The 115,343-nt window shown below is 43.0% G+C and carries 110 protein-coding genes, 2 tRNA genes, 2 riboswitches and 1 other annotated feature (1 of these 115 running past the window's edge); of the genes, 76 read left to right on the top strand and 36 right to left on the bottom strand.

Annotated features, from left to right (window positions below; genetic code table 11):
- Together AC6H04_RS02880 and AC6H04_RS02875 are read right to left on the bottom strand one after the other, a co-directional pair.
- Positions 1-834: the 5' portion of an RNA-guided endonuclease InsQ/TnpB family protein gene (locus tag AC6H04_RS02880; protein WP_497570272.1), read on the bottom strand. 345 nt of this gene lie to the left of the window's left edge; only the first 834 of its 1,179 coding nucleotides appear in the window; it begins with the start codon at positions 832-834; the stop codon falls past the left edge of the window.
- Between the two features lie 267 nt (positions 835-1,101).
- Positions 1,102-2,013 (bottom strand): AEC family transporter, encoded by a 912-nt coding sequence (locus AC6H04_RS02875; protein ID WP_497570271.1) that lies wholly within the window; start codon positions 2,011-2,013, stop codon positions 1,102-1,104.
- Positions 2,014-2,675: 662 nt separating this feature from the next.
- Between AC6H04_RS02875 and AC6H04_RS02870 the strand changes: the two genes are divergently transcribed.
- The 13 genes from AC6H04_RS02870 (at position 2,676) to AC6H04_RS02810 (ending at position 11,695) form a co-directional block, all read left to right on the top strand.
- Positions 2,676-2,759: transfer RNA gene (locus AC6H04_RS02870), tRNA-Leu, on the top strand.
- Positions 2,760-3,139: 380 nt separating this feature from the next.
- Positions 3,140-4,354 (top strand): glycosyltransferase, encoded by a 1,215-nt coding sequence (locus AC6H04_RS02865; RefSeq protein WP_497570270.1) that lies wholly within the window; start codon positions 3,140-3,142, stop codon positions 4,352-4,354.
- A gap of 1 nt (position 4,355) precedes the next feature.
- Positions 4,356-4,661 (top strand): hypothetical protein, encoded by a 306-nt coding sequence (locus AC6H04_RS02860; protein WP_497570269.1) that lies wholly within the window; start codon positions 4,356-4,358, stop codon positions 4,659-4,661.
- Positions 4,642-5,529, top strand: a complete 888-nt coding sequence (locus AC6H04_RS02855) for a polysaccharide deacetylase family protein (RefSeq protein ID WP_497570268.1) — start codon at positions 4,642-4,644, stop codon at positions 5,527-5,529. The genes AC6H04_RS02860 and AC6H04_RS02855 overlap by 20 nt, the downstream gene beginning before the upstream one ends.
- Before the next feature lie 97 nt (positions 5,530-5,626).
- Positions 5,627-5,726, top strand: a riboswitch (TPP riboswitch).
- Positions 5,727-5,796: 70 nt separating this feature from the next.
- Positions 5,797-7,092: an acetylornithine deacetylase gene (locus AC6H04_RS02850; protein ID WP_497570267.1), complete on the top strand. Its 1,296-nt coding sequence runs from the start codon at positions 5,797-5,799 to the stop codon at positions 7,090-7,092.
- 13 nt (positions 7,093-7,105) lie between these two features.
- A complete protein-coding gene (locus AC6H04_RS02845; RefSeq protein WP_497570266.1) occupies positions 7,106-7,663 on the top strand; it encodes an ECF transporter S component in 558 nt (185 codons plus the stop codon).
- Between the two features lie 85 nt (positions 7,664-7,748).
- The gene (locus AC6H04_RS02840; RefSeq protein WP_497570265.1) at positions 7,749-8,099 is read left to right on the top strand and encodes a hypothetical protein; all 351 of its coding nucleotides are present in this window, start codon (positions 7,749-7,751) and stop codon (positions 8,097-8,099) included.
- Between the two features lie 165 nt (positions 8,100-8,264).
- Positions 8,265-9,242, top strand: a complete 978-nt coding sequence (locus AC6H04_RS02835; RefSeq protein ID WP_497570264.1) for a polyprenyl synthetase family protein — start codon at positions 8,265-8,267, stop codon at positions 9,240-9,242.
- Positions 9,243-9,469: 227 nt separating this feature from the next.
- Complete coding sequence (locus AC6H04_RS02830; protein WP_497570263.1) at positions 9,470-9,802, top strand: metal-sulfur cluster assembly factor; 333 nt, start codon at positions 9,470-9,472, stop codon at positions 9,800-9,802.
- A 24-nt stretch (positions 9,803-9,826) separates the two neighbouring features.
- Positions 9,827-10,735, top strand: coding sequence for a helix-turn-helix domain-containing protein (locus tag AC6H04_RS02825; RefSeq protein WP_497570262.1), 909 nt, complete (start codon positions 9,827-9,829; stop codon positions 10,733-10,735).
- Between the two features lie 112 nt (positions 10,736-10,847).
- Positions 10,848-11,063 (top strand): hypothetical protein, encoded by a 216-nt coding sequence (locus tag AC6H04_RS02820; protein ID WP_497570261.1) that lies wholly within the window; start codon positions 10,848-10,850, stop codon positions 11,061-11,063.
- Positions 11,044-11,439, top strand: a complete 396-nt coding sequence (locus tag AC6H04_RS02815) for a hypothetical protein (protein WP_497570260.1) — start codon at positions 11,044-11,046, stop codon at positions 11,437-11,439. Before AC6H04_RS02820 ends, AC6H04_RS02815 begins: the two co-directional genes overlap by 20 nt.
- Entirely contained in the window at positions 11,432-11,695 is a 264-nt protein-coding gene (locus tag AC6H04_RS02810; RefSeq protein ID WP_497570259.1) for a hypothetical protein, read from the top strand. The genes AC6H04_RS02815 and AC6H04_RS02810 overlap by 8 nt, the downstream gene beginning before the upstream one ends.
- Before the next feature lie 246 nt (positions 11,696-11,941).
- Here the strand turns inward: AC6H04_RS02810 and AC6H04_RS02805 are convergent, their stop codons facing one another.
- Entirely contained in the window at positions 11,942-12,178 is a 237-nt protein-coding gene (locus tag AC6H04_RS02805; RefSeq protein ID WP_098826164.1) for a hypothetical protein, read from the bottom strand.
- 239 nt (positions 12,179-12,417) lie between these two features.
- On the opposite strand from AC6H04_RS02805, the gene asnB reads away from it, so the two are divergent.
- The 5 genes from asnB to AC6H04_RS02780 all read left to right on the top strand — a co-directional run bounded on the left by asnB (position 12,418) and on the right by AC6H04_RS02780 (position 18,285).
- Positions 12,418-14,322, top strand: coding sequence for an asparagine synthase (glutamine-hydrolyzing) (gene asnB / locus AC6H04_RS02800; RefSeq protein ID WP_497570258.1), 1,905 nt, complete (start codon positions 12,418-12,420; stop codon positions 14,320-14,322).
- Positions 14,323-14,423: 101 nt separating this feature from the next.
- Positions 14,424-15,962 carry a UDP-N-acetylmuramoyl-L-alanyl-D-glutamate--2,6-diaminopimelate ligase gene (locus tag AC6H04_RS02795; RefSeq protein ID WP_497570257.1) on the top strand — a complete coding sequence of 513 codons (1,539 nt, stop codon included), beginning with the start codon at positions 14,424-14,426 and terminating at the stop codon, positions 15,960-15,962.
- The gene (locus AC6H04_RS02790) at positions 15,962-17,215 is read left to right on the top strand and encodes a carboxylate--amine ligase (RefSeq protein ID WP_497570256.1); all 1,254 of its coding nucleotides are present in this window, start codon (positions 15,962-15,964) and stop codon (positions 17,213-17,215) included. The genes AC6H04_RS02795 and AC6H04_RS02790 overlap by 1 nt, the downstream gene beginning before the upstream one ends.
- A gap of 4 nt (positions 17,216-17,219) precedes the next feature.
- Positions 17,220-17,930, top strand: coding sequence for an aspartate/glutamate racemase family protein (locus tag AC6H04_RS02785; RefSeq protein ID WP_497570255.1), 711 nt, complete (start codon positions 17,220-17,222; stop codon positions 17,928-17,930).
- A gap of 124 nt (positions 17,931-18,054) precedes the next feature.
- Positions 18,055-18,285 (top strand): DUF6290 family protein, encoded by a 231-nt coding sequence (locus AC6H04_RS02780; protein ID WP_497570254.1) that lies wholly within the window; start codon positions 18,055-18,057, stop codon positions 18,283-18,285.
- A gap of 409 nt (positions 18,286-18,694) precedes the next feature.
- Here the strand turns inward: AC6H04_RS02780 and AC6H04_RS02775 are convergent, their stop codons facing one another.
- Positions 18,695-19,042, bottom strand: a complete 348-nt coding sequence (locus tag AC6H04_RS02775) for a DUF1516 family protein (protein ID WP_497570253.1) — start codon at positions 19,040-19,042, stop codon at positions 18,695-18,697.
- Positions 19,043-19,269: 227 nt separating this feature from the next.
- On the opposite strand from AC6H04_RS02775, the gene AC6H04_RS02770 reads away from it, so the two are divergent.
- Positions 19,270-19,485: a DUF2187 domain-containing protein gene (locus tag AC6H04_RS02770; RefSeq protein WP_098826153.1), complete on the top strand. Its 216-nt coding sequence runs from the start codon at positions 19,270-19,272 to the stop codon at positions 19,483-19,485.
- A gap of 93 nt (positions 19,486-19,578) precedes the next feature.
- Positions 19,579-19,649: transfer RNA gene (locus AC6H04_RS02765), tRNA-Gly, on the top strand.
- 485 nt (positions 19,650-20,134) lie between these two features.
- Here the strand turns inward: AC6H04_RS02765 and AC6H04_RS02760 are convergent.
- The 3 genes from AC6H04_RS02760 to AC6H04_RS02750 are packed head-to-tail and all read right to left on the bottom strand — an operon-like array spanning position 20,135 to position 21,476.
- Entirely contained in the window at positions 20,135-20,833 is a 699-nt protein-coding gene (locus AC6H04_RS02760; protein ID WP_497570252.1) for a hypothetical protein, read from the bottom strand.
- A 1-nt stretch (position 20,834) separates the two neighbouring features.
- Positions 20,835-21,104, bottom strand: coding sequence for a hypothetical protein (locus tag AC6H04_RS02755; protein ID WP_497570251.1), 270 nt, complete (start codon positions 21,102-21,104; stop codon positions 20,835-20,837).
- Between the two features lie 15 nt (positions 21,105-21,119).
- On the bottom strand, positions 21,120-21,476 hold the full coding sequence (locus AC6H04_RS02750; protein ID WP_497570250.1) for a hypothetical protein: 357 nt from the start codon (positions 21,474-21,476) through the stop codon (positions 21,120-21,122).
- Positions 21,477-21,873: 397 nt separating this feature from the next.
- Here AC6H04_RS02750 and AC6H04_RS02745 point away from each other — a divergent pair, with 397 nt between their 5' ends.
- Entirely contained in the window at positions 21,874-22,260 is a 387-nt protein-coding gene (locus AC6H04_RS02745) for an ASCH domain-containing protein (RefSeq protein WP_497570249.1), read from the top strand.
- A gap of 165 nt (positions 22,261-22,425) precedes the next feature.
- Here the strand turns inward: AC6H04_RS02745 and AC6H04_RS02740 are convergent, their stop codons facing one another.
- Positions 22,426-22,623 carry a hypothetical protein gene (locus AC6H04_RS02740; protein WP_098826109.1) on the bottom strand — a complete coding sequence of 66 codons (198 nt, stop codon included), beginning with the start codon at positions 22,621-22,623 and terminating at the stop codon, positions 22,426-22,428.
- Between the two features lie 56 nt (positions 22,624-22,679).
- Entirely contained in the window at positions 22,680-23,678 is a 999-nt protein-coding gene (locus AC6H04_RS02735) for a LacI family DNA-binding transcriptional regulator (protein WP_497570248.1), read from the bottom strand.
- A gap of 183 nt (positions 23,679-23,861) precedes the next feature.
- Here AC6H04_RS02735 and AC6H04_RS02730 point away from each other — a divergent pair, with 183 nt between their 5' ends.
- The 10 genes from AC6H04_RS02730 to AC6H04_RS02685 all read left to right on the top strand — a co-directional run bounded on the left by AC6H04_RS02730 (position 23,862) and on the right by AC6H04_RS02685 (position 34,565).
- The gene (locus tag AC6H04_RS02730) at positions 23,862-24,953 is read left to right on the top strand and encodes a Gfo/Idh/MocA family protein (protein WP_497570247.1); all 1,092 of its coding nucleotides are present in this window, start codon (positions 23,862-23,864) and stop codon (positions 24,951-24,953) included.
- A 6-nt stretch (positions 24,954-24,959) separates the two neighbouring features.
- Complete coding sequence (locus tag AC6H04_RS02725; RefSeq protein ID WP_497570246.1) at positions 24,960-25,943, top strand: ABC transporter substrate-binding protein; 984 nt, start codon at positions 24,960-24,962, stop codon at positions 25,941-25,943.
- 15 nt (positions 25,944-25,958) lie between these two features.
- Entirely contained in the window at positions 25,959-27,437 is a 1,479-nt protein-coding gene (locus tag AC6H04_RS02720) for a sugar ABC transporter ATP-binding protein (RefSeq protein WP_497570245.1), read from the top strand.
- A 12-nt stretch (positions 27,438-27,449) separates the two neighbouring features.
- Complete coding sequence (locus tag AC6H04_RS02715; RefSeq protein ID WP_497570244.1) at positions 27,450-28,445, top strand: ABC transporter permease; 996 nt, start codon at positions 27,450-27,452, stop codon at positions 28,443-28,445.
- 11 nt (positions 28,446-28,456) lie between these two features.
- A complete protein-coding gene (locus AC6H04_RS02710) occupies positions 28,457-29,368 on the top strand; it encodes a sugar phosphate isomerase/epimerase family protein (RefSeq protein ID WP_497570243.1) in 912 nt (303 codons plus the stop codon).
- Positions 29,369-29,568: 200 nt separating this feature from the next.
- Complete coding sequence (locus AC6H04_RS02705; protein WP_497570242.1) at positions 29,569-30,537, top strand: alcohol dehydrogenase catalytic domain-containing protein; 969 nt, start codon at positions 29,569-29,571, stop codon at positions 30,535-30,537.
- A gap of 374 nt (positions 30,538-30,911) precedes the next feature.
- Positions 30,912-32,042 (top strand): toxic anion resistance protein, encoded by a 1,131-nt coding sequence (locus AC6H04_RS02700; protein WP_497570241.1) that lies wholly within the window; start codon positions 30,912-30,914, stop codon positions 32,040-32,042.
- A gap of 2 nt (positions 32,043-32,044) precedes the next feature.
- Entirely contained in the window at positions 32,045-33,202 is a 1,158-nt protein-coding gene (locus tag AC6H04_RS02695) for a hypothetical protein (RefSeq protein ID WP_497570240.1), read from the top strand.
- On the top strand, positions 33,199-33,741 hold the full coding sequence (locus AC6H04_RS02690; RefSeq protein ID WP_497570239.1) for a hypothetical protein: 543 nt from the start codon (positions 33,199-33,201) through the stop codon (positions 33,739-33,741). Before AC6H04_RS02695 ends, AC6H04_RS02690 begins: the two co-directional genes overlap by 4 nt.
- Positions 33,742-33,752: 11 nt before the next feature.
- Positions 33,753-34,565: a 5-bromo-4-chloroindolyl phosphate hydrolysis family protein gene (locus AC6H04_RS02685; protein ID WP_497570238.1), complete on the top strand. Its 813-nt coding sequence runs from the start codon at positions 33,753-33,755 to the stop codon at positions 34,563-34,565.
- Between the two features lie 161 nt (positions 34,566-34,726).
- Here the strand turns inward: AC6H04_RS02685 and AC6H04_RS02680 are convergent, their stop codons facing one another.
- Together AC6H04_RS02680 and AC6H04_RS02675 are read right to left on the bottom strand one after the other, a co-directional pair.
- Positions 34,727-35,329: a YkoF family thiamine/hydroxymethylpyrimidine-binding protein gene (locus AC6H04_RS02680; RefSeq protein WP_497570237.1), complete on the bottom strand. Its 603-nt coding sequence runs from the start codon at positions 35,327-35,329 to the stop codon at positions 34,727-34,729.
- Positions 35,330-35,361: 32 nt separating this feature from the next.
- Complete coding sequence (locus AC6H04_RS02675; RefSeq protein WP_497570236.1) at positions 35,362-35,943, bottom strand: ECF transporter S component; 582 nt, start codon at positions 35,941-35,943, stop codon at positions 35,362-35,364.
- Positions 35,944-36,050: 107 nt separating this feature from the next.
- Positions 36,051-36,140: riboswitch (TPP riboswitch) on the bottom strand.
- Between the two features lie 277 nt (positions 36,141-36,417).
- On the opposite strand from AC6H04_RS02675, the gene AC6H04_RS02670 reads away from it, so the two are divergent.
- The 11 genes from AC6H04_RS02670 to AC6H04_RS02620 all read left to right on the top strand — a co-directional run bounded on the left by AC6H04_RS02670 (position 36,418) and on the right by AC6H04_RS02620 (position 50,739).
- Positions 36,418-40,182 carry a mucin-binding protein gene (locus tag AC6H04_RS02670; RefSeq protein ID WP_497570235.1) on the top strand — a complete coding sequence of 1,255 codons (3,765 nt, stop codon included), beginning with the start codon at positions 36,418-36,420 and terminating at the stop codon, positions 40,180-40,182.
- A 317-nt stretch (positions 40,183-40,499) separates the two neighbouring features.
- Positions 40,500-40,756: a binding site (T-box leader), on the top strand.
- A gap of 72 nt (positions 40,757-40,828) precedes the next feature.
- Positions 40,829-41,284, top strand: coding sequence for a GAF domain-containing protein (locus AC6H04_RS02665; protein ID WP_497570234.1), 456 nt, complete (start codon positions 40,829-40,831; stop codon positions 41,282-41,284).
- A 32-nt stretch (positions 41,285-41,316) separates the two neighbouring features.
- Complete coding sequence (locus tag AC6H04_RS02660) at positions 41,317-42,480, top strand: aminotransferase class I/II-fold pyridoxal phosphate-dependent enzyme (protein WP_497570233.1); 1,164 nt, start codon at positions 41,317-41,319, stop codon at positions 42,478-42,480.
- 15 nt (positions 42,481-42,495) lie between these two features.
- Positions 42,496-43,545, top strand: a complete 1,050-nt coding sequence (locus AC6H04_RS02655; RefSeq protein WP_497570232.1) for a methionine ABC transporter ATP-binding protein — start codon at positions 42,496-42,498, stop codon at positions 43,543-43,545.
- A complete protein-coding gene (locus AC6H04_RS02650) occupies positions 43,538-44,209 on the top strand; it encodes a methionine ABC transporter permease (protein WP_497570231.1) in 672 nt (223 codons plus the stop codon). The genes AC6H04_RS02655 and AC6H04_RS02650 overlap by 8 nt, the downstream gene beginning before the upstream one ends.
- A gap of 26 nt (positions 44,210-44,235) precedes the next feature.
- Entirely contained in the window at positions 44,236-45,096 is an 861-nt protein-coding gene (locus AC6H04_RS02645; RefSeq protein ID WP_497570230.1) for a MetQ/NlpA family ABC transporter substrate-binding protein, read from the top strand.
- Positions 45,097-45,120: 24 nt separating this feature from the next.
- Complete coding sequence (locus AC6H04_RS02640) at positions 45,121-46,212, top strand: iron-containing alcohol dehydrogenase family protein (RefSeq protein WP_497570229.1); 1,092 nt, start codon at positions 45,121-45,123, stop codon at positions 46,210-46,212.
- 203 nt (positions 46,213-46,415) lie between these two features.
- Positions 46,416-47,246 carry an NAD(+) diphosphatase gene (gene nudC, locus AC6H04_RS02635; RefSeq protein WP_497570228.1) on the top strand — a complete coding sequence of 277 codons (831 nt, stop codon included), beginning with the start codon at positions 46,416-46,418 and terminating at the stop codon, positions 47,244-47,246.
- 305 nt (positions 47,247-47,551) lie between these two features.
- Entirely contained in the window at positions 47,552-49,204 is a 1,653-nt protein-coding gene (locus tag AC6H04_RS02630; RefSeq protein ID WP_497570227.1) for a peptide ABC transporter substrate-binding protein, read from the top strand.
- Between the two features lie 19 nt (positions 49,205-49,223).
- A complete protein-coding gene (locus AC6H04_RS02625) occupies positions 49,224-50,399 on the top strand; it encodes a mandelate racemase/muconate lactonizing enzyme family protein (RefSeq protein WP_497570226.1) in 1,176 nt (391 codons plus the stop codon).
- A gap of 208 nt (positions 50,400-50,607) precedes the next feature.
- Positions 50,608-50,739 (top strand): hypothetical protein, encoded by a 132-nt coding sequence (locus AC6H04_RS02620; protein ID WP_497570225.1) that lies wholly within the window; start codon positions 50,608-50,610, stop codon positions 50,737-50,739.
- 103 nt (positions 50,740-50,842) lie between these two features.
- On the opposite strand, the gene AC6H04_RS02615 is transcribed toward AC6H04_RS02620, so the two are convergent.
- The gene (locus tag AC6H04_RS02615) at positions 50,843-52,186 is read right to left on the bottom strand and encodes an MFS transporter (protein WP_497570224.1); all 1,344 of its coding nucleotides are present in this window, start codon (positions 52,184-52,186) and stop codon (positions 50,843-50,845) included.
- A 198-nt stretch (positions 52,187-52,384) separates the two neighbouring features.
- Here AC6H04_RS02615 and AC6H04_RS02610 point away from each other — a divergent pair, with 198 nt between their 5' ends.
- From AC6H04_RS02610 to AC6H04_RS02575, 8 genes are all read left to right on the top strand, one after another.
- On the top strand, positions 52,385-53,779 hold the full coding sequence (locus AC6H04_RS02610; protein ID WP_497570223.1) for an AcpB/EbpR/MafR family transcriptional regulator: 1,395 nt from the start codon (positions 52,385-52,387) through the stop codon (positions 53,777-53,779).
- A gap of 192 nt (positions 53,780-53,971) precedes the next feature.
- Complete coding sequence (locus AC6H04_RS02605) at positions 53,972-54,727, top strand: isocitrate lyase/phosphoenolpyruvate mutase family protein (RefSeq protein ID WP_497570222.1); 756 nt, start codon at positions 53,972-53,974, stop codon at positions 54,725-54,727.
- A gap of 3 nt (positions 54,728-54,730) precedes the next feature.
- Positions 54,731-55,624 (top strand): isocitrate lyase/PEP mutase family protein, encoded by an 894-nt coding sequence (locus tag AC6H04_RS02600; protein ID WP_098826078.1) that lies wholly within the window; start codon positions 54,731-54,733, stop codon positions 55,622-55,624.
- Positions 55,625-55,792: 168 nt separating this feature from the next.
- On the top strand, positions 55,793-56,446 hold the full coding sequence (locus AC6H04_RS02595; protein WP_497570221.1) for an ArsR/SmtB family transcription factor: 654 nt from the start codon (positions 55,793-55,795) through the stop codon (positions 56,444-56,446).
- A gap of 453 nt (positions 56,447-56,899) precedes the next feature.
- Positions 56,900-58,237, top strand: coding sequence for a dihydrolipoyl dehydrogenase family protein (locus AC6H04_RS02590; protein ID WP_497570220.1), 1,338 nt, complete (start codon positions 56,900-56,902; stop codon positions 58,235-58,237).
- Positions 58,238-58,464: 227 nt separating this feature from the next.
- Positions 58,465-61,143: a BspA family leucine-rich repeat surface protein gene (locus tag AC6H04_RS02585; protein WP_497570219.1), complete on the top strand. Its 2,679-nt coding sequence runs from the start codon at positions 58,465-58,467 to the stop codon at positions 61,141-61,143.
- Between the two features lie 209 nt (positions 61,144-61,352).
- A complete protein-coding gene (locus AC6H04_RS02580) occupies positions 61,353-63,572 on the top strand; it encodes a glycoside hydrolase family 3 C-terminal domain-containing protein (protein ID WP_497570218.1) in 2,220 nt (739 codons plus the stop codon).
- A gap of 173 nt (positions 63,573-63,745) precedes the next feature.
- Positions 63,746-65,119 carry an APC family permease gene (locus AC6H04_RS02575; protein WP_497570217.1) on the top strand — a complete coding sequence of 458 codons (1,374 nt, stop codon included), beginning with the start codon at positions 63,746-63,748 and terminating at the stop codon, positions 65,117-65,119.
- Between the two features lie 99 nt (positions 65,120-65,218).
- Here the strand turns inward: AC6H04_RS02575 and AC6H04_RS02570 are convergent, their stop codons facing one another.
- From AC6H04_RS02570 to AC6H04_RS02545, 6 genes are all read right to left on the bottom strand, one after another.
- The gene (locus AC6H04_RS02570; protein ID WP_497570216.1) at positions 65,219-66,631 is read right to left on the bottom strand and encodes a nicotinate phosphoribosyltransferase; all 1,413 of its coding nucleotides are present in this window, start codon (positions 66,629-66,631) and stop codon (positions 65,219-65,221) included.
- Positions 66,632-66,750: 119 nt separating this feature from the next.
- On the bottom strand, positions 66,751-67,632 hold the full coding sequence (locus tag AC6H04_RS02565) for a LysR family transcriptional regulator (protein ID WP_497570215.1): 882 nt from the start codon (positions 67,630-67,632) through the stop codon (positions 66,751-66,753).
- Between the two features lie 144 nt (positions 67,633-67,776).
- On the bottom strand, positions 67,777-68,097 hold the full coding sequence (locus AC6H04_RS02560; protein ID WP_497570214.1) for a carboxymuconolactone decarboxylase family protein: 321 nt from the start codon (positions 68,095-68,097) through the stop codon (positions 67,777-67,779).
- A 2-nt stretch (positions 68,098-68,099) separates the two neighbouring features.
- The gene (locus AC6H04_RS02555) at positions 68,100-68,513 is read right to left on the bottom strand and encodes a cupin domain-containing protein (RefSeq protein ID WP_497570213.1); all 414 of its coding nucleotides are present in this window, start codon (positions 68,511-68,513) and stop codon (positions 68,100-68,102) included.
- A gap of 350 nt (positions 68,514-68,863) precedes the next feature.
- Positions 68,864-69,295, bottom strand: a complete 432-nt coding sequence (locus AC6H04_RS02550; RefSeq protein WP_497570212.1) for a MerR family transcriptional regulator — start codon at positions 69,293-69,295, stop codon at positions 68,864-68,866.
- A gap of 337 nt (positions 69,296-69,632) precedes the next feature.
- Positions 69,633-70,820: an NADH-dependent flavin oxidoreductase gene (locus tag AC6H04_RS02545; RefSeq protein WP_497570211.1), complete on the bottom strand. Its 1,188-nt coding sequence runs from the start codon at positions 70,818-70,820 to the stop codon at positions 69,633-69,635.
- Positions 70,821-71,008: 188 nt separating this feature from the next.
- Between AC6H04_RS02545 and AC6H04_RS02540 the strand changes: the two genes are divergently transcribed.
- From AC6H04_RS02540 to AC6H04_RS02530, 3 genes are read left to right on the top strand one after another with little or no spacing between them, the layout of a single operon-like run.
- Positions 71,009-71,521 carry a TetR/AcrR family transcriptional regulator gene (locus AC6H04_RS02540; RefSeq protein ID WP_497570210.1) on the top strand — a complete coding sequence of 171 codons (513 nt, stop codon included), beginning with the start codon at positions 71,009-71,011 and terminating at the stop codon, positions 71,519-71,521.
- 19 nt (positions 71,522-71,540) lie between these two features.
- Positions 71,541-72,596, top strand: a complete 1,056-nt coding sequence (locus tag AC6H04_RS02535) for an ABC transporter permease (RefSeq protein WP_497570209.1) — start codon at positions 71,541-71,543, stop codon at positions 72,594-72,596.
- A 4-nt stretch (positions 72,597-72,600) separates the two neighbouring features.
- On the top strand, positions 72,601-73,290 hold the full coding sequence (locus AC6H04_RS02530; RefSeq protein WP_497570208.1) for an ABC transporter ATP-binding protein: 690 nt from the start codon (positions 72,601-72,603) through the stop codon (positions 73,288-73,290).
- 80 nt (positions 73,291-73,370) lie between these two features.
- On the opposite strand, the gene AC6H04_RS02525 is transcribed toward AC6H04_RS02530, so the two are convergent.
- The 4 genes from AC6H04_RS02525 to AC6H04_RS02510 all read right to left on the bottom strand — a co-directional run bounded on the left by AC6H04_RS02525 (position 73,371) and on the right by AC6H04_RS02510 (position 77,331).
- Positions 73,371-74,648 (bottom strand): FAD-binding oxidoreductase, encoded by a 1,278-nt coding sequence (locus tag AC6H04_RS02525; protein WP_497570207.1) that lies wholly within the window; start codon positions 74,646-74,648, stop codon positions 73,371-73,373.
- Between the two features lie 262 nt (positions 74,649-74,910).
- A complete protein-coding gene (locus AC6H04_RS02520) occupies positions 74,911-76,005 on the bottom strand; it encodes an acyltransferase family protein (protein ID WP_497570206.1) in 1,095 nt (364 codons plus the stop codon).
- 196 nt (positions 76,006-76,201) lie between these two features.
- Complete coding sequence (locus tag AC6H04_RS02515; RefSeq protein ID WP_497570205.1) at positions 76,202-76,462, bottom strand: helix-turn-helix transcriptional regulator; 261 nt, start codon at positions 76,460-76,462, stop codon at positions 76,202-76,204.
- A 428-nt stretch (positions 76,463-76,890) separates the two neighbouring features.
- On the bottom strand, positions 76,891-77,331 hold the full coding sequence (locus AC6H04_RS02510; protein WP_497570204.1) for a MarR family winged helix-turn-helix transcriptional regulator: 441 nt from the start codon (positions 77,329-77,331) through the stop codon (positions 76,891-76,893).
- A gap of 272 nt (positions 77,332-77,603) precedes the next feature.
- Between AC6H04_RS02510 and AC6H04_RS02505 the strand changes: the two genes are divergently transcribed.
- The 3 genes from AC6H04_RS02505 (at position 77,604) to AC6H04_RS02495 (ending at position 79,358) form a co-directional block, all read left to right on the top strand.
- Complete coding sequence (locus AC6H04_RS02505; protein WP_497570203.1) at positions 77,604-77,825, top strand: hypothetical protein; 222 nt, start codon at positions 77,604-77,606, stop codon at positions 77,823-77,825.
- A gap of 98 nt (positions 77,826-77,923) precedes the next feature.
- Positions 77,924-78,652, top strand: coding sequence for a hypothetical protein (locus AC6H04_RS02500; RefSeq protein ID WP_497570202.1), 729 nt, complete (start codon positions 77,924-77,926; stop codon positions 78,650-78,652).
- Between the two features lie 151 nt (positions 78,653-78,803).
- The gene (locus AC6H04_RS02495) at positions 78,804-79,358 is read left to right on the top strand and encodes a hypothetical protein (protein WP_497570201.1); all 555 of its coding nucleotides are present in this window, start codon (positions 78,804-78,806) and stop codon (positions 79,356-79,358) included.
- Positions 79,359-79,452: 94 nt separating this feature from the next.
- Here AC6H04_RS02495 and AC6H04_RS02490 read toward each other — a convergent pair whose 3' ends face one another.
- Entirely contained in the window at positions 79,453-80,766 is a 1,314-nt protein-coding gene (locus tag AC6H04_RS02490) for a YhgE/Pip domain-containing protein (protein WP_497570200.1), read from the bottom strand.
- Between the two features lie 145 nt (positions 80,767-80,911).
- Complete coding sequence (locus tag AC6H04_RS02485; protein ID WP_497570199.1) at positions 80,912-81,490, bottom strand: TetR/AcrR family transcriptional regulator; 579 nt, start codon at positions 81,488-81,490, stop codon at positions 80,912-80,914.
- A gap of 158 nt (positions 81,491-81,648) precedes the next feature.
- Between AC6H04_RS02485 and AC6H04_RS02480 the strand changes: the two genes are divergently transcribed.
- Together AC6H04_RS02480 and AC6H04_RS02475 are read left to right on the top strand one after the other, a co-directional pair.
- Positions 81,649-82,227 (top strand): TetR/AcrR family transcriptional regulator, encoded by a 579-nt coding sequence (locus tag AC6H04_RS02480; protein ID WP_497570198.1) that lies wholly within the window; start codon positions 81,649-81,651, stop codon positions 82,225-82,227.
- Complete coding sequence (locus tag AC6H04_RS02475) at positions 82,224-83,225, top strand: NADP-dependent oxidoreductase (RefSeq protein ID WP_497570197.1); 1,002 nt, start codon at positions 82,224-82,226, stop codon at positions 83,223-83,225. The genes AC6H04_RS02480 and AC6H04_RS02475 overlap by 4 nt, the downstream gene beginning before the upstream one ends.
- Here the strand turns inward: AC6H04_RS02475 and AC6H04_RS02470 are convergent.
- A complete protein-coding gene (locus tag AC6H04_RS02470; protein WP_497570196.1) occupies positions 83,222-83,890 on the bottom strand; it encodes a B3/B4 domain-containing protein in 669 nt (222 codons plus the stop codon). The genes AC6H04_RS02475 and AC6H04_RS02470 overlap by 4 nt on opposite strands.
- Positions 83,891-84,226: 336 nt before the next feature.
- Positions 84,227-84,907 (bottom strand): transcriptional regulator YeiL, encoded by a 681-nt coding sequence (gene yeiL, locus AC6H04_RS02465; RefSeq protein WP_497570195.1) that lies wholly within the window; start codon positions 84,905-84,907, stop codon positions 84,227-84,229.
- 106 nt (positions 84,908-85,013) lie between these two features.
- On the opposite strand from yeiL, the gene rihB reads away from it, so the two are divergent.
- Together rihB and AC6H04_RS02455 are read left to right on the top strand one after the other, a co-directional pair.
- A complete protein-coding gene (rihB, locus tag AC6H04_RS02460) occupies positions 85,014-85,946 on the top strand; it encodes a ribosylpyrimidine nucleosidase (protein ID WP_497570194.1) in 933 nt (310 codons plus the stop codon).
- Between the two features lie 22 nt (positions 85,947-85,968).
- Positions 85,969-87,198 carry a NupC/NupG family nucleoside CNT transporter gene (locus AC6H04_RS02455; protein WP_497570193.1) on the top strand — a complete coding sequence of 410 codons (1,230 nt, stop codon included), beginning with the start codon at positions 85,969-85,971 and terminating at the stop codon, positions 87,196-87,198.
- Between the two features lie 106 nt (positions 87,199-87,304).
- On the opposite strand, the gene AC6H04_RS02450 is transcribed toward AC6H04_RS02455, so the two are convergent.
- Positions 87,305-87,793 carry a GNAT family N-acetyltransferase gene (locus AC6H04_RS02450; protein ID WP_497570192.1) on the bottom strand — a complete coding sequence of 163 codons (489 nt, stop codon included), beginning with the start codon at positions 87,791-87,793 and terminating at the stop codon, positions 87,305-87,307.
- Between the two features lie 137 nt (positions 87,794-87,930).
- Here AC6H04_RS02450 and AC6H04_RS02445 point away from each other — a divergent pair, with 137 nt between their 5' ends.
- Complete coding sequence (locus AC6H04_RS02445; protein WP_497570191.1) at positions 87,931-88,797, top strand: LysR family transcriptional regulator; 867 nt, start codon at positions 87,931-87,933, stop codon at positions 88,795-88,797.
- Between the two features lie 234 nt (positions 88,798-89,031).
- Here the strand turns inward: AC6H04_RS02445 and AC6H04_RS02440 are convergent, their stop codons facing one another.
- Positions 89,032-89,430, bottom strand: coding sequence for a MarR family winged helix-turn-helix transcriptional regulator (locus AC6H04_RS02440; protein WP_497570190.1), 399 nt, complete (start codon positions 89,428-89,430; stop codon positions 89,032-89,034).
- Between the two features lie 80 nt (positions 89,431-89,510).
- Here AC6H04_RS02440 and AC6H04_RS02435 point away from each other — a divergent pair, with 80 nt between their 5' ends.
- From AC6H04_RS02435 to AC6H04_RS02420, 4 genes are all read left to right on the top strand, one after another.
- Positions 89,511-90,257 carry an SDR family NAD(P)-dependent oxidoreductase gene (locus AC6H04_RS02435; protein WP_497570189.1) on the top strand — a complete coding sequence of 249 codons (747 nt, stop codon included), beginning with the start codon at positions 89,511-89,513 and terminating at the stop codon, positions 90,255-90,257.
- Positions 90,258-90,611: 354 nt separating this feature from the next.
- Positions 90,612-91,583, top strand: a complete 972-nt coding sequence (locus tag AC6H04_RS02430) for an amidohydrolase family protein (RefSeq protein ID WP_497570188.1) — start codon at positions 90,612-90,614, stop codon at positions 91,581-91,583.
- An 80-nt stretch (positions 91,584-91,663) separates the two neighbouring features.
- On the top strand, positions 91,664-92,299 hold the full coding sequence (locus AC6H04_RS02425) for an NAD(P)-dependent oxidoreductase (RefSeq protein ID WP_497570187.1): 636 nt from the start codon (positions 91,664-91,666) through the stop codon (positions 92,297-92,299).
- Between the two features lie 11 nt (positions 92,300-92,310).
- Complete coding sequence (locus tag AC6H04_RS02420; protein WP_497570186.1) at positions 92,311-92,751, top strand: MarR family winged helix-turn-helix transcriptional regulator; 441 nt, start codon at positions 92,311-92,313, stop codon at positions 92,749-92,751.
- A 208-nt stretch (positions 92,752-92,959) separates the two neighbouring features.
- On the opposite strand, the gene AC6H04_RS02415 is transcribed toward AC6H04_RS02420, so the two are convergent.
- A complete protein-coding gene (locus tag AC6H04_RS02415) occupies positions 92,960-97,195 on the bottom strand; it encodes a mucin-binding protein (protein ID WP_497570185.1) in 4,236 nt (1,411 codons plus the stop codon).
- Positions 97,196-97,649: 454 nt separating this feature from the next.
- Here AC6H04_RS02415 and AC6H04_RS02410 point away from each other — a divergent pair, with 454 nt between their 5' ends.
- Entirely contained in the window at positions 97,650-97,937 is a 288-nt protein-coding gene (locus AC6H04_RS02410; protein WP_497570184.1) for a putative quinol monooxygenase, read from the top strand.
- Between the two features lie 63 nt (positions 97,938-98,000).
- Here the strand turns inward: AC6H04_RS02410 and lpdD are convergent, their stop codons facing one another.
- The 4 genes from lpdD to AC6H04_RS02390 all read right to left on the bottom strand — a co-directional run bounded on the left by lpdD (position 98,001) and on the right by AC6H04_RS02390 (position 101,484).
- Positions 98,001-98,396 (bottom strand): prenylated flavin chaperone LpdD, encoded by a 396-nt coding sequence (gene lpdD, locus AC6H04_RS02405; RefSeq protein WP_497570183.1) that lies wholly within the window; start codon positions 98,394-98,396, stop codon positions 98,001-98,003.
- Positions 98,389-98,997 (bottom strand): UbiX family flavin prenyltransferase, encoded by a 609-nt coding sequence (locus AC6H04_RS02400; RefSeq protein WP_497570182.1) that lies wholly within the window; start codon positions 98,995-98,997, stop codon positions 98,389-98,391. The genes lpdD and AC6H04_RS02400 overlap by 8 nt, the downstream gene beginning before the upstream one ends.
- A gap of 32 nt (positions 98,998-99,029) precedes the next feature.
- Complete coding sequence (locus tag AC6H04_RS02395; protein ID WP_497570181.1) at positions 99,030-100,502, bottom strand: UbiD family decarboxylase; 1,473 nt, start codon at positions 100,500-100,502, stop codon at positions 99,030-99,032.
- A gap of 121 nt (positions 100,503-100,623) precedes the next feature.
- Positions 100,624-101,484: a LysR family transcriptional regulator gene (locus tag AC6H04_RS02390; RefSeq protein ID WP_497570180.1), complete on the bottom strand. Its 861-nt coding sequence runs from the start codon at positions 101,482-101,484 to the stop codon at positions 100,624-100,626.
- A 167-nt stretch (positions 101,485-101,651) separates the two neighbouring features.
- Here AC6H04_RS02390 and AC6H04_RS02385 point away from each other — a divergent pair, with 167 nt between their 5' ends.
- Entirely contained in the window at positions 101,652-101,933 is a 282-nt protein-coding gene (locus AC6H04_RS02385; RefSeq protein WP_497570179.1) for an autorepressor SdpR family transcription factor, read from the top strand.
- A complete protein-coding gene (locus AC6H04_RS02380; protein WP_497570178.1) occupies positions 101,923-102,543 on the top strand; it encodes a DUF1648 domain-containing protein in 621 nt (206 codons plus the stop codon). Before AC6H04_RS02385 ends, AC6H04_RS02380 begins: the two co-directional genes overlap by 11 nt.
- Before the next feature lie 90 nt (positions 102,544-102,633).
- Here the strand turns inward: AC6H04_RS02380 and AC6H04_RS02375 are convergent, their stop codons facing one another.
- Positions 102,634-103,953, bottom strand: a complete 1,320-nt coding sequence (locus AC6H04_RS02375; RefSeq protein ID WP_497570177.1) for an MFS transporter — start codon at positions 103,951-103,953, stop codon at positions 102,634-102,636.
- A 729-nt stretch (positions 103,954-104,682) separates the two neighbouring features.
- On the opposite strand from AC6H04_RS02375, the gene AC6H04_RS02370 reads away from it, so the two are divergent.
- A complete protein-coding gene (locus AC6H04_RS02370; RefSeq protein WP_497570176.1) occupies positions 104,683-105,282 on the top strand; it encodes a matrixin family metalloprotease in 600 nt (199 codons plus the stop codon).
- Between the two features lie 21 nt (positions 105,283-105,303).
- Here AC6H04_RS02370 and AC6H04_RS02365 read toward each other — a convergent pair whose 3' ends face one another.
- On the bottom strand, positions 105,304-106,215 hold the full coding sequence (locus AC6H04_RS02365; RefSeq protein ID WP_497570175.1) for a LysR family transcriptional regulator: 912 nt from the start codon (positions 106,213-106,215) through the stop codon (positions 105,304-105,306).
- 171 nt (positions 106,216-106,386) lie between these two features.
- On the opposite strand from AC6H04_RS02365, the gene AC6H04_RS02360 reads away from it, so the two are divergent.
- From AC6H04_RS02360 to AC6H04_RS02330, 7 genes are all read left to right on the top strand, one after another.
- Positions 106,387-108,735 carry an NAD(P)H-dependent oxidoreductase gene (locus tag AC6H04_RS02360; RefSeq protein WP_497570174.1) on the top strand — a complete coding sequence of 783 codons (2,349 nt, stop codon included), beginning with the start codon at positions 106,387-106,389 and terminating at the stop codon, positions 108,733-108,735.
- Positions 108,736-108,851: 116 nt separating this feature from the next.
- Positions 108,852-109,097 carry a YdeI/OmpD-associated family protein gene (locus tag AC6H04_RS02355; RefSeq protein ID WP_497570173.1) on the top strand — a complete coding sequence of 82 codons (246 nt, stop codon included), beginning with the start codon at positions 108,852-108,854 and terminating at the stop codon, positions 109,095-109,097.
- A gap of 150 nt (positions 109,098-109,247) precedes the next feature.
- Positions 109,248-109,982: a hypothetical protein gene (locus tag AC6H04_RS02350; RefSeq protein ID WP_497570172.1), complete on the top strand. Its 735-nt coding sequence runs from the start codon at positions 109,248-109,250 to the stop codon at positions 109,980-109,982.
- Between the two features lie 103 nt (positions 109,983-110,085).
- On the top strand, positions 110,086-110,832 hold the full coding sequence (locus AC6H04_RS02345; protein ID WP_497570171.1) for a CAP domain-containing protein: 747 nt from the start codon (positions 110,086-110,088) through the stop codon (positions 110,830-110,832).
- Positions 110,833-111,197: 365 nt separating this feature from the next.
- Positions 111,198-111,923 carry an ABC transporter ATP-binding protein gene (locus AC6H04_RS02340; protein WP_497570170.1) on the top strand — a complete coding sequence of 242 codons (726 nt, stop codon included), beginning with the start codon at positions 111,198-111,200 and terminating at the stop codon, positions 111,921-111,923.
- The gene (locus AC6H04_RS02335) at positions 111,920-113,065 is read left to right on the top strand and encodes an ABC transporter permease (RefSeq protein WP_497570169.1); all 1,146 of its coding nucleotides are present in this window, start codon (positions 111,920-111,922) and stop codon (positions 113,063-113,065) included. The genes AC6H04_RS02340 and AC6H04_RS02335 overlap by 4 nt, the downstream gene beginning before the upstream one ends.
- Before the next feature lie 12 nt (positions 113,066-113,077).
- On the top strand, positions 113,078-113,722 hold the full coding sequence (locus tag AC6H04_RS02330; RefSeq protein WP_497570168.1) for a TetR/AcrR family transcriptional regulator: 645 nt from the start codon (positions 113,078-113,080) through the stop codon (positions 113,720-113,722).
- A 61-nt stretch (positions 113,723-113,783) separates the two neighbouring features.
- On the opposite strand, the gene AC6H04_RS02325 is transcribed toward AC6H04_RS02330, so the two are convergent.
- Complete coding sequence (locus AC6H04_RS02325; RefSeq protein WP_497570307.1) at positions 113,784-115,340, bottom strand: MFS transporter; 1,557 nt, start codon at positions 115,338-115,340, stop codon at positions 113,784-113,786.
- Positions 115,341-115,343 lie beyond the last annotated feature (3 nt).

The raw sequence follows: 115,343 nt of genomic DNA, 5'->3' as shown, positions 1-115,343 counted from the left end.
AATCTTATTTTGATAATCCGACTGAATGTTAGTCAATCGTTGATACAAGCGTTGCACCTTCCGCTGAGTTTTAGCTAGATTTAAATCAGTAGCAGATTTCCCTTCTTTCTGTCTTCTAGCTTTCAGTGCAAGATACTGACGGGACAACTTCCTTTGCAGGCGTCTAACGCGTTTTCTGATTCGCCTTATCCGACTACTTTTATTCTGATTGTGATACAAAGTGCCATCGTTTAAAATGGCAAACTCTTTTAAACCAAGGTCAATGCCGATAGGCTCGCCGGTCAGTTCTAGCTTTGGTAATTCAGCCTGTCCCACTAAACAAGTCAGGTAATAACGACCAGCTTTGAATTTGATTCGGCCTTGTTTGATAACGAAGTGCTCTGAGTCTGTCGGAATGTAGCCAAACTCTTTTAAACGAACCCAGCCAAGCTTCGGTAGCTTGATTCGGTGACGCTGACAGGCAATGATTTGCGTTTTACTGTTTTTAACAAAGTAGTAACTGCCTTGACCCCGTTTAAACGAGCGCCAATGTGGGAAACCGCTCAGCTTCTTAAAAAAACGTTTCATAGCCATATCAGCATCAATAAAGGCCTGTTTAATGGATTTGGCATATAAATCCTTGATCCATAGATCATCAGGGTTAGCTTCTAGATATTCGTGGTTAAACCACTTACTAAAGGCGTAAGCGTTTAAGTAGCAATAACCCATTTCGTAGCGTTGTTGATTGATATCCAAAAACAAATTATAGGCCCAACGACTGCCACCAATATGGCAATCAATCTGCCAGGCTTGCTTTTCAGTCGGCTTAATTTCGACTTTATAAGTGAGTAACATCAATTGTTCCGCCCTATGGAATTTAATCACCAAGGTAAGGTGTCCCTCATATTATACGGGATGGATTTAGCTCAAAAAGCCTTTTAATGAAATTCATATAAATCACTACATATAAGCTATCAGCTAATACGGAAGGTTTAACTTCTAGCTTTAACCCTGTAATATCTCCACCAGATTTGTAAGAATACGGAATAGTATAGAAGCACCCCTTTGCAAAGATTGATATCCTTTTACAGTAAAACAGTTACTGTTCATTTCTCCTTTTGACTAACTAAGTGCGACTAAGAATACCGCCAGGGTAACGAATGAACAAACGATACTCCAGAATTGGGTTGAGGCCAGTTCGGCTTCGTTAACTTTAAATTGAATAGCGAGACTGGTAGGCATGGTAGCCGTTGGAATGGCCAGCGTCAAGACCACGATCCGTTGCAATTCCGAAGGTGCGTTGAGTAATAGCATCAAGCCCCAGATGACGATGGGAAAAAGAATGTTCTTCGAAAAGACGGTGGCAATGATGGTATGGTTAACCAAGATTTTACGGGTGAACAGAATGATCCCAGTTGCGAAGATGGCTAAACCACCGGCACCTTTGCCCAGCAGTTCAAACGAGCCGGCCAGTTCTTCGGGCATCTGCCAGCCTAACAGTGCTAGGATAAAACCAAGGAGAGCTGCGGCAACCAGTGGCTTACGTAACGTGCTGATGACCCGAGATCCTAGAGATTCTCCTTGACTGAGAGCGCCAAAGACTACTGGTAGCAGGATAATATTAATAATCAGGGTACATACGCCAATGGTGATGGCGCTCAACGAGTTACCGAAAATTAAGGGTAAGATGGCCGATCCGATGAACGGAACAGAAGGATCTGCCACTGACATTGCTCTAAGTGATGCAATATGTAGGTCAGTGTGCAGTAAGTATCGGTTGATGACCAAAAAAATCAGGTAACAGCAAACGATACTGACTAACAGCCAGGAAGCTAACGGAATATCTTTAATGATAATTTTTCGTGGTGTACTCCAAATGCCAGAAAAAACGCTAAGTGGCAACATAAAGTTCATGACCAGGCGAACCAGCATACTGCTGTCTTTGTCATTAAAATAATGACGTGCAGCTGCGAAGTAACCTAAAGCCATGGTGACGATGATAGGGAGTAAAGCAAATAGAAGTGTCTGTAGCACGTGATCATCTCCTCGAGTTATTAAAATTAAATTATAAAACTTTCTAATTTAATTACAAGATGATGATTAAATATACAATATCCTAATGAAATTTTAATCAAACGAATAAGATGCCATTTTCGCTGATACAACAGGGTTGATTGAGAATTAAAAAATTTTTGACTCACCAGAAAAAATTTTTAATTCTTTTTCCGAATTGATCGAAGTCCGGCAAACGTTTACAATGCAACGTTTGTTGGACTTCGACATTTGAGTGGCAAGTCAATTTTTAAGGTTGGGTACGCATGAATATACGTTCACAAAGTTCGGGGAAAGTTTATCGTGAATTTTCAAGATTAGAATGAGGGGTGTGCGATGTTTAAATTTAAGATTTTAGATTGAATTTATTTACATCAAATCAGGTTCGTCTTAGTAGAACTAGAGACCATAAAGTTTAGCTTTCGAGATGTTGCGGTACAAAGTGTTTGGCAGTGAAATGAACTGTTTAGGCTTTATTGCCCAAAAAGCATGCATGGAAAAGTAATAATCTGCACAAGGGCGCTTCTTGGCCTTGTTTTTTTACAAAACGTCAATTTGAACGGCCTGCAAGAAAATGTGAAAAGTATGCATAAAATGACTTTACAAAACGACCCACAATAGTGTATGATTATTCCTGTTGTGATGCCCCGGTGGCGGAACTGGCAGACGCGCAGCGTTCAGGTCGCTGTTTGGGCAACCAAGTACAGGTTCGAATCCTGCTCGGGGCATTTTGGTACAATCGAGTTACAGTCAAAAGATACAAATTTCGTTAAGTTTATATTTAACGAAATTTGTATCTTTTTTTGCCGTAAATTTCATATTTTGATGCTTTCATCATTAATGTCAAGAGACGTCCTTAAAAGAAGTTAACCGTTAAGTTAAGTAAATCTTAACTTATTGAAGATAGATGGATGTTTGCGCTTACATAACCAGTGTGATTAAGTTCTAAATTTTCCTCTAAAATGTTCTAATGATACCTACCTTGACGGAGCTGTTTTGCGTAAGTACAATGTGAAAGTTGTTGTTTGAGCTAACATCAGGGACATGTTATGCGGATATGACGAAATAATCAGCGATTTGCGAGAATATCGTCGAGGGAGTTTTTTAAATGAATATACTTAGTGGATTTGTAGTTTTGTATCCGATGATCGTATCACTTGTTTGGATCATGGGTGCAATCTTTTTTAGTGTTCAACAGCGTCAAATTCCTTTGAAAAAGCGTGGAAAAGGGGAACCGGAACAACTGGTATCGGTGTTAATTCCAGCACATAACGAGGAAGAAACGTTACACGAAGTTGTTGAATCAGTGGCACGATTAACTTATCAAAAAATTGAACTGATTTTGATCGATGATGGCAGTGTCGATCAAACGTTAAACGTGATGTATGAGTTACAGAAACAGTATCAGTCTCAGTTTCCAATTAAAGTGGTACCCATTATTAAAAACGGTGGTAAAGCCAATGCGTTGAATGTTGGCTTAGATAGCGCTGATGGGGAATACTTACTTTGCTTGGATTCTGATTCTTACATTGACCAAGATGCTTTGAAGCACATGATGTTTGAATTTTATAATGATCCTAATGTGGGTGCCGTTGCCGGTCGTCCAGTGGTTCGTAATCGAACAACTTTATTAGGTCGCCTGCAGTTGCTGGAATATATCGGCATCATTGACATTATTAAGCGGGGACAATCCTTTATTACCGGCCATATCACCACGGTTTCAGGTGTGATTGTGGTTTATCGTAAGAAAGCTATCAAACAGGTTCATCGCTGGACCGTTGAAGCATTAACCGAAGATATCGATATGACCTGGAAACTTTATTCGCATCATTGGCGAGTGGCTTATTGTCCGCAAGCCGTCTCATGGATCCTGGTTCCGGAGCATATGAATGCTTTGATCCGTCAACGACGGCGCTGGGCTCGTGGTGGCTTAGAAGTTTTAATTCGCAACCGGCAATTAATTTTTACGGGCAAACTTGCCGAACAATGGTTGTTGATCGATATGGTGATCAGTAATTTATGGGCGTTAAGCTGTTTCTTCATGATCGTTCTGTATTTCCTGACCATGATCTTTTCTCACGCCTTGATTTTAGACGGTGGGGTCTTATTTGTTCTGACACTGATTAGTATCGTGCAGTTCATCATTGGCTTTACCAGTTCTCAGCGTCAGGGCTACATTGACTGGCAAGATTTATTGTTGCTGCCAATGTACTTTGTCTTCTACTGGGTGGTTAACTTGATCAGCTGTATTACCGCCCTTGGTTCCTTCTTCCTTGATCCAAAACGAAAAGGGACCTGGGCCAGTCCAGATCGGGGGGTCTAAAATGGATAAAGATAAATTAGTGATTCGTAAAAAAACGTCCCTCTGGTCACGATTTCGGCGAATGATCCTGCTTATTTTATTGTGGGTTGTCGCTATTTACGTCTTAGTCATTAATCTCTGCTTTATTTTTGGGATTTATTCGGATGGCTTAGTCGTGAATTATTCACTGTTCAACCTGTCATTTCATTTGTATAAACTGTTAGGCAACCTGATTTTGGTGATTGGCGGTCTGAGCATCCTGTACAGTATCATTCACATTCGGAATCTCAAACGAAAGGTGGCAGCAAATGACAAAGACAATGCGTAAATGGATATTAGGATTGATCATCGTCGTTTTCATTGGCTTGATTGCCGTCAACGTTCGTAAGAGTACTAAATTTGAACTGGGAACTCGGGAAAACTACGCCTTAGCTAGCAGTGATACCAAAATTAAAAATGGCATTATGGTGTTTTGCTATCATCGAATCCTGAATGATAATGACACCATGGTTAAAAGCGTGGAATCATTAACGCCGAATAATCAACTCCACGTTTATAACGTGAATGTATCCGAATTTAAAAAGCAGATGCAGTTTTTGCATCAGCACCATATTAAAGTGATTTCCACTGCCCAAATGATCAGTATGTTGAAGAATAATCAGCCAGTTCATGGGAAGTATGTCGTTTTGACTTTCGATGACATTGATCGGACCATGGCCGAAAATGCTGCGCCCATCATGAAACATTATGATTATCCGTTTACGGCTTCGATTATTACCGGCTCAACCGGAGAATATATCGGTGGCGAACAGTTAGCCACTTGGTCTCAGATTATGAAATTATACCGGTCTGAAAGCACCAAAATGGAGCTGGGTGTTCATACCAATAATATGCATTACCTAGTTAAGGGGACGCCAGCGTTTAACTTGAAGCGCAATTATCCGAAATTTGTTCGCGATTATGCAATCAGTCAAAAAGTCATGAAGCAAAAGACGGGGCAAACGACACCGATTTTCACTTATCCATATGGTAGCGGGACGCCGTTGGTTCAAAATTACCTCGTTCATCAACCGAAATTGCAGGTGATTTACACGTTAAATAATGGGATTGTGACGAATGAAAACGATCTTAAATTAGCACCGCGGATGATCATCACCAAGAATAGTTGGCCAAGTATTGCTCGTTGGCTGGCATGATAGCATAGTTGAAATCAAGGAACTGCTTTTGAGCGGTTTCTTTTTATTTATATCAAGAAAAATGCTTGCATTAATCAACCAGTTATGACATGATAAGCTTACAAGCTAGGGGTGCTCTAATAGAGCTGAGATGGCAAACGCCAGACCCTTTGAACCTGAGAGTTAACACTCACGTAGGAAAGCTGATTGAACGTGTGCAAAACTCCCGAAGTCTAGCTTCGGGAGTTTTTTAGTTGGTTTCATCCAGGTTCGTGGCTGAGTTGAACCATGAAGGGATTTGAAGCAATGACGGCATTACAGCAACAGTTACAACAGGCAATCGATGACCAGCAGTCAAGTCTACTCACTATTTTGCGTGAGTTAGTCGCTTTCCAAACGGTGTCACCACCGGCTAGGAATACAGTGGCAATTCAAAATTACGTGAAACAGCAACTCACACAAGCTGGATTTACCGTTAAGCAACAGTCATTCTATGAGCAAGATGCGTTAGTTTCGGGGCAACTAAGTGGAAGTGCGGGCAGTAATCATCATAGTCTTCTATTAAATGGGCACGTGGATGTGGCCGCACTGACGGATCTGGATCACTGGCAGACGGCCCCGTTCCAACTCGTACAGCGGGGCGATGAATTATATGGTCGCGGTGTTAGTGATATGAAAGGGGCAATGGCTTGTTTCTTGTACCTCTTTCGATTATTAAAACAACTAGATATTCATCTTCCGGGTGATTTGCGATTTCAGTCAGTGGTTGGTGAAGAAGCCGGTGAAGCAGGGACCAAAACTTTGCTGGAACAGGGTGAAACAGCCGACTTCGCAGTGGTTGGCGATACCAGCAATATGGCTTTTCAAGGACAGGGCGGTGTGGTAACTGGCTGGATCACTCTTAAAAGTCCGCACACGTATCATGACGGCAACCGGGTGAATATGCTGCGAGCTGGCGGTGGTTTGAAGGCTGCCAGCATGGTTGAAAAGATGCCGGTAGTCATTGAGGCACTTCAGAAGTTGGAACATTACTGGGCAGTGACCAAGTCGTATCCGGGTTTCCCGGCAGGAACCAATACGATTAATCCGGCCTATATTGAAGGCGGCATTCATCCAGCCTTTGTTGCCAACGAATGTCGATTATGGATCACCGTTCATTTTTACCCTGATGAAACTATTGACCAAGTTACCCACGAGATCGAAGCTGCCGTAACTACCGCAGCTAAAGCGGACCCCTGGTTAAAGGATACTTTACCGACATTCAGTTGGGGCGGTGATTCGATGCTAGTGGATAAGGGAGAAATTTTTCCACCGTTAGCGATTGACGCCTCACAACCAGCCGTTCAGCTGCTGAAGCAAAGTCATGAGCAGCAACTAGGAGTGGTCCCTGATATCAATATGTCAACGTCAGTCTCGGATGGTGGCTGGTTTGACTTTTACCACATTCCTGCGGTGACGTATGGGCCAGGACAAATGATGCAGGCACATAGCGATAATGAGATGGTGCAACTATCACAACTGATTGATTACACCAAAGTAATGGCTGATTTCATCGTCACGTGGTGTTCACGACCAAAAGCTTGAAAGGATGACAACAATGAAAAAACAATTTCATCTGCAAGATATTATTTTAATCACCATGATTGCTCTGATTTTCGGTGCTATCTTTGTGGGGACGGATTACTTGTACAACGTGCTCTCCATGGCTGTGGGTCCGTTTGCTAACGAAATCTTATTTGGCCTTTGGATCATGGCGGGACCGCTAGCTATTTACTTAACCCGGATTCCCGGAGCAGCGATTGTTGGTGAAGTGTTGGGCGCTGCGGCTGAGGTTATTTTTGGCGGGACTTTTGGTATTGCAGCGTTGCTTTCCGGCATCGTACAGGGTGTGGGGTCTGAGATTGGTTTTGCCGCTTGGCGCTATAAAAACTGGAGCTGGGCAAGTCTGTTGACCTCTTCTGTGACCACCACCATCGTTGCGTTCACCTACGAAGTCTTTAAACTAGGCTACACTAACTATTCAATCGGCATGATTGTCGCCTTGTTTACCGTTCGGCTGCTCTCGGTGATTTTCTTTGGAACGGTGTTAGTTCACAGTGTGTTTACGTTACTGGATCGTGCTCATGCATTGCGTCATCTAGGACCGGAAAAATAACAGGTGCAATGACTTGCTTCAAACCTCCAAATTGCGTATTTTATGGGCGTAGTCGTGTCGAAGTCACAAACTTTGGAGGCTTAAAATGATTAAAATCGAGGATTCAATTGCTCGTCTGGCTTGGAATACGGAACATCATTTTCTACACATTCAGGCTCAGCATGAGTTTATGCGCGCTTGGGCAATTCAGTTTGAGTTGGGTTATACGGATTTGCGTGTGATTCAGATGGCATTGCAGCTGTCAGAACCAGCGCAACCAGAATTATTGTCACAACTAACGGCAGCCTATCAGCAAGTGTATCAATACGAGTACGCCTTTGTTGCGGGTGGCCTCGATGGGTTTAACCAGCAATTCGGCAATCAAATTGCGGATTACGAACGAGCAGAAAAACAGTTGCTCAATATTTTAGACCAGATCAAGTTGTTTTCAGATTAAGTGTCTACCAAAAAGCCCGTTTAGTTTTTGACTGAACGGGCTTTTTGGTGTCCTAATGATGCATGAGTTCACAATCATGTGGTAACATGGTTAAAACACCATGATGACACATCAAGGGGGCCCATCAGGTGGATGGGTAATTTTAAGTAGGGGGAGTGGCAGTACATGGTTCACAAACTTTGGCATCAGTTTCCGAGGGTCGAAGAACGGCTAGAGGCGCTTCAACCGTACTTAGTGGAAGCAGTAAAGCTGCCAAATCAACCGATTCAACACCAAATATTAGCTTTGCTGCAGTCTGGTGGGAAACTATTAAGGCCCGGTTTCTTTTACCTTTTTAGTGAGTTTGGTCAGCAAAACGATGAGGATGTGTTGCGGGCGGGCGCGGCTGCGTTAGAACTACTGCACGTGGCGACGCTGATCCATGATGATGTCATCGACCAATCACCGTTGCGCCGTGGTGTCACAACAATACATACGCTTTACGGTTCTCGAAACGCCATTTACGCTGGGGACTACCTCTTTACGGTTTACTTTAAAGAAGTTTTGAAGACGACCCATGACATGGCTGAACTGCAGCTAAACATTACAAGCATGCGCAATATTCTGATTGGTGAACTTGAACAAATGAAGCTTAATTATAAGCGTAACGTCACGGAAGCAGATTATTTTCGTGAAATCACCGGTAAAACGGCTCAGCTATTTTGGTTAAGCTGTCGGCAGGGTGCGGTACTGAGTCGTAGTGATGATCAGGTCGTTAACTTAGCGGGTGAAATCGGTATGACGATCGGCAAGGCCTACCAAATCTTAGATGATATTTTGGATTATGATGGTCAATCACAGAAGACTAAAAAACCGGTATTAGAGGATTTGAAAGCCGGGGTTTATTCACTGCCGTTAATTTTAGCTATGGCGGATGCAAAAAGCGCCTTTAAGCCTTACCTGATTAAAAAACAGCGGATGACGGTGGCTGATTTGCGGACCGTTCAGCAGTTAGTCACTGAAAATAAGGGTGTGGAAAAAGCACGGCAGGAAGCTGCTGAACTGACACAAAAGGCACTAAAACTCATTGACCAGCTACCTGAACACCAAGTCAAGGCGGATTTAAAAACGCTTACGGCCATGTTATTAAGGCGAGATGAATAGATTCACTGGTGACTGTTTGGATGATGAGGGTGTTAAGTGCTGTTTTTAGTTGGTCCATTCGAGCAGGTGAACACTGCGGGATATCACTATTTTTCGCGCGAAATGCGTCTTATTGGGGCATAATTATGGTATGATTTAAGGCAGAAGAGTGAATGATCAAGGTGCCGATAGGCTTGGTACTGCAAGAAAAACAGGGCACTTTGTCTGATCATGAGGAGGTAACACGTATGTCTGAAGAAGTTGAAAAACAATTTACGCCAGTCGAAAACAAAGTGATGACAGCGTTGGAAGATGTCATTGACCCCGAATTAGGGATTGATATGGTTAATTTGGGCCTGATCTATGATATTAAAGTTGATGATAAGGGTAGCTGTGTGATTACGATGACCTTGACTACGATGGGGTGTCCACTGGGTAATTTATTAGCAGATTCAATTACTGAAGCGGTTACCTCAGTTGATGGTGTTGAAACCTGTGATATTAATCTGGTTTGGGAACCGGCATGGAGCATTGATCGGATGAGCCGGTTTGCAAAAGTGGCGTTAGGAATTCACGGTTAGTCAATAAGAATAGGGTTGATTTCAATGGATATCGCAAAATTTGTTCAGCGACGCAAATCGCTGCATATTTCTCAGGTCAGGATGTGCGAGGGCATCTGTACGCAATCAACACTGAGTAAGTTTGAATGTGGCGGCCATGTACCTTCACTGAAAATCTTATCGAAACTTTGCGCCAGGATCGGCCTCACCATCGATGACTTGAACGAATCAAATAAAGTTAGTGTTAATCAGCTCAAAGAAAGCTTAGACTCACTTGAGCGGGAACTGGTGATGGAAAATTACCAGAAGGTTTTAAAGGGTCTTTCAGTTATTGAAGAAAAGCAATTAGACTCAATGTTGTTAAAGATGCAGTTCTATTATTTGCGGGGGCTGATGGGTGCGTTGATCAATCAGCCACCTGAAGAAGTTTTGTATGATTTTTCGCAAATTTTAAACGATTTAGATGAGTCACACGAAACCATCTTTACGCAGTTGGTCTATGTGGGATCCGGTGTGATGTATAGTCGGTTGCAACAAGCAGATCGCGCGAACTTCTACTTTAAAAAGGTCCATTCGTTTATTCGCAACGTGTTAAAAGACGAACAGCTGTACTTTAATCGGGTGGGTGATAACTACTTGCGGTTGCTGACCATGGTTTTCTTCACGGCTAGCTATTACAATTCCGTGGGCCAGTTGAAAGCGAGTCAAAAGTTGGTTGATAAGGGTGTGGAGATGTGTTCGGAGCACCACGTCACTTATTTCCTACCTAGACTTAAGTTTTTGGCTGCGAAGAATGCCATTGAAGAAAAGCAGGATCAAGCAGTCATTGACCGTTTGATTAACGAAGTGTTGGCTTTTGCGCGGATCAACGATAACCAAGTGATTGAGGTTAAAGTCGCTGCTTTGAACACCCGGTATGAAAAGGGTGAATCTTTGGCGGATTTAACTCCATAAATAAAACGCATGTTACAGCAACTATGCTGCAGCATGCGTTTTAGTATAATCACTTGCGAATCCACAAGAACAAGACTATTCTCAATTTAAATCGAATTTGGAGGAAAAGAAAATGGAATTAACGCCTACTGATTATAATATTTTAGATGCAATTGCCTCAGGGAAAGTGGAACCTGGCACCAGTCCGAGACACTTTGTGGACTACTGCGATAATGTGATCGGTGGCAATCCGCAACCACTGATTGATGCGGGGTATATTGACGCGGATCCCTATATCAATGGCCTAACTGAGAAGGGAAAGCAGGCACTTGCCAATCGACAAAAATAGCATTGATTTTGGCAGTTATGAAAACGCTAAGCGGGCCATTTTAATCCAGCTTCAGCAATGGTATTGGCGAATTAGCGGTGTTGAAGAAGCGGTGCGCAAACAGCATGATTTTGACGCGGTGATTCAAGTCAATCATCAGCTGCGACAGGCTATTCGAGATAGCTATCAGGCCAATCAAAAGCTTTCCAGACGTGAGCCAATGGCCGCTCAACGGTTGCATCGACGGTATTTGCAGGTGCTGTTAGATCTATCGAGTCAAATTGTGTCTATCCCATCAAAATCCATGGCGTATTATGATTTGATTGGGTTTAAGGATCATCTATTACAAGCGATTAACTATATTGACGGTAAATCACCGAAAAAGGGGAATGATTGAGATGCAGTTGCTGATCGGCGATGTTGCAGAATTACGGATCCGAGCACGAAAGGCAGAAATTAAACTGTTTTTTGACAGTATTGGGTATCAGCTTTCGGCTAGCGGAGAGGAGCTGCTTTCGCTTAAGAGCGAGTATGCACAACTTAGCGTTAAGCCACCAGTGACTTTCGTGCGCTATGATCAGGATCATTTTCTGAGTGTTCGGTCAGATGGGAAAGATATGTCGTTGCCGTATGCGAAGAAACTGGGGAAGTAGTTGGGCCAAAGCCATTATCAGGCTCCAGCAGGCAGAGAGCTGCATGCAACTATAAAATGGCAAGATTCCAAAGTTCGGGAGCTTCCAACGCTTCACAATTTTTTCGGCACCTATGCCTTATCGGGCTCCAGTGAGCAGAGAGCTGCATGTAACAACAAAATGGCAGAACCCCCAAGACCAGGGACTTCCGCCATTTTGTTGTTACACTTCGCTCTCTAAGCGCTCACTTCCGCACCTAGATTGCACCTAGAATTTTTTCGACACCTTATACGGTTTTGAATTCCCCAACTCATTATCATGGGAAATTTCGTTATCTGACAGGAAAATGTCAAACTGCTTTTCGCTTTCCATACCCTTGACAACCAGGACGTGACCAGCCTGAACGTGATTCTGGCGATAGATCTGGGCACTTCTTACTGCTTCATCGTAGTCGTGGAAGTTGGCAATTGAATCACCGGGGTTAAAAAATATGAGATTATCCATTAAAATCACTCCATTCCTGATTCACTTCTATTATACCGCAAACGCTTTCAGGAGACGAGTTTAAAGAAAACGTTATAAGACGCGATGTTTCCTAGTATTACAGCGGTTTTTTTGATAAAATGAACATTGTTTTTGAATTACGTCTTGCTACATCTTTTAGTGATCGTTCAAGTCGTGAGATCGGCGTCTCTATTGCGTCGCATGAAACGGTAAATAAATGCTAAAAAGGGGATTACAACATGTGTGGATTTGTTGGTTATGTTAACCAAACAGATGTGCCTAGCGATACGATCGTGAAGATGGCCAACCGTATTCGTCATCGTGGACCTGATGATGAAGCTTACTTTAATGATGATAAGGTCTCGATGGGCTTCCGTCGTTTATCAATTATTGACCTTGCGCATGGTAAGCAACCCATGTATAACCAGGATCAAACTAAAGTTTTGACTTTTAACGGCGAAATTTATAACTACCAAGATATTCGTCAAGATTTGCAGAAGTTAGGTTACGAATTCCGGACAGACGTTGACTCAGAAGTTCTGATTCACGGCTACGATGCCTGGGGTCCAGATTTGCTTCAGCATTTGCGCGGGATGTTTGCGTTTGTCATTTACGATTCTAAAACCGGTGAAGTCTTTGGCGCCCGTGATCACTTTGGCATCAAACCATTGTACTATTACGACGACGGCAAGACTTTCCTCTGGGCTTCAGAAATCAAAGCATTCTTGGAGCACCCAAACTTTAAAAAAGAACTTAATGAAGACTTACTAGCCATTCATTTGAGTTTCGAATTTATTCCTTCTAAGGATACGATGTTTAAAAACGTCTTTAAGTTAATGCCTGGCCATTACTTTATTCATAAAGCTGATGGTCACACTGAAACTCACGAATACTATAAGTTTAATTACGATAATATCGATGAGAACCAAACAATCGAAGAGGATGCTAAGAAGATCCGTAAGATCGTTGATAATTCCGTTGATGCTCACATGATTGCTGACGTTGAAGTCGGTAGTTTCTTATCAAGTGGGATCGATTCTAGCTACGTGCTCAACGAAGCTGCTAAGCTTAAGCCAATTCAATCCTTCTCCCTGGGATTCAATAACTCTAAGTACAGTGAACTAAGTTGGTCAACTGAATTTGCTAAAGAAATCCACCAGGATAACACACCATTGACCATGACTGGCGACGACTACTTCGACATCTTACCAACCATTATGTACTACATGGATGAACCGTTATCTAACCCTTCAGCGATGCAGTTATATTACCTGTCAAAGGGAACTCGCGAACACGTGAAGGTTGCTTTGTCTGGTGAAGGTGCCGATGAATTCTTCGGCGGTTACAACACTTACCTGGAAGCAAAGCCGTTTGAACGTTACCAAAAGGCTGTACCACGCTTTGTTCGTAAAGGCTTGGCTAAAGCGGTGGTTAACTTACCAAGATTCCACGGTCGTCGGTTCTTAGTTCGTGGTGCCCAACCACTAAGTGAACGTTACTATCGTGTGAACTACGTCTTCGATTACCATGATCGGGAACGAATCTTGAAAAACCCTAATTTAAACCGTGATGCCGGTGAATACACTAAGCACATCTTTGATGATGTTAAAGACAAAGATGAAATGACTCAAATGCAGTATTTTGACATCAACACTTGGTTACCATACGATATTTTGCATAAGGCTGATCGGATGAGTATGTGCAACTCTCTGGAAGTTCGGACACCTTTAGTTGACAAGGAAGTTGCTAAGTTTGCGGCTACCATGCCAATCAAGACGCGGATTCGCGGTACTGAAACCAAGGTTTCTCTGCGGACAGCTGCGTTGGCTGAATTACCAGAACGAGTAGCCAAGAAGGAAAAGATGGGCTTCCCATCTCCAATCGCTACCTGGATCAAGCAAGATAAGTATCGTAAGCGGATCGAAGAAGCCTTTACTTCAGACGTTGCTAAGAAGTTCTTTAACACGGATGCTTTACTTGAGATTCTTCAAGAACATATCAACGGGAAGTCATCCATGCAAAAGATCTTTACTATCTACACTTTTATTCTTTGGTATGAAGTTTACTTCCCAGAGGATACGTCAGCAGATACCATTAGCAAGGTTCGTCGTACGGATATCGATAAGATTCCGGTCGCTAACTAAACTGCATTTTTCCATATGAAACCGGCTGAAATGTCGGTTTCTTTTTGGATAGAATGGTGAAATAATAGAATTTAAGCCTCACTTAATTGGAGATGAAGACCGTGTCACTTGATATCACCCAAGTGGTGACTTTATTAGATGAACATGATTTATTAAAAACGGTCACAATGACTGATTCGCAGCAGCAGTTTCAGCACGTGAACTATAATTCACAAACGGTTAAGCCCGATACGTTGTTCTTTTGTAAGGGGAATTTTAAACCTGCTTATTTACAAGGGGCTAAAGAAGCTGGCGCCACGGCTTACGTTTCGGAGACCCCTTACGATGAGGGCCAAGGATTGACTAGCATTATCGTGACTGATATTCAAAAGGCCATGTCATTACTAGGTGCTGCGTTTTATGGCTATCCTCAAAATGACCTCTTTATCATTGCTTTTACAGGGACTAAGGGAAAAACCACCTCGGCTTACTTTACTTATGGTATTGAACAGGCACATACTCATGATCGAGTAGCGCTGTTTTCAACCATTGATCGGATCGTGGGTAATGCTCCCGAGGACCGGTTTAAGTCGGATTTGACAACTCCTGAATCGCTGGATCTGTTCCATGATATGCGACATGCCGTGGATAATGGCATGACACACTTAGTCATGGAAGTGTCCTCGCAAGCGTACAAGAAGAACCGGGTGTACGGATTAAAGTACAACGTTGGGATTTTTCTCAACATTTCACCGGATCACATTGGTGAAAATGAACATCCAACTTTCGCGGACTACTTGCACTGCAAGGAACAGCTGCTGGTTAATGCTGAAACCTGCATTATCAATGCGGAAACGATGCATTTAGCGGACGTGTACTACGCTGCTAAAGCCACAACACAACCGGAAAACATTTACTTGTACGCACGAGAAGGTGCCAAACTGGAAATGCCGCTGGACCTTGACGTGACTTTCAAGAATACCAGTGAAACGCTACATCAAAGCAATTTTCAAGTGACTGCGGTATCCGAAAAAGCAAAGCAACTGGCCGTTGATGGCAGTTATGAATTACACGTTCCTGGCGACTTTAACGAGAGCAATGCTGCTAGTTCAATCATCGCCAGTGCGCTGTCCGGTGCCAGTTACGATAACGCTAAGACGGCATTAACGGATGTTCACGTTCCTGGACGGATGGAAATGGTGACCAGCAAAAATCACGGTACGATTTATATTGACTATGCCCATAACTACGGGAGCTTGAAGGCACTGCTGAGCTTTTTGAAGGTTCAAACTGGCGCTGGCCGAGTTATCGTTGTCATTGGGAGTACCGGAAATAAGGGTGTTTCCCGTCGCGAAGGCTTTGGTAAAGCACTGAGTGAAGAGGCTGACGTGGCGATTTTGACCACGGATGATCCCGCTTATGAAGACCCAAAGAAAATTGCTGAAGAAATCGACGCTCATATCGATCATCAGCGGGTTAAAGTGCAGTACGTTATGGACCGCAAAACCGCCATTGAAACGGCGATTAACATGAGCACGCAAGATGATATTGTGGTGCTTGCTGGTAAGGGTGAAGATGCCTTCCAGAAGGTGAATGGTGTGAACACCCCATACCCAACCGATGTCACAATTGCTAAAAACGCTGTGGAGGAACTTCAATAATGCAAGAAACACCAAAATTTACCCCAGTTTTATTGGGAAGCGACTTTAATGTATACGGCATGGCACGTTCGTTTTATGAACTCTACCATCAACCAGTGAAGGCTATCGCGTCTATTCAACTAGCCCCAACCCGATTTACTAAAATTGTTGATCTAGAACTAATTCCCGGCTTCTCTGAGGATCCGGTCTGGATCGACTCAATGCGTAAAATTAAAGAACGTTATCGTGACCATCAAGAGCCAGTCATCTTAATTGGCTGTGGAGATGGTTACGCAGAGTTGATTGCCAAACATAAAGATGAGTTATCCGACGTGTTTGTTTGCCCATACATCGACTATGATTTATTGAAGCAATTAAACAATAAGGAACGTTTCTACAAGATTTGTGACAAATACAATTTGCCATATCCTAAGACGCGGACGATTTCCAAGGAAGAGCATGACAGTCAGACAGTTGTTGAACAGCCCTTTGACTATCCAGTTGCCTTGAAGCCAACTAATAGTGTGGAATGGCTGGACGTGCATTTTGAAGGCCGGAAAAAAGCTTTCCGCATTCAATCTCGCGCAGAGTTCGATAAGGTATTGGATGCGGCTTATGCCAACGGTTATAAGTCAGACTTTATTCTTCAAGACTTCATTCCTGGTGACGACAGCAACATGCGGGTACTGAATGCATACGTGGATCAGCACCACCACGTTAAGATGATGTGCCTAGGCCACCCGTTGTTGGAAGATCCAGCACCATCGGCCATTGGTAACTATGTGGCCATTTTACCGGAATATAACGAAGCCATTTATAAAACCATCAAGGATTTCTTGGAGAAAATTGAGTTTACCGGTTACGCCAACTTTGATATGAAGTATGATGTACGTGATGATACATTCAAATTATTCGAAATCAATCTCCGACAGGGACGTAGTAGTTTCTTCGTGACGCTCAACGGTTATAATTTGGCCGATTGGGTGGTTAAAGATTACGTTAAACAGGATCTGGTTGATCAACCAACTGTTTACGGTAATCAGGACGAAAGTAAGCATGCGCTTTGGCTGGGAGTCCCAGCCAAAGTCTTCAAAAAATATGCCCGTGAGAATGCCGATAAGGATCGCGCACTGGAACTGATCAGAGCCGGCCGTTATGGGACTACTTACCAGTATTCACACGATATGAACTTGAAGCGTTGGGCATTGATTCAGTGGATGGATCATAATTACTCGAAGAATTTTGACCGCTATTTTGCTGAAAACAAAGGGTGATTTTATGGAACACTTTTTTACGATCATCGGTGGTATGGGAACGGAAGCCACTGAAACTTACATTCATCAGTTAAACGAACGGACGCCGGCTAATCAAGATCAGGATTATCTCAACTATATTCTGGTCAATCATGCCACGGTGCCTGACCGTACCAGCTACATTAAGGACCATAGTAAGCCAAACCCGGCGATTCCACTGGTGAACGACATTAAGTTGCAAAGTCAGTTAAAGCCCGATTTCTTTGCCTTACCATGCAACACGGCGCATTACTTTTACGATGAGATGCAGGCAGCTACCGATATTCCAATTCTGCATATGCCTCGCGAAGCAGTTAAGGAGATCGGTAAGAAGTATCCTGACGCGCGTCGAATCGGTTTAATTGCCACCGAGGGGACGATTTATGACCATATCTATGATCATGAGATTATGGATGCGGGCTACGAATTTTTAGCTCCTAGTCAATCTGTTCAAGACCAGACCAACAAGCTGATCTACGACTGTATTAAAGATAATAACGTTGTGGACCGTCAGCTGTATCATGGGTTAGTCCAACAAATGTTTGATGAAACCCACTGTGACGCGTTGGTTCTGGGCTGCACCGAGCTTTCTTTGGCGCAGGACCGTGAACCAGTGACGGATAAGCCAATGATTGATAGCCAGTCAATCTTGGTTGATCGGTCGTTGGAGTTGGCGTTGAAAGCACAAAAGGGATAGTAAATAAAAAGATTAGCTAGAACTTCTAATACTGAAGACTAGCTAATCTTTTTTATCTTCTATGCTGCAAAAAAATAGTCTGAAAGTTGTTATAATATTCTTAAGCAAGAAAGGACTGACCGCAATGGCCGATACAATAGTTACCTCATTACGCTTTAAAAAAGACCAATACGATAAAGTTAAAGCACAGGCTGATTTTAATGGTGTTTCAGTAACGACCTACATGCGTCAAGCTGTCTTAGAACATGCTGAAGATGAAACCGATTATCAGGACGCGGCTGTTAATCTAAAAGCTAGCCATGGTAAAACTGTCGGTCGTGCCGAGGTTATGGCCTGTCTGGAAATGAAGCCATGACCGCATATCACTGGAGTTTTGACCAATATGCTGAAAAACAATTTTCCAAATTAGATTCTCAAATCCAGCGCCGCTTAGTCTGTTGGTTAAGACAGTCACATCGAGGGTTATGATAACCCTCAGGCGTGGGGCAAAGCCTTAGAAGGAAATTTAGAAACTTTTTGGTGTTACCGAGTTGGGAGTTATCGAATCATTGCTGACATTGATGATGATGGGCATTGTATTGGTCGTAAAGACTGCTAAACGCAATGATATCTATAAATAATCAAAAAGCGGTCATCCAATTAAGGATGGCCACTTTTTTAACTTATTAAATTTCTATTGATGGCTTTTAACCGCCACCGCACCGCTGACACGATGAAAATGATCAGGGCTCCCAACAATTTCGGCCGTACATGGTCGTAATCGATTAAATAGAATGTAGTGTCGTGACAATGCCTACCGCTGCCGTTATTAAAATTGCAATGGTGACGACAATACTCCAAGCAATGGAAAGGTCATGTTCCTGTTTGCGGCCAAAAGCAACTTCAATTAGTACAATGACGCTGACAGCTAACAAGCCTTTTGTTGAAACCAACAGTGGGGCGTGGTTGAAGGTTCTAATCATTAACACGACAGTTGCACACGCCATAATGAGATAAACCAGGCGGTCAATAATGAGCCACTGGGCAATCTTTTTCTCAGATGTTCGGTTTAAACCGATAATGGTTACTGGGATAAGTAATATTAAACTGATGAAGTAAATGGTCAGCCACATACAAGTCACATCCTAGAATAAAATATATTGCATATTGGTAGTAGTTATCGTTAATTATTGTTATCTTAAGTCTACCACGAAGGCGTTATGAAACTCATTTTCAATTTGAAAATCTTAAGGAAGATTAAGTTTACGGAAAGTTTCAGTATTATGAAAATAAGCCTTGTATTCACTGGCTAAATTTGTTATCATCTTTTTCATCATGCGAAGTGGAGGGAGACAACCCAATGGCAGAACATCAAGTTGGCGACTATGTAAAGGGTAAAAAATTTGGCTCTTTTGAACATGACTTTGAAGGGGAAATCGAGAAAATTTATGAAAACTCGGTATTAATTCACATTTTAAGTTATAACAAGAGTGATCGTATTTTGGTTGGTGAACTTAACAACCGCGCTATTGTGCGTAAAGAAGACGCTGAACCGGCAAAAGCAAAAGCCGAATAATGAAAATAACGGTAAACTATTTCAGAAAAGCTGATTTTTATGCAATTTCATGCTGACAGATTAAGCTGAATATGATAATATAGTTACTGTTATGCGGGTGTAGTTTAGTGGTAAAATCCAAGCTTCCCAAGCTTGAGTCGCGGGTCCGATTCCCGTCACCCGCTTAAGAGAACAACGCGGTGCAGAGCTGATCCGAAAGGGTTGGCTCTTTTTTATCAGTTGGGTTATTTGAGCGAATTAGAATGGATTTAAAACGGTACGGACAACATTACGGGCAGCATCAACCAAGATAAACAAGGTTAGTGAGTAAATACTACGAAAAAATTTTATAAATTAGTAAATTAGAGTTATGTGCTGTTCACATGATAAATCGTTTTAAAAAGTCGAATTCCAAGTATTTAACGGATTTTAATCAACAAGTTACAAAAATACCACGGCTCATGTTATAACTGAGTCGTGGTAACAGTAGAACGATACCTATAGACTATCGTTAAACAACTAAAGAACCGTCGTTAACTGTCCAAGGCTATTCTGGGCGGTTTTTTAGTATCGTTAGAAATTTCCAAATAGTGCAGCACTAAATTTTGTATGGGAAAATAAACAATAATCATTGAATCTGATACGTTCTGAATTAATATATCACTTTCGTCTACATGAAAATGATAGGCATTACGAATATGAAGGTTACGATTGTAACGAAGCCTTCTAGGCCCTGCTGAAATTTTGTTGTAGCTGGATGCAACGCAGATTTTCGGATGGCCTGATATTGCCGTTGATACTGATCATCTTGATTAATCGGTAGAAAATTATGAATAATTCTCACTATACGTCGGTGATTTATCCATTTAAGAACAAGGATCAAGATTATACCGGTGAGTATAAGTGGACCTGTGAGTGCAAAATCATTGCGGATGCCTTGGCTTAGATGAATTATCCATCCTTGAGTTACGGCTACGGCAGTAGTGGTGTAAAGATACAGCAAGTATTCTACGATTCTTAAATGCTGATACTTTGAGTAAGGTTTAATCAAAGCACGAGTTAAATTGAATAAGCTGGAAAATTGAGTTGTTACTGGGAAATCGATTTTATTCATCCTCATCATCCTCAGAGTCCATTTCAACATCTTGCCCCAGTCAACTTCGGGAGTGTCAACCGACCCGTACTTTTTTGCTTGATTATCAATGGTATTCCACCAATCTGATGAATTATCATACTGATCCTCAGCATTGACTTCAGCAATCATTTCGTCTAAATCGACTGCTTTGTCATTCTTTCGTGAGTCTGACAAGCGAGCAATTTCCTTCATATTCTTTTTATATTGCTTTTTCCGCTGTCGTTTATTTGCCATTTCAGTCATCGCTTTCTAGGTCAGCCATCAATTCATCAATCGAATCATATGTTTTTAATGTTGAATGTGACGATTTCGCATCATGAATCGCTTCGTTTACAGCTTGTTGTGTACGCCAATTGAGAATACCTTCATTTTCAACCTGCTCATCAAGCCATCGGTCAGCTTCTTCCTGTGTTTTAAGATCTTTAGGGCGTCGGTCCCAAATCTGACGAACTATTTTGTTAGCCCACTTGTTATAATTCTTTTTCCGTTGCCGTTTATTTGGCATCTTATACACCTCATATCACAATTTATCCCAATCAAGATCATCAATATTTTCAAAATCAGCATCGGTAGAATTTTGTTCAAGCTCTTCAATTTTAGCCAGTTCCGTTGGCGTCAAAAGGTGTTCAAGAAAATTAGAATCTAGTTTTCTTAACAACTGTGCTGACACACCGATTAAAGACTGAACGTGTTTTAACTGATCCATGGTCAAATAGGTTTCACGTTTCAACACCTTATTCATTTCCTCGTGATTCATGTGCAGCATATCTGCCAACCAATCAGCACTTAGATGCCGATAAGCTAGCGTTTCTTTAATGGTGTCGGTGGCAGAAGTCACGGAATAATTTCGGATTTTGTTTTGCCGGTTTAATGCCATGGTATCAGTTCCTTTCGGGGAATTTAATAGCATTGGCAATCTTAACTAGAATATGTGAATGCTGATGTTGCCAACACATCTTTCAAGAATATTATAGCAAGATTGAGGAAAAACTTGTCGGAATAGCCTTGCTTTTGCTAATTTATTTACTGCTTTACCTCGCAGTAAAACTAGTGCATTTCTATCAGACTTCGAACCGAAGCTAAACGATTATTGGCATGGTTGCTTAAACTGTCCAATTTATAAGCGCTTTTGGTTAAATTAAAAAGTGATAGAAAATATACTAACATTAGGGACGTAAGTTTTTTCAAACAAAAAATCACGTGAAAACATTGATATACCGCAAACTTTATGTCATGATGACGATATAAATTTTGTGATGAAATGAGGCGAAACTATGAAAGCGCTATCACTTAGGCCAGACTATGCTTTGGACGTGCTTGTAGGTGATAAAACCATCGAGTATCGCAGTTGGCCGACGAAGTATCGCGGTGACTTGTTAATCTGTGCCACGGCCTATAAGATACCTGGAACCATCCCAGGCCACGCCATTGTGGTGGTACGACTTAAGGACGTTAATAAGTTGGATGATCATCAGTATGCATGGCAGCTTGACCGGCTGCGTACCATTGAACCGTTTCCAGTAAAGGGACAGCAGCGACTATTCAACGTCGATGATTCATTAATCAAATATCATCCCGAAGTTGATGATGAAAACAATCCCAGTGATGAGGTAGTTGACGCGTTCGTTGACAAGTATCTTGTGCCATTGATGTATGATTAAACGGATTGGTAAATTGAACACTATAATCACGACCAAGTAAAATAGCACTCCATCACAAGGGGTGCTATTTTACTCTTGGTTGATCCATAAAAAACGTCTATCCATTACGAATAGGCGCTTTTTGTATAACCTTTCAAGATTGCGGTTGAGCCGGCCAACTACATCTTATTCATCTTCCATATCCTCTAACCACGGATTCTCCCGGTCTGGCTTCCAGTAATAGCTGGTGACTTCGGCATCGTATTCAGCGGCCACTTGATTAGCAATCTTACGGCTCTTAATAATGCGGGCCTGTTCAATATCTTCGGTGAATTGGCCGTCACGATTCAGGTATTGGTCATTTTTGAAAATTAAATTAATCATGCGATCGAACTCCTTTATTAGCGAAAAGCTTTAGTCCATTTTACCACCCAAACGCCCTACGTACTTTCCCTCACCAACAACGACGCCTCCAACACCTCATGCCGTTCCGGTGCGTTCTTACGGGCAATCTTTTCCTGCAGAATCTCGCAGGCCTCGTGACCAATTTCGTAGGCGGGTTGCTTAATGGTGGTGAGCTTGGGGGAGACCACCGTTGCTAAGAAGGTATTATCAAACCCCACGACTGAAAGGTCATCGGGGACCTTGCGACCTAAATGGCGAGCCGTCTCCAAGGCGGCGATGGCAAAAATATCTGAGGTTGCGAAAATGGCATCGATTTCGGCTCGAGTTCGGAGCAAGTCGGTGACTTTAGAGAGTGCCAGGTTATAGCGGATACTGTTGATGTGCAGGATCAAGTCCGCATCAAAGGGTAATTGCGCGCGACGTAATGCTTGTTTATAGCCGGCTTCTCGTTGGCGAGCGTACTTGTGATTCGTGGTGGCGTTGATCAGCGCAATGTGGCGGCGCCCAATTCTTGTGAGGTAATCGGTGGCCTTTTGTGCCGCAATGTCGTCATCAATGCCAACGTAGGACATCTCGGTCCCTTCCAGATATTCAGAGCACATCACTAGTGGAATCTCGTGGTTGAGTTGGTAGGCGGTTTGATTATCAGGGAGAGCGGCTAGGGCGATGACGCCACAGTAGTTCGCGTCCTTCAGCATATTCAGGTAGTAATCAATATCAGTGTCAATTTCCTTGACTACCAGCAGAGCAACGTTGAGGTCATGAGCGGTAGCAGCGTTTCGGATCCCCTCTAATACCGATGAGTTGAAGGGATTAGATAGATTCGGAATCAAAACGGCGACGGTGGTGCTCTTTGCTGGCTGACGGGTGTTAGTGGTGTGATAGCCCAATTCCGCTACCAACGCATCGATTGTTCGCTGTGCCACTGGGCTGACGTTGCCACGATGGTTGATTGCCCGCGAGACCGTGGCGATTGAATAACCGGAGGCTGTAGCGATGTCTGATAATGAGGCTAGCTTTCGTTTACGACTCATCGAGATCCCTTCTTTCTCATTTGTCACTCATTATAGCACGGATTTTCTTAAAAACGAGTGATATATAACGTCATACTGTAAATATTACAGTATATTTTGCAAAAATTACGTTGACTATCACGTGTAATAATCGTATTCTTTGCTTGTAAGCGATTACACATTGTTTTAGAAGGAGGTCACGGCATGGATGTTGCGGTCATTGGGACTGGCTTCATTGGTAAGCAACACATCGAGGCGATTCGGCGGGTTCCGGGGGCGCGCTTGGTTGCGGTGTGTGAGCCTAATGAAGCAGTTGCCAAACAGCTCAGTCAAGCAATGGAGATCCCCCGGTACTACACAACAGTTGAGGACATGTTGGCACAGGAGCCAAACTTGCAAGTCGTTCACAACTGCACACCGAGTAGTTTCCACTTTGCTATCAATCAGCAACTGATTTCGGCTGGTGTGAACGTCTACTGTGAAAAGCCGTTTACCAGCAACGCTGAACAGTCGGCGATTTTAGTACAACAACTGGCAGAAAGCGGACTCAAAGGAGGCGTTAACTTCAATTACCGGCATAATCTGATGGTGGAAGAGATGCGCGAACTGGTTGCTGATGGTTCGATTGGGCGACCTTGGTTCGTCAATACCGAATACCTGCAGGACTGGTTATTGAAACAAACTGACTACGATTGGCGGGTGGACGCCGAGATTGGCGGGCCAACCCGTGCAATTGCCGACATTGGTTCTCACTGTTTTGATACGTTGCAGTACATTCTGGGCCAGCACATCGTCAGTGTAGAGGTTAAACGACTCCAGGAATATGCGACTCGCTTTCGGGATGGCCAGGAAGTGCCGGTGTCAAATGAAGATGCCGCTATCATCTTCGTGACCTTTGAAGACGGCCTATCCGGCTTGATTCGGGTGTCACAGGTGACCGCCGGCAAAAAGAATGACCTTCACGTTCTGGTTGAAGGTCAAAAACAGGCGCTGGAATGGTATCAGGAACGACCAGATCGCTTGTGGATCGGTCACCGAGATCAGGGCAACGAAGAACTATACGCTGCCAGTCAGTATTTACATGGTCAAGCCGCAGTAGATGCGGAACTCCCAAACGGCCACGCGGTGGGGTGGAAGGACGCCTTTACTGCTGGTATCCAGGCCTTTTATGATGACGTGAACGGCAAGCCTAGTGCCGGTTACGTTGATTTTTCAGAAGCAGATTACTTAATGCGGCTGGTTGACGCTTGTGTCGTCAGCGATGCCCAACAAAAACCAATTCAACTTCAGGGGTGAATAGAAATGAAAAAAGGATTACTCGTTAAGATACTTGGTGTTACCGCACTTGCAGCCACGATGATCGGTCTGGCCGGGTGTAGCAGTTCGTCATCAGAGAAAAAATCCAGTGACTCATCAACCACTACTAGTAGCAAGACCCTCGCCGTCGTAATTCCTAGTTCCGACCACGGGTGGGAAGCTGGCGTGAACTACTACGCACAACAGGAAGTTAAGAAATTAGGACTGAAAAAGTATAAAATTGTTACTTCATCTTCCGTTAACGAACAGGCTTCACAAATCGACGATATGATCTCCCAAAAAGTGGGTGCTATCGTCCTCCAGCCACAAACTGACGAAGTGTCCGTTGCGGCGAAGAAGATTGTCAATGCCAAGATTCCACTGGTTGTCTTTGACCGGAAAGTGGATGCCAAGTACACCGGCTACGTGGCGGGTTCCAACCCTCAAATTGGGCAATTATCAGCTAAAAAAATTGGTGACGAATTGAACGGAAAGGGGACCGTTGCAGTCTTAAACGTGCCTAGTTCTGGTTCTGTGAGTGCTGAACGGACTGCCGGTTTTAAGAAAGTCATGAAAGCCAGCTACCCAGACATTAAGTTGGTTAATATGACGGCTGACGACTTTACGCAGGAAAAGGGCTTGAAGGCGGCAACTGATATGCTGCAATCTAACAAGCAAGTTGATGGTATCTTCTCAATCGATGATGAATCGTCAATTGGGATCTTACAAGCCGTGAAGGATGCTAAACGTACTGACATCAAGATCATCTCTGGTGCCGGTGGGGACCAAGCCTACTTCAAACAAATTAAAGCGGGTGGTGACATTACTAAGTTTACGGCAACTTACTCACCAGCCATGATTGGCGATGCCATCAAGTTGGCAAACCAAGCGATGAACGGCAAGGACATCAAGAAGGATACCATCATTGCCCCAACCATCGTTACGAAGGATAACGTTTCTAAGTTCTTGGACGCTAAATCGCCATACTAAAGGTCGGTGATACGGATGACTGATGTCGTGAAGATGCGTCAAATTGAAAAAGCCTTTGGGGCCAACGCCGTGCTGAAACGGGTTGATTTTACCTTGGCAACAGGGTCGATTCACGCCTTATTAGGTGAGAACGGGACGGGAAAAACGACCCTGATGAACATTCTCACCGGCGTGTATACCAAGGATCACGGCGACATTGAGATCGATGGCGCACCCGCGACACCGGCCAGCCAGCAACAAATTGCCTTTATCCATCAAGAACTCTCGTTGGTCAATGATTTGAGTGTGTATGAAAACTTGTATTTAGGCCACGAACTCAAGCATTATGGGTTATTACGTCGGCGGGAAATGATTGAGACGGCTCAATCGTTTGTAGATCAGATTGGCATCAAGCTAGACGTGACCACTATGGTAGGTGACCTGAATCCGTCATATAAGCAGATTACCGAAATCGTGCGAGCACTGATGCGTGACGCCAAGGTGATCATTATGGACGAGCCCACCACCTCATTAACGGATGTCGAGATCAATGATGTGTTTAAAATGATGCGCACGTTGCGAGATCAAGGAGTTAGCTTGATTTTTATCTCGCATAAGCTCAATGAAGTTCTGGAAATTTGTGACACCTATACGATTATGAGAGATGGGGTCGTTGTGAGCTCGGGTCCAGTGACGTCAGAACTCACAGAGGTCCAGTTAAGTAATCAGATGGTGGGCAAAGAACTGGCTAATAGTGAAATTTACCAGCCCCGACCGCTGGGAAAGCCAGTTTTGACGTTGAAAGGATTAACGAAGGCGCGTGAATTTCAAAACGTTGATCTTGTGGTTCATGCCGGTGAGATTATTGGCGTGACCGGTTTGCTGGGTGATGGTCGAAGTGAGCTTTTCAGTGCTGTTGTGGGTGCAACCGCCTTTGATGCGGGACAGGTATTGGTCAATGAGCGACCAGTTCGCATCAGGACCACCGCGGATATCAAACGGTACGGTATCGCTTATTTGCCGAAGAACCGCAAAGAAAACGGCATCGTGCCGGATCTTAATATTGAAGAAAACATGGCGTTACCGATACTGGGGCGGCTATCTCGCGGTGGGCTGATCCAGCGTGGCCAGCTCACGGCTACCGTGCAGCGTTACGTGAAGCAGATCAACATTAAAGTGGCGGACGTTAAGGATGTGATTGGCTCGTTATCTGGTGGCAATCAGCAAAAGGTTCTGTTAGCAAAGGCCCTCTGCACGAACCCCAAAGTGGTGATTTTAGATAATCCCACCCAAGGAGTTGACGTGGGCGCCAAAGCCGAGATTTACCATCAAATTATGGATCTTGCTAAAACGGGAATCAGTTTCGTGATCCTCACCAGTGAGATCGGTGAGATTCAACAACTTTGTGACCGCGTCTACGTCATGACTCATGGCGAGATTCGGGCGGAACTTCCCCACAACGCCATTAACGAACGCGACATTATGCTGGTAGCAACTGGCGGACAATTAGATTAGGAAGGTGAGTTTATGACAAATACGCAGGAAACTTCAGCATCTAAACACAAGCATCGCAGTCTGAAGGGATTGATCGCGGACTATAGCGCCATTTTCGCCTTTCTGATCCTGTTCATCGTGGCTGTGCTCCTGAAGGGGTCGATCTTCTTAAGTGTCAGCAACATCATGAACATCTTAATGAATAACTCGATCATCGGAATCATCGCTTTGGGTATGACCTTGGTCATCATTACGGCAGGTATCGACTTGGCCGTTGGTTCTCAGATGGCCGCCACTGGCCTAATTGCCATGACGATTTTAAATGCCACTCAGAGCATCTTTTTAGCCATCGTCGCTGCAGTGTTTGCGGGACTAGTGTTCGGTGCCATCACTGGCGGTCTGATTTCAAAGTTTGGGGTGCCAGCCTTCATTGTGACGTTGGGTACCATGCAGATCTACCGGTCAGTTTCTGAATACTACTTTGATGGTGGTGGGATATTGGCAACCGGTCGATCGGCTAGTGCCTTTACTGCGATTGCCAACACCAAGTTATTTGGTATCATTCCAATGCCGATGATTTACTGGTTTGCGCTTTGCATTCTCATTAGTGTGATTGCGCGACGGACAGCGTTTGGACGTCACGTTTACGCCATTGGTAGTAACGAGCGTGCTAGCTTTCTGTCCACAATTAACGTGAACCGAGTCTTGTTAGCGGTGTACGCGTTATCAGGTGTGCTGGTGGCGCTGGCGTCGATTATTGAGGCATCGCGGTTAGGCAGTATGAACTCGGCGTCTTCCGGAAGTGGCTACGAAATGGATGCCATTGCTGCCGTTGTGATTGGCGGTACCTCCATGGCGGGCGGCCGCGGAACGATTTTGGGAACGGTATTCGGCACCCTGACCCTTGGTATCATTAATAATTTAATGAACCTACTGGGAGTGCCATCGTTTCTGGTGGGCGCCATTAAGGGTATCATCATCATTGGTGCACTGCTGATCCAGCGGTCCGTATCTAAGGAAGAAAGTTAGGTGGGGTCATGATGAAATTAGGGTTGTTAAGTGCCATTTTGGCGGACATGTCGTACGAAGAAGTGATCGACTACGTGGCTGCACGCGGGTTAGGCTGTGTGGAATTGGCAGCTTGGCCCAAGGGTGACGGTGCCCGTCGCTATGCGGGTGTTTCTCACGTTGACGCGGAACGGTTAACACCGGCGCGGGCGGAGGAGATGCGGGCGTATGCGGCTGACCGGCACGTTGAGATTTCAGCGTTGGGATATTACCCCAATCCGCTATCAGCAGACAGTAATATTGCCGAAACTGCGATTACCCATCTTTACCGGGTGATCGACGCTGCTCAGATGATGGGCGTACCGCTAGTCACCACTTTTCTGGGGCGTGACCAGTACCGGACTGTGGCGGAGAATCTCGAATTAGTAGCTGAGGTTTGGCCGCCAATCATCGAGTATGCCAGAGATCGTGGTATTCGAATCGGCATTGAAAATTGTCCGATGCTGTTTACCGATGATGAATGGCCTGGTGGTCAAAACATCATGACTTCACCGGCAGTTTGGCGGCAGGTGTTTGACATCTTGGATTACGATAACTTTGGCGTGAATTATGACCCGTCACACTTCGTCTGGCAGATGTTAGATTATCTCAAACCCATCTATGAGTTTCGGGATAAGTTGTTCTTGGTGCATTTTAAGGACATTAAGTTACTACCCGAACGATTGGCTGAGGTTGGCACCATGGCAACACCACTGTCGTATATGGTTCCCAAGTTACCCGGTTACGGTGACATTGACTGGGGCCGGTTTGTGTCAGCCTTGAGTGATGTTGGCTACGTGGGTAACACCAGCATTGAAATCGAAGACAAAGCGTTTGAGGCGGATGCCACCCAGGTGGATACGGCGATTCGGCATTCGGTGACGTATATGCGGAATTTTGTGTGATGCTTTAGTTTGGGGTAGTGTGTTTCTACAGAGCTGACCTGAGAGGGTCGGCTTTTTTGCTACAACTATGTAAGTAAGGCCTCCCAATATAGTCCTGTATACGTGAAAAAATTGGTCTTACGTTTACGCATTCTAGCCAGTACAATAGAATAAGCTGAAAAAAGCGAAAATTAGTAAGAATTCAAGCGAGGCGAAGGGTTATGAATGAGGGTCAAATGATGAAAGCAGCCTATTTTACACATCCGGGTGGTGTGAATCAAATTCAAGTGGGTCAGCTACCTGTGCCGACAATCGGTCCAATTGATGTTCTGGTGAAGATTCAGGAAGCAGCGGTGGATCGGGTTGATGCTTACGTCCGTTCCGGCACTTTTCAGACACCACTCAAGCCACAGCAAGTGATTGGACGGGACGCAAGGGGAACCGTTGTGAAAGTGGGTAAGGAAGTTCACGCTTTTCACGTTGGTGATCGTGTATGGACGAACAGTATGGGTTATGGTGGCCGGCAAGGAATTACGGCTCAGTTTGCCGCTATTCCAGAAACCCGGCTATTTCCAATGCCGGCAGGTGACCCAAGTAGTTGGTTGGCACTGGTTCATCCTGGTGCGACCGCAGCCATAATTGTGACCCAGCTTCTGAAACTTAAACCTGATCAGACGTTGTTGATTGAAGGCGGCGCTGGTCATGTTGGGCGCCTGCTAATTCAATGCGCAAAAATAGCCGGTCTTCACGTAATCACAACGGCTAATCCACGTGATTTTTCAACACTGACTGCTTTAGGTGTCAAAGTGATCGATTATGCTGCTGGTTGGGAGCAGCATCTGTCCCAACCGGTTGATGCCATCATTGATACCTCAGGACGGGTACCGCTTCAACTTAATCTTGACCAGCTGGCTGTGGGAGGTCAGATTATTCTAATTGCTGCCTCTAAAAATCCAGCAGCCACTTTCAATTTGCCTAAATTTTATATGGCAGAGCAGCAGTTGCGTGGATTTGTCATTAGTCATGCTAGTCTGGCAAGTTTAACGCAGGCGGGCGAATGGTTGATCGCACATGCGGATGTACTGAAGGCACCGGAATTCGAACGATTGCCATTGAGTAAAGCGGCATCTGCGCACGAAATGGTGATGGATCCGCAGGTAAAAGCGCGATTGCTGATTACTTTGCAATGAGAAATTTAGACGTGATATTTTTCCAATGGAAACCTATTGCGTGGGGAAAATTGACTTGAACCCTCAAAGTTGCTTTTAGCTTTGGAAGTGCAGGTCAGTTTTTTGATGTCTTTAGATGTATAAATTTATTAGTATCAACTGACCCATATTTTTTAGCTTGATTATCAATGATATGCCATAGATCTGACGGATAAATATTTTAAGGCGACGTTGCAATTATTGGTTTGCTTGCAATTTACTTCACAAAACACCCACATCTTTCTATTTTCCAGGGATTTTTGCACCCAATTACAAATTACGTTATACTATCAAAAACACAAGTTAAGTTATTTTGGGGTATTAACTTTTGCTAACACACTTTGGAGGAATCAAAAATGAAGGATGTCACAAATATTGATAAAAACGTTGTGCCTACTAGTCAGATTGATGAGGCGACACCAGTTGCACTAGCGACTGCGATTAAGGAAAAGCTGAGTCCTGAGGAGCTGACGGAAGCCAGTAATATGGCGGCTACGATCAGTGAAGACAAACAATCGTCCATCTTGGATTATGGTAAAACCCAGCAAGAAGGGTTGTCGAGCTTTTCGAATACAGTGCTGGTCAAAGTTCAAAATAATGAGTTAGGCGAAATTGGGGATAGTTTACGGAAGTTAGTGACGAGTTTGAACGAAACGAATCCTGATAAATTGAGTCAATCGGATACCTCACTGTTTGCAAAATTATTCTCAAAGGTGAAAGCATCCATTTTTGAAATGACCGCTAAGTATCAAGAAGTTAGCGTTCAGATTGACCGGTCAGCCCAGCAATTAAGTAAGCAAGAGGCCAAACTGCTGCAGGATAATGATTTACTGGACGACATGTACCAGCAGAATCTTAAATTTTATCAATCACTCAACCTACTTATCGTGGGTGCATCGATGAAACACGATGAAATTGCTAAGCAAATTCAGCAACTTCAAAGCACCGCTACTGACCAAATGGCAGCCCAGCAAGTTCAAGATTTAGCTGCCACTCAGGATCGGCTGGAAAAACGGATGATGGATTTGATGTTGACTCGGGCAATTACGATTCAGCAAGCACCACAAATTCGGTTAATTCAAAACAGCAATACGGTACTGGCTGAAAAGATTCAGTCATCGATTACCACCGCCATTCCACTGTGGAAAAATCAGGTGGTGATTGCATTAGCGTTGCTCAATCAAAAAGACGCCTTGGCTGCTCAAAACGCGGTGGCTGAAACCACCAATGATTTACTGAAAAAGAACAGCAAACTATTATCGCAATCCGCAGTTGAGGTGGCCAAAGCCAGCCAACGTGGGGTTGTGGACATTGATACGCTAAAACAGACTCAAGATGATTTGATCAATACAATCACCGAAACCCTGAAGATTCAACAAGAGGGCAGCGTTAAGCGAAAGGCAGTTGAAAGCCAACTCCAAACCATGGAGGCGGATTTAAAAACCAAGTTAGTTGAAACCGTCAAGCAGCAGCCAAAGGCGGAATAGCTATGCAGACCACATTAAAATTCAAACCGCAGTCGATTACCAATGCGTTGATGGAGGCGTGCTGGATCGTTATTGGCATCATGATTTTTGGTACGATTGTGATCAAGTTTGCAGCTCGAAATAGTTACAGTGCCGCCCAGCCGCTATTCATGGTGGGTGCTTTTTGGTTTGCTACGTGCATTCTTTTCGCTGTATTAGCAGTCAGCTACTATCGTTTACGGGACCGAGATTACCAACTGATCGAGATCAATCAAAACCAAACCGGCATTTGGGTGACCCGTTACTATTTTCGGACGGAGCAAGTGTACGTGCCATTTGATTGGCTTAAAATCGTTAAGAATGGTAGCAGCGTACGATTAGACTGGCAACGAGCCCTCCAATTCGACCGGAAAAAGCGGCCACACTTACAAGCACGCAGCGGAATTTCACTGAATCGTGAGTGGTTTGATTCAACCGAACTGAATAACTTTTTAACGACAGTTGATTATTTTAAGAATGGTGCTGTGGGTGCTCAACCGCAGTTGAAAATCGGCAAGCATCCCAGAAAAAAAGCCCGCAAACAGAGATTGCGATTGCAACTATTAGTCATGGGTGCCGTGCTGGTTGTGGGCAATGCTGTCGCCTATGAGTCCACGGGTGTGAAGACGCGTCATGTGTCGGGCAATGATTCGCATCAAAAAGTGGCGTTAAAGAATGATACCACTTATCGCAGCCGGGACCTGGAGTTTAAGGTCCATCATAGTTATGCCGCGGAGACTGACGAGGGTGATCCAGTACTCATTGTGAATCTGAGTGTACAGCCAAGGCATAAGGATGCTAGTTTGTCCGCTGATGCCTTTCAGATTTACCACAAGTGGAGCGATAAAACCGAAGCTGATAGTGATGATTACTCAGAAGCGCGTGATTTTATTGGCACGAAGATTAAAGTTGGCGGGGTGAACAAACCGGTGATGAATATCCTCGATACCAATGGCTGGTACGGTGATGAGTATTCAGAAGGGGTTCGCAAACCATTCAATATTGTGGTTAAGCGACCCAAGTCTGCCAGCTTTGATTTTCTCTATCAAGGTTTCTATTATCAATACAATGTTCCGGCTAAAGACGACGATACGTCGATTGTTTTCCACGTCAAAACTAAGGACTTGGAGGTATTGAAATGAAACGATTAATGATCTTCTTTAGTTTAATCGGCACCTTCATGCTCACTACAGTGACGGCTCAAGCTCAGCGTTCATACCAATTCACTGGTCAGCCACTGACATTAAAGTCTTCAGGGACTCACGTCACCATTACCGGTTATAAATTGTTGAAAAGTCCACATCCAGCCTATGATTCGGCTGACACGAACGAACTAGAACAATATCTCATCGTTCACGCCACTGTTTCATTGACATCTTCCATCGAAGACGAGCATTCTATTGACTCCGATGAATACGAGTTGTTCAGCGGCCCTAATAGTGAGGATATCTTGAGCAAAAGTGATCATATTAGTAAATTGTTAAAGGCGGATCACCATCTGCTCACCATGGATAGTAATGGTATTGACGTTAAAAATGGTCATTCCAGAAAAGTGGATATTGGTTTTACCGTCTATCCAGATAACGAATATATCTTAGATGTTGATATTGGCTTTAGTGGCCATGACAAATACGTACAATTAAATCAAATCAAGTCAAGCAACGGTGTGACAGCCGAGTAGGAGGGGCGAAGATGGAGTTATTACTACAGTATCGAACGCGTTGGATTGGCGCCATGATTACGCTAGCGACCTTTGCCATCCTCTTGATCTTTCATCAGAGTGCCAATAGTGTGATCGGGCTGTATTTGTTGCTGGCCGTGCCACTGCAATTTTGTTTCAGTACCCGCTGGCTATGGGGCGTTGTATTACCAGCAATGATTTTAGCCTTGATGATCATGGTTGTTACGTTTCATACGGTAACGGGCTTTACCGATTTATACACCCTCGCTTATGGGGTAATGCCACTATTGATAGTCATTACGGTGCTGGTGAACGTTGGAATTAACATCTGGCATCGCGTTAAGCTTCGTCAATATGCCAAACAAGTTAATGAGAGTGGCATGACCGAAGCCTTATTCATTAGCGATCAAGAATTAACTAAAAGCGGTTTGGATAATTCTGAGCGGACTTTTTTTAAACGGGAAGTCCGTAATGCCTACCACCAGTTGGAGTATCTGCGCCAGATTCGTCGTGAAGTCATCAAATATATTCCTAGTTATGATAGTGATTTAAGACTTATCGAACGGACATTTCAGGAATTACTCAGTGCACCACGTCAGTTACTGAATATCTCAGAGTTTATGTACAATGATTTACCAGACTACGTAGGATTGGCACAAGGGCTGGTTCGCATCAATAACAATATTGTCACAGGCGAAAATACCCAAGAAGTTATCGAGAAGGCACAAGGTAAACTGAGCAAGCTGTCTGAGAAATTGCAGCAAGATTACGTCATCGTCACTACCCATGAAGTTGACGAATTGAATAGCCGCGCAGAGGAATAGAGTTAGTAACATTAGTGTAGTCAAAAAAACGGCTGAAGACGAAACGAAACCTGGCGATATCTACATTTATCGCATAAGAAAAACGACTTATCGAGAATTTCAATTGGCTTTCTTCGATAAGTCGCTTTTTTATGTCATTCATATGGTGCGCAGTCTCAGTTTTACTTCAACGAAGGGCTGTTCACTGAAATAGTCGCTTCAAGGACGTAGTGGCGAATGTGGTCATGTGCGTAGGCTAAGGCATCGTTAAAGTAGTTGAAGAGTTGATCAACTGTTCCAGTGAGTTCAGTTGCATAATGCATGCTGGTGGGGTTGAGACCTTGTTCTTTAGCCATATCAACGATGGTGCCAATCTCGTCCATGTAGTCGTTATCACCGAAAGCATAGAACGAGTATTTACAATGAACGTCAAAATTTTGAACTTGCTTAGGGTCAACTACGTCAACGATCTCAGCGTTCAAATAACGGTCAGCATCAACGTCACCGGGACAACCCTTGGAAAAAGTAAGTTCAAATACTTCATGGACGTTATCACGGTAAGAAAGTTGCGTTGCTGCCTTGACCACATTGATCACATTTTGTTGGTTACCGCGGTAAGTGGTACTAAATAGGTCGGTCATGGACCAGACTGGTAGTGTTTGTTGATTAAGCTGATTGATTGCAGTTGTAATGATGTCAACAAACTGGTCACTCATTGGATAGATACTGAGTTTGCAGCCAGTAATGTCGATGGAACCGTCTAAGTTACAAAGTGGTGCTGTCATCTGAAATTCCCCCTAAATGTTTGTGTTAATCGTTAAGCTTGATTGACTTTTAGGACGTGGGCACGTTTTAAAAGTCGGTGAATCAACGTCACCAGCCCAACTGAAAAGACGAGGTTTGACACTAGGCGAGTGAGGAATAAAGCGGCTAACATTGGCAATGAGAATTTAATGTAGCCATGGATAAAGAGTGCTGAAGCAAAGGTAATGATGGTTGAAAAGATGGCGGCAACTGTCAGTGACCGTACGTCGAAACGCCGGTACTTGAAACTAGCGAAACCTAGTTCACTACCGACACCTTGGAAAAATCCGGCAACGAGTGCAATAATGCCGAATTGGCCACCCGCAAAACTCTCAACCAGCGCACCAATCATTTCACTTAGAAGTGATGCGCCGGGTAAGCGGACAATCATGTAGGCGATTGGACCGCCCATGCACCAAAGTCCGAAGAGAATCTCACCGACAAATTGGCCTAAGCCAAGCGGTGTTAAAATGGCATAGACTAAGGTGTAGACCCAGTCGGAAACAACAAACATTAGTCCAACAAACAGTGAAACAATGGCGACGGTAATGACATCTCGTAGATGCCAATGTAGTTGACGTTGAATCAGAATCATCTCCCTAAAATTAATAAAACAGCCTACGATTAAAAAATCGGGGGCTGTTAGGGCAATTGAAACTGGTTTAATAACAAGTCTGTCTACAATATCTTGATAGTCAAACGATTAGTTTCAAGAGAACTCCCTTCGCTGGTATTAACCAGATCAGGTTCAGCGGGTGTAATCTCAGCACAGCGGCACCCCGATTCTTAATTGAACTAAGCGTACGAAAAATTTAGTTAGATGTCAAACGAAAATGTTGATGAAGGTGATTGATATTTGGTTGTTCAAAATAAAATGATGTATTTCTAAATGTTTTAAAATATTTTATAGGCATATAAATTAAAATATGATACTATACCCCTATAAGAAAAATGGTTAACGCCATGTTTCAATGGTGAACCGTTTGGCAATGTTTGTAGGCAGACGATAATTGTTTTTTAGGACGATCATGACGGAAAGTGACGCAACTAATTTTTGGGGGAATAAAATATGAATGAACGAACCCGGCAACAAGCTGTGAAGATGGGGAGCAAAGTGCATTATCTTACGTATAAAGTTGGCAAGCGGTGGATAACGGCTAGTATTTCTAGCTTAGCCTTAGCTGGGGTTTTACTAGGGGCAGGGGCAACGCAGGCTGAAGCTAGTACTGGCGATACAGATGTGGCGAACAATCGAACGAGTCAACCGGCGCCTGCAGGGGATATACTAAACCAGCAGGAAGTACCATTGGCTAGCTCTACTGCTGATAGTACAGCTGTTGAGAGTTCTGGAGATAAAATGAAAGCGGATACAGTTCGAGCGACGGAAGCAGTTGAGACATCAACTCCTGAACCGACGACCGATGATGAAGCGCCAGTGGCAGCAACGGGTGAACAAGCTACTTCAACTGATGATAGCGATGTGGGCGACACCAGTGCGGTTGATAACGTGCAGACTTATAACTTGGGGACCGCAAGTGATGATGTGGCGGATGCTACTAAAGCACAGGCGGAACAGAACTACGCGACTACTGGACAGGCACAGATGATTACGCGGATGGCGGCAGACGAGATTTCGGACAAAGGATTAGTAACCATTAATATGGAAACTCCTGATGGTCATATGATCATTAGCATAAAAGACCAAGTCCCTGTAGACCAGACGTTTAGTACCCCAGTAGATAATGTATTAGTTGTGTTCAAGGACGAAATTGCTCTGGTGAAAGAGCAAATGGATGAAAACATTGCGACGGGTAGCGAGGATACTAATGAATGGTTGCCAAAAATTAGCGATGACGCTGCTGGTCGGTATGAGTTTGTGAGTGCCACTGATGACACGACCGGAGTTAAGCTTGACGGTCGAGAACTGCATGCTTATATCAATAGCGCGGGTGTTAGAGACTACGTGTTTACAGTTGTCTATAAAAAAATGCCGGTTACAGTTGATCATGTTTATACTGACGGTAGCGATGCCACTGGAAATACCGGAAAGCCAGCACAAATTATTTTGTCGGTTGATGACCCAGTTGACTCAACGACTATTAATAAAGAGTCTCTCACGGTAACGTTTGATGATGATGATCAAGCCACTGTTACCACGTCAAAAAATGCTGATACCGACGCTGGTCAACATCTTTTGTCAGCGCTGTTAGGAAACGACGGTCTGCAAACGATTAGTAATGCATCCATTCAAGAAAATCTTCGAAGCGTGGGTATTCGGATGGATGGTACTGTTGATGAAGCAAACGAGAATTTAGCGCCAGACATTTCTAAAGTGACATTTGTTTACGATAAAGACGCAACTGCAACAACGACGCCAGTAACTGACCCGAACCAAAAATTAAAGGATCTGTACGATCAAGCCCTGAAACAAGCCCTGAAACAAGTCCTGAAAGATCTCGTTAATGATGCTGCGAAAACGGATGTTAAAACCACTGGTGAGGTAGGGTCTGAAACACCACCGAAAACTCCTCAGGTGAACGTCGGCGTTGCACTCTATGTTCAAAACACTGAAACAGGTGAACTAACGCCGTTCATGTTTACTGACTGGCGTACTGATGAGGATATTCCCATTGCTTATGGGTTGTTTGATGAGGACTCCGCGGTGCCACTAGATATGTCATTTAGTTACGAAGGGGTCAACTACCGCTATGTTGGTTATGAAATTGCGCCTGCTGAGGGAAAGGTTGATGGAACGCAATTGAATCCTAATAACTCAGTTCCGATTAGCACACTGGGTACAGGGGTTGACGACAATGGTAAGACGACTGAAGACGCACCAACGGTCTTGTTGAATGTCGTTTATAAAGTTGTACCGGCGGAAACCACGGCTAATTACGTTTACGACGATGCGGATCAAACTAAAGTCGAACCAACGCAGACGGTGACGACTGATCAGGATAGCGATGTTACGTTACCAACGACGAACCTTGAGAAGATCATACTGACGTCCACTAGCGGTAAAAACGGTGTCCCAACTACGCTGACTTTGAAGTTCAATAGTGACTTTACTGTGACCCATCTGATTTTAAACGACGGCACTAAGGATGAGGTTGTGCTGCCAGCAGCTTACGAAACGTTAGGGTCATTCTTGGCCAATAATGCTGATAGTGACCTCGCACAGGCAACTTTAGATGGGTTAGCTAGTGATGGTATTGATGAAACTGCCACAAGCCCAGATGCCTATCAGGGGTTCAAAGCGAACTTGGCTAAGGCTGGGATTCACATCAACGGCAACGTTGCGATTGTAGATCCTGACATCATTAATCAGCTGAGTGACGTGACCTATGTCTACGCAGCACCCGAAAAGCAAATCGTGACGATTCAGGCAGTTGATGATGTGACTGGTGATGTATTGGAAACTGGTGAGTTAACGGGCTATCCATCATTTACAGCAACTTATAATAGCCAAGTATGGATTGATAAATATACGCCACAGAACTATGTGGTGGCTGCAAACGGAATTCCTGAAGTCATCACGTTTGATGATGACTCAGCGGCAAGCCAGGTTTACCAGTTGCATTTAACTCACCGCATCACTCAGTCAACAGCGCAAACCACTCAGACAGTGACGTTTACGGATGAAGCTGGCAATACGATGGCACCGAGTGTTGAGAAAACGATTCCTTGGAATATCTTCACGGATGATGTGAATGGTAACAAATTGGCAATTGCATTGACCGGTTATGATGCTGTGACAGTGCCGGAGATTAAAAGTTACGAGGCAACGCCAAGCGAGGTTGCGGCCAATTACCCAGGAGCGACTACGGGAGAGTTAACGGACACGACAGTTCATGTAATTTACAAGAAGGTCGTAGTCCACTCAACAGCGCAAACCACTCAGACAGTGACTTTTACGGATGAAGCAGGCAACGCGTTAGCACCGAGTGTTGCCGAAACGATTACTTGGAACGTCTCTAAGGATGAAGCGACTGGTGACCAAGTGGCCACGGCACAGACTAGTTATGGCGCTGTCAAAGTACCGGTGATTAAAGGCTACGAGGCAACGCCAAGTGTAGTTGAAGCCCACTACCAAGCACCTACAACAGGAGAGTTGACGGATACGACTATTAACGTAATTTACAAGAAGGTCGTGACCCACTCAACAGCGCAAACCACCCAGACAGTGACTTTTACGGATGAAGCAGGCAACGCGTTAGCACCGAGTGTTGCTGAAACGATTATCTGGAACATCTCCAAAGATGAAGCGACTGGTGACCAAGTGGCCACGGCACAGACCGGTTATCAAGCTGTTAAAGTACCAGTGATCGATGGCTATGAGGCAACGCTAAAGGTAGTTGCGGCTAACTATCCAGCGGTGACTACGGGAGAGTTGACGGACACAACGATTAAAGTGGTTTACAAGAAAAAGGCTGCTGATGTTGGTGAAACTGGTGGTCCGGCTACACCAGTTAATCCTGATGTGACTCAGCCCACGACGGATACTGAACAGCCGACAGTCGCTGAGCCTGGTGGCGAGACTGAACCTGAAACTGAAGAACCGGAGGCGACTGAACAACCTGCTGATGGCGTAAAAACTGATGGTGATGGTACTGAAACGCCAGAGATCAAGGCTGTCACTTCCAACGGCACGGCTACGGGTACTGGACAAGCCATGGATAAGCAATCTAATGGCAGTCAAACGGTCAAAACGGATGCACAACAATTACCTCAAACGGATGAGCGTGATGGTCAGACCGGTTCTATGATGGGGTTAATGTTGGCCGGTATGTTGAGTTTGCTAGGGCTAGGTGGTCTGCGGAAGAAGCAGGATTAGGCTATTTTAGAATAGATGGAAATAAGGAGTGCTACCTTTGATCTGAGGTGGTGCTCTTTTTTAAGGCATTCAACGTTCTGTGATTGCATTAAATATCTCAGAAAAACGGTATTTTATTGCCACGTCCAAACGCTCATTTATTTTTAATGCTATCTATTTTTCTTAATTATGATCATGAATCAATCAAAATAGACAGTGATATTACTGGCATGAAGCATGTTTAATAAATTAACAATTAATTAGTCGATACTCACTAAATTCTCATCTAACCGTTGACAACCGCTTGGATTTGTATAATAATCAATATCAATTTAACAAATCAAGTAGACGTAAGATGAGTAGAGCTGAACGCTATTTCTAGAGAGCTACCGTTTGATGGAAGGTGGTAGTAGTCTAAGTTCGAATATGGTCTTAATAACAGTCTTCATTGTCGAGCGTACGTTAGATAATGCCGGGTACTCCCGTTACAGAGTTAGGGTATAAGAAGACTTTCTTTTTGTATCTGAAGCGTATGTAATTCAAGAGAATTATGTAAATTGAGGTGGTACCGCGGAAAAGCACTTTCGCCCTTTATCAGAGATTAAATCTGGTGAAGGGCGAAGGTGCTTTTTTGCTTTTCTGTTTACTTGTAAGGAGGAATTGAGATATGGGAAAGAAGCAAGAAAACTATGAGTTGTTGGTGAAACAGGCGAAGAGTCTGCTGGAAGGTGAAACGGATGTTGTCGCCAACATGAGTAATTTAGTCTCTTTGCTTTTTCATGAGATACCAAGCTTAAATGGCACGACCTATTATCGGTTTAAAAATAACGAACTGATTCTTGGACCGTTTCAAGGCAAGCCAGCTTGTATGCACATTGCGGTTGGTAAAGGTGTTTGCGGCACAGTTGCCAAAAATAAGCGGACAGAAATCGTTGATAATGTTCACGAGTTTCCTGGTCACATTGCTTGTGATAGTGCTTCAAAATCAGAGATCGTTGTCCCGGTTTTCAAGGATGATCAATTTTGGGGTGTCCTGGATTTAGATAGTCCAGAATACAGTACTTTCGATGAAACGGATAACGAATATTTAAGCCAAATCGCACCACTGATCTTTAACGAATAATTTCAAGTAATTGAATGGAGAGATGAGAAGAAATGGAATTTACACCTTCACAAAAGGTTAGACAAATACCCAAAAGCTTTTTCGCCGACCTTGATAAAAAAATCGATGCCATCGAAGATCAGGCAACTTTAATCGATCTGGCGAAGGGTAATCCTGACCAGCCAACCCCAGAATTTATTATTGACGAACTAAAAACGGCATCGGAGAAATTGGAAAATCACCGGTACACGCCTTTTGAAGGAAAAACTAATTTTTTAAAGGCCATTTCCAACTACTACCAAAAAAATTATGGGGTTGCTACAGACCCCTTCAAAGCGATTTTGACGTTCAACGGTTCAGCCATTGGTATTTCAGCGATTCCCCAAGTTTTTCTGGATCCTGGTGACTATGTGGTGACGACCGATCCGTGTTATCCAGAATATGATGCTTCTGTTGCGTTAGCTGGCGGCAAGTTGTACCAGCTACCAATCACTGAGGCCAACGACTATTTACCGAATTTGGAGTTGATTCCAGATGAGGTATTACAAAAAACGAAGATATTGTTGCTGAATTATCCTAATAACCCAACCGGGGCTGAAGCTACCAGTCAATTTTTTGAAAAGGTGATTCAATTCTGTAAATTACATCACATCCTAGCTGTTAATGACTTTGCATATGCGGCTCTCAGCTATGACGAAAAACCCGTGAGCATTCTGGAAGCACCTGAAGCTTTGGATTACGCCATCGAGTTGAATACCTTTTCGAAAACCTACAACATGGCTGGTTGGCGTGCTGGTTACGTGCTTGGTAATGAATCAGCGATTGCGGCCATTAAGAAATATCACGACCACGTTTACAGTACGATCTTCGGGGCAGTTCAAGATGCGGCAACCGTTGGTCTTGAATCTGATCAGTCTTCCGTTGAACAACTCAGAACGTTGTATCGACAACGACGCGATACTTTAGTGGGTGGGTTGAAGCAACTCGGTTGGAACGTGGTTGAACCCAAAGGAACCTTTTTCGTTTGGGTGAAAGCTCCAGAAGGATTAGACGGTGAACAGTTTACCGTTCAAATTTTAGAGCAGGCCAACATCGTGGTCGCTCCAGGAATTGGGTTTGGCAGCAACGGTCGTGATTACATTCGGCTGAGTTTGACCCACGATAAGGCGGTATTACAAGAAGTCGTTGAACGGTTAAGCAAAATTAAATATGAATGAATCAAGGTGGAATGAATGACTGAGGAAAACATCATTACGTTCGATCACGTTAGTAAAGAGTTTACGCGAGCGGACAGTAAGGAAAAACTTCAAGTATTAAAGAACATTAATCTGGAAATTCACAAGGGCAGTATTTTCGGCATCATCGGCTATAGCGGTGCTGGGAAATCGACTTTAATTCGGTGTATCAACGGCATTGAATTGCCGGATGCCGGGAAGGTCAACTTTGAAGATATTGAGATCAACCATATGCCCAAGAAGCAGCTGCGAGAAACTCGCAAAGAAATGGGCATGATCTTTCAGCAATTTAATCTGATGCCTTCGCGGACGGTTTTTGAAAATGTTGCCTTGCCAATCAAGTATAGTAAGCAAAGTCAACAGCAGATCAAAGACAAAGTATTGGAACTATTGAAGATCGTTGGCCTGCCTGATAAAGCGGATGCCTTCCCGTCGACACTTTCCGGTGGGCAAAAACAAAGGGTGGCCATTGCGCGGGCCTTAGTCAATGATCCGAAGGTGTTGCTTTGTGACGAAGCCACCAGTGCGCTTGATCCCCAGACCACTGAAGATATCATCCAGCTGCTGAAACGGCTTAATCGCCAGCTGGATATTACCATCGTGGTGGTGACCCATGAGATGCAGGTGATTGAAGAACTGTGTGACGATGTGGCGGTACTGGATAAGGGCAAAATCGTGGAACAAGGCGACGTCTATTCCGTCTTCGTTGACCCCAAGACGCCATTGACCAAAAAGTTTATTGCCACGACTTCCAAACTGAACTTGCCCGATGAGGTCCTCAACAGTAATTTGTTAAAGTTGCATGATAATGATTTGCTGGTAAAAGTAACATACATCAGCAGTAAAGCCATTGAACCGTTGATTTCAGCAATTTCTCGTAAGTTTAACGTTGATGCCAATATTATTGTTGGTGACATCAAGATTTTACGGGGAAAGCCGCTGGGAGGTTTAGTCATCATTTTGAGTGGTAAGCAGTCTGACGTCAGCGGGGCGCTGTCGTACATTAAAGAAAAACAGGTTAGAACCGAGGTGCTGGCGAGTGCTTAGTAAATTATTTCCAAATGTGGCTTTGAATTATAACATTTTTCAAAATTCGATTGTTCAAACGGTTGAAATGCTGATTATTACCGGTATCATTTCCTTTTTAATCAGTTTAATCATTGGCGTATTGCTGGTTGTGACCAAGAAGGATGGCATTGCTAGCAATCCGGTTGTCTGGAACATTTTAGATAAAATCATTAATCTGTTCCGATCAATTCCGTTTATTATTCTGATTGCAGCCTTGATCCCATTGACCCGGATGCTTTCGGGAACGGCTATTGGCGTAAAAGGGACCATTTTTCCGTTGATTGTTGGCATCGTACCATTTTTCTCCAGACAGATTGAGTCAGCGTTGAATGATTTAGATCAAGGACTGATTGAATCAGGACAGGTCATGGGGTTGTCAACGTTTCAAATCATCAAATCCATCTATCTAAAGGAAAGCATCTCCAACATCTCGCGGGTGACCACGATTACGTTTATTTCTTTGATAGGGTTGACTGCCATCGTGGGTGTTGTTGGCGGTGGTGGTATTGGCGATTTCGCAATTCAGTATGGTTTCCAACAAAATGAACAGGATGCAACGTTTGCTTGCATCATCGTTTTACTGATTATCGTGACCATTGTCCAAATTATCGGCACGTTAGTCAGTCGCAAGACGACACATTAAATTGACTTTTAAAAGGGGAAAATGACATGAAGAGATTGATTAGTAAGAAGCTTATTTTAATTTTTAGTTTGTTGTTGGCGTTTGTTTCAGTTGCTGGGGTATTAAGTGGCTGTGGCAAGAGCAGTAATGCGGCTGCTACCAAGACGGTTAAGATTGGTGTGGTTGGCACCACTGACAATTCGATTTGGGCTCAAGTCAACAAAAATCTAAAATCAGAACATATTCGCGTTAAGCTAGTACCATTTACGGATGGCATTCTAGCCAACCAAGCCATGAACAACAAGGAACTCGATCTGGTTGCCTTTCAAAACCGAGCCTTCCTCGAGAACGAAGAGAAAACTAAGCATTACAAGTTTTCTGTGATTGCACAGACGTATTTGACACCAATGAACATTTTCTCTGATAAGATCAAGTCCATTAAAGATTTGAAACAGGGTGACAAGATTTCAATTCCTAATAACGTGACCAATGCCGGCCGGGCACTCAAGGTTTTGGAACAGGCTGGCTTGATCAAGCTTGACCCTAAGGCTGGTGATACGCCATCAACCAGTGATATTACTGAAAATAAGTTGAAGCTGAAAATTGTTCAACAAGATCCTGCTAAAATCATGAATCTATTACCTGACGTTGCAGCCGGAATCACTAATAGTAACTTCGTTAAAGTTGCTAAAAAAGATCCAATCAACGATGCCATTTACAAGGAATCATTTAGTTATTCCAATCCTGCAAACAAGCCATGGATCAACGTCATTGCCGTTCGTTCAAGTGATAAGAATAATGCCACTTATAAGAAGATCGTAAAGGCTTATCAGACTAAATCAGTGACTCAAATTTACAAGGCTAAGTTTAATCACATGTATACACCTGCATTCAAGACGAACAACTAATGCAGACGAGAGGAAGGATAGATTATGTTTTCACAAAGCGGTCCGCAAAGGTACATTTCAGATGTTGATGCGTATGACCAGCTACCATCATTTATTTCTGATTTAAAGGTTACTAAAGTATTGTTTTTACACGGTACCAAGTCACTAAGAGCAGCCAAGCCCTATTTGCCTAACTTTGGTGATCACGTTGAGGTAACGGATGTTTTCTTTAATGGCGAGTGTTCCTACGAAGAAATTCATCGTGTAGCAGCCATTGCGAGAGAGCATCAGGTTCAAATGGTGATTGGACTTGGTGGGGGTAAGGTTTTAGATACGGCCAAGGCGGTGACCACTGGCACACATTTGTATCTGGTATTGATCCCAACGCTAGCCAGTAACTGTGCACCCTGGTCTTCAGTAAGTGTCCACTACAAAGCAAATGGGGAACACCTCGACCATAAAATTTATAAGGAAACCGCTCATTTGTTACTGATTAATCCAAAAGTTATTTTGAATTCACCAGTTAATTATTATGTGGCGGGAATCGCGGATACACTGGCCAAGTTTTATGAATCGGAGCTCATGTTTGAAGCATTAGACGACGATGAATACACGACTGCGCTGAGTATTTCACGACAAATGGCCATTAATTGCAAGGACATCTTACTCAATAACTCTGTTCAGGCGGTTAAGGACATGCAGGCGGGTCGATTAACTCACACGTGGCGAAAAGTGATGGAAACCATTATTGTTACGGCTGGTACTGTCGGTGGCTGGGGCGGTGATTATGCACGCTCCACGGGTGCTCACTCTGTTCATGATGCCTTAACGCTGTTTCCTGAGACGGTTCGCTTATTGCATGGTATTAAAGTGGGTTATGGGATTTTGGTCCAATTGGCCATTGAACACCATTACGATGATATTCGGGATTTGCTACCGTTTTATCATGAACTCAACATCCCGACTAACCTCGAAGATTTAGGCCTGGGTGATATTGACGATGCAGGGATTACCAAGATTGCGGCTGTTTCCGCCGATCCTGAAACAACAATGCATCTGATTCCGTTGGATATTGATACTGATGCCGTTAAGAGCGCAATTTATAAGTTGGAGGAAATCACGGCGCCGGTTAAGTAAGTGGCAATTTGGTTTAAATGAGTCCGTGACATCAGTCTTTTAATTCAAAAACAGATAGCAGAAGATTCTTGCTATCTGTTTTTTTGCCTAATTTTTTCATTAGTTCAGTGATATAATTAGGACAACATATTATGCGTTAAAAATGATGATTAATCTCTTAAAATTGCTAACGTTTAAATTTATTTGAAGGGACTGTGTTCATAATGTTACAAGACATCGCGCCAAAGGTTATGGATAACCAGTATCATCCTGAACGAATGCCTAAAAGGGATGACTTTGTTGTCATCTATTCTGCCAAGAAAGTGCTTTTATCAAAGTCGAAGCAATTACCAACGGTTGAGTTTGCTGATAAAGAGTGGCACTTTGATCGCGATGATTACACTTATCTCCTATCCGTGGACGATGTCTCGTTCTTTCTCATTAGGCGGTCTTCGAGGCCTGTGAATGAAAGCAACGACTATCATTTTGAATCAGTGCAGACGTTAAGAGGATTGCAGCCGCAATGGCTGAGCTTTGCAATCGTAACCGCAGCACACCTCGGTTGGTGGTATAAAGCACACAAATTTTGCGGTGTTTGTGGGCAACCACTAGTTCAAGACAAAGTGGAACGGGCATTAGTGTGCGAATCCTGTGGACAAAAAATCTACCCTGAAATTTTGCCAGGTATTATCTTAGCAATCACTAACGGCAATAAAATTTTGCTGACTAAATTTCGAACGGGTCAGGAGAGATACGTGTTACTTTCCGGCTATGTCGAAATAGGAGAAACACTTGAGGACACCATTAGGCGGGAAGTTTCAGAAGAAGTCGGCCTTTCTGTCCATAATATCAGGTACTATGCTAGTCAGCCTTGGGGATTTTCTCATTCGTTGTTAATGGGCTTCACGGCGGAGCTGGATCAGGATGTACCGATTGAACTCGAAACGGATGAACTTTCTAAAGCCCAGTGGTTTGATCGTGATAAGCTTCCCCATGATGATGAACTTAGCTTAACGTGGCAAATGATTGAGGATTTCAGGCATCATCAATTTTAAAAATGGAATCGAATATCGGGTAGTTGAAACAACTGCTCATCGTAAGCGAACAATTACGGTGAGTGGTTTTTTTTGCTGATAATTTGAATGATTAATAATGGGAATATTTTTTTAAATAACTGCTTATTATATGAAAATATTATATATATTATTTGTTAATTATTATGATTTCACAAGTGAAATAACCAGTTCAAACAATTGAAACGCTTACAAAAAAGTGGTAATAATTGATATTGGTTAGGCATATTTTTAGGCTTGTGAAAAATAAGGGTATGCCATTATTAGATTATTTGGGAGGTTTTTTGATGTCAACTAAGTCATTTCGTTTGAAAGCTACCATTGGTTTATTTGGAATTACCTCGTTGAGTGTGCTACTAGCAGCGTGTGGTTCAAATTCGGCCACGCCGAAGCCGAAACTAGACCGAACGGCTGATTTGTCAGCTAACTATGTTATCACGACGCTGGATATTTCCAAGACACAAGGGTTTGATCAGGCTGGGAACATGTATGATAGCCTTTTCTACATGAATAAGGATCACAAAATTGTGCCAGATTTAGCAACTAAGTCGACCGTGTCGAAAGATGGTAAGACGTATACTTTTAAGTTACGTAAGGACGCTAAATTTAGTAATGGTGATCCGATTACGGCGCAGAGTTTCGTGTATTCGTGGCAACGATCCTTAGCACCAGCAACCAAGTCCATGCATGTGTATCTATTTAACGGAATTGTGAACGCTTCAGCGGTAAACGCTGGCAAGTTACCGGTAAGCAAACTGGGGGTGACGGCGACTGACAAGCACACGTTAACGGTCAAATTGACCCACCCAATTGCCTACTTCAATAAATTAATGACTTATCAGGCTTTTGCGCCACAGGATGAAAAAATTGTGAAGAAGTACGGTTCATCTTATGGCATGTCACCAGAAAAAATGGTTTATTCTGGCCCATATAAGATGACAAATTGGAAGCCACAGAGTAATACGTGGACATTTGTTAAAAATACTAATTATTGGGATAAGAAAGTCGTTAAGATGCATAAAATTAATATGCATTATGAGGAAGACCCCCAAACTAGTCTGAATCTTTATCAATCCAAGAAACTTGATTTTACCATTCTTACGGGTGATCAGGTATCAAACTTTAAGAATAGTAAGCAGTTATTTAAGGGCCCATACTCCTATATGAATTATTTATTCTTTAATCAAGAACCGACTAATCAGACGTTGCGTAAAGCTTTCAGAAACGTAAACATCCGCAAAGCAATTTCGTTGACGTTAGATCGAAAGCAAATTGTTAATGTTTTGATGAACGGTGCGGCCGTTAAACCAACCGGTGTGGTTACAAAGTACCTCGCCTATAACGAAAAGGGGACCGATTTTGCGACATTACAAGATGGTGGTCAAAGTGCCGCTTACAACCCGACACTAGCTAAGCAGTACTGGCAAAAAGGGTTAAAGCAGATTGGTCAGAAGTCGTTGAAGTTTACCTTAACGGCATCAACAGGTGATAGTTCGAAACAATTGGCTGAATATATTCAAGCTAACGCCCAAAAGTATCTACCTGGACTGACAATTAGTATTCAAAGTGTGCCACAGCAGATTGTTTATCAACGGAGCTTGAAAGGACAATTTGACGCATACTTGGGTGGTCGTGGGGCCGACATTTCTGACCCAATTGAGTTCTTAGCACCACTACTGAGTAATAACCCACAAAATTACGCTAAGTGGCATAATGCAACCTACGATAAGTTAGTTAATGATTCAACGACCGGTAATCTTTCAACAGCGGCTCGTTGGAATAAGCAGTTACAGGCCGAGAAGCTCCTTGCAGATCAGCAAGCCTTAACACCACTCTACCAAGACTATAACTACTATCTCAAGCGGTCAACGCTTCACGGAATCACCCATAATTCTACTGGTGCTCAGTGGAACTATAAGTATATGTATAAGACGAAGTAACAGGAAAGTGTGAAGAAACGTGAAAATAACATCAATTGATATTTTTCGTGTGAAGTGGAATCGACAATATGGGGTCTGGCACCCAATCGTGGTACGCATTAATACGGATGCAGGCATTAGCGGTTTTGGCGAAGCTGGGATTTTCTATGGTAGCGGATTTGAGGCGACCATTGGGAGTTTGAAGGACCTCGGTAAACGATTGATTGGTCAAGACCCAACGCGAATTGAAGCCATTTGGCAACAATTTTACCAAGGCACCTTTTGGGGAAAGAGTGGCGGTGCAACTTTTTACGCAGCCGTTAGTGCGTTAGATATCGCACTTTGGGATATTAAGGGCAAGTCACTAAACGTTCCGGTTTATGAACTGCTTGGTGGTGCAACTCGAACACGAATTCGGTCTTATGCCAGTCAACTACAGTTTGGCTGGGAAGGTGAGACCCGGTATCTCATTCAACCAGAGGAGTATGCGGAAACAGCTAAAAGGGCGATTGATCAGGGCTACACGGCTGTGAAAGTTGATCCGTTCATGGTGGATCGTCAGGGACACCTTGGTCGACGGTTGCTAGGTATGATGAGTCAGGCTGATCTACAGCTCAATTATGATCGCATCAAAGCAATTCGGGATGCCGTTGGTCCAGACGTTGATATTATTTTAGAGTGTCACGCAGGCTTGGACGTTAACACCGCGATTCAATTTGTCCAGAAAGTGGCACCGCTCAACATCTATTATATGGAAGAAGCCTTTTCACCGATGAATCCGGGATTAGCAACGAAAATTAAAGAGAAGACTGCAATTCCACAAGCAAGCGGTGAGCGAATCGTCACCCGCTTTGGCTTTCAGCCTTACTTGGATGCTCGCAGTTTGGATGTGATTCAACCAGACGTTGCCATTTGTGGGGGTATTTCGGAGGCTAAGAAAATCTGTGACATGGCAGCAACATATGAAATTGCCTGTCAATTACACGTTTGCGGCACACCGATAGCAACGGCCGCTGCGTTACAAGTGGAAGCTGTTTTACCCAATGCATTAATTCATGAACACCACGAAATTTCATTAAAAGCCGGAAACCAATGGATCGGCAAGTACCCAGATGAAGTCGATAACGGTGATTTTGTGATTCCTGACCGTCCTGGTATTGGTCAGGAGCTGAGCCAAGCAGCAATCGAGGAATCGGTTTGTGAGACGATTGAATAGTTTTAATGTTTAGTGGTACAGAAAGTTTAAATGAGAGGGCAAGTAAAAACTTGTCCTCTTTTTTAATTATCTGAATAGTTAAATCATAGACAATTGTTGGCGTATAATTCCTAAGAGGTATAATGATAAATATTCTTCTTACAAACTGTTCAAAAGAAAAACTGATATGTAAATCCAACTAAAAATACGTTTCTGAGAGGGGAAAACCATGCTCAAATTAAGTGAAGATGCTGAAAGTTGTGCAGGCTGTTTAAGTGGTTGTATTACTGGGACGGTTATGTTTATCATTGCGATTGCAGTCATTTTTATTTGCGTTGCAACGATCATCGGACAGTTCTAGGATGGCACAAAAATACCCCCAAAGCGGGAAATAACTTTGGAGGTACGTGTTTATAGATTATATCATTAATCTGGGTTTTAAAGTTCAATTTTCAAATGAGTAACTAGTTAATTCGCTTACCCGTTGTTTCTGGACCGAATACTGCAGCAATCACAGCCGCAACAGCCGCAACCCCGGCGATGAGATAGATAACGGCGCTGGCATCAGCAACCTGCAGTAAAGTAACGACGACGTAGGGCATACCGAAGTTGGCAAGTTTAGCTAAACCGTTTGCGGTACCAGCACCTCTGAAACGATATTTGGTAGAAAACAATTCAGTAATGTATACACCGATAATGGTAGCATTCAAAATGTAGAAGCAGATGGTTAACAAGAAACCAGTGACGATCACGGCTGTTCCATTTGTTAAGTGTCCGTAAATAATACCCAAAACGACGACCATGCTGAAGGCGAGGATAATGTTGAGCCTGCGCCCGATTCGTTCAACAAGTACTGAGCCAATAAAAGCGCCAATTGGAGCGCCAACCATCATGATGGTTGTGTAAACGAGAGAGTTGGTTGCTGTTACACCTTGACTAACTAACAGGGTAGGTACCCAGGAAGTGAAGGTATACTGACAAACCATCGCAGCCATTGCCAGACTAATAGCAACGAAAGTATTGCGGGCCAAGTGTTGATCTGTGCCGTTATTGTTCTTTTTGGCACTGTGATATTCAAGCGGCTGTTTTTTTTCGGCCTTCATTTCTGAGAAAAGCATATTGATGGTTTCGGCTGCTTCATCGTATTTTTGATGCTGAATGTCCCAGCGAGGAGATTCAGGCAAATCGTGTCTGAAGTAACTGAAGACCATTGCCAAGGCGCCGCTGATGAAAAACATGCCACGCCAAGAAAAGTGTGGAATAATGAATAGACATAGCAACATTGCGACTGGCGCGCCAATATTTGCAAGGCAAGATGCTAACGTACACCATTTACCCCGCGATGCAATTGGTGCAAACTCGTTGATGATTGAAAAGCTGGTGACCATTTCGGCACCGAGACCAATTTCAGCAATAAAACGAGTAATGATCAAAAAGATCATATTAGGGGAGAACGCACCAATAAAAGTGGCAAGTCCAAAAAGAAGTAAGTTCCATTGAAAAGCTTTCATTCTACCTTTTGAATCACCAATAACACCAGCAAATATAGAGCCTAAAAATAGGCCAAGGAATCCGGCAGATAAGAAGATTGAATTTTGCACAGAAGTTGAAAAACCACTGGATGTAAAATTACCTAAGGTACCACTGGCTAGATAAATGTCCATGGCATCTAAAAACAGACCAATAGCTGAAAGCCTGAAGATTCGTCGAAAAGTTTTTGTCGCTTGAACCGTATTCATACTATGTATCAGTGTTGCAGCTGTATCATCTTGCGGTACAGCGATTGCAGAAGCTATGTTATCAGACATGATAATTCCTCCAAAATAGAAATAGTTTGCGTGACTGGTTGAATTATTATGTCATAAATATGAATGATGTTAATTTCGTATTGAAATTGAGACCAATAATGAAGCATAAGTTTTGTAATTGACAAGATACAGTATATAAGCTTATTTTAATAATTACAAGGATAATTTAATCGTTTTATCATATAAGGAGACTTAAAAATGCAACCATTCATGGTTCGGGATACAATCAATGTTAAATTGATTCGGTATCTGGATAATCATCCTGGCAGTAATCGAATTCTTAGTATCGCGCATGATTTAGGCGTTGATCGTCACACCGTAACAACTCATCTAGACGAGTTAGAGGAATTGATTAAAAATAATTTTAAGTCAACTGATTTATCGTTGCTTGTCAATGTTGATGGGATTGAACTACAGCGCAGTGCTGCAGTGAACCTAGATCGTATCCTGTCTTTTTTAACGAAGGAATCATTAATGACTAAACTGATCCGCTCAACCTTTGATCGTACTGCTGATTCACTTGGAGATTTTTCGGAAAAATATTTTAGTAGCCTCTCAACCGCCAAACGGCACGTGAGAAAAATGCAAGAACACCTTGCTATGTATGGCCTGCGGTATTCGCCCGCAACGAATATCTTGGTCGGCCCAGAAGCCATGATTCGGTTGTGCTACTATCGAGTTTACTGGGAAACTTATTCCCGATTTGAATGGCCGTTTGAACATGTGGATCAACAGACGGTTGTTCAACAAATTAATCAGTGGGCGGATAAAATTGGAATAAATCTGGACAATATTACGCAACAGCAACTGAGTTATTGGTTTGTGATTTGTCAGCAACGGCAACAAGTAAATGCTTTTGTAAAACTGCCAGCAGTCGTAACGCAGGCTACTTTCAATCATAAGGAAATAGCTGATTTACCGGGTATTTTTGATAATCAGTATCCAGATGAAAATACTTTTTTTGATTATTGTCTGCTCTTTTTTACCCATTGCCTGAAACCAGAAGCATTGGTGACGACTGGCGCCATTAATGACGGGAGTGTTTTAGCTCTTGATGAACTCCAGAAGCAATTTGGCTCTCTTAATAATGAGACTGAAAAATTGAAATTAACCAGTTCGTTGAATGTTTTACATACTTATACGATGATTTTTACGGTGGGCGGTTTGCTCTTAGACCGCGCCAGTATCGCAGATGAACTGGTTACTGAACGGCCATGGGTCATTAAAGCAGTGACCCATTTATTATTGAATTTAAAAGCAACAGGGAATCCAGTGTTTAACAACTTAACGTATCTGTCAGCTCAATATGTCACGGTGGTTTTGACGTACTTTGATACGACGGTCTTGAACCCAACTTTAAGGGTTCGATTGGCGATTGATGCTACACCCAGCTATCGTGAATGGTTGTTTAAACAGGTGCACGACCATCTTAATGGGAAATCCAACGTTGTTTTGGTTGGTGACGATGAACCGTATGATCTCATAATCACTAATTTTGCGATTAAAACGACTCAAACTGCAAAGCCCGTTATCGTTATTAATACTCCAATCACGAAGCAGGATTGGCTTCATCTACAACAATTCTCACTCTAGGTCATTTTTTTACCCGTTAAAGGTAAAAGAGTGACCTTTCTTGTTTATTAAATTGCGATTATCATTTTAATCAATTATTCATCAAGCGTGATTGGTTGAATGATTGTAATTGACATTGACGTTTCTGGCATCAGAATTACACGGTTAAAGCCGTGCAATACATATAAATTAATTTGGGAGGCACATTATTAAATGACATTAAAAGAGGTATTTAATCAAAAATCAGTAACCACCGTAATTGGGACGATGGATGCCCAATCAACCAATACAGTAGAGAAAAATGGTTTTAATGCGGCATACTTCAATGGTTACGACGTGGTACGGGCTCAACTTGGCGCAACGAACGAAGGATTAATTTCACCTTCAGAGTTATCGGCTGAGTTAAGACATGTGAAAGAACATGGCAATTTTCCAGTCATTGTTGACGCGCAATCTGGTTTTGGTAATCAGTTAACCACCTACTATGTGGTTCAAGATTTGGAACGTTCAGGTGCAGCGGGCATTGTTTTAAATGACCAAATTTTTCCAGCTCATACAGCCCAAAATGAAGTCACGATGATCGAATTTAGTGATTTTGTTGCCAAGTTAAAAGCTGCCAAAGCTGCTTTTGATAACGAGAAAACAATGTTGTTTGCTGAGTTAGATGGCGTACAAGATTACCAAACTGATGGTTTACGCAAACGAATTCAATACATACAGGAGAATCATTTAGCTGATTTTGTACTCGTGGGTCATGTTACTCAAGATCAGTATTCAGCAGTGGCTGATTTGACAGATACCGCATCGTTCGGTTTAGTCGTTAATACTGTTAGAGACCATTTTGCTTCAAATGAAGATTTAGCTAATCGCGGGTTTAGTGCACTGTTTTACACCGGCGTACTGTCGACTGCTAGACAATCGGCCGAGGAACAAGCAACACAGCAATTTTTGGCAAAGGCGGAGGTATAAATTATGAATAAGGCAGCGAGAATGCGTAAAGCTTTCAAAGATATGTGTTTTAGTGGTGATTTAGTTAACATGGTTGTTGCTCCCAATGCGTTGAGTGCGAAGATTGCTGAGAAAACAGGTTTTAAGGCCATTTTTCAGGCAGGCTACGCAACTTCAGCTGATCGCTTAGCACAGCCAGATCGTGGGATTGCAGATTTTGGTTTGATGAGCGATAGCGCACGGGAGATTATTAATGCCGTAAATATTCCCGTTTTCATTGATGCTGATACGGGTTACGGTGATGAGCAAAATATCGAACGTCTCGTTCACGTTTACGAAAATATGGGTGCTGCTGGGCTCTTTATTGAAGATCAGACTTGGCCAAAACGTTGCGGCCACATGGATGGCAAGACGATTATTTCTGAAGAAGCCATGGTCAGCAAGATTCAAGCGGCTGTTAATGCACGACAACATGATGATTTTCTCATTATGTCACGAACGGATGCTTATGCAGTGACGGGGTTACAGAGTGCAATTGACCGCTCACGTCATTATCATGAAGCTGGTGCGGATTTGGTCTTTGTTGAAGCACCAAAGACCAAGGATGATTTGCAAAAAGTAGCCGATAGTTTCCCTGACGTACCAGTGATGGCTAACATGATTGAAAATGGTAAAACGCCACTGCTTTCAAATGAAGAAATTCATGAAATGGGCTTCACCATTGCTATTCATCCTAATGTGCTGGTATATACAACAACGTATTCAACCGAAAAACTACTACGTGACATGGTTGAACTTGGTACAACGGAACGTCAAATTGATAAGATGGTTACTTTCCCACAATTTAATCACTTCATTGGGCTAGACGATGTCAATGCATTGGAAGAGAAATTTGCGACGGCTCCGATAGAACTGTAATAGATGCATTAGCGACTGGTTTTCTGTATTGGAAAATTAGCCGCTTTTTTGGTTAATAGAACCTAGAAATAAACGTTAACGGATGCGATATTTAGCCCTTATCGAATTAAGTATGCTATTCTATTCTAGTAGTTCACAAGATTACTGCTAAAATGGGAGGCCCGTTCGTTGGAAAATCCATCAGTTAACTATAAAGACGAATTATACAATTCATTAGCGCAACTAAGTCGAGGCATCGCCAGTAATCGGCGTTTAGAAATTCTGGATTTGCTGACGCAGGCTTCGAAGTCGGTTGAAGAGATCTCTAAAGAAACCGGGATGAGTATTGCTAATACATCGCGCCACCTTCAAGTTTTAAAAGACAGTCATTTAGTTAAAACAACCAGACTGGGTAATCGCATTATCTATCGGTTAGCTTCTTCACAAATAAGTGACTTGATTCGATTACTGATTAATATTGGTGAAAATTCAATGTCTGAGATGCAACACATCGAGCAACAGGCCGATCATATTCCAGATGTTAAAACGGTATCCTTAACAGAAGCTCAAAGAATGCAAAAGGAGACTTTTCTGCTGGATGTTCGCCCTCAGGATGAATTCTCTGAAAACCATGTTGAGGGTGCGGTTAATATTCCCCTAGATCAATTACCTGATTCCTTGAGTTGTCTGCCAAAGGATCAACGAATCATCGTCTACTGTCGGGGGCGTTTGTGTGTGAATGCTAATTCAGCAGCTCAAATTTTGAATCGTGCGGGTTTTGATGCTTATAGCCTGAATAGAAGTGTTTTAGATTGGCAACATATGAATCAAATTGAAGATTAGCGGGTTCTGGGAGAAGCTGTGACAAAACTCGGTAGATTCCAGAATTTAATGTGAATAATGCCTATTCCGCGATTTTTGCGGAGTAGGCATTATTTACGTTAAATGACCGGAATCTGAGTTTTGTCACGTAATTAGGCTATGTTGACGTATAGAGCCGAAGTACAGTGATCACTATTTATGACTCAAAATTGATTGGAATACTTGCCAATATAGACTTATGACACAGTCACAACCGGACCTTTTTTGTTCGAAATTTGCACTTACTAAAAGTATGTGATAGTATTCAACTATTCAATTAAGTTATTGAATAGATATCAACTTGACGCTTCCAGTTAAATATTAGTCCTATTCTGGGGTTGAAAATGAATGCGCGAATAAGTAATGTCCGCTGATAAACAGCGAGGAATACGTCACTAACAAACTCAAAAATACTTTTAGCAGGAGAACATTAATATGAATGATTATAATTATGTGGTTATCGGTAGTGGGCCATCAGTCTTTCGCTTTTTACCAGGCATGCAAGGCAGTAAACAACGAATTCTAGTCGTGGAAGCAAACGATTTTGGTGGCATTTGCCCTAACGCTGGTTGCGAACCAAAAATCTTTTTTGAAGGCGCTAGTAAAATTTCATTGCTTTCACAAAAATTAACTGGAAGAGGGATGGCTAACCCTGCAAAGATAAACTGGACGCAGTTAGTTCAGGAAAAGAAAAACGTGTTTGCGCCTGTTCCTGACAACATACGACAGTTGTTTGAACAACAAGGCAACGATACGATTCAAGGGGCAGCAAGCTTCGTTGACAACCACACGATTAAGGTCAATGATAAGCTCATTACTAGTGATCATTTTGTGATTGCTACCGGTCTTAAACCACGTTCACTAGAGATTCCTGGCAACGAGTATTTACTGACAAGCAACGATGTTTTTAACATGGAAGAGTTGCCGGAATCTGTTGCCATCATCGGTGGCGGATATATTGCGATGGAAATTGCCTCACTGCTATCGGTTGCTGGCGCCCACGTCACCATTCTTTTACGTTCTGATCGAGCATTGCGGGCCTTTGATAAGCATCACGTTGACATGGTTATGGATGAAATGAAGGACTCATTAGGTGTTGATTTTCAATATCAAACTGAAGTTCAAGAGATTCGTCACGAGGATGCTCAATTTCAAGTTACGACAAATGATGGCCGTCATTTAGAATTCGACAAGGTGATTAATGCCAGTGGGCGTGTTCCAAATGTTGATACACTGCATTTAGAGAATACGGATGTAAAAGTTGATAAGACGGGTATCGTTGTCAACACGCATCTGCAAACTTCTGCTTCTAATATCTATGCAATGGGTGATGTCATTAAGAAAGAAGTGCCTGGTTTAACTTCGACGGCTCAATTCGAAGGTGAATATCTGAGTCGTTATTTGCGTGGACATCAATCTGAAGGCATTCATTATCCAGTGATTGGGACGGTTGCTTTCACATTCCCACAAATTGCTGAAGCAGGTGTTAATATGGACCAAGCACGTGAAGATCCTGCTTTGACGGTAAAAGACCTTGAAATTGCCCAAGGGGACTACTTTTATACGGGAACAGCTGACGATAAGGCCCATCTTTCATTAGTATATGATCAGCAAAATAAGATTGTTGGTGCGTCAGAAGTGAGTCAGACTGCTGTTGATGATATTAACGCGTTAATTCCAGTTATCGCATTAGATGTTGATCCGGCTGTTTGGCAAGAAAAAATGATTTTGATTTTCCCATCGTTAGCGTATAAGTTACGTAGTTTAGTGTAACCAGAGTGCAGTCATGAGTACATGAAGTATTTACAAGCATATGGCCTATCGAAAAATCTAATTTGATTTTTCAATAGGCTTTTTTGGCGATTATTCGTGGTTTTAGATTAAAGAGTTAGAAATAACCTATTTTTGTAATTTTAAGTGGTGTACATCCCCGAATTACGTTAGAATGTAAATGAATTAAGAGTGTGGCAGGTACAAATGATTAAGGGGGTTTACTTTTTATGAAGGCGAAAATTGAGAAGGCGAGTAGTAAATTAATGCGGGACGCGGGGGAAACTTCAGTTCATAAGAAACTATATAAATGTGGCAAGCAGTGGCTCATTACTAGTGCAGCCATCACAGTTTTTGGCTTTTCGATGCTGGGAGTGGGGCTAACAGCACAAGCTGATACAGCAGCTAGTTCGAATCAAAGCGAGACGGCTCAAGTGGGGTTGCAAAACAAAACTGACAATTCCACCGGTACTGCTTCTAATGCAGCAACAAGTCTTAATTTTGTATCAGGAACAAAGGCTAATGTGGAAAAAGGTGTCAGTACCAGTGAAATCACACCTGAAACGGATCAATCTGCAAACCAGTCTGACGTCCAGGAGACTACTGCCAATCAGACTACCGAAACAGAGACTAACGATCGTGCTGTTAACCCAAAGGGCGACAGTGACTCTGCTGATGCTTCAACTAAAAGTCAGCATGTACAAGTCACTAGTTTGGGTAATGCAAAAGATGATGTCGTTGCAGCCGCAAAGTTAGAGGCAGAAGCTCAGTATGAAAAGACGGAGCAAGCTCAGGTGATTACTTTAACGGATGCCAGTGAAGCGCCCATCACAGGCGTAAGCGGCACCGCTCCTTGGACAATCGAGAATGGTATGTTGACTATTTCCAGTGGCGATATCGATGGGTCAGGAACACTCTGGAGTTCGGATGTTAACGAACCTACCGCAATCTCTTCAGCGATTACCTCAGTTAGAATTGCACCAAACGCAACGGTCACTGTGAGTGGCAAAGGGGCAGTGTATTTATTTAGTGAAATGCCAAATGTTAAAACGATTGATCTAACCGGTTTGGACACTAGCGCCGCTACAAGTATGAAATCAATGTTTGAAGATGATGAAAACTTAACTTCGATTACTTTTGGTGATAAATTTGACACGAGTAACGTCACTTCTATGAAATGGATGTTTGCGGAAACCCCCAATTTAACTAATCTTAAAGCTGTTGAGAATTTTGATACGTCAAAAGTAACCGATATGTATGGTATGTTTGAAAAAACTGGGGTGAAAACACTGAATCTCAGTCACTATGATACTAGCAACGTGACAACTATGGGATTTATGTTTCGTGGTGACGGAAAGCTGACGTCACTTGACCTCAGTAGCTTTGACACTATTCATGTTAACAACTTTTCAGACATGTTTAGCGATGATACAGCTCTTCCAATCCTCGATATTTCCAACTTCAATATGAAAAATGCCGTTACGCAACCAAGCGACCGTGACCCATTTCCATATGCTGGTGAAATGTTTAATAATACGCCTAATTTATGGAAGCTCACGGTTGGACCAAATGTGGTTTTGACGAATTCTTTCTTGGCTGAGGCACCTGGTAATAATAAACCGCTTCCTGGCAGTTCAACGGCTGTCAATTACAATAATAACTGGCAAATCGTCGGTGATGGCAGTGATTATGCACCAGCTGGGGTTGAGGAGAATGCTGCCACAGTGATGGCGGATTATCCTGCCACAGGATCTAATAAGGGGACGCAGACCTATGTTTGGGCACAAAAAGTACCTGAACAGAAAATTGTTAACACCTATACAGTCGTTAATGCAATGACCGGCCAGCCAATTTCACCTAGTGAAGTCATTAAAATTGAAGGTAAAAATGGTGATCCAATCACCATCAACAATACACTCAATACAATTACTATTAACGAAACCACAATGACGTTTCCAACTAATTTTTACTATGCAACCGTGGCAGAATTAAAAGGCGATCAAAAGCAACCAAGCACCTCAGTCTTCGGAAAAAACGATCAATCGAAGAATATTTATGTCATTGAGGCGATTCCTGCAGAGCCAGTCATAGTTAAAACGGCGGTTCCAGAGGCAATATCGATGCCAGCAATCATCAAGACGGCAGTTCCAGAGGCCGTATCGATGCCAGCAATCATCAAGACGGCGGTTCCAGAGGCCGTATCGATGCCAGCAATCATCAAGACGGCGGTTCCAGAGGCCGTATCGATGCCAGCAATCATCAAGACGGCAGTTCCAGAGGCAATATCGAAGCCAGCAATCATCAAGACGGCAGTTCCAGAGGCAATATCGAAGCCAGCAATCATCAAGACGGCGGTTCCAGAGGCCGTATCGATGCCAGCAATCATCAAGGCGGCGGTTCCAGAGGCGATATCGATGCCAGCGATCATCAAGGCAGCAGTTCCAGAGGCAGTATCGATGCCACCAATCACTAAAACAGCTGTTCCAACGCCACTGTACACGACTACAACCAACAACACAGGCGTCGTACCAACGCCACCAGACACGCCAACGACTGACAAAACAGTAGTGCCAACACCACCAGAGAACACTCCGGAAACACCAACGTCAACTACTGAAACAGAACATGGGATGGTGCCAAATGAGCCGACAACGTCAAAACAACAAGGCAATCAAACGACTATTGAATCCGATGTGGATAAGTCAAAGGCTCAGGAAACGACTGCAGTTGCAAAAGCCAGTTTACACGCGGATAATCGGCAAACGGTTACTCGTACACAAAATGCTCAAAAACTACCACAAACAAATGAGTCATCTCATCCGTTGATGGTATTGGTTGGTTTGAGTATGTTGGGCATGTTCGGTTCCTTCTTGTTAGCATTCAGTAAAAAGAAGCGTCATGATGAATAGTGTTGATTTGAAACAAGTAAGTCCTAAATGAAAGTACAGGTCAATGATACCCTCAAAGGCATATTTAACTTTGGGGGTGTTTTTTTGCCTTCACGATGTGCGGTTAGTTGTCCGAAAAAACAATTCGCTATTGAAGCGTGATTGAAATACTTCTATTATTAATTATTAGATAGATTATAGTAGAGTAATCTTCAAAGGAGAATTGATATATGTCAGCAAGATTTGATTTAACGTTTGTTCAAGGATTAACCGTACAAGAAAAAGCCGAGTTAGTCAGTGGTAAAAACTTTTGGTTTACTGCTGAAAATAAGGATAAACAAATACCTAAAATGATGATGACGGATGGCCCATCTGGTTTACGAAAGCAGGCTAGCAGCGCGGATGCTTTAGGGCTTAACCAAAGTGTTGAAGCAGTTTGTTTTCCAAGTTCCGCGTTAACCGCTAGTTCGTTTGACGTAGAGATGCTGTATCAGTTGGGTAAGAACCTAGGAACGGCCGCACGTGCTGAAAATGTAAGCGTTCTTTTAGGACCGGGTGTCAATATGAAGCGGTCACCACTGGCTGGACGGAACTTTGAATATTTTTCGGAAGATCCTTATTTAGCCGGTGAACTTGCTAGCGCGTATGTTAACGGTGTTCAAAGCGAGGGTGTTGGCGTTAGTGTGAAGCACTTTGCCGCTAATAACCGTGAAAATCAGCGGTTTACGTCCAGTTCTAATATGGATGAACGGACGCTGCGTGAAATCTATTTGACGGCGTTTGAAAAGATCGTCAAGCAGGCACAACCCGCTACCTTAATGTGTTCGTATAATTCGATCAATGGCACCTTGAACTCACAGAATTACCGTTTACTCACTGAAATTTTGCGGAATGAGTGGGGATTTGAAGGATTAGTCATGTCTGATTGGGGAGCTGTTGCCGACAATATTGCGGCGCTGAAGGCAGGACTTGATTTGGAAATGCCTGGCAACGGTGATTATTCGGTTAACCGGATCGTGGCAGCTGTCCATGATGGTGAATTGGAAGAAGCTAAGCTGGATACAGCGGCCTTACGGGTATTGCGGATGGTTGAAAAATTCCATATTAACGCGAAAAAGGCTGATAAGTACGATAAAGCGCAACAACACGTTTTTGCCAAGCAGGCTGCTGAAGATAGCATGGTACTGTTGAAGAACGATACGGCTGCGCTGCCACTCAACGCTAATGATGCCGTTGCAGTTATCGGCGAGCTTGCAGAAAAGCCGAGATATCAAGGTGGTGGTAGTTCACACGTGAACGCCTATAAACTCACCACACCGTTATCAGTTGCACAGAAGAGTGACTACGATGTGACATATGCGCAAGGCTACACGTTAACTGATAGTGCAGCGAATACTCAGCTGGCTGATCAGGCACTAGCACTGGCAAAGCAGGCTGATAAGGTGGTTATTTTTGCTGGAGTCCCTGAACAATTGGAGTCAGAGGGATTTGATAAGGAGTCAATGGCCTTACCGGAGAATCAAAATGATCTGATTCAGCAAATCATTAAGGTTAACAAGCACGTTATCGTGGTGTTGCAAAATGGTTCCGCCGTGTCGATGCCTTGGCGAGATAACGTTCAAGCTATCTTGGAAACGTATCTTGCAGGTGAAGCAGTGGGTGAAGCTACTTGGTCGGTGTTAACGGGTGAGGCTAATCCTTCCGGCAAATTAGCGGAGACCTTCCCTGAAAAGATTGAAGATACGCCGGCATTCGGAACGTTCAATGCTAGTCCCGAGGCCGAAAACTATCATGAGGGGATCTTTATGGGTTACCGATACTATGATCTGAAACATCAACAGGTGAATTTCCCATTTGGTCACGGATTAAGTTACACGACCTTTGAGTACAGTGATTTAAAGATTACGCCGGAGGATGACCGGGTCAACGTTACTGTGAAAGTCACCAATACTGGTGCCGTGGCTGGTAAAGAAACGGTTCAAGTTTACGTTCAAAATCAAGCGAGTTCAGTGGAAACGCCGGTGCAGGAACTGAAAGCCTTCAAGAAGGTCGCTTTGAAACCGGCAGAAAGTCAGCTGGTTACTGTGACGTTGAATCGGCGGAGTTTTGCTTGGTATGATACGGCCAATGCTGGCTGGCGCGTTGATAATGGTCACTATTGTATTAAAGTCGGGGCTTCATCACGAGATATCCGTTTGAGTCAAATCATTGACGTGAAACTGGGCACTGACAAGTCAACTGCAATTACTGAAAATACGTATCTCAATGAAGTGATTGGTCGAGATGACTTAAAGCCCGCGTTGGAACAGTCCGGACTGGATGTCGTGTTAGATAACGTGGCTTCTGGTAGCGATAGCGAATTGCTGGCTAACATGCCATTGAGAGCGATTGTGATGTTAGGTGCCTCGATTGATCAAATGCATCAGTTCGTGACATTGGCTAATCAATGATGTTGTTCGTGCGTTAAAGTGTTAGAAAATTAATGTCGGAAACCAATTCAGTTACGGTTGGTTTCTTTTTTTGCGTGTAGGAAAATTCAACCAATCAAAGTAAGCGCTTACTTAACCCCAGTGACGACAACCATTCCTTTTGCTAAAATGGCCGGTAGAAAGGAGTGGGTTAAATGGAACAACCAAACAAGCAAGCAGAAGAAGCCCCTCAGCTCAAAAAGGTCATCGGTGTATTCGGCGGTAGCAATATTTTAATTGGTATTATGATCGGTTCTGGTATTTTCTACATTGGTTCTTATGTCCTGCAACGGGCACACATGTCCATGGGACTGGCCTTACTTGCCTGGCTGATTGGGGGATTAGTCACGTTACTAGGAAGTTTGTGCTTTGCGGAATTGGGGGCGATGAATCCGGCAACCGGGGGAATTTACGTTTACTTGTCGGACGCGTATTCGCCAGTAGTGGGCTATATGTTCAACTTCCAAAGTATGGTGATTGGTGGGCCAGGATCGATTGCCGCAATCGCAATCGCATTACCAATGGCACTCAATTCATTGATTCCCATGAATGGCTTAATGGTTAAAGTCTGGGCCATCGCACTGATCGTGATTTTCACGTTGGTTAACTATTTCGGGGTGGATATCGGTGAATGGGTTCAAAACGTGTTCAACGTTTTAAAAGTGCTGCCCTTAATCTTGATCATTGTTTTGGGATTATTTTGGGGACACTATACGCCAAATCTATCGTTGGCACCGCGTAATGGGAGTACCAGTCCAGTCGATTTTATCCAAATGATGGCTTTCGCAGTGATTGCTTCACTGTGGGCTTACGAAGGCTGGACTAATTTAAACACTGTAGCGGGGGAAATGAAGAATCCGCAACGTAATTTACCACGCGCCTTAATTCTGTCCGTCGGCTTTACCACAATCGTTTACGTTTTGTTCAACCTGGCCATTTACCGGGCACTGCCAATCGGCCAAATTAGCCGGTCGATTCAGCATAATCAGCTTTATTTGGGAACTGCGGTTGCACAGAGTTTTCTGGGCCAGTTTGGGACGATTCTTGTCGCTATTGCTATGGTGTTGGCTATGATCAGTTCGCTCAACGGAATGATTTTAGCCTTTGCCCGGTACTACTACGCGGCTGCAAAAGATCATCTATTATGGAAGTCATTTGCCCACGTTAATGCGAAGCACCGGACACCAGATTTCAGTTTATTCATTCAAATGCTGATTTCTATTGCGCTGGTGATGACCCGTGAATTAGATGAGTTAACCTCACTAGTGGTGTTCTCTGGTGCTATTTTCAACTGTTTATCAGTTTTAGCGGTACCCATGATGCGTCGGCGTCAACCAGATACACCGCGCCCTTATAAAGTATGGGCCTATCCTTGGACGGTGATGATTGCCACCATTGCTTTCTTAATTATTTTGGGAAATAACTTCATTGACGATCCGGTGACTTCGATCCTTGGTCTGGTAGTTCCAGCTGTGGGAGCAATGGTCTACTGGGGTTTTCGGAAGTACTATCGTGTGGCATCAGATTAATCATCACTGCCTCAGTCATTTAAAATTAAAATTACACAAAAACAGAAAGACCGTTAAATGGTGTCCATTTAGCAATCTTTCTGTTTTTATTTGTTTAGTTTAGTTAGCGTTAATGAGCTTATCTTGTAATTTGGCTAACTTTGTCGTCATGTAAACGTGGTACGTATCGGGATTAGTTAACCGCTTAGTTTCATCAGGTAATTCGGCGATGCATTGTTTGCTGAAAGCTTGAATTTCCAGAGGACTAGCAGAAGTTTGCTTCAAATCCACTGGTTTTAACAGGGGTTCCGCGTCAAAATCGCTTAAGGTTTGAACTTTGCTAACACTGAGCGGATTACTGTCAAAAGCATCGAGTTCGTGCTGATCAGCCACTGGTTCATCAGTTAGCGCAATTAAATCGGCGAAGGCTTCTTTAGTGCCGCGATGATAGAGGCGGTAAACCTGCTTTTGACCCGGAATGGTAACTTTTTCACGGCTATCGCTAATTTTGATTTTAGGAATGAGCTGGCCGTTTTGTTCGATAGCAGCTAGTTTATAGACACCGCTGAGAACGGGGGAGGATGAACTGGTAATCAATTTTTCACCAACACCGAAGTTATCGATTGGCGCCCCTTGGTGCAGCAAGGATTCAATAATGTTCTCATCCAACGCGTTGGAAATGGTAATTTTGGCTTTTGGAAAACCAGCGTCATCCAGCATTTTTCGTGCCTGACCGGAGAGAGAAGCAATATCACCAGAATCAATCCGAATTCCCACTGGCTCGTGGCCCTTAGCCCGTAATTCCTTGAAGACGGTAATTGCGTTTGGAATCCCGGAATTTAAAACATCATAGGTATCGACTAATAAGGCACTGTTATCCGGATAATACTTTGCCCATTGACGAAAGGCGGTTAGTTCGTCCGGGTAAGCTTCAATCCAGCTGTGTGCCATAGTACCGGCTACCGGAATGGCGAATTTTTTACCCGCTAACACGTTTGAAGTGCTGGCTGCACCGCCAATCACTGCAGCCCGAGCACCATAAATCGCACTGTCAGCTCCTTGCGCACGGCGAGCACCAAATTCCATGATTGGTCGGCCACCAGCTGCGAAAGAGATTCGACGCGCCTTAGTTGCAATGAGTGACTCGTGGTTCAAAATAGTGAGCAGCAGCGTTTCCAACAGTTGTGCCTGAGCAATCGGGCCTTCCACGGTCATCAACGATTCACGTGGAAATACTGGGGTGCCTTCGGGGATAGCTCGGATGTGACAATCAAATTTAAAGTTTGCTAAGAAGTTCAAGAAGTCCTCGTCCCAGAGATGAAGGCTTCGGAAATAGTCAATATCACCGGGTGTAAATGAAAATGGCAGTGCGTCAACAATTTGCTGAAGCCCAGCAGCGATGACGAAACTACCTTGATCCGGCACTTTCCGGTAGAAAATATCAAAAGTTGCTCGCGTATCGGGCATGTCCTTTTGAAAACCATTTGCCATTGAAAATTCGTACAGGTCTGTTAAGAGTGAAAGATTCCGCATTAGTGATCGTCCAATCTTTTCATGTTTAATTGGTGTCTTGACACCCCATGAAATATTGTCTATATCTTAGCATAATTAGGCTTAAAAGTTTAATGTATTTTTATGAATTTTTGGCCAACTCAAATCATATACGGTTTAAAGGACTGAATAAACGCCCTTGTAATCGGTGTTTGAAGTCGATTTTTACGCCAAGCTAATACAGTATGGGTTTGAACACGTGGCGAGAACGGAATAAACCGCACACCTTCATGATTTTTGACATCAATCACACCTTCAATCGTTAAAGCAGCGCCCAGATTTCGTTGCACAAGTGGGAGAACGTTGAAAATTAAATTAAAATGGCCCTTAATGTTTAGATCATCGAGGTCTAACTGTGACCAATCACCCAGTAGGTGCTGTACAGCTTGGCGGCTTGAGATAATTAGTGGAATATCGGGTAAGTCTGAAGGTTCGATCACTGGTTGGGTGGCAATGGGGGACTTAACTGACGCCACTAATCCCCAACGTTCAGCGTGTGCCAGTCGTAGCTGTTCGTATTTGTTGGCATCGATTGGTTCCAGCAATAATGCCACGTCGACTAATCCCTTATCTAAGCGGTCAAACAGATCATCGCTGGTACCTGTATAGACGTTAAACGTCACTGCCGGATATTGCTGTGCAAAGGCAGTAATTTCCTCGGCCAAAATGTGGCTGCTATCGGCTTCAACTGCGCCGATACTAAGATTGCCGGAAAATAAAGCCTGACGTTGATCGATAAAGGATTGCTGAGTCTGTTCCGTGAGTGTCAGAATTTCCTGAGCACGTGTTTTTAGAAAAAGACCAGCTTCGGTCAGTGAGAGACCTCGGTTAGTCCGGGTGAATAGTGGTGCGCCAAGTTCATCTTCGAGGCTTTTAAGCTGTCTTGATAATGTTGGTTGTGTAATGTGCAGTCGTTCAGCAGCTTTTGAGATTGAACCAGCCGCATCAATGGCTAAAAAATATTCAAGCAGTCGCAGTTCCATCGTGAACCTCCAGAAAATTAGTAGGGACGATCACCATCTGTTCCCGGTTGATCGATTCCAAGACTACTATAGCTGTGTTGCTGGGGATTGACAATGATTTTCATGATCAAGTCAGCGATATTTTTTCGTGAAATCAGCGTGTCTTTAATCAGCATAAATGGTTTTGGCTATCCCAAATGCTGACCACGCTTTTGGCCACCCAGCGTAGAAGGAGAGGTGGGTAATCAATGCAACCATTTCAGTTTTAGTGACGCCATTTTGTTTGGCAATCCGCATGTGGCTTTCAAGCTGCGGAAAGAGGCCTTGTGCCATCAGTGCTGAACAAGTAATTAAGCTACGGTCATGAGCGGATAGTTCATCTTCTTTAGCCCAGACTTCACCAAATAAGACATCATCGTTAAGTGCCGCAAATTGAGGGGCAAATTTCCCAAGATTATCGCGACCAGCTGTTTGTTTTTTTACCATTTTTAGTCCTCCAATGCGTTGTACTGTTCGTCTGAAACGGGTTCTAGCCACTCTGGTGTGCCAGCAGTAATGGCAATATGGCTAAACCAGCTAGCTTTAGTAGCGCCGTGCCAGTGTTTCACGCCGTCGTGGGTAACGACAACGTCACCGGGGTGTAGTCGACGTGCAGGTTGACCTTCTTCTTGGTACCAGCCTTCACCGCCAGTGACCAGTAAGAGTTGAAAACCATCGTGATGAATGTGCCAGTTATTACGGCAACCTGGTTCAAAGGTCACGTTACCCACACCAACATTGATTTTAGGATCGTTAATCAGGTTATTGAGATAACTTTGACCAACAAAGTATTTGGTGTAGGCATCGTTCCTGTCTCCCATATCAAAGATCCCGTTTTTGACACTCGTTTCATTTTTTGTCATCAAAAAACTTCCTTTCAAAATAACTTCTTCCAATTTAAATTAAATGTTTGCGGTTTAACGGTAACTCTAATCTACGCGCCATTTTGGTATGTGTAAAATACCTGTTAATTATATTGAGTATGCTTTGAAGGCATATTAAAAGAGAGCGCGACACAACTCGGTAGATGCCAGAATTTAACGTAAATGAAAGCCTATTCCGATGCATTTTTCGGAATAGGCTTTATTTTGCGTTAAATGGCCGGAATCTGAGTTGTGGAGCCGTTTTTCTACCAGATTAGAGTATTGAACAAAAGTAAATTTTAAGTCATCTTTCAGTCAAGAAACCGGATGGAATTTTTATCAATATAGGCTTAATTGGAAGAAACCGTATCTGAGGCACTCTTTTTAGCAATATTTGAAGGTTCATAACTGTCTTGTTTCTTGTTAAACAAGATATCAGCGTAGTGAGCGACTTTAACGTTGATGGTTTCCAAATGAGTTTTGAGTTCATCAATTTCGTTAAGGGTTTGTTTTCGCTGGTCCAGCATGATTTGGTAGCGCTCGGGAACGGTTGATTCGCCTTCAATGACCAAGTCAAAGTAATGTTTGATATTTTTGAGCGACATACCGGTATGCCGCAAACAGGTAATCAAGTGAATCCACTCGAGATCCACATCATCAAACACCCGGTTATTATTCTTATCCCGTTTGACGAAGGGGAGTAACCCGTGGTCATGGTAATAACGGACAGTATAGGCGGTAAGTCCTGTTTTTTCAGCAACTTCTTGGACAGAATAAGTCATCTATGAAATTAAACTCCTTTCGATGCAATAATACGTATTAAATTAACAGCAAGTTCATCAATCACATTAACCCATCATAAACATTAGACTAACTGTAAGCAAGTGAAGCACATCATATGACGGTCAGCGCTGAATGTCAACAGCCATTGTGAGAGCTATCATATCTGATACAAACGAGGCTGGTGCCATAAGTTTATATTGGTAAGCATTTCAATTAATTTTTAGCCGGAATTAGTGTTTACTATACTTTGAATCTATACGGCAATATAGCCTAATTACGTGACAAAACTCGGTAGATTCCAGAACCTACCGAGTTTTGTCACAGCTGTTTAGTTTATTATTTACCGCCACTGAGATAGTAATCAATATTTTGATTAGCGGCATCTCGATTAGTTTGTTTAGCGGTTGAAAGCGGAATACCATTAGCACCGCTCAATGCCATTAAAATATCGAAGAATGGTGGTTTAATTCCCAATTCATCCAGATCATCAGGAGAAATTGTGTAACGAATCGAAGCTTCATCGTGGTGTTCTACTTTTTGAACCCAATGAGGTTCGCGGATATTTTCGCGGCCGAGAGCGACTAAGTCAAAGCCCGCATCTGTAGCCTTCGCAGCATCTTCGGGTGTTTGAACGTCGCCAACAACGATCATGGGTACTTTGCCTTGCAGATGTTCTTTGATCGTTTCGTTGAGTGGTGTTGTGATGGTATCGTCAGTTAACGATTTCCGCCAAACGTTACTCATTGAAATATGGAGATAGTCAATTGGTTGATCCTTTAACACATCAACGAACTTCAAGGTGTCATCAAAGGTGATCCCTGGTTTTTCGATTTCTTCAGGGGAGATTCGATAGCCAACGATAAATGGTTTGTCAGCATATTTGTCGACGGCTTCGTTCACTGATTTAATGACTGCTAGTGGGAATTTCATCCGCTTTTTGAGTGTGCCACCCCATTCGTCGGTTCTTTGATTAGAATTAGGGGAGAAGAATTGTTGAATCAGATAGGTATTGGCACCGTGAATTTCCACACCGTCAAAACCCGCTTGAATGGCCCGACGAGCTGCTTCACCAAAATCAACAACGGTTTGTTCAACTTCCTTGGCTGATAAGGCGCGGGGCTGTTCAGAACCTGCCCGAGCGGCTGCAATTGCACTGGCGCTAACGGGTTGCTTGCCTCGAAGAACAGATGATGTACTCATTCGACCAGCACTAAAAATCTGTAAAACGGCTTTAGTACCGTTTTGCTTGATTGCTGAAGCCAACTTGTGCAACCCAGGGATGAACTTATCGTCGGCAACGCTGAGTTCACCTTCAAATCCTTTACCCTCATCATTAACGTTGGCTACGGCAGTGATGTAAAGTCCGACACCACCAGAGTGTTTACGATAATAATCGATTTCGTCTTCGGTGACGTTACCATCGTGAAATGCCATGCATTCGGTCAAAGGTGGAATCACAACCCGATTCTTCAACGTAATATCCTTATTAGGAAATTTGAAAGTATCTAGAAATGAATACGACATGAATAATCCCTCCATTCGTTTGTGATTATTATAACATGATACGGGGTGCAAAACTTACAAATTGTAAGCTTACCTTCAAATTCAAATAAGGTTCAAATTAATATTGACACCGTGTCACTATCTGATATACTAATCTAGTCGATGAAAGTGACACGATGTCACTTGCTTCAGAAAGAGAGGGATTCATCATGGTTTCATCAACATTTGAACATTTATCAGCAGAAAAACAGGCTCGAATTCGTCAGGCACTTTTGAATGAATTTTCGCATTACCCGTTAGCTGATACTCAAGTAGCGCGTATTGTGAAGGACGCCAATATCGCTCGAGGTGCTTTTTACAAGTATTTCGATGATTTAACTGACGCTTATCGCTATGTGTTTGGCGTTGCTATGATTGACATTCATCGGACGATGCCGAAGCGACCAACGCTGGATAATATCGATGAATACGTTGATTCTATCCGCCAGTTTATCTTAGAGGCTGATGATGCAGGTTATCGTGAATTAATCAAGTTGCACTATCAATACAATGAAGGTTTTCTTGGCAGGAGACCCACGACAATCCCGTCAGATGCTGATAGTGCAAAAGAGTGGGCGATTACGGCTTTATACCACCAAACAGTACGTGATGTTGTGCTGGATCCAGAGAGTATGGATGAGCGCATCAAACAGTTACGTGCTGTTTTACAAAACGTTAAATAATTGAAGGAGAACTGTCTATATGTTTTTAGCCCTTAAAGAAATTAAGAAAGAAAAGTTCCGGTCAGGTTTGATTGTGGCCATGATTGTGTTAATCGGGTATCTCATCTTTATTCTAACCAGTTTGGCCCTTGGCTTAGCCCAACAGAATACGGATGCCATCAATTCATGGGATGCCAAGCAGATCACCTTAAACTCAAATGCCAATGTGGATATGCGGCAATCGTTTCTGACTAAAAAACAAGTTGGCCACTTGAGTAAGCAAGAAGCCTTGATTGGTGAAACTTCGGTGGTTGCTAAGGCTAAGAGTCATAAGCAGCTTTCAGCCGTATTTTTAGGTCTAAATGAGGATCAATTTATTTATCAAAATCTCGATCTTCTTGAGGGTCATCGTGTAACTAACAGTCATGAACTGGTCGTGGATACAGCCTTTAAGCAAGAGGGGTACAAACTTGGCAGTCAGTTCAAACTAAATGGTGACAACCAAAAATATACCATCGTTGGCTTTATCAAAAACGCTAAATTAAATATTGCGCCGGTTGTTTACGGCCAAATGAACGATTGGAAGAGCTTACGCGCGATTACTGTTGGACCGGTTGGGTCAGCAGTTGTTTCCAAGGATGCAAATTATCAAAATAACGGCCATGGTGCTAAGACGTATTCCAAGGACCAAGTGGTCAACAAACTGCCTGGTTACCAAGCTCAAAACGGCACCTTTATTTTGATGATTGGTTTTCTCATGGTCATCTCGCTGATTATTATCGCAGTTTTCTTGTACATCTTAACCATGCAGAAACTGCCTAATTACGCGGTGTTGCGTGCTCAAGGCGTGCCAAGTAAAGTGCTCGTTGGTGCAACGATCTCACAATCGATCTTGTTAGTCGTTAGCGGCCTAATCGTGGCAACATTATTCACGGTTATCACTGCTTGGATAATTCCAGCGAACGTTCCCATGGCGTTCGATATTCCTGTCCTTGGGGGCGTTGGCATCGGGTTGCTGGTCATGGCCATGATTGGTGGTTTGATTCCAATCAAATCCGTTGTTAGTGTCGATCCCGTTACCGTTATTGGAGGTTAAATCAATGAGTTCATTTGCAGTTAAAAACGTTAATCAAATTTTCGGTACGGGGACCGCAGAAGTTCATGTTCTCCACGATGTGAATTTTGAGGCCGAACCTGGCACTTTGAGTCTGATTATGGGACCTTCGGGATCCGGTAAGAGTACGTTTCTATCAATCGTTGGTGGCTTATTGACGCCCACGTCAGGAACAGTAGAAGTCAATGGTATCAGCTATAACGAACGCTCCAAGAAGGAACGCGACGCTTTACGGCTAGATTCGATTGGGTTTGTGCTGCAAGCCTACCATCTATTACCGTATCTCACCGTGGCCGACCAGTTCAAGTTAGTTGATAAGATTAAACCCAAAGGAAATCTCTCTAGCGAAGCCTTAACAGATGTGCTTGAAACCTTAGGAATCAACGATCTGTTGAATAAATATCCCAGTGAATTATCAGGTGGTCAGCAACAGCGAGTTGCTATTGCGCGGGCACTGTATCCGGATCCGGCCATCATATTAGCGGATGAACCGACAGCTGCACTGGATAGCGCACGGGTGGCTGTTATCGGCAAGCTTTTGAAAGACCTTGCTGTTAAGCATCATAAGGCTGTAGTGGTGGTGACCCACGATAGCCGTTTGGTTGATTCGGCGGATCGGTTGTACGAAATGAAAGATGGTTATCTGACTAAATCAACGCCAGAAGTATCTAGGTAACGGCGTATTTTTCGGTATTTTAATAACCACATGAAAGACTCCCCACCGTGATTAATCACAGTGAGGAGTCTTTGTATCGTTTACCAACTGAATTGTTCGTAATACATGTTTTCGTGGGATACTCCCGCTTGTATTAAAGCATGCTGCCAAGCTTGTCCCATGCGTGCTGGACCAGAAAACAGGTACAACGCAGGCATTGGAGCTATTGACGAAACCGCTTTGGCAACATCGAAGCGACCGGTTTGAATGTGCACAGTCAGTGTTGATCGTTGAGCAGCGAGTGCCTTTAATCGTGGTACGTAGATCAAATCAGTGGGGCGATGAGCTGAATAGTACAGTATGATGGGTAATTGTGGGTAAGCCTGGACTAGCGCCAGCATAGGAACAACACCTGATCCACCAGCTACGAGTACTAATGGCTTTGCTGGATGTTTAGCAATCATGGTATTGAAGAGGCCAAAACCGCCAGTGAGGTGTGCTTCGGTATTCAGCGGCAGGTTTTGCACAGATCGGGTAAAGTCACCGTCACCACGAATGGCCAGCACTAACTGATTATCCTGAACAGCATTGACAACGGAGAACGGATGTAGTTCACGTAATCCTGCATAATCAGGGAAGCTAATGAAGACGTAATCCCCGGGTTTAACCGTGAGTTGATGGCGTGGCTTTAAACTAAAAGTAAATTCGAAAAAGTTCGGTGCTAGTTCACGTTTTGCCGTAAGCTTACCGTGTGATAACCACCAAGTATCGCGGAGTTTAGCGTAGGCATACGCAAGTGCGACTACTGCGGTGTAACCGTCAAACCACCACATATACGGATGGATTGCCGTGATATAGCCAATGAGCTGCACGTGGATGAACACGAGAACGACAGCAATTAGATTGAGGCGGTGCAACCAAACTGAAAATTCATGTTTGAAGACTTGCTCCAGCCAATGTTTGAGCTGTGCTAAAGCAGGCACCTTGTCTGTGAGCCATCCGGCCATGAATACTAATGAGTACACCATCAAGCCGATGAATAAAATAAGAGCAATATCGCCAGTCGTTTTGACCATGCCACCGGAATGGGTCCCCATTTTATGAAGGAAAGCCAGGATAATAGCGAAAATACTCAGGCAGCCATGTACCATGTAGACACTTGGCAGGCCAATCAGACGATCTAGCCAGTGTGGCCGAGTTGCCAGATAGATAGCGACTAAGAACCAAACGTAAGCGATGGAACCAGCTTGGATAGCGAGACCCCCACTAGTAAATTGACCTGGTAAACCCGCTGCCAAAGTCAGTACTAATGGGAGAGGAAGAATGAATAATACAAGCACCCAGACGAGACTGAGCAGTTTGGGAAAGCGTTTGAGCATGACATCACCCTCTTAGTAACTCGATTTTTGGTCTTATCCGTTCATACATGCCCATTAGGGTTAGTAATTGTAATCGGAAAATTTGATCTGTATCAAGTTAACACTTAAGCTATTGGTGCGCCAGTCCTTGTGACTGAATCTTATGTATCTTATACATTGCTTAAAGTGTTGGTTGCCATTTTTGAGAAGCTATGGCAGTGTCAAACTTTAGGCGCAAAATAGCGTTGCGGATGCTCTATTCAGAACTTCCGCAACGCTATTTTTAATTATGATTGCTAAGTCGAGCCCAAATCGCATGAATACCAAACGCTGAGCCAAAGGACAAACACCACGTCAGTACGTAAACAACTAGAATACCTATCAGGGGGTGCGCCGTTATCAAGGTTTTGCCAAATAACAGCCACAAAATTTCAGACCAAAAAACGTTGGACAAGTATGCCTTATAGGCAAAGCCAGCAAATTGATGCACGAAGTTTGTGAAGGGACGGTTAGCTTTCACCTGATGCAGACACAGTGCAGCGAATAGACCAATGACTGCTAGGTCATAGATCGTCATTGACGGTTTGTAGTAGGGGGCATTACTTAGTTTGATTGGGAAGCCATAACTGAATAATTCATGGTTAGTCCACCAGAGTGTAACCACGAAAACAAGCACAATTGCTGGCCACGATTTCATGATGAATTGGTTAAATTGTTGGCGGTATTGCCAGGCAAGGACACCGAAGATACCATAAATCAAAAAACTGATAAATAAGCGGTCAAATAAGTACCAGTCAGTGGCATGTGGACCACTGAATACCTGCGAGTCGTAGAACCATAACCACAGACCGGCGATTATGACGGTACAGCTAGTCGTCAATACACCACGTTTCGCGTTTTGCCCGCACCAGCGTCCGATAGTCCAGAACAAAGGCATTAAAATAATGAATTGCAGCATCATGGTGTTATACCACAAATGAGGAGCAGCGTTTCCGTTGATAAATTGCCACAGAAAAGTGCCAAGATTATGGTAGTGATTAACTTGCTGCATTTGTGGCATGATCAGTAAATAGATCAACGTCCACCAAATTGTTGGTATGAAAAGCGTGTGCCAGGTGTTTTTAAAGTATTGATGATATGTTAGATTACGATTATTAATGGTCGTACGAGTTGTGGTGTAAAGGATACCGAAAATGAAGGCCGGCGCAGTATATTTAACCAGATTATACAAAACACCAATCCAAATCTGTGCTTGAACACTGGGACTCGTTGTTAACGCGTAGCTCAAAATGGGCTGCGACATCACGGCAGTACATGCGCCAAGTTTTAGATAGTCTCCAATATCGGCTTGGGGGTGAATTAATTGCGAATTAGTCATGAGTTATGTCACCTTAGTTTTGGTTTAAGAAAATTAATCGTGAGATAGTTTAGTGGTTTTGTGTAGGGGTTGCAAGACTAGCATTATTCAGAATGATGTTTCAAAGCTTTGCTAAAACAATAATATCATAATTAAATACCCGTCAGATATGATATCTGACGGGTACAAATGACACTAAGAATTTAAAGTAACGTAATCAAAAATAGTTTCGCTGATAATCAGCATCCAGTTTGAGTAACAAGTCTGCAGACAAACCAGAACGGGATTCAATGCGTCGAGCCATTTCAGTCGTTAGACAACGCTTATGGGTCAGTAATTCTAATACTTGTTGCGTGCTGATACCCAACTGCTGTGCCATTTTATCGGAACTGATCTGGTAGTAGGGCATGGTTTTACGCAAAATATCAGTACGAGCTGTTTCGTGGTAGTAGCGAACGAGATTAAATCGGTTTGGCATTCTTAACACCCCTTAAAAACAATTCACTTATTTAGAATCAGTCACTAATGAATTCAAATATGTTGTGAGATCACTTTTCGAATCAAATGTTTGCGGGTCCACGTATGCAGTTAAGGCATCTTTAACAGTTTGGGGCGATCCTTCACTAATCGATTTTTTCAATTTCTTTTTTCTTATGCGTTTGTTGGTCATACAAAAAAATTCCTCTCTTAGAAATGAAGTTTAACGTGTACGCATAGTCATCTTTTGATGATATACGATAGACTACCGGTAAACGTTGGTTAAACACATTAAAAACAACCTACAATTCTCACCAAAATAGTAGCATAAATTAAGTGCAAATGCACTTATTCAACGTTATTAATTGAGTGAATTTGAGTAGGCTGTTTAATACGATAGGAATGTGTTGAAGATTAAAGTGATTTTTTCTATTCTGGATAATCTCGTTCAATAGATTGACGTAACTTAACAACGTTACTAAAAATAGTTTGTTGCTGCGGCTCTAGCCGGGTCATTAGATTTGCATTTAACTCGCTAATTTTTTGTGTAATTTCGCGGTTTAGTTGGGTACCTTTATCAGTTAAGAATAGCTGGGCGCCACGTTTGTCTCTGGGATTGATCGATTGTTTGATCAATCCCTTTTCAATCAAGTGATTTACCGCCCGGGTGATGGAACTGTGATTTAAATGAACGAGTTGGTTAAAATCACTCTTAGTAATGCCAGGATTTTCACTGATTTTCATCACATAGAAGTAATTAGATGCATTGACTTCGTATGGTGCTAGTATTTTTGTAATGTGGTTCGTGATAACCAGATTCAGTACAGCAACTTGTTGGACGAAATCAGCACCAGAATCTTTGTGACTCATAACGTTCACCTTCAAGGTCTTGAATGGCATAGGGGGTTAACTAATTTCACTGTTATTATAACAGATAAATGGGGGATTAAATGGCTTAGGAGTGTTACGAATTGGTATTTTTGTCCATTGTTTGATTAAGCCAGGCGAAAACTTGCTGGTTATATATGTTCAGAGCACCTATTTGGCAGTGTTCTACGGCACCGTCCACCACGAAATTCGTAAACAAACTGGTCAAGAAGGGACTGGTGACTAAAACCCGTTCTTAGAAAGACAAGCGTAAGATGATCGTGCGCCTAACGGCAGTCGGACGTGAAAGCCTCAGCCAAGTTGACCAGGCGGATATTTCGGAGTGGCAGTTATTGTCTGAGTCCGAACAGCAACAATTCGATGCCTTGATGGATCAGCTGATTGCTGGGCTGGTATCCAAGTACAATGATCCGACCAGTAAGCAACAGCTGGCTAATTTGAAGCAACATTTTATTCAGCACGCGCAGGAAAATTGAACCTCCTTTTAATGAAATTAAATTTAAATATATTATTATATGACGATTGACATATGTGTCAATCGTCATATAATTACCAATGAAAAGGAGGGTTTTTAATGATTTCAAAGAATAATGTACAAGCTTTAATTCAAAATCGAAACGTAACGGCTTACAGTATTGAAAAAGCTACAGGGGTTAGTTCTTCAATAATTACTAAATTACGTAATAAAGTTCGAAGTATCAGTAATTTATCACAAGGTACGATGGAAAAGTTAAGTAATTACTATATGGAACTTTACCAACCAGAGCGTATTTTTTGGGAAAAAGAAGATGAAAACAGATTCTTAAGCTGGATACATGACGTACCACGAGAAAAAAGTCATATTGAAGTTAGACATTCAGTGATTTATGCACAGGACAAAGATGGTAAGCTAAACGTGCCATATGCAGAAAGTTTCCCAATAGACGTAAATATTGAACCTTTTGATTCTGTAACTGAATCACTAGTGGATAAATACACAGAAAAGTACGAGGCAATACAACATCAACAGCATCCGGATAATGCGAGAATTCCAGTGCCGTTACAACCTTTTTATTCAGATTTTCAAGAAGTAAGCTTTATCGAACGAGATAATATGAAGTTGATTCTTCAAAAAATTCGAAATTTATTACAGGATATGCAACCAAATTATGCAGATAAATTACAGCAAGAGAATGAAATCGCTCTTCAAAGAGTGATGGATGGTTTTATGTGTGATTCTGCCACCCCAGAAATGAATTGTTATAGGGGCCTTCTTTTAACTTTAGAACCGATACCAATTCCTGCGAGTCCGGCACGATACTGAGACGTAATAAAATCAATTCTCAATTTTTTTATTAATAACTCGGAAGCTTTATAGGGAAATTTTTAATAATCTGACTGATAGCTGGAGTTCTATTTAATTATCAGCGAGGGTTCATTTAAATAAAAAATTTAAACTTGGAGATAGTGAATAAATGTTTCAGATTTTTACAAATATTATTGAGATATTTTTTTCAGTTGTGATGGTGATAGCAGTGTTATTTATGCATCGAATACCATATATTTTTCAGCAAGCTCTACATGATAATAGAAAAGCTGTTGATAGCAGTGACCTACAAAGGGAATCATTTTTTAAGAAGATTAGTGGTGAAGAGCAAGAAAAAGTGTTTGATCAGTGGACCCGGCAGATAACCTACATGGGCGAAGATAATGATACCGATAAACTGTTGAATCTTGTTCATCGTACTGTCTTGTTTGGATCAAATCGGACGGTTGCTTACACTTCTTCCATGATGCAATATATTTACAAACATCCTAATAATGATGATAATGAAGCGAACAATTATATGATTCCCATGTATGCTTCGTGCATTATAAGTAGCTTGAAACAGGATTTTTCTGGTTATGAAATTTCACCAATTCAAATTATTCAATTAAAAATTTCTGATTATTCTGAGCATGAGGATGAATATAAAAAATGCGTTGTGATTATTGACAAGGATGTTGAAAAAAGGCTACGTGAATCATAGTTTTAGTTGTTATTAAAGCAACTATTACTGAAAATGAAAAGGCTGACTAAATTGAGTATATCAATTTAGTCAGCTTTTTGTTGATATCTATAATTTAGTTAAATTTAATCCATCTAGAAAAGCCACGCGGTTCCTTCCCACGATAACCAATTGCTACTGCCAGAATGGTGACGATTAATCCACCGGCTACGATTAACCACAGCGTTGTACTATACGCACTGCCGTTACCACCACCGTACAACGAGTTGAAGGTCATGTAGACCCCTTGATACATTGGAGTGTGATAACTCAGCCATTGATAGAACGAATTCATGGCTTGGCGTGGAATGATAGCGCCGCCAGCAATGGTCTGCGAGACCATCAAAGGTAATTGAACTAGGAACGATGGGACACCGCCAAATAATAATGCTAGGGAGAAGGAGAGTTCAAAGGCGCCCAGCCCAAACAGCCATTCGCTTCCCAACAGCGACATGAAGGTGCCACCATTAAATTGAATGAAGCATCTCAATAGGGAAACGGTGACCAAGGGACCAATCACAGTTGCCAGAACACCGTTGATCTGCGCCATTAAGAAAGCGGGCCACTTACCCATGGCATAACGAGCGCCCATGAACATCAGGGTTAGGATGATGCTCATGATCATGAGACCTAAGTAAAAGCCCATGTTTAAGAACATTGGTCCCATTTGGTACTGATAGTTACCACCGATCTTGTGCAGGTGAGTAGTGTGGGTATCAGGGGTTGCGGATAACTGTTTGGCAGCCTTTTGCGCCTGCAACTGAGTTTGCTTAGCGATGGTCTGTTTGACCTGTTGCTGCATTTTCTGTTGCATTTGTTTGGCAGCAGCCGGATTCATCTGACCACCTTGTTTGGCTGCAGCGGCTTGCTGTTTGGCGGCATTTGCCTGTGCCTTAGCAGCCACCTGCTTAGCAATTTGTGGTGCCATTTGCTTGGCCATGGCACCAGTGGTTTTGGCCGTCGTCAATTCAGTGGCAATCTTACCTTGGATCGCGCTGATCACTGAACGTGTCACGTTATTTTGTAACAGCCCGTTGGAATCACTGACGTAGAAGTTAAGCTTCGGGTTCTTTCCTGATTCCACATCTTTGGTAAATCCTGCCGGCAGCTGAACGGTCATGGCATCCGTCCGGTTTGACAGCCGTGATTTGGCAGCTGACAGATTGCTGGAAATGGTGACGTGCTTAAAGGGGACGTTATCCTTTAAGCCATTTCTAAGGCTTTTAGTTACTGCGGTTTTATCCTGATCCACAATCGTGATTCTTAACTGATCAGTTGACGTTGGTAACTTACTGAAGCCAGGAACGCCACCTAAAACAAAGAAACCACCGATTATTGCGGGTATGAATAGTGCCAGGTACGCAAATGGACGTTTGAACCATTTTTTCATAAATAATTCCTCCCCTATGTTTTCTTTACAACAATTAGTATGAATCACTTTAGGAGAGGCAACAATCTGCAAAAAAACGCACACCGTCCGATAACGGACAATCTGCGTTAAAGAGTAGGATAACGGTCAGTTAGTTGCAAATCAGTTACTTAGGATCTGTTGATTGACCAACTGAATCACTGTAGATGCTTTGAATCATGCGTTCGCTTAAAGCGGCAGCATCGTCATTCATGCCATTTTTTAGTGACCAGCGAATGTAGTTCAGTACAATAGACGATTCTAAGCTGGAAACAAAATCAGCGGGGGCGTTCTTGTTAGCGCCATAGTGATGGTTAAGTCGGTGCCAGGTGAGACTTAAGCTATGTTCCCAGTGGACAAGTAGATCATAGTTTTCTTCGTGAATATTGAGTAGCACGTTCAATGCATCGCGATGTTTTTGCAGGGTCCTGGCGATCTCTGGGATGGATAGCACGTGCTCTTCTTGATTAATGATGGCAGTGGCGCGCTGTTCAATTAATTGCTGATATAGTAGGGCGTACTGCTTCACCAATTGCCCCAGTAAATCATATTTGTCCTGAAAATGTTCGTAAAAGGTTGACCGGGATACCAACGCAGCTTCACAAATCTGATTGACCGTGATTTTTTGAAATGGCGTGGTTGCTAGCAGGTTTAAGAAGCTTTGTTTAATATCGCGTTCGGTTTTGATGATTCGTTTATCTGTCATGATTATGTCACCAGTAATTTTCGAGTTATTTAGTTCAAGGTTCTTATTTTACATCACTTTTGAAACTTAGTCTTTAGGGTAGTCGCAAGAATCGGGATTGTAAATGAACTTTATTTATTTTATACTGGAACAATCATTCCAGAAAGAGGTAATTACCCATGAGAACCAAATCATTTGACCGAGAAACCGTTCTTAAACAGGCTGTTTACATATTTTGGCGCCAAGGGTACGATGGTACCTCCATGAGCACCCTGGTTAACGAAATGGGAATTAATCGGCAGAGCATGTACGATACGTTTGGCGACAAACATCAGCTTTTTCTGTTGGCGCTGCAGGTGTACTACGAGATGACAAAGACTGAGATCAAGGCAAAACTGACTTCAGCCACTGATCTGGAGGATACTCTTAGAACCATATTTAACGTGTACGCGCATCATGATGATACCGCTCCTGCAGGCTGCTTGATCGTGAATTCGGCCACTGAGTTAGGGGCCGTTGATTCAGAAGTTGGCCAACTCATCGGTCAATACTTCGAATCTGAGAAAGTGGGTTTAACTGAAGTTCTGCGTCAGTTTCAGTCTGAGTTACTGCCCGATGTGGATTTATCAGCATTAGCAGCTATCTTACACAATGCATTAGTTGGTGTCAGAGTCCAATCGCGAATCAATAATCAGATGATTGATGCCGTGATTAATGACACGATACGATCACTACCATGGAAGGAAGGCAAATCATGAAAGCTGCACAAATCAATCAGTACTCTAAATCACTGCATGTTCAAATCAATAATGTTCAGAAGCCCCAACCAGCACCCGGTGAGGTCTTAATCAAAGTAAAGTACGCTGCGGTCAATCCCGTGGACCTGATGAATATCAATGGTAGCGTAAAATTAATCCAAGATTATCAGATGCCACTAACGTTAGGTAACGAAATTTCAGGTGTAGTTGAGAAAACAGGTAGTCAGGTAACAAGATTTGAAGTGGGTGACAAAGTCTACTCGCGTTTGCCTCTGGATAAAATTGGTGGGTTTGCGGAATACGTTGCCGTTGATCAAGATGCCATCTGGTATACACCTAAAAACTTATCATTAAAGCAAGCCGTAGCCGTACCACTGACCGGGCTAACAGCTTATCAAGGTTTAACGGAAGAGTTAGAAGTACAGCCTAATAAAACCTTATTTATTCCTGGGGGTTCCGGTAGCTTTGGCCAAATGGCAGTGCCGATTGCGAAACAAATGGGACTCAAAGTCATTGTTTCCGGTAATGCGGATGCTAAAGAACGGATTACCCAATTAGGCGCCGACCAATATCTCGATTATAAAAAAGAGGATTATTGGACTGTTTTGAGCGCTGTTGATTACATTATTGATACGCGTGGCGCCAAGGAAATTGAACGGGAAGTTGCCCTTTTGAAACATGGTGGCCGGATTTTAAGTTTGGTTGCTGGACCCAACAAGCAGTTTGCGGTATCGAAAGAATTACCATTTTGGAAAACCGTTTTGTTCAGCCTAGCTGGGAGAAAGTGGGATCAGCTTGCCAGTAAGCGTGATAGTGTCTATCGATTCATCTTTGTCCGCGCTGACGGTCAGCAACTCCAGCAAGTCACGAAGATAGTGGCAGAAAACCAGATTGTGCCGACAATTGATGACCACGTTTTTGACCTCGATCATATTAACCAGGCCTTGGAGCTGGTTGCTCATGGCAAAACTCGGGGCAAAGTCGTGATTGAATTTTAATTGAGAAAATGCCCTTCGCCACCCAGATATTTAGTTGTCAAATCAATTACCTGCTGAGCGATTTCATCGACGTATTCTTGGGTGGTATTTTGATTGCCTTGCACGATGTAGAAAACGTGATTGGTATCGGGGGTGACCTTCGTTTTCTCCACTTGTCGGGTTTCTAGATGGCAAATAATTTCGTTACTATCATCAATGTAGCCGTACTCGTTTGCTTTAACTGGTTCAGGTTGGTTGTCAGCGCCAATCGGTACAAAGCGCTCAGTGCCATCGGTAAGCCGTAAGTTAGCGTTGCCATCAATGTGGTCAATATCATGGGCGCCCAGAGCAAGGCGACTTTGAATGGAAATCAAGTTGTAGAGGTCGACGATGGGATTGATTGAGGCGAGGGCACCACGTTTTAAAATTAATTTGAGTAAGGTTGCGGGTGCCGGCGTGTTGTTGCGCTTAGGTAGGTGAACAGCTTTGTGTAAATCCCAAAAGCCTTGAATAATCGGGTCAGTTTTAATTTGATCGCGGTCGAGTCCTTCCAGAGCCTGATTGATTTCAGTCTGAATATAGTCGGTTAATTCAGCTGGATACTGCTGGTTATTCACACCAGTAATTTCAACGCCCCGAATGGTGACACCTAGGTCAAGTACCTTTGGATCAATCACAAATTTCATAACACAACACTCCTTTTTAATTTATTCACAAAAAAAGCATTCGTCCCCATAAACAAGGGACGAATGCGCCGTGATGCCACCCAATTTCGCACTATTAACATAATGCCTCATCGGTACCAACAAAGTCGATACCAGGGAAGCTAACGGTTCCTACCGATCAACCTGCGTGAACAGATTGATATCGTGACAAAGTTCATCTTCACCAGTTAACCAACAGCCTTTTCCATCGACCGGCTTCTCTATAGTCAGTGACACTGGTTACTCTTCTTTGGATAATTTGTTTGTGAAATTAAAGATAGTTATAGCACGATTCGCTGATATAAACAATAGGGTGATTTAACTATTTGATGAGGTCACTTCCCGAGCTAACTGCTGCAGCGACTTTGGCTTGTTAATACGGTAACCTCGTTTATCTTTCTTCAAGTAACCGGCCTTCACAAACTCGGCAAGTACGTATAATAAATGACGGTAGGACACACCTAGGTATTCCGATACTTGGGTGTGTTTTTCGTCGTAATAACCGTTGTGTTCGGTAAGCAGAATAAAAGCTGCCAAACGTTGGGATAGTGTAAAGCCTTGATTTCTAGAGGCTGTTTTAATATTACGAGCGTTTTTATGAGAGAGGTAAATACAAACGTTTTGCAAAAAGGTGGGGTCGGCTAACAACTGGTTCTGATATTTTGCCACCGGCAAAGCTAGACAGTAGCACTCATCAATGACTTGGACGCTAAACGGATCGCTTTTAGCATCCAGTAATTCCATTTCACCGATAAAGCAGGGTGGCGTGAAGAAATCGATGAGGGTGTCTTTACCATTTGCTAGCGAGTCATAGAGCTTAGCTTTACCCTTGACCAAATAAAATAAATATTTTGGTCGAACGAGGTTTTCAACGATGTATTCTTGTGTATTAAACTTTAATAATTGGGCGTTCTGTGCCAGATTAGAGCCAAATAGAGCCTCAAAATGGCATTGAGTCATGAATCGCTGTTTCAATTTTTTGTCGTCAATTAGTTCCATGATTTTACTCCTAGTGTGAGATTTCTCATACTGAGTGTAGCAATTTCGCCGTTATAATTCAATTTGTAAGTAAGGGCTTACATTAAACTCTAGGAGGAATTTTATCATGACTGCACAAAAAATTATTCTCGACTGTGACCCAGGTCACGATGATGCCATTGCTATGTTGATGGCTTACGCTCACCCGGCCATTGATTTACTCGGTATCACCATTGTCGCTGGTAACCAGACGTTGAAAAAGACGGTTCATAACGGCTTAAACGTTGCCCAATTATTGGACATGGATATTAAACTTTACCCAGGCATGCCTCAACCACTGGTTCGCAAACAAGTTGTTGCTGGCAATGTCCACGGCAAGACAGGTTTGGATGGTCCCGTATTTGAAGAATTGAAGCGCCAACCAGAAAAAAAGAACGGTGTTCAGTTTATCATCGATACCTTAATGGCTAGCGACGGCGACATCACCTTGGTGCCAACTGGCCCATTGACCAACATTGCCACTGCCATGCGGATGGAACCACTGATTATCCCTAAGATTAAGGAAATCGTTTTAATGGGTGGGGCTTATGGCACTGGTAACTTTACACCTTCAGCTGAATTTAACATTTACGCCGATCCGGAAGCAGCCTACGTGGTCTTCAAATCAGGTGCGCCAATCGTCATGATGGGCCTCGATTTAACTAACCAAACGGTCTGCACCCCAGACGTTATTGAACGGATGGAAGAAATTGGTAACAAGGCCGGTAAGTTATTCGGTGACCTCATGCGCTTCACGTTGAAGACGCAGTTCGAAGAGTTTGGACTGGAAGCTGGTCCGATTCACGATGCGACTACCATTGGTTACTTGATTGATCCAACGCTGTTTGACATGCAGGACATGTTTGTGGAAGTCGATATTAACCGGGGGCCATGTTACGGTCGGACAGTTTGCGATGAATTAAACGTGCTCAAGCAGACACCAAACGCCAAGGTCGGAAAGAAAATCAATCGTGATGGGTTCTTCGACTTAGTAGCTGACTGCATTAAAACCTACAAGTGATCGAAAAAGGGGGTAGGTGACGATGTACGTTTTGATTAACCTAATTGGCTTGATTGTGTTTGTGGCAATTGGACTGCTATTTTCACAAGATCGAAAGGCCATTAATTGGCGTTCCGTTGGTATTATGCTAGTTATTAATTTAGCCATGGCGTGGTTCTTTACCAGTTTCTCAGCTGGTCGCGGAGCGGTGAAAGCTGCTGCTGACGGGTTTAACTGGCTGGTGCAAGTGTCATATCAAGGCATTGTTTTCGCACTGCCAAACTGGGTGACGCCACAATTTGGTGGAACGGCTAAAGCAATGAATTTCGTCACCAGTGCGCTGTTACCCGTGCTGATGATCGTACCGTTGTTTGATATTCTAACTTATATTGGCGTTTTACCTTGGATCATCAAGTGGGTGGGTCGTGGACTGTCATTTATTACCGGGCAACCGCGGTTTGAATCATTTTTCGCTATTGAAATGATGTTTTTGGGGAATACAGAGGTTCTTGCCATTTCTGGCCGGCAACTGCGTCAAATGAGTGCCCGCCGAAACGTGACACTGGCCATGATGTCCATGAGTTGTGTCACTGCTTCAATCCTCGGCGCTTATACCCAAATGGTACCTGGACAATTTGTCTTAACAGCGGTGCCAATTAACTGTTTGAATGCGATTATCGTCACTAATTTGCTGAATCCAGTGAAGGTTTCACCAGAAGAAGATATCGTTGCTACTGTGAATCCAGAAGAAGGTGGAGACAACAAGCGGGAACCGTTCTTCTCTTACTTGGGGGACTCGATTTTGGGTGCTGGCCGCTTGATTTTGATTATTACCGCAAACGTTATCGCATTCGTTGCTTTAGCAGCTCTAGCTGACAAGCTATTGGGACTGATCTGGCAGCCTTTGTCACTGGAACACATCGTTGGGGTCATTATGTTTCCATTTGCTTGGTTACTGGGTTTTCCCGTACACGATGCTTGGATCTTGTCACAGGATATGGGTTTAAAACTGGTTACTAACGAGTTCGTGGTGATGGGCAAAGTTGCCGGTAACGTCATCAACAGTTACACACCGCATTTACGTGCCGTGATGACCGTCTTTTTAACCTCGTTTGCTAACTTTGGTACTACTGGGATGATTATCGGTGCGTTCAAAGGTTTAGTAGATAAGGAAAAGAACGACCTAGTGGCAAAAAATGTGGGTTACATGTTGCTTTCCGGTATTCTGGTTTCGCTATTATCCGCAGGCTTGGTAGGTTTGTTCGTGTGGTAATCGAAAATCGACGCTTGCAAGAACCAATGATGATCTTCAAATAGTTTAAAAGCTTGTTACTAAAAAACTCACTCTATGCAAATAGGGTGAATTTTTTTAACTATAATTAAAGCGTCAATTGGTAAAAGCGGCTATCACGATCAGGAAAGGCGTACTCCACACCCAAGTCTTCATAGGAACACTGAACGAAGCCCTGACGTTCATAAAAACGATGGGAACGGTGCTCACCCTCTGGTGTATCAAGTACTAATCGTTGGAACCCACGGTGTTTAGCTTCTTCTAGGAGAGTTTGATAGAGCTGCCAACCTAAACTGACCGGCCGACCCCGAAATTGGGGGTAAATGAAGAATTTTTTTAAAACGGCAGTGGTGTCCGTGACACGTAAAAGCCCAATGCATCCAGCGACGTGGCCGTCGTCGTCAAAACTGATCCAAAACTGACCGCCACGATTTTGATAATAATCGGGAATTTCGAAAACGTCTGGTTGTTCGGCCATGGGGATACCCAAACCAGCCTCTTTATTTTGGCAGTATAGGATTAAATCGACTAATTCGGCGATAACATTGGGATTAGATTTGAATGGTTGAATTTTCATAAAAAGCCTCCTAATTTCTACTGATGTCTTCTAGTATATAGTTGTCTAAAGGTTCAGTCTAGTTGAAATTATTGAGCTTTCACTTCAATAATATTGAATCTTATTTACGAATCAGTCGGAAATCAAGAGGTGATGAAATGGATCTGAAATATTTAAAAACCATCCAAGCGATTCAGACTGCGGGTAGTTTTCAAAAAGCTGCGGCATTACTGAATTACGCGCCTTCAACGGTTACTTTCCAGGTGCAGCAAGTTGAAACGCAACTTGGTATCAACCTTTTTAATAAAGTAGGGCGCAAAATGGTGTTAACTAGTCAAGGTACCGCGGCCATGCCGTTGATTAACCAATTGGTGGCGGATGCTGCCGCGCTTGAACGCCTTGCGGACCATGCAGATGAACCAGTGGGTCGCTTAGTTGTAGCGGTACCGGAGTCTTTGCTAACTTACCAGATGCAAGATGTTTTAAAACAGTTTAAACAGCAAGCACCGGGGGTAGAACTGGTGATTCGAGTGTTAAACTGCTACGATATCTATTCACAAATGGTGGATGGTAAAGCTGATATTGCGATCCATTATGATGTACGTAATTATCCTGCAGCAATTCACACGGGGGTGATTAAAGATTACTCATTGTCATTAGTTGCCGCACCAGAACTAGCTGATGAAGATTTCATTACCCCAGATCAGGATAAGAATGTGTGCGCCTTGATGAATGATCCACACGCACGGTATTTAGAATTATTTGATCAGTATTTGGCTGAAAAACGGATACGTTTAAGACCAGAGATGGAGTTGTGGAGCATTGAAACGATTCGTAACTCAACCATTTCTGGATTAGGAGTGACCTTTTTACCAACGTTCTGTGTGCAAGATGCGCTGAATTCGGGACAATTGGTTACTATTCGTACGGACATGGTTGCACCTAAATTAACCGCGATTTACTCGTATCGACAACTGAGTGTTGCCGGTGAATTATTTGTCCAATTACTGAGTGAAATGAATTAATGTTTGTCTTGGTCTTGAAAAGACGGTAGTGATAAAAAAATATGTTGCCGACTACACAAAAGTGTTGCCAGCCACATATTTTCGTGATAAGCTTTAAATTGTAAGTGCTAATAGATAAAGATCTGGACCAGAAACCGCAAGAACAGATAGGAAACATTTTTTTAATTTAACAAGTTATTAAGTGAGCATGATTGGCAATCACCATGGATATGACTCAAAAATGACTGATATCGACTACTTGCCGTTAGCTTCAGTTGATAGATTAGAACTGATTTGATTGGCCATTGAAACAAAGGCCTCCTGGTCGTCCTTGGAGAGTCCTTTCAACAAAATCATTTCCGCGTGATCGAGGATTTGCTTAACTTGTTGAGCTGTTATTTGACCCTGATCCGTTAAGGAGACCAAGGTAATCCGGCCATCTGCGGTTGATTTCACCGTCGAGACCAAGCCGGATGACACTAGTCGTGAAACGGTTTTGGCAATCGTTGAATGATTCACAACCAACCGTTTGACAAGGTCATTTTGTGACAGCTCGCCGTAGTTTAATAATTCGACCAAAACATTTTCTTGGCCAGGATAGATACCAACCTGACGTAGTTGTTTGGTGACTAATGACCGGTAGCCACTGGTCATCCGCCAAAGCGCAGTGATCGCTGGATAATTGACAGAGTAAATGCAATTTGTGAATCTAGAAGATACGGAGGAATAGAAGGATGTCAAAAGAGACAGTTGTGACGTTGATTACTGGTGCAGAAAAAGGGCTTGGTCGCGAATATGCTGAACAGTTGGGCAAAAAGGGCCAGCATATTTTTATCGGTGCCTATGACATGGATGCTGGTAAGAAGACCCAGGAAGAACTGAATGCAGAAGGAATCTCGGTGGACCTGGTTCATTGCGATATCACGGATCAAAGCACTATTGACAGCACCATGGCTGCCATTGACAAGAAGTTTGGCTACCTAAACATTCTGCTAAATAATGCCGGTATTTCTGGTGGTGCACCGAAGAAACCATCCGAAACCTCAGATGAATTTCTACGGAAGGTTTTTGATACCAACTTTTTTGGCACCACAGCGATGGTTCGTACCGCTTTACCATTACTGAAGAAAGCACCATTTGGTAAAATTTTGAACGTTTCCAGTGAAATGGGTTCATTGACTGCCGCTATGGATAAGATTTCTTTATTCTACCACTTGAATTCGTTTGCCTACTCTGCTTCGAAGGGTGCTGTTAACTGGATCACTGTTTCCTTTGCCAAGGAGCTTGAGGGGACTAGTGTAACGGTTAACTCAGTCGATCCCGGCATGACTGCAACGGATCTGCTCAACAAAAAAGCCTTTGAGGAACACGGTGCCCAATCAGTTGCTGATGGTGCCCGTCGAGGAATCGAAATGGCTAGTGACCCTAAGAATGATGCTAACGGGACCTTTACTCAAGAAGCGGGTAAGGTTGCTTGGTAATCAGATTAGTTTTCAGTTTTAAAAAATAAACTCATTTTGACGATAATCATCACACTTTATTGGAGTGATGATTATTTTTTATGTTAAAAATACCGTTTTTTGGGGTTTTATAGGGGGTATAAACTTAATGATTTAACAAAGTTAGGAAATAACTATGCACGCGCATATATTTATGCTATACTCATTTTGGTTCAAAAGTTAAACGACATTGTTTTGAGATTTAAGATGAACAGTCGACAGGTAGTTGGCTGAAAAATTTTTAAATAAAACTATGCACGTGCATATAAATGTGCTACACTCATTTCACTTAAAGGTTTGGCTCACGAATAGGTGAGCAGTTACAGGAGGATTAGCTTGAAACTTATTACAGTAGAAGAACATTACGATACTGATAAAAACATTAGTCAGTTCAACAAGTATTCGGAAGTTAAAAACAATAACCCAAGACAAGATCAGTTAAGGCCTGACCTGGTAGATTTCAGTAACAAGATTGCTTACATGGATAAAAACGGCATTGATATGCAAGTGATTTCTGACGCTGGTAACTCACCACAAGTTTTGCCTGATCAATACGCTGTTTCTGGTGCCCATGCTCAAAACGAAACCTTAGCTGAAAAAATCAGTCAATATCCAGAACGGTTTGCTGGTTTAGCAACTTTACCAGCCAACGTACCAGATAAGGCTGCCGAAGAGCTGGAATACGCCGTGACTAGGTTAGGCATGAAGGGCGGTATCATTAGCGGCAGTATCAACGGACAGTTCCTTGATGATCCGAAATTTGAAGCCATTTTTGCCATGGCTGACAAGCTTGGCACCACCCTTTATCTGCATCCCGGTGTCATTTCCAATGACCAAAAGGCCATGTTATATGACAGCAAGGCCTACTCAGCATTAGGCGCAACCATGATGGCCGGCGCAATGTGGGGCTGGCACATGGAAGCCGGTATTCAGGTACTGCGGATTATTACGGCCGGTTTGTTGGAAAAATATCCTAACGTGAAATTAGCTACTGGTCACTGGGGTGAATTTATCCCGATGTTCGTGGAACGAATCAACGGTTTCAGCCCAATTATTACAGATTTACCACTGAAGTTCTCGGATTACTACAGACGCCAGGTTTATCTGTCACCATCCGGAATGTTTACTGCACCACAGATGCAGTTAGCTTTAACTGAAATGGGCGCCGATCACATCATGTGGTCAGAGGACTTTCCATACGTTCAATCAGGCAAAACGGTTCGTGAATTTCTGGAACAAGCCGATGTGACGGATGAGCAACGAGAAACAATCGCACATGGTACTGCGGAAAAATTATTTAACCTGTAAGAAGGATAGAATTAGACTTGCATAGTTGCAAAGAAGAGTCATATTAAATAGAAGGTTTACTAAAAAGGAGAACAAATCTTATGAAAATTGGTATTATTGGGGCTACGGGTAACGTTGGTCAAGTTGTCACTCGGGAAGCTATGAACCGAGGGCATGAAGTTACGGCGCTCGTTCGTGATGGCGAAAAGGCTAAGAATTTACTGGGAAATGACGTCACCATTGTTGAAAAAGATGCCATGACGCTGACCCGTGATGACTTAGCTGGTTATGACGTTGTGGTTGATGCCTTTGCGTCAGATAAAACTTACCAACACCTTGATTTAGCCGCTCGTTTAGTGAGCTTTTTTAGGGAAGATGACAGTACTCGTTTGGCGTTTGTTGTTGGTGCCTCAATTCTTCACAATGAAACGGGCGAAACGTTACTTGCTGACACGCTTAAAAAGTACGCTGGCCAACCTTGGCTTGGTGGCATGATCCAACAAGATCACGAATACGACTTTATTAAGTGGGTTGAAGACGTGAACTGGACTGTTATTACCCCATCAACTGAATTTGTTGACGGTCCTAAGACCAGCTATAAGTTGGGTACTGACCAGGTGATTATCAGTGCTGATGGTAAAGCTGAAGTTTCTTTCGCTAACTTCGCCGCTGCTTTATTGGACGAAATCGAAACTCCTAAGCATATTCGTCAGCAGTTCGCCGTTGTCAACGCTTAGGTGGTGATTGCATGATTGCAGATAAAAACGAAAATACCATCAGCAAACAGTTGCATACGGCTTCCAATATGGCTATTCGAGTATTGGAAAAAAGGTTAAAACCTTTTGGTGTCAATCGGGCACAATTCTTCTTCATTTTGAAATTGCACGATGATCCGGGAATTACCCAAGATGAGTTGGTACGCTCGGATAGTCGTCATCAAAGCAATGTCAATCGCGAAATCGCTAAATTGGCTAAAATGGGTTTGGTAGATAAGCGACAGTCACCAACGGATGGCCGCCGTTATGAGCTTAAACTGACCACTGCTGGTGAGGAGCTGTATCCTAAGATCAAGGCTGCACTGGAGACGCAAGAAGACGCTTTAAAACAGTGTTTAGCAGTCACCGATGGTCGTGTGACTCAGGCTGATTTCTTAGCAATCCTTAAGCAGATTGCACAACTTGAGGGATGAGCCACTATAATTAAACGATTACTTTTAAAGCCTAATATCTAAGTGGTAAAGCCACTTAGATATTAGGCTTTTTTCGCATATTGATGATGTTTGCGGAGTGCATAAAAAAGAAGACCAATCGGAAAGATTGATCTTCTCTTAAATTCTGGAGGGGAGGGCAATAGCGATATTCGCTATGTCTATCCTGGCTTGATCTCCAGTCTACTGATTATTTGTCGGCGGTTTCTTTTCTTTTAAGACCGAACAGACTCAATAGACTCAGCATTATCAAGCCAAGAACCCCAGCTGTTTTAGTTTGATTCGATTGTTCATTGGTTTGTGGTAATTCACCGGTAGCGGATTGACCCTTCTGCTGACCAGTTGTGGTTTTACCGGAAGTCGCCACTGAATGCGACAACTGGGTGTTGGTTACTGCGGTTGGTGAACCGTGACCAGCAAACTGGCTGATACCTTGACTGGCTTCGGTTTCAGTTACAGTTACGTTTTGACTGGTAGCTGTCTCACTGTCGGTATCTGTCGTTGTTGGCGTTTCAGTCGGGACTGTATCTGGTTGCGTCGTCTCATCAGTTGGTGAGATATCGGTACCAGTCTGCGGCGTGTTATCAGTGTTACCAGGATTATTGTTATCGCCAGGTTGACTAGGATTGTTGCCGTTGGTGCTGTTTGCGGTATAGGTCACGTATCCAGCATCGCCAGGCTTGTCCTTTGGCCCGTTGACAGTAATCGTGCCGTCCGGGTTAACTGTAGCACTCACCACAGACTTATCAGCTGTATAGCCGTCGATTGTTGGAACGGGAACAGAGATAGTTTCACCAACTTTACCAGTAACATTGGTAGCCGTTTGAGACCCTTGACTACTTGGAATGGCAACATCGGCCCTAACTTGATTGCCAGTATAGACAATCGTGATAGTCGTCGTGTTTGTTGGCGCATCGGTAATCATTGGATATTCAGCTGCAACACTAGTTTGATCTGGTGTATAACCCGTGATGGTTGGAGCAGTCATGGCTGTATACCAATCTATTGGGGTATATGCATTAGTTGGCTTACCAGTAGCCGCATTAATAGTTTGTACCCAGTTAACAGTTTGAACAACGTCTGGTGAAACCGTCTTACCTGTGCTGTCAACAAAGTGAATCGTCCGCGTTGTGGTGGTGTGGTTGAAACTTTCAGCAGGTGAAATTGGCAGCGTCCAGCTTTGATCCTTTGCGATGTCGGTATCAAATTGTTTTGGTGCCGAACTTAAGATTTGTTCAATGGTAGTACCAAACGTATTGGAAGTGATACTGTAGCCATCGGGAATCAAGGCTAAGATGGCATTAGTGTCATAGTTAATCTCACTATTTGAAGCACCAGTCGTCGTCCAAGTCTTGTCGCCAACTTTAACAATCATGGTTTGGGTATCAGCTGCGTAGGTGACGGTGATGTCCTTGGCATTTTCGGGATTATCGGTGATCATTGGATAATCTTCGGCAATATCAGTGGTTTCGGGCGTATACCCAGCAACCGTTGGAACAGTTACGCTGGTATACCAATCCATTGGGGTATAGACATCAGTCGGTTGACCAGTAGCAGCGTTGACTGTTTGCACCCAGTTAATGGTTTGAATCACGTCAGGTGAAATGGTCTGGCCGTTTTCATCAACAAAGTGAATCGTCCGCGTCGTAGTCGTGTGGTTGAAACTTTCCTTTGGGGAAATTTGCAAAGTCCAAGTTTGATTATGTTTGGAATCTGTGTCAAATTTAGCCGGTGCCAATTTGAGCGCGTCTTCGATAGTAGTTGCTGATTGGTTGCTATCGATACTGTAGCCATCTGGAATCAAAGCTAAGATAGCTTGGGTATCGTAGTTGATAGCGGTATCGGATTTGCCAGTGGTGGTCCAAGTCTTGTCACCAACCTTCACAACCATAGTTTGGGTATCGGCTGTGTAAGTAACGGTGATATCAGTAGCGTTTACAGGCTTGTCGGTGATCATTGGGTAGTCTTCGGCAATGTTGCTGGTATCAGGTGTGTAACCATCAATGGTAGGAACAGTCGCACTAGTATACCAATCCATTGGTCGGTATGCATCTGTCGGTTCGCCAGTAGCAGCGTTGACTGTTTGCACCCAGTTAACGGTTTGGACCACGTCAGGTGAAACGGTTTGGCCGTTTTCATCGACAAAGTGAATCGTTCGCGTCGTAGTAGTATGGTTAAAGCTTTCAGCAGGTGAAATTGGCAGCGTCCAGCTTTGATCTTTTGCGATGTCGGTATCAAATTGTTTTGGTGCCGAACTTAAGATTTGTTCAATGGTAGTACCAAACGTATTGGAAGTGATACTGTAGCCATCGGGAACCAAGGCTAAGATGGCATTAGCGTCATAGTTAATATCGCTATTTGAAGGCCCCGTGGTGGTCCAAGTCTTGTCGCCAACCTTAACAGTCATGGTTTGTGTATCGGCTGTGTAAGTGACAGTGATATCTTTAGCATTTTCAGGCTTATCGGTGATCACTGGATAATCTTCAACAACGTTACTGATATCAGGCGTATACCCCGCAATTGCGGGAACGGTAATGCTGGTATACCAATCCATTGGAGAATAAGCACTATTTTCTGGATCAGTAGTTGCGTCGTTAGTCCGAACCCAGTTCACGGTTTGAACAATGTCTGGTGAAACAGTCTTACCAGTGCTATCAACGAAATGAATCGTCCGCGTCGTTGTGGTGTGGTTAAAGTCCTCTGCTGGTTTTAGTGGCAGTGTAATTGACTGATTATTAGCTGTATCATCGTCAAATGTTGTTGGAGCATTGATTTGTTTTAAGATATTGTCAAATACGTCTTTAGAAGTATTACTGTTGATCGTGTAGCCTTTTGGAACGAGGGCCAAAATAGCCTGTTGATCGTAGTTAATTGCACTATCTGACGGACCAGTAGTCGTCCAAGTTTTATCGCCAACTTTCACAACCATGGTTTGGGTATCGGCTTTGTAGTCAATAGCAACGGTGTTTTCGCCGCCAGCAGCCAAGGTAATGAACTGTGGTGAAAGTGTATAGCCTTTAACTGCGGGAACGGTATATGCTACAGAAACAGCATTGCCCTTATTATCAGTTGTTGGTTTGGTAGTGCCTTCTTGATAGAACGCAATCACTTGCCCAGGCGTACCATTAATATCTGATTGGGCAACCTTAGGCATATTGCTGGTAATGTTTAGTTTGGCGTCTGCTGGGACATAGGTATATTTGTTGATTGTGACGCTATAAGCGGCTTTTGAAGAGGCCGTAGCGGCGGTGACACCGAGTAAATAGTTCTTACCAACTTGGTCATCCGCAATAGTTTGAGTGTACGTTTTAACAATTTGGTTATTATTGTCCACAATATTGGTTGCCAGTTGTTTGGTGTCAGCCTTATAGGTAACGTCAAATGTATAGTTTAAGCTGCCATTGGATGCTCCTTGAGGTAGTGCAACACCGGTATCATATACACCGCCAGTAGCTTGCTTGCTATTACTGCCCGACTGGTAAATGACCCAGTTTTCTAATTTGGTGAATATTTGACCGTCATTTTTTTCAGGCGATTGTTTAATAGCATCGGTGGAAATAATGTAACTAATTGTCCCATCAGTGTCTCTAACTAAGCCCATGTCACTGCCGCGGCCAGCTTTAGTCATGGCATCAGACATTGATACTGGTTGAAAGGAAACAGCCATACCGTCACCACCGAGCCAGCCGCCCATGGTGCTATCCCACTTAACGTTTACTGTGGCATTTAAGCTAAAGTCAGTATTGAAGTCAACTGCGTCTTTAGCCACAACCACACCGTTTTGAACGTAAGTAGGATCGGTGGGGTTAGTTAAATCCACGGTGTTGCCGTTGATTTTAGGTGTAGTAGTTCCGTTGCTACCGCCAGCAACAAAGTTCTTAGCAACGTCTTCACCTGAAACCTCAGTTGGGGTATCGTTACTGCTACCAGTATTATGCGGATCCGTTGAAGCCGCACCCGATTTGTCGGCGGTGGTAACAGTTGGTCCTACAGAGAGTGTGGGTGTTTCTGGCCTCGGAACAGGCGCCGGCGTTGGAGCCGTCACATGTGCTGCTTGTGGGACCGGTTGGTTGCCCGTACCGGCAGCTGAATTATTGATGTTTGGTTGTGCTGGTTGGTCGACGTTTCGATCTGCAACAGGGGTATCTGTCGATGGATTGCCTGTGTTATCGGATGATAAAGTAGTTGATCCTTTTTGAGAACCCGTATCGGCTGCTGCTTTTCCGGGCGAGTTAGTTTGACTAATGGTGGGGGCTGGCTCATTAATCGTGTTTTCTGCCGCATTGGCGTTGGTCGTCATTACAAATGAAACGCCAGTAAGGGTAGCCATAGTGATGCCCATAGCTACCCAACTTTTGCCTCTTTTATAAAGATTCACGTGATACTTTTTTTCAATAAATGGTGATCTCATATTATTTTTTGACATAGTAAATCCCCTACTCCTTTTTGTATAAGCCCACGTTACAATAACAAATTGATAATGTTTCACCCTCCATCACCGATGATATCATAAAGCACATTTAAAGTAATTAAAAACACTTATGAAAAATAAGTTCATGTTTGTAGACTTATACATTAACGTTTTCGGTTAATTTTCACGAATATGATGAATGAAATTTTTAATAAATCTTTCACAATAAAGCAATGATAACGAATAAAGGCAATTCGTACATTAGCTTTTTCAAAGTACTTTTTACTTAAAATAGTTGTGCCTCAGTAAATTAGTGGTATATTAATCTTGATGGTAATTTATCAAGCAGTAAGTGGCTGTGATTTCCCCAAGGGGCTCACAGCCATTTACTTTAAAAGAAGTCTGTTTAATTGAAATAGGGTATTAAATCCTTAATAATAAGATTATTAAATAGAAAAGGGGTCACATCATGAAAGTGATTAACGTGGAATTGGCGGTTAAGCCGGGACAGCAGGCAGACTATGAGGCATTTATCGATAAACTGGTTCAGGGGTCACGCAACGAGGCTGGTAATGTGAGTTATAATCATTTCAAGAAACTCGGCAGTGATACGGATTATGAGATTATTGAGCACTGGCAAGACGCTGATGCCGTAGCTTTTCACAATGATACCCCGCATTTTCAAGCTTTTCTGAGCGGTGTTGGTGACTTTCTGACGGCTGACCCAGTAATTATTCGCATGGATTATAATGAATAGCATGTTCGTCTAAAGCAAAATGACTTCAAGGTGCCTAAGTGGCACCTTGAAGTCATTTTTGCATTACGAAAATTTTTCGATGATTTTGTTCCGCGGATGACTGCTCAGATAAGCGCGAATCTGTTTGCCTAACTGCTGAGCCATGGTAGCTGTAGCGGCCATTTGTTGAGGAGTAATGTTATTGATATGCAGGCCACCAATAATAAAGGCGTTGCTCTGTAAAACTGGCGCAATAATTTTAGCAATCCGTTCGGTGAGGACACCTTCTTGGTGATGGTGGCCTGGTCGACTTGGTAATGCAACCGTTTGTGTGAGCTGATGAGGGCTGACAATAGTCACAACGCCATAATGTGGCACATCACCGCCAGTGATTTCTAATAGGACATCTTGATTTTCACGGGACAGTTTTGCACACATCTCAAAACCTGCCTGATTCACTTTGAATGTCTTCTCAAACATGATGCTCTACCTGCCTGTTAGTCTTCTTGGCCGTTGCTAACCCTTGCCAACGTGAGCTGTAATCGTTGCTGAGGTGTAAGTGGTCTAGCAATTTCATCGTATTGTGATCGATTAAGTCGTCAATTGTTTTGGGGTTGTTATAGAAGGCTGGAATGGGCGGAATGATTTCCACTCCCATCCGCGAAAGTTTCAGCATGTTTTCGAGGTGAATTTGGTTAAAGGGGGATTCACGAGGCACTAACAGTAGTGGTCGGCGCTCCTTTAGAGTGACGTCAGCTGCTCGAGCAATCAGATTATCTGCTAACCCGGTTGCGATGCCAGCTACGGTTTTCATGCTAGCTGGAACAATGACCATCCCGTCGTGTTGAAAACTGCCACTGGCAATTGCCGCGCCCATGTCACGATCATCGTATACTACGTCAGCTAACTCACGAACTTCTTTTTCGTTGTAGCCAGTATGTTCAACGGCTAAGTTTTCCTTAGCCCACCGACTCATGACTAAGTGAGTTTCAATACTGGGGTCTTGGGCTAACGCTTCAAGTAGTCGAACACCGTAGATTGTTCCGGATGCGCCAGTAATGCCAACAACAATTTTCTTCATCTAAGTTCCTCCTTAATCAGCCAAAGCTAACGTTACTTTAAATAATCTCGCCAATTTGGCATTTCTTTGAAGCCGGCTCGCTTGAATTCGTGCTTCATGGTATATGGCACCGTCCCATCTAAAACCAGTTTTGATGACATGCCACGTACACGGATACGGGCAGGATCGTATTCTGGTAATTCAGAAGGATCCAGTGGATGGTTTCGCATGCCTTCAAGGACCATGATGTCACGGTCTGCTTGGAAACGGGTGTTAATCGTCCACATGACGTCGTTCCAATCAAAAATGTCCACGTCATCATCAACTAGGATGACGGTTTTTAATTCTTTAAATGCTGAGAATGCTAGTAGTGCAGCTTGACGTTGAATGCCTTCGTCGGCTTCATCATCTTTATGGATCTGCATGATTGTCATGAGCTTGCCACCACCAGCTGGTGCATTATAGACGTTCTTCACTTTTCCTGGAATAGCGCGGTCAACTAAGCTTAAAATAGAGGCTTCAGTTGGAATGCCCGCCATAGAAACGTGTTCTTCTGAGGGGCCAATGGTTGTTTGAACGATTGGGTTGTCTTTACGATGGGTAACGGCTTTAATCTTAACCACGTTCACTGCAGGGTTGGCTGAGCCGTTGTAGCCTGGAAATTCAGGCATGGCATAACCGGTGTTAGTATTGATATCTTCCTGCATTTTTTCATTTGGTAAGATTTCAGCTTCGATGACCCATTCTGAGCGGGCAATGGCTTTAGCGTCCACCGTGGTACCTTGAACAACGTCTACGGGTTGATTTCGTAATGCGCCAGCAACCTGCAGTTCATTGTAGCCAAGCGGTGTGGTCGGTGGCTCAAAAGTGGCACCAATTGTGATGGCAGGGTCTAAACCAATGTTGATGGTGATCGGCATTGGTTTGTTTTCTGCTTCGTATTGCTTCAAGAACGCACCAATGTGACGGCCACCAGGCATAATGTACATACCAATGGTGTCGCGGTCTTCTAGAACCATCCGGTGAATCGTGACGTCTTCTTTATCACCAGCTGGACTGTGACCATAAACGACACCCATGGTAATGTAGGGACCCGCATCTTCTGGCGTGTTGGTTGGCGCAGCCAGAAGTTTACGAATATCGAAATCAGGGTCACCGGCTAAATGAACGACTTCTTGAGCGGGTGCCTCTTCATGTGTCACTTCGACTGGCTTAACCGGATGGGTTACAGCTTCGTTTAGCATTTGACCCAAAGTGTGGTAGTCATGATGCAAAATCTGGCCAACCCGTTTTCGGGAAGCTTGCAGGCCAATCAGTACCCGAGAATTGGGAAAACCTTTGACGTTATTGAACATCATGGTTGGACCTTCTTGAGTCGGGCGCTGAACGGTACCACCAGCGCCAATATAGCGGTAAACACCAGCTAAATCGGCGTTAGGATCAATTTTCTTATCGGTTTCATGGTATTGTCCTGGAATTGATTTCATCTCATCTAGCACTTTACGTAAGTCATATTTGTCTGACATCGTTCATTCCTCCGTTTTCTTATACTTAAATTATATGGGGAGTGAAGAGGTGGAACAATTCAGAATAGATGACTGAGTATGCCGAATTGGAATAGTCGGTGAATAATAAAGGAGCGCCCGTTTATTTCTGCTGAATGAAGGTCCAAAAGCTGTCGCTGGCGTGACTGTGAGTCCCAGTTTTACGTAGAAATGCCAGTTGGGAACTGACAGTAGGCGTTAATTTAATGGCGGTTAAATCCGGATAATCCCTAAGGTCAACGGTCTTTTTCATCATGATGGATAAGCCGAACCCGCGGCTGATCATGCCAAGAATCAAGTCAATTCGCTGACCCTTATAGGTGATTTTGGGGGTTATTCCAGCTTCATTAAAGAGTTGTTGGATGGGTTGATAGGTATAGGTAGACTCGCCCAGTAGCAGTAAATCACTGTCAGCAAGGTCAGCTGCTTCAAGAGTCGTTTGATTGGCCAGAGGTGATGATTTAGGTAAAACCACGTAAAATTCATCCGTTTCACTAACGCAAGATTCAACGTTTAGAGTTGATTTAGCGAATAATCGGGTAAAAACAATGTCGGCAGTGTCATTGCTTAGTGCACGTTCTACGGCATCGTTTTCAATTTCGGTCATTTGCAAGTTCACTTCCGGATGAAGACGATGGTAACTAGCGATTTGATTGAACGCCCGATATCCTGAAATAGAGGGAATCGTCATGAGTTTAAGAGACTCATTTTGTTTGGTAATGGTAGCACTGAGATCGTTTGCGGCGGCCAGAACGGCTTGCGCTTTTGGGAGTAACTCCTGTCCCATGACGGTCAGTTGAACTTGATGATGTGCTCTAGAGAAGAGGATGACACCCCACTCTTTTTCAAGGGATAAGATTTGTTTCGAAACGGTTGCTTGCGTGGTATATAGTTGTTCGGCGGCTTCAGTATAGCTTCGGGTAGCTGCTACGGTGACGAAAGCCTGCAGTTTTTGAGTTTCCACTTAAATACCTCCAAGATATTAATGAATGGTTCTATTCTATCACGCTGGAAAATTAAGAGGGTTGGTATCATTCTATTTAGAAATTAATCTAAATAGTTTAACACTTTGTAATTCTAACATGTTATAATCTATTTAGAAATTAATCTAAATAGATTGGATTGATGTACATGGCGATAAGTGAAACGCTGAAAGCAATTTCGGATCCGGTGCGTCGACAGATTTTGGAGTTGCTAAAAACGAAACCGTATGCTGCGGGTGAGATTGCAGCCCATTTTGATTTGAAGCAGGCAACGGTTTCCTACCATTTGAAGTTGCTTAAACAGGCAGGGCTGATTACGGAACGAAAAGAGAAGAACTATATTTACTACGATTTGAATGCCAGTGTTTTTGAAGACGTGCTGACGTGGATATACGGTTTAGGAAAGGGAGGTCACGATGATGAAAAGTAAATGGAAGTCTTTATTGGTAACGAGTTTAGTTATTCTAGCACCAATGTTATATGGTATAAGCGTCTATAATCAACTACCAGCTCGGATGGTGACGCACTGGGGATTCAATGATCAGCCTAACGGATGGATGGCAAGACCGATGGTAGTCTTTGGACTGCCTTGTTTGATGTTACTGATTCATTTGGTGGCAGTTGGTGCAACTTATCACGCTAGTGCAAAGGGACGGCCAGCACCACGGATGGAACGGGTTGTCGCTTGGATTTTTCCAGTCATCACAATCGTGGCCTACACCATTACGATCCGGTATGGATTAGGCAAGACCGTTGATATTCGACTGTGGACGGTGATCATGGTGGCTGCCATTCTTATTTTCATCGGTAACTATTTGCCAACAGTTCCGTTGGAAAGTGTGAAAAAGAGCGGTTTTCATCCCGGAAAGGTTGATGGCCAAAGTGACTTACGTTCAATCGGTTATTGTTTAGTTCTATTTGGTGTTTTGACGCTGTTGAGCCTGTTCTTTCCGCCAATGGTGACGGTGATCGTTTTAGTTTTCTTCATTGTTAGTCTGCTGAGTTTGATGCTGCTGAGTTGCCGTAAGTCTGTCAGGTAATCATTGTAAAAAAATGATATTAATGAATGATTGTGAAATCAAAAATAGCCACGAAGCAACCTGAAGAGTTGTTTCGTGGCTATTAGTGTACTATTTTGTATAATCCATTTCTTTTGTTTCCTTAGTAGTTGCTAAAGCTAAGAATGAAACGAATGCCATTAATGCGAGGTAAACACCAACCGCGTGAATGCCCCATTGGCCAACCAGCCAAGAAGCAATCGTTGGTGCGAAGGCAGCACCTAAGATAGCAGAAGCGTTATAAGCAATGCCGGCACCTGAATAACGAGTGGCAGTTGGGAAGAGTTCTGGTAACAAGGCTGCCACAGGGCCGTAAACAACGCCCATTGCGAGGAAGCCAGCAACTAAGAAGAATAAGCTACCGAATAAGTTATGCTGACCGTTCAAGAAGAATGGGAAGGCAATAGCAAAGGCCACGATGAGGCCAGTACCAAGCATCAGCACTTTCTTACGACCAAACTTATCCGCCATGATTGATGAGTAAAGGATCATCGCACCAAAGACGATGATGGATCCCATTAAGAGTAATAACCATTCTTTGTTAGAGAAACCTAATGCAGTAGTGGCGTAGCTTAATGACCAAGTAGATAACAGGAAGAAGAAAGTGTATGAAACGGACATGGTCAAAGTACCTTGCAAAACTTGACGCCAGTTTTTACGGAATACTTGAACCAGTGGTGCTTTGGTAACAGTTTGTTTTTCCTGAGCCATCCGGAAGAGGGGTGTTTCTTGCATCCGACGGCGAACCCACAAACCAACAACCACAAGAACAGCGGATGCAAGGAAAGGAACACGCCAGCCAAAGGCAGCCATCTGAGTGGGTGTGAGCATTGTTTCAAGGATGTAATAGAGGCCGTTGCAAAGGAAGAAGCCGATTGGCGCACCCAGTTCTGGGAAAGCACCGAAAAGGGCCCGCTTGTTCTTAGGTGCGTTTTCAGTTGCAACTAAAACGGCACCTGACCATTCACCACCAAGACCAATGCCTTGGATGAAACGGCAAAGGCAAAGTAAAACGATGGAAGCCATACCAAGTGAAGCGTATCCAGGCAAGAAACCAATGAGGACGGTAGAAACACCCATCAATAATAGCGAAACCACAAGTGAACGTTTTCGACCTAATTTATCGCCAAAGTGACCAAAAATCAGGGAACCTAATGGGCGGGCAACGAAGGCCACACCAAAGGTTAAAAGACTCAGAATCATTGCAATCGTTGGTGTTACTTCTGGGAAGAAGATCTTCGGAAAGTATGTTGCAGCAGCTGTTCCGTAAGCATAGAAATCAAAAAATTCAATGGCAGTACCAATCATTGAAGCAAGAATAACTGTTTTTACCGGATCTCTTTCAATAGTGGTGCTCGTGGCTCCTGTTAACGCTGGTGTTGTGTTTTCCATATGTATGTCACTCCAGTTCTTAAATTTAATAATTAATCGACAATATGTGTGATGATTCCTTTCTGCAAATTTCCATAAAAAAATCGGGGATGGCTAGTTGGCAGGATTAGGCAACCTCGACTTTAGAGAATATTGAAACTATACCAGAGTGAAAATTAAAAGTAAATGGCAAATTGATTAAAAAATTAATTATTTTATTAGGAGAGCGTCGTTTGTGAACGCAAAAAGCAGCTCGTCTTAGGGATAGGGAGGCGAGTTGCTTAAATATCGTCTCAGCGAGAATGCTGAAAGATTATGATTCAGTCAATGCTCCAAACTGGGACAGTAGTTTGGAAACGTCAACTAGCCGATCCATGCTAGAAACAGTTATCAACGTAAGAGGTCACTGTATGGGGGGAGTAGCATAGATCAGTAAAATGAAAGAGAAGTAGCAGGCTACTACTGTCTTTGAGTAATCAATCCACTGAATTGATTACGTCTGCATTTTATCAATTTTTAATTTTACCTGCAAACAAAAGCACTTGATTTTCTCAAGCTATTTTTTGGACTTTTCATGTAAAGTAAGTAGAATATAGTTTGCCAGAGGTATGCAGTAATGTATATTGAATTCTGGTGACCAGCAAAGAGAGAGAGTGACGATGATGCTCAAAAAAATAGTCATGACTAGCCTTGTCTTGATTCTGACAATGCTAAGTCTCAGTAGGGTTGCCCTCGGGGCGTCTCCCTGTCGTGAATCCGTGGCGTTTTGAAACTAACCAAGCAACCGTCCAAATCAAAGTGGGGACGTACTATTCCCAAGTTTGGACACGAGCGATCAATGCGTGGAATGCCAAAAAAGTGTTTAAATTTAAAATCGTTTCAGGCCCTGCTCAAATCACCATTATTCCGGCTCAAAGTAACGAAGCATCTTTGATTAAGGAAAATTTTGTCGGCGTGGCATACGTTGATCATGATAATACCAAACGCATTGTCAGCGTGAAGCTTCACTTGGTTCACACCTTACTGAAAAGTAACGGGTATACCACTAGCCAGCGAGTGAACGTGGCGGAACATGAGTTAGGTCACGCAATGGGGTTAGCACATAATCCTAGTAAACAAAGTGTGATGTATAAATCGACGCGGTATGTCAGCGTCCAGCCGGTTGATGTGAAGAACGTTCGAGATCTGTACAGTATTCCTGCAAACCAGTACTTTATTAATTCACCAGCAATTACATCTAGTACTGCTAACAAGGATCTGATTACGAATCAAGTGGGTGATCGGTTATTTAAGACGCCGTTTGAATCGGAGACGGTGGTACCGGTACTAGTGAGTGGTAGTGGTAGTTAGCGAGGATAACAGGACAATTCTTTAGAGTTGGATGGTTTCTTTTATTGCTGATACTAAGCTCTTTATAAGAGGACTATCGATCAATCGCTGAGGAACGTTGACACCAAAGTCAAAGGACATGACTTCTCGTGGTATCCGAATGATGTTCACGTTATTTTCGGTAGTGAGTTGAGAAGTCCGCAGAACTAAATCAGGTGCGAAAGTTGTTCCCAACTGTTTAAAAGCTAGAATTGTAGCCGTTTGTAAATTGGTTACTTGCAGAGCTGGCTTAACGGCAATGTTTAGTGTGAGCAGTTTGGTATCGATCATTTGTTGAAAAGATGAGCCGTCATTAACATTGATGAATGACTGATTATTAAGTTGTTTGAGGTCTAAGGTTCGGTAATCCCGCCAAGTACAGTTAGGTTTGTATACAGGTGAATTTGCTGGAATAATCAAAAGCACTGAAAAATCTACGATGTGAAGGTATTTAAATTGCTCATCGTTAATTGGCTTATCGATGACCACGTCAACCATTCCAGAACGTAACTGCTTCTCCGCTTCCTGATAGGGAAGTTCAACCGTTTTGAGCACCGTATTGGGCTGTTTAGCCAGGTAGTGTTGTAGGATTTCAGCATACCAATCGTGACCAAACGAAGCGTTTGTACAGATTGTCAGATAGTCAGTTTGATGTTTGGCTAAGGCGGCCATTTCGCGTTGCATATTCTTTTGAAGTTGCTGAGAGGAGCGGAGGTATTCCAGTAGTTTACGCCCGGCGATGGTTAGCGTTATAGGGTGATGTTCACGCACCAGTAACGTCACATCGTATTTCTTCTCAGCTTCTTTGATGATACGGCTGACATAGGGTTGCGTCACGTATAACTGACGCGCTGTTTCCGAAATACTGCCAGTTTCTTGAATGGTTTGTAAAAAGAATAATAAGTTTGAATTCATGGTATTACAGTCCTTTTTGTTCTGACAAGGTTAGGTATAAGAAGATAGTTCTTAAAAATGGACATTTTCAATAACTAAATAGTAATATTATTATCTTTTAAAAGGCATTTTACAAGGGCTGCTTGACCAGTGATAATAATATGTGAAATTAATAACAAAGAGGGATATAAAATGAAACTAGCTGCTATTGTCGGTACTAATGCCGAGTTTTCCTATAATCGAATTTTACTGAACTTTATGAAACGTTATTACGCCTCAGAGATTGAAATTAACATTCTAGAAATCAAAGACTTGCCGTTATTCAATGAATCGTCAACGGAAACGCCAAAAGTGATATCGGAATTTGCAAAAGTTATCCAGGAAGCTGACGGTGTGATTATCTCCACCCCAGAATATGATCATGGGATGACTGCTGCGCTGAAGAGCGCTATCGAGTGGTTATCGTATAGCGTGCATCCATTTACTGGGAAACCGGTAATGATTGTTGGGGTTTCTTTGGGTAGACAAGGAACGGATTTAGCCCAGATTAATATTCGCCAAGTACTGGACGCCCCCGGGGTAGACGCATTTATTATGCCAGGTCACCAATTTTTATTATCGAATGCACCGGACGCCTTTGATGAAAATGGTGATTTGAAGGATACTCAAAGCGTTGACTGGATGGCAACTTGTGTAACGGCATTCATGGACTACGTTAAGACGGTTACGCATCAAGGTGGCGATCTGGTTGATGCAATTAAGTGGGATGCAGTTTACGATAATTTAGTCATTGGCTTTGGGGGCGCCGGTGCAACCGCAGCTCGATTTGCCGCTGATGACGGTGCGAAAGTGCTATTAGTTGATGCTGCGCCACTGGGACATGAAGGTGGCAATACCCGTTATGCCGCCCAGTTATTAAACAGTGGTGAAAATTATGATCAACTTCTTGCTTACTATAAGTCTTTATATGCACCCAAAGATTACGATGAAGAGATGCTAGAAACCTACGTTAAAGGAATGACGCAGTTACCCGAATATTTAGAAAAATATCTAAATGTTAAGCCGGTGTCAGCAAAGAATGATCTGCATCTGATCAATTACACGTTACCAGAATATCCTGAATTTGAAGGACACGAAACGGTTGACTTCACACTAGTTCATAAAGGCATCTTTGATGCATCACTGTGGAAAGTATTAAGGCAGCAAGTTCTTGATCGGCAGGAACAGATTGATATTTGGCTGAATTCACCAGCTAAACATTTAATTCAAGACCCAGATTCGAAGATGATTTTGGGTGCGCAAGTTGAACGGAATGGTGAGTTGTTGAATATTAGAGCCGTAAATGGTGTTGTATTGACAGTTGGTGGGTTTGAAAACAATCGCGATATGATTCAAAACTTCCTGGGTGCGACTCACTTAACTCCGCTGGGAACGTTATATAATCAGGGTGATGGTATTCGTATGGGTGAGGAAATCGGTGCGAAATTGTGGCACATGAGCAACTATGAAGCTTTAGGAATCCTTAACGGAATGGTCTTCACTGTCCCAGATGGTGAACGCGGTCATTATATTAACCCGACGTACACCAAACTGTTCACGGGTGCCATCTTTTTAGCTGGTGATGACGGGAGCCGATACACGAAGGAAGATGAACAAAACCGGCACGGTCACGTTTACGAACAGGGACAGTGGCACGTTGTCCGTCCGAACGAACATCCGCACCTCGTGTTTGATGACGCACAGTGGCAGGCACTTAAAACTGATGATAAGAGTCCGTACACCGATTGGTTCGACCAAGTTATTTCTGGGTCAACAATTGAAGAATTAGCACAGAAGATTGATGCAGATCCGCAAATTTTAAGTCAAACAGTTCATCAGTTTAACCAGTTTGCTGACGCGGGAGAAGATTTTCAGTTTGGCCGTGATAAGGATTCATTGCGTGCATTTAGTGATCAAGGTCCGTATTATGCCGTGGCGGTAAATCACGATGTCTTAAATACGCAAGGTGGACCGCAACGCAATGCCAAGGCTGAAGTTTTAGCTGCCAATGGTGCTGTTATTCCACATTTATACAGTGCGGGTGAACTTGGCGGGATTAACGCGAATATGTATCAAGCAGGCGGTAATTTAGCGGAGTGTTTGATTTTTGGAAAGATTGCCGGTGAAAATGCCGCTCAATCAAAGGTTTCCAGTCAAATTGAACTAAAACGTGCTTTGCCAAAATTTGGGCATAATGATATTGCCGAAAATGATGATTTAGCTAGTATTGATTTAGGATCAAATCAGTATCTGGGTCAAAGCAATGAAGGAATTGGCGGTCAGGTTGTTGTTCGAGTTACGGTGGAAAATGCGCGTATCAATGATGTTGAAATCGTTCGCCAACATGAAAGTGGTGACGTTGCAACTGAAGCACTGACGCAATTACCAAAACGAATCGTGGCACAAAACACCGCGGATGTGGATGCAGTTTCGGGTGCATCGTCTTCTAGCCGAGCAATCAAAAACGCGGTTAAGGATGCATTAAGTAAATGTCACTCCTAAACGGTAAGTATGTCAAAGAGCCCAGTACGTTGGGCTCTTTTTTAATTTGAATGCGTCTATAAATAGACACAACAATGATATACTGACATTATTGTTAAAACGGAGGAGGAATCAAAATGGCACAAAAAACATTAGCGGATTACGAAAAAGATATTCCGGCCGTAGCAGAAATATTGGCTGGAGAACCAGCATTGCAACAATTCTTCAGTGGCTTAACGCCCGGTTATCAACGTGAGTGGGCGCGGTTTGTTTTTGGCGCAAAAGCTGAAGCAACGAAGGCTCGGCACATTGAAGTGATGAAGACGGTTTTTAAGGCAGGGTATAAATCTAAGCGAGCTTATGATTCGCGACTGAAAAAGTAACAGAATGAAGAACTTCAAATCAATTGAAGTTCTTTTTTTGACCAATAGAAATAATTAATGAAAAAGAATTTCTATTTCTAGAACGACACGAGATGTCAGGCACAAGTGATAAAACTATTAGTATAAAATATTAGAAAGGTGGGCGTTGTCATGAAGTCAAGATTTAGTGTTTTAGCATTAACGATATTTCTGAGTGTCATTGCATTGTTTTCAATAACCAAGATTCAAGTTAGCGCAAAAACTACGGTAAGGTACTATCAGAATGTTAAGAATGCAAGGTACTTTACCACTGATTATGGCAATATGTATTCAACAGGAAAGTTAAGTCACAAGATAGGAACAATGGATGCAGGCGATGCCGTCACGGTGTATTATGCTGTGCACGTTACTAGGAATGGTAAGAAAGCAATTTATTACAAGTATCGATATGGAAAAGCAAGTAAGACTGCTTGGGCTTGGAGTGGCAACTTTCTGAAAGATTTAGGGAAAGCTGGAAATGAAAATCGTTTCAGAAATGTTATGCTCAAATATATTAATAAAAAAAGATTAGCAAAGAATCGACCACAAATTAAACTGAATGCGCAACTAGATCAACTTGCGGATCTCAGAACATTACTTATGGATAATGAGACTACGTGGGAAAATACGACTTTAGAGGATTCTGCCAAGCCACTTGGAGTAGATGTCGGCGATGTGGAAGAAAGTATGCAGGGTTCTACGTTTGGAGTAGACCCAATTTTTCTGGATTATACAGATATAGATAGTTTCTTTAATGATGGCCTGGAATTATCTACACAAAGTTTATTGTTAAGTGCTAAAACGAAAGAGTTTGGATGGGGATTTGGCAGCCAAGACAGTAATTGGACGGATATCTTAACGAAATAATGATGTATTGTGATAAGTTGTTCTTAAAACGACATTACCTGTCGTACGTGAGTGATACCGTTATAAACGTAAAATAAATTTATTTGGGAAGGTTGGGTTTTTAATGAAAAAATATTTGTTTAAGCGATTAAGTATGATGATATTAGGTGTGGCCACTTTATTTGCAGCATTGGCTGTCACACCAACTGTCGGGAATGCCAGCACTAAGTTACGTTCATATTCCAATATTAAGGATGCTTCGTACACAGTGAATCAAAAAGCGACGGTCTATACGAATGGCAAACTAAGTCATAAAAAAGGGACCATGAAGTCATTTGGTAAAGTGGTTACAGGTTATTATGCTGCACACATAACCAAAAATGGTAAAAAGACGGTATATTACAAATTTGAAACAGCAAATGGAAAAACGGGTTGGGCTTGGCATGGTTATTTCAAAAAGTTTACACCGAAAGAAAAATTTAATGTCGCTAAGTATAATGCTGACTTGTTAAATGAAATTAATTCTCTTCGTAAGAAGAATGCGCAACTGCCGTTAAAGGTTGATGCTAATCTCCAAAGTAAAATTGCTGTTCCTGAAGCTAATAAATTTGCAAAAAATCCAAGTAACTTTGTGTCTCAGAAAAACTTTCAGGCAGGAATTTTAGCAAAGAAATTAGGTCTATCCCTAGATCAAGAATTATGGGGAGCTGGAAGTTACCTCTATAATACTAACAAGGAAGCGGCAACTAAAAATCTGCAATTATGGTTAAAAGGTGACGGTTTTGATGTCACTTGGAACAACTATGAGGTGGTTGGTATTAGTACTGCTCATTCGGGTAGTAAAAATTACACGGTGCTTGAGTTAAATTAGGATGAAAGGGAGTCATTAGCTATGAAATATTCTAACTGGTTGTATAAGGGGCAAGCCAGGAACAAGTACGCTTTAGGTGCGTTGTAAACTTAAAGGGCTAACCATTATTTCATTACAGGATTACATTAAGCAGTGCATTCGGTAGAATTCCGGATGCACTGCTTTTATTTTGGACAACTTATGTACTTGCGATTCTCCTTTGATTGGCCACGGAGAGGTGTTTCTCAGATGTCTTGATTGAGTCAATGAGTCATGACCAAAAGAAAAGAGTATTATCAATTTCTTTTTTTAGTTGTCCTTTTTAAAAAGTGAGTGTATACTCACTAGTGAGTAATCAATCACTTACCTTAAACGGAGGAATCAAAATGGCGGATGCAATTATTGATTTGAAACACTTAGTTAAAGAGTTTGGCAAGCAAACCGTTTTAAAGGATGTTAATTTAGCAGTTATGCCCAAACAAATCGTGGGTTTAATCGGCCCATCAGGTGCTGGTAAATCAACGGTTATCAAAACAGCGTTGGGCATGGAAGTAGCGGATGGTGGTAGCGCAACGGTCTTTGGTCAGGTGATGCCTAATCGAAAGTTACTATCGCGGATTGGGTATATGGCTCAAACGGATGCACTATATGATTCGCTGTCCGGTCGCGAAAATCTTAAATTTTTTGCTCAAATGAAAGGCATCAAGAAAGCTGAAATAAAGACTTCAATTGACCACGTCGCTAAAGTGGTTGACTTGCAGGATGACCTGGACAAACGGGTAAGTGGCTATTCTGGTGGGATGATGCGGCGATTGTCACTGTCGATTGCGCTATTAGGAAACCCTGAACTGTTAGTTTTGGATGAACCAACTGTCGGTATTGATCCAGCTTTACGCCGTCAAATTTGGCGAGAACTGGGTAGTATTCGTGATGAAGGTCGCAGCATCCTGATTACCACCCACGTGATGGATGAAGCAGAACTGACTGATAAGGTAGCGTTATTACTGGGCGGTGAAGTGATTGCCTTTGATGAACCAATAGTCCTTAAAACTCAGTACAGAGTGGATTCGATTGAAGACGTATTCTTAAAGGCGGAAGGTGAATTACAATGAGAACATTTGCAATTATGAAACGGGTTTTAACTGAGATGATTCGTGATAAACGGTCATTAGCGTTGATGTTTCTAGCCCCAATCTTAGTGTTGTGGTTAATGAGTGTTATTTTTACCGCTAATTCCACTACAAACGTAAAAGTAGGAACCGTTGGTGTTACTTCCAGTGTTTCGACCAATTTAGATCAAGTTAAGCATGTTGCCGTTCATCATTACGCAAATGAAGCCAACGCTAAAAAAGCGATGAAGGCTGACAAAATCGATGCTATTATTCATAAAACAGATAATGATTACAGTCTGACCTACGCCAATACCGATTCTAGCAAGACTTCGGCTGTCAAAATGGCGTTTAAATCAGCGCTAACACAAACTAATATTGATCAAATGAAGTCACAGTTGGGCGTTGCCCAAAAGACCATTGGTAAGTTGCAAGCAACGTTGCCAGTTCAGGCTCAAAGACAGCTACAGAGTCAAATGCCAACTCAAAAGAAGGCGACTACTCCGCAAATTACCAATCACTATGTTTACGGTGATTCCAGTACTGGTTTCTTTGATAAAATGCTACCAATCTTAATGGGCTTCTTTGTTTTCTTCTTCGTTTTCCTAATTTCAGGCATGGCACTCTTAAAAGAACGGACTAGTGGCACACTATCTCGGCTATTAGCAACGCCAGTTAGACGATCAGAAATCGTCTTTGGCTACATGGCTAGTTATGGTATTTTAGCAATTTTCCAAACGATTCTCATTGTCATGGCCACGATTTGGTTGCTGGGAGTGGAAGTTGTGGGCAGTGTGCTCAGTATCATTGTGATTAATCTAATATTAGCATTGGTTGCGCTGGCATTTGGGATTCTATTATCGACTTTTGCCAATTCCGAATTCCAGATGATGCAGTTTATTCCGATACTTATCATTCCCCAAGTCTTTTTCTCCGGTATCATTCCCATGGATTCCATGGCCAGCTGGATTCAAGACATTTCCTATATTATTCCGATCAAGTATTCCGGTGATGCTGTGACTGGCATCATGATGCAGGGGAAAAGCCTGTTTTCGTTCGGTCTTGATATTGGCGTTTTGCTTATCTTCTTAGTTGTGCTAACCTTTTTAAATGTAAGAGGTCTTAAGCGCTATCGTAAAGTATAGGGGGAAATCAGCTTGAAAGAAGAAATTTCTGCCAGTTATCGTGACTGGTTAAACGAACAAGACATGCCCAAGGGGAAACGTTCAGCGATGCTGTCGGCGCTGGAACTGTTCTCTAAACAAGGTTATGATGGTACTTCTACCATGGCGATTGCCAAACATGCTGGCATTAGCCAGGCGACGATTTTTAAGTACTTCAAAACGAAGGATGACCTGTTACAAGCCATTCTGGAACCCATGATCAAAAACTTACTGCCTGAATATCGAGAGGATTTTTTGGCAGACATTCCTGAAACCACGACGTTAAGACAAACGGTTCGTTTTCTCATCCGTGATCGATATGCCTTTTTGAAGCAAAATAAAGAGGTGGTCATGATTTTCTTCACGCAGGTGATGACCAACTCTGATACAAGGACAACCTTTAAGCAATTTATAAGCGAAACCGCATCAATGTTTATCGATTATGTTTATGGCACTCTTAAAAAGAGCGGTGATTTACAAGACGGTTTGACGCCGGCAGCCGTTCTGCGGACGATTGCCGGTCAACTGCTGACTTATTTTCTTCAGCGTCAAATTATACTGCCTGATATGGCAGCTGATGAAGATGCCGATTTGCAAACCATTGAGGATTTGATTGTGCAGGCGTTGAGTAAAAAATAATTAAAAAACTGGTTATCAGTATAGCTACTGGTAATCAGTTTTTTGGTGCTATTGAATTAGCTTAATCCTGTTCCTTAATCGTAATATCTGTCGACTTAGGATTGCGTTGCAAGAGCAAAGCTGCTGCAATACCACCAATAACAACGATGATTGCAGAACCAATTGCTACGGCCGTCATACCGTTATCGTAAGCTTTGATGACGATTTGCTGGAAATCGTGCGCAAACGGTGCGTGGCTAACCCGACTAGAAAAGGCAATGCCATGCCCTGAAAATGGACCAGCATCAATCAGCGCTTTTTTAAGACCACTAAGCGCTTGAGCAGGGAGGTTTAGTGACGAAAGGTGGCCGTTTAAGTAGTTTTCGTACTGATTATCCTGAATCAATCCTAGACCAACCACACCAATTGTCGTGCCTAACTGACGGAACACGTTGAGCAGACCTGAAGCCATCCCCATTTCATTTGCCTGAACGCCCTCCATACCAGCCGTATTCAGCAGTGGGTTGACCATCCCATTAGTAATTCCCATGAGGACCATGCCGGGCCAGAGCTCAACAAAACTGACGGTGGGACTGATTGCGCGAGCCATGAGCCAAAAGCCTAAGCCACCGATGAAAAGACTGATACTGATCATCCATTTCTTCGAGTATCGGGCGCTTAAAATGCCAACGATTGGTCCCAGCACCAGTGACCAGACACTAATAGTTAATTGACGGATACCGGTTTGGGTGGCTGAGTAGCCAATGTAATTTTGCATAAGGGCCGTCAAGAAGGTGTTGTACGCATAAATCCCGGAGCCCAAGGCAAAAGCAACAATGACAACCCCGATAAAATGAGGCTTCTTGAACATTTTAAGGTTCACCATCGGATCCTTGATCTTAGCTTCGGCGATGATAAAGATGATCATCACGATTAGGCCGCCGACTAACCAGCTGCTGACACGAAGATCCGTCCAATTCCAATGTGGATGGCCTTCTTTGACAATCAATCCGTAAATAATGGCAAATAACCCAGCTGCTGAGAGCAGCATCCCAAGTAGGTCGACTTTTTGATTTTTGCCATAACTGGGAGTTTCTTTCACGTAAATAACGGTCAGGATTACCGCAAGAATGCCGAAGGGAACATTCACGTAGAAAATGGCTGGCCAGCTGAAATGTTCTACCAGGTAACCACCGATTAGCGGTCCAGAGGCAGAGGAGACACCGATGACCGAACCCAAGATTCCCAAGGCTAATCCCCGGTCTTTACCCTGAAAGTTAGAAGCGACCAGTGCCATTGATAATGACATCATCCCGGCACCACCGATAGCTTGAACGCCACGACCGATATCCAAAATTAAGAGGCTAGAAGCCATACCGTTGACGGCTGAAGCTAATACGAATAAGACTAATGAACCTAAGAAGATTTTCTTTCTACCATACATGTCGCCCAGTTTGGACATAATCATGAGGGTGACAGCATACACTAGGGTATAGGCGTTTAAGACCCACTGTAAATCGGTAAAAGTGGTATTGAAGTCACGTACCATGGTTGGTAATGCAACGTTGACTACCGTTACGTCTAGCAATCCCATGAAGACACCAAGTCCCATGGCTGCTAGGGCGATCCATTGTTTAATACT

The organism is Secundilactobacillus sp. MJ173 (genome assembly GCF_059704265.1).
The sequence above is the reverse complement of the archived record's forward strand: the minus strand, read 5'-3'. Positions and strand labels throughout refer to the sequence as shown.

Excerpts from the sequence above, each read along its gene's own strand:
- AC6H04_RS02555 (WP_497570213.1), bottom strand. The coding sequence starts at position 68,513 with ATGACAAAAAATGAAACGAGTGTCAAAAACGGGATCTTTGATATGGGA.
- yeiL (WP_497570195.1), bottom strand. The coding sequence starts at position 84,907 with ATGGAACTAATTGACGACAAAAAATTGAAACAGCGATTCATGACTCAA.
- AC6H04_RS02705 (WP_497570242.1), top strand. The coding sequence starts at position 29,569 with ATGAATGAGGGTCAAATGATGAAAGCAGCCTATTTTACACATCCGGGT.
- AC6H04_RS02480 (WP_497570198.1), top strand. The coding sequence starts at position 81,649 with ATGAGAACCAAATCATTTGACCGAGAAACCGTTCTTAAACAGGCTGTT.
- AC6H04_RS02490 (WP_497570200.1), bottom strand. The coding sequence starts at position 80,766 with ATGAAAAAATGGTTCAAACGTCCATTTGCGTACCTGGCACTATTCATA.
- AC6H04_RS02585 (WP_497570219.1), top strand. The coding sequence starts at position 58,465 with ATGAAGGCGAAAATTGAGAAGGCGAGTAGTAAATTAATGCGGGACGCG.
- AC6H04_RS02580 (WP_497570218.1), top strand. The coding sequence starts at position 61,353 with ATGTCAGCAAGATTTGATTTAACGTTTGTTCAAGGATTAACCGTACAA.
- AC6H04_RS02655 (WP_497570232.1), top strand. The coding sequence starts at position 42,496 with ATGACTGAGGAAAACATCATTACGTTCGATCACGTTAGTAAAGAGTTT.
- AC6H04_RS02855 (WP_497570268.1), top strand. The coding sequence starts at position 4,642 with ATGACAAAGACAATGCGTAAATGGATATTAGGATTGATCATCGTCGTT.
- AC6H04_RS02740 (WP_098826109.1), bottom strand. The coding sequence starts at position 22,623 with ATGATTAATTTAATTTTCAAAAATGACCAATACCTGAATCGTGACGGC.
- AC6H04_RS02410 (WP_497570184.1), top strand. The coding sequence starts at position 97,650 with ATGAAAGTGATTAACGTGGAATTGGCGGTTAAGCCGGGACAGCAGGCA.
- AC6H04_RS02530 (WP_497570208.1), top strand. The coding sequence starts at position 72,601 with ATGAGTTCATTTGCAGTTAAAAACGTTAATCAAATTTTCGGTACGGGG.
- AC6H04_RS02535 (WP_497570209.1), top strand. The coding sequence starts at position 71,541 with ATGTTTTTAGCCCTTAAAGAAATTAAGAAAGAAAAGTTCCGGTCAGGT.
- AC6H04_RS02685 (WP_497570238.1), top strand. The coding sequence starts at position 33,753 with ATGGAGTTATTACTACAGTATCGAACGCGTTGGATTGGCGCCATGATT.
- AC6H04_RS02750 (WP_497570250.1), bottom strand. The coding sequence starts at position 21,476 with ATGGCATTAAACCGGCAAAACAAAATCCGAAATTATTCCGTGACTTCT.
- AC6H04_RS02425 (WP_497570187.1), top strand. The coding sequence starts at position 91,664 with ATGAAAATTGGTATTATTGGGGCTACGGGTAACGTTGGTCAAGTTGTC.
- AC6H04_RS02375 (WP_497570177.1), bottom strand. The coding sequence starts at position 103,953 with ATGGAAAACACAACACCAGCGTTAACAGGAGCCACGAGCACCACTATT.
- AC6H04_RS02360 (WP_497570174.1), top strand. The coding sequence starts at position 106,387 with ATGAAACTAGCTGCTATTGTCGGTACTAATGCCGAGTTTTCCTATAAT.
- AC6H04_RS02445 (WP_497570191.1), top strand. The coding sequence starts at position 87,931 with ATGGATCTGAAATATTTAAAAACCATCCAAGCGATTCAGACTGCGGGT.
- AC6H04_RS02420 (WP_497570186.1), top strand. The coding sequence starts at position 92,311 with ATGATTGCAGATAAAAACGAAAATACCATCAGCAAACAGTTGCATACG.
- AC6H04_RS02395 (WP_497570181.1), bottom strand. The coding sequence starts at position 100,502 with ATGTCAGACAAATATGACTTACGTAAAGTGCTAGATGAGATGAAATCA.
- AC6H04_RS02640 (WP_497570229.1), top strand. The coding sequence starts at position 45,121 with ATGTTTTCACAAAGCGGTCCGCAAAGGTACATTTCAGATGTTGATGCG.
- AC6H04_RS02505 (WP_497570203.1), top strand. The coding sequence starts at position 77,604 with ATGATCGTGCGCCTAACGGCAGTCGGACGTGAAAGCCTCAGCCAAGTT.
- AC6H04_RS02470 (WP_497570196.1), bottom strand. The coding sequence starts at position 83,890 with ATGAAATTTGTGATTGATCCAAAGGTACTTGACCTAGGTGTCACCATT.
- AC6H04_RS02545 (WP_497570211.1), bottom strand. The coding sequence starts at position 70,820 with ATGTCGTATTCATTTCTAGATACTTTCAAATTTCCTAATAAGGATATT.
- AC6H04_RS02805 (WP_098826164.1), bottom strand. The coding sequence starts at position 12,178 with ATGGATAATCTCATATTTTTTAACCCCGGTGATTCAATTGCCAACTTC.
- AC6H04_RS02550 (WP_497570212.1), bottom strand. The coding sequence starts at position 69,295 with ATGACTTATTCTGTCCAAGAAGTTGCTGAAAAAACAGGACTTACCGCC.
- AC6H04_RS02660 (WP_497570233.1), top strand. The coding sequence starts at position 41,317 with ATGGAATTTACACCTTCACAAAAGGTTAGACAAATACCCAAAAGCTTT.
- AC6H04_RS02825 (WP_497570262.1), top strand. The coding sequence starts at position 9,827 with ATGGATATCGCAAAATTTGTTCAGCGACGCAAATCGCTGCATATTTCT.
- AC6H04_RS02755 (WP_497570251.1), bottom strand. The coding sequence starts at position 21,104 with ATGCCAAATAAACGGCAACGGAAAAAGAATTATAACAAGTGGGCTAAC.
- AC6H04_RS02540 (WP_497570210.1), top strand. The coding sequence starts at position 71,009 with ATGGTTTCATCAACATTTGAACATTTATCAGCAGAAAAACAGGCTCGA.
- asnB (WP_497570258.1), top strand. The coding sequence starts at position 12,418 with ATGTGTGGATTTGTTGGTTATGTTAACCAAACAGATGTGCCTAGCGAT.
- AC6H04_RS02435 (WP_497570189.1), top strand. The coding sequence starts at position 89,511 with ATGTCAAAAGAGACAGTTGTGACGTTGATTACTGGTGCAGAAAAAGGG.
- AC6H04_RS02780 (WP_497570254.1), top strand. The coding sequence starts at position 18,055 with ATGGCCGATACAATAGTTACCTCATTACGCTTTAAAAAAGACCAATAC.
- AC6H04_RS02860 (WP_497570269.1), top strand. The coding sequence starts at position 4,356 with ATGGATAAAGATAAATTAGTGATTCGTAAAAAAACGTCCCTCTGGTCA.
- AC6H04_RS02775 (WP_497570253.1), bottom strand. The coding sequence starts at position 19,042 with ATGTGGCTGACCATTTACTTCATCAGTTTAATATTACTTATCCCAGTA.
- AC6H04_RS02700 (WP_497570241.1), top strand. The coding sequence starts at position 30,912 with ATGAAGGATGTCACAAATATTGATAAAAACGTTGTGCCTACTAGTCAG.
- AC6H04_RS02575 (WP_497570217.1), top strand. The coding sequence starts at position 63,746 with ATGGAACAACCAAACAAGCAAGCAGAAGAAGCCCCTCAGCTCAAAAAG.
- AC6H04_RS02520 (WP_497570206.1), bottom strand. The coding sequence starts at position 76,005 with ATGACTAATTCGCAATTAATTCACCCCCAAGCCGATATTGGAGACTAT.
- AC6H04_RS02485 (WP_497570199.1), bottom strand. The coding sequence starts at position 81,490 with ATGACAGATAAACGAATCATCAAAACCGAACGCGATATTAAACAAAGC.
- AC6H04_RS02380 (WP_497570178.1), top strand. The coding sequence starts at position 101,923 with ATGAAAAGTAAATGGAAGTCTTTATTGGTAACGAGTTTAGTTATTCTA.
- AC6H04_RS02365 (WP_497570175.1), bottom strand. The coding sequence starts at position 106,215 with ATGAATTCAAACTTATTATTCTTTTTACAAACCATTCAAGAAACTGGC.
- AC6H04_RS02715 (WP_497570244.1), top strand. The coding sequence starts at position 27,450 with ATGACAAATACGCAGGAAACTTCAGCATCTAAACACAAGCATCGCAGT.
- AC6H04_RS02450 (WP_497570192.1), bottom strand. The coding sequence starts at position 87,793 with ATGAAAATTCAACCATTCAAATCTAATCCCAATGTTATCGCCGAATTA.
- AC6H04_RS02525 (WP_497570207.1), bottom strand. The coding sequence starts at position 74,648 with ATGCTCAAACGCTTTCCCAAACTGCTCAGTCTCGTCTGGGTGCTTGTA.
- AC6H04_RS02340 (WP_497570170.1), top strand. The coding sequence starts at position 111,198 with ATGGCGGATGCAATTATTGATTTGAAACACTTAGTTAAAGAGTTTGGC.
- AC6H04_RS02510 (WP_497570204.1), bottom strand. The coding sequence starts at position 77,331 with ATGAGTCACAAAGATTCTGGTGCTGATTTCGTCCAACAAGTTGCTGTA.
- AC6H04_RS02645 (WP_497570230.1), top strand. The coding sequence starts at position 44,236 with ATGAAGAGATTGATTAGTAAGAAGCTTATTTTAATTTTTAGTTTGTTG.
- AC6H04_RS02735 (WP_497570248.1), bottom strand. The coding sequence starts at position 23,678 with ATGAGTCGTAAACGAAAGCTAGCCTCATTATCAGACATCGCTACAGCC.
- AC6H04_RS02600 (WP_098826078.1), top strand. The coding sequence starts at position 54,731 with ATGAATAAGGCAGCGAGAATGCGTAAAGCTTTCAAAGATATGTGTTTT.
- AC6H04_RS02400 (WP_497570182.1), bottom strand. The coding sequence starts at position 98,997 with ATGAAGAAAATTGTTGTTGGCATTACTGGCGCATCCGGAACAATCTAC.
- AC6H04_RS02680 (WP_497570237.1), bottom strand. The coding sequence starts at position 35,329 with ATGACAGCACCACTTTGTAACTTAGACGGTTCCATCGACATTACTGGC.
- AC6H04_RS02355 (WP_497570173.1), top strand. The coding sequence starts at position 108,852 with ATGGCACAAAAAACATTAGCGGATTACGAAAAAGATATTCCGGCCGTA.
- AC6H04_RS02495 (WP_497570201.1), top strand. The coding sequence starts at position 78,804 with ATGTTTCAGATTTTTACAAATATTATTGAGATATTTTTTTCAGTTGTG.
- AC6H04_RS02790 (WP_497570256.1), top strand. The coding sequence starts at position 15,962 with ATGCAAGAAACACCAAAATTTACCCCAGTTTTATTGGGAAGCGACTTT.
- AC6H04_RS02820 (WP_497570261.1), top strand. The coding sequence starts at position 10,848 with ATGGAATTAACGCCTACTGATTATAATATTTTAGATGCAATTGCCTCA.
- AC6H04_RS02345 (WP_497570171.1), top strand. The coding sequence starts at position 110,086 with ATGAAAAAATATTTGTTTAAGCGATTAAGTATGATGATATTAGGTGTG.
- AC6H04_RS02610 (WP_497570223.1), top strand. The coding sequence starts at position 52,385 with ATGCAACCATTCATGGTTCGGGATACAATCAATGTTAAATTGATTCGG.
- AC6H04_RS02455 (WP_497570193.1), top strand. The coding sequence starts at position 85,969 with ATGTACGTTTTGATTAACCTAATTGGCTTGATTGTGTTTGTGGCAATT.
- AC6H04_RS02670 (WP_497570235.1), top strand. The coding sequence starts at position 36,418 with ATGAATGAACGAACCCGGCAACAAGCTGTGAAGATGGGGAGCAAAGTG.
- AC6H04_RS02835 (WP_497570264.1), top strand. The coding sequence starts at position 8,265 with ATGGTTCACAAACTTTGGCATCAGTTTCCGAGGGTCGAAGAACGGCTA.
- AC6H04_RS02675 (WP_497570236.1), bottom strand. The coding sequence starts at position 35,943 with ATGATTCTGATTCAACGTCAACTACATTGGCATCTACGAGATGTCATT.
- AC6H04_RS02710 (WP_497570243.1), top strand. The coding sequence starts at position 28,457 with ATGAAATTAGGGTTGTTAAGTGCCATTTTGGCGGACATGTCGTACGAA.
- AC6H04_RS02760 (WP_497570252.1), bottom strand. The coding sequence starts at position 20,833 with ATGGCAAATAAACGACAGCGGAAAAAGCAATATAAAAAGAATATGAAG.
- AC6H04_RS02630 (WP_497570227.1), top strand. The coding sequence starts at position 47,552 with ATGTCAACTAAGTCATTTCGTTTGAAAGCTACCATTGGTTTATTTGGA.
- AC6H04_RS02620 (WP_497570225.1), top strand. The coding sequence starts at position 50,608 with ATGCTCAAATTAAGTGAAGATGCTGAAAGTTGTGCAGGCTGTTTAAGT.
- AC6H04_RS02810 (WP_497570259.1), top strand. The coding sequence starts at position 11,432 with ATGATTGAGATGCAGTTGCTGATCGGCGATGTTGCAGAATTACGGATC.
- AC6H04_RS02850 (WP_497570267.1), top strand. The coding sequence starts at position 5,797 with ATGAAGGGATTTGAAGCAATGACGGCATTACAGCAACAGTTACAACAG.
- rihB (WP_497570194.1), top strand. The coding sequence starts at position 85,014 with ATGACTGCACAAAAAATTATTCTCGACTGTGACCCAGGTCACGATGAT.
- AC6H04_RS02665 (WP_497570234.1), top strand. The coding sequence starts at position 40,829 with ATGGGAAAGAAGCAAGAAAACTATGAGTTGTTGGTGAAACAGGCGAAG.
- AC6H04_RS02335 (WP_497570169.1), top strand. The coding sequence starts at position 111,920 with ATGAGAACATTTGCAATTATGAAACGGGTTTTAACTGAGATGATTCGT.
- AC6H04_RS02385 (WP_497570179.1), top strand. The coding sequence starts at position 101,652 with ATGGCGATAAGTGAAACGCTGAAAGCAATTTCGGATCCGGTGCGTCGA.
- AC6H04_RS02515 (WP_497570205.1), bottom strand. The coding sequence starts at position 76,462 with ATGCCAAACCGATTTAATCTCGTTCGCTACTACCACGAAACAGCTCGT.
- AC6H04_RS02565 (WP_497570215.1), bottom strand. The coding sequence starts at position 67,632 with ATGGAACTGCGACTGCTTGAATATTTTTTAGCCATTGATGCGGCTGGT.
- AC6H04_RS02865 (WP_497570270.1), top strand. The coding sequence starts at position 3,140 with ATGAATATACTTAGTGGATTTGTAGTTTTGTATCCGATGATCGTATCA.
- AC6H04_RS02690 (WP_497570239.1), top strand. The coding sequence starts at position 33,199 with ATGAAACGATTAATGATCTTCTTTAGTTTAATCGGCACCTTCATGCTC.
- AC6H04_RS02725 (WP_497570246.1), top strand. The coding sequence starts at position 24,960 with ATGAAAAAAGGATTACTCGTTAAGATACTTGGTGTTACCGCACTTGCA.
- AC6H04_RS02350 (WP_497570172.1), top strand. The coding sequence starts at position 109,248 with ATGAAGTCAAGATTTAGTGTTTTAGCATTAACGATATTTCTGAGTGTC.
- AC6H04_RS02605 (WP_497570222.1), top strand. The coding sequence starts at position 53,972 with ATGACATTAAAAGAGGTATTTAATCAAAAATCAGTAACCACCGTAATT.
- AC6H04_RS02840 (WP_497570265.1), top strand. The coding sequence starts at position 7,749 with ATGATTAAAATCGAGGATTCAATTGCTCGTCTGGCTTGGAATACGGAA.
- AC6H04_RS02615 (WP_497570224.1), bottom strand. The coding sequence starts at position 52,186 with ATGTCTGATAACATAGCTTCTGCAATCGCTGTACCGCAAGATGATACA.
- AC6H04_RS02475 (WP_497570197.1), top strand. The coding sequence starts at position 82,224 with ATGAAAGCTGCACAAATCAATCAGTACTCTAAATCACTGCATGTTCAA.
- AC6H04_RS02695 (WP_497570240.1), top strand. The coding sequence starts at position 32,045 with ATGCAGACCACATTAAAATTCAAACCGCAGTCGATTACCAATGCGTTG.
- AC6H04_RS02415 (WP_497570185.1), bottom strand. The coding sequence starts at position 97,195 with ATGTCAAAAAATAATATGAGATCACCATTTATTGAAAAAAAGTATCAC.
- AC6H04_RS02500 (WP_497570202.1), top strand. The coding sequence starts at position 77,924 with ATGATTTCAAAGAATAATGTACAAGCTTTAATTCAAAATCGAAACGTA.
- AC6H04_RS02770 (WP_098826153.1), top strand. The coding sequence starts at position 19,270 with ATGGCAGAACATCAAGTTGGCGACTATGTAAAGGGTAAAAAATTTGGC.
- nudC (WP_497570228.1), top strand. The coding sequence starts at position 46,416 with ATGTTACAAGACATCGCGCCAAAGGTTATGGATAACCAGTATCATCCT.
- AC6H04_RS02590 (WP_497570220.1), top strand. The coding sequence starts at position 56,900 with ATGAATGATTATAATTATGTGGTTATCGGTAGTGGGCCATCAGTCTTT.
- AC6H04_RS02570 (WP_497570216.1), bottom strand. The coding sequence starts at position 66,631 with ATGCGGAATCTTTCACTCTTAACAGACCTGTACGAATTTTCAATGGCA.
- lpdD (WP_497570183.1), bottom strand. The coding sequence starts at position 98,396 with ATGTTTGAGAAGACATTCAAAGTGAATCAGGCAGGTTTTGAGATGTGT.
- AC6H04_RS02745 (WP_497570249.1), top strand. The coding sequence starts at position 21,874 with ATGAAAGCGCTATCACTTAGGCCAGACTATGCTTTGGACGTGCTTGTA.
- AC6H04_RS02720 (WP_497570245.1), top strand. The coding sequence starts at position 25,959 with ATGACTGATGTCGTGAAGATGCGTCAAATTGAAAAAGCCTTTGGGGCC.
- AC6H04_RS02785 (WP_497570255.1), top strand. The coding sequence starts at position 17,220 with ATGGAACACTTTTTTACGATCATCGGTGGTATGGGAACGGAAGCCACT.
- AC6H04_RS02730 (WP_497570247.1), top strand. The coding sequence starts at position 23,862 with ATGGATGTTGCGGTCATTGGGACTGGCTTCATTGGTAAGCAACACATC.
- AC6H04_RS02440 (WP_497570190.1), bottom strand. The coding sequence starts at position 89,430 with ATGACCAGTGGCTACCGGTCATTAGTCACCAAACAACTACGTCAGGTT.
- AC6H04_RS02560 (WP_497570214.1), bottom strand. The coding sequence starts at position 68,097 with ATGGTAAAAAAACAAACAGCTGGTCGCGATAATCTTGGGAAATTTGCC.
- AC6H04_RS02830 (WP_497570263.1), top strand. The coding sequence starts at position 9,470 with ATGTCTGAAGAAGTTGAAAAACAATTTACGCCAGTCGAAAACAAAGTG.
- AC6H04_RS02845 (WP_497570266.1), top strand. The coding sequence starts at position 7,106 with ATGAAAAAACAATTTCATCTGCAAGATATTATTTTAATCACCATGATT.